The sequence below is a fragment of the Archangium violaceum genome (assembly GCF_016887565.1).
GTDB lineage: Bacteria > Myxococcota > Myxococcia > Myxococcales > Myxococcaceae > Archangium > Archangium violaceum_B.
On sequence record NZ_CP069396.1, the window covers coordinates 1,152,365 to 1,264,920 of the forward strand.

The 112,556-nt window shown below is 68.7% G+C and carries 99 protein-coding genes and 2 pseudogenes (2 of these 101 running past the window's edge); 49 read left to right on the forward strand and 52 right to left on the reverse strand.

Annotated elements, in window-relative coordinates:
- Positions 1-18, forward strand: partial view of a hypothetical protein gene (locus tag JRI60_RS04920; protein WP_204224708.1) — the end only. Its footprint begins 897 nt before the window's first position; 18 of the gene's 915 nt are visible here — the last part of the coding sequence; its start codon lies beyond the left edge, outside the window; it ends in the stop codon at positions 16-18.
- 13 nt (positions 19-31) lie between these two features.
- On the opposite strand, the gene JRI60_RS04925 is transcribed toward JRI60_RS04920, so the two are convergent.
- Together JRI60_RS04925 and JRI60_RS04930 are read right to left on the reverse strand one after the other, a co-directional pair.
- Complete coding sequence (locus JRI60_RS04925) at positions 32-289, reverse strand: peroxidase (RefSeq protein WP_239470353.1); 258 nt, start codon at positions 287-289, stop codon at positions 32-34.
- A gap of 105 nt (positions 290-394) precedes the next feature.
- Entirely contained in the window at positions 395-637 is a 243-nt protein-coding gene (locus JRI60_RS04930; RefSeq protein WP_204224709.1) for a peroxidase, read from the reverse strand.
- 125 nt (positions 638-762) lie between these two features.
- Between JRI60_RS04930 and JRI60_RS04935 the strand changes: the two genes are divergently transcribed.
- The gene (locus JRI60_RS04935; protein ID WP_343213393.1) at positions 763-3,927 is read left to right on the forward strand and encodes a TonB-dependent receptor; all 3,165 of its coding nucleotides are present in this window, start codon (positions 763-765) and stop codon (positions 3,925-3,927) included.
- Positions 3,928-3,948: 21 nt separating this feature from the next.
- Positions 3,949-4,665, forward strand: coding sequence for a hypothetical protein (locus JRI60_RS04940; protein WP_204224710.1), 717 nt, complete (start codon positions 3,949-3,951; stop codon positions 4,663-4,665).
- 215 nt (positions 4,666-4,880) lie between these two features.
- Here JRI60_RS04940 and JRI60_RS53030 read toward each other — a convergent pair.
- Together JRI60_RS53030 and JRI60_RS04945 are read right to left on the reverse strand one after the other, a co-directional pair.
- Positions 4,881-5,159: pseudogene (locus JRI60_RS53030) on the reverse strand (response regulator); the annotation flags it as partial.
- Positions 5,156-6,250: a PAS domain-containing sensor histidine kinase gene (locus JRI60_RS04945; protein WP_204224711.1), complete on the reverse strand. Its 1,095-nt coding sequence runs from the start codon at positions 6,248-6,250 to the stop codon at positions 5,156-5,158. The gene JRI60_RS04945 and the pseudogene JRI60_RS53030, both read right to left, overlap by 4 nt.
- A gap of 243 nt (positions 6,251-6,493) precedes the next feature.
- Here JRI60_RS04945 and JRI60_RS04950 point away from each other — a divergent pair, with 243 nt between their 5' ends.
- Positions 6,494-7,096 carry a hypothetical protein gene (locus JRI60_RS04950; RefSeq protein WP_204224712.1) on the forward strand — a complete coding sequence of 201 codons (603 nt, stop codon included), beginning with the start codon at positions 6,494-6,496 and terminating at the stop codon, positions 7,094-7,096.
- Positions 7,097-7,152: 56 nt separating this feature from the next.
- Complete coding sequence (locus tag JRI60_RS04955) at positions 7,153-8,424, forward strand: hypothetical protein (protein ID WP_204224713.1); 1,272 nt, start codon at positions 7,153-7,155, stop codon at positions 8,422-8,424.
- A 16-nt stretch (positions 8,425-8,440) separates the two neighbouring features.
- Here the strand turns inward: JRI60_RS04955 and JRI60_RS04960 are convergent, their stop codons facing one another.
- On the reverse strand, positions 8,441-9,130 hold the full coding sequence (locus JRI60_RS04960) for a hypothetical protein (RefSeq protein WP_204224714.1): 690 nt from the start codon (positions 9,128-9,130) through the stop codon (positions 8,441-8,443).
- 69 nt (positions 9,131-9,199) lie between these two features.
- Entirely contained in the window at positions 9,200-9,853 is a 654-nt protein-coding gene (locus JRI60_RS04965) for an MBL fold metallo-hydrolase (RefSeq protein WP_204224715.1), read from the reverse strand.
- A gap of 134 nt (positions 9,854-9,987) precedes the next feature.
- Here JRI60_RS04965 and JRI60_RS04970 point away from each other — a divergent pair, with 134 nt between their 5' ends.
- Positions 9,988-11,601 (forward strand): lipase maturation factor family protein, encoded by a 1,614-nt coding sequence (locus JRI60_RS04970; protein WP_204224716.1) that lies wholly within the window; start codon positions 9,988-9,990, stop codon positions 11,599-11,601.
- Positions 11,602-11,605: 4 nt separating this feature from the next.
- Here the strand turns inward: JRI60_RS04970 and JRI60_RS04975 are convergent, their stop codons facing one another.
- Positions 11,606-12,370 (reverse strand): lysophospholipid acyltransferase family protein, encoded by a 765-nt coding sequence (locus JRI60_RS04975; protein ID WP_204224717.1) that lies wholly within the window; start codon positions 12,368-12,370, stop codon positions 11,606-11,608.
- Positions 12,371-12,570: 200 nt separating this feature from the next.
- Here JRI60_RS04975 and JRI60_RS04980 point away from each other — a divergent pair, with 200 nt between their 5' ends.
- Positions 12,571-13,419: an Ig-like domain-containing protein gene (locus JRI60_RS04980; RefSeq protein WP_204224718.1), complete on the forward strand. Its 849-nt coding sequence runs from the start codon at positions 12,571-12,573 to the stop codon at positions 13,417-13,419.
- A gap of 315 nt (positions 13,420-13,734) precedes the next feature.
- Here the strand turns inward: JRI60_RS04980 and JRI60_RS04985 are convergent, their stop codons facing one another.
- The 6 genes from JRI60_RS04985 to JRI60_RS05010 all read right to left on the reverse strand — a co-directional run bounded on the left by JRI60_RS04985 (position 13,735) and on the right by JRI60_RS05010 (position 22,812).
- Positions 13,735-15,441, reverse strand: a complete 1,707-nt coding sequence (locus JRI60_RS04985; RefSeq protein ID WP_204224719.1) for an OmpA family protein — start codon at positions 15,439-15,441, stop codon at positions 13,735-13,737.
- Positions 15,438-17,525 (reverse strand): outer membrane exchange protein TraA, encoded by a 2,088-nt coding sequence (gene traA, locus JRI60_RS04990; protein WP_239470354.1) that lies wholly within the window; start codon positions 17,523-17,525, stop codon positions 15,438-15,440. Before traA ends, JRI60_RS04985 begins: the two co-directional genes overlap by 4 nt.
- A gap of 137 nt (positions 17,526-17,662) precedes the next feature.
- A complete protein-coding gene (locus tag JRI60_RS04995; RefSeq protein WP_204224720.1) occupies positions 17,663-18,025 on the reverse strand; it encodes a helix-turn-helix domain-containing protein in 363 nt (120 codons plus the stop codon).
- A 271-nt stretch (positions 18,026-18,296) separates the two neighbouring features.
- Positions 18,297-20,060 carry a GTPase domain-containing protein gene (locus JRI60_RS05000; protein WP_204224721.1) on the reverse strand — a complete coding sequence of 588 codons (1,764 nt, stop codon included), beginning with the start codon at positions 20,058-20,060 and terminating at the stop codon, positions 18,297-18,299.
- Positions 20,061-20,139: 79 nt separating this feature from the next.
- The gene (locus JRI60_RS54350; protein ID WP_204224722.1) at positions 20,140-21,444 is read right to left on the reverse strand and encodes a serine/threonine-protein kinase; all 1,305 of its coding nucleotides are present in this window, start codon (positions 21,442-21,444) and stop codon (positions 20,140-20,142) included.
- A 3-nt stretch (positions 21,445-21,447) separates the two neighbouring features.
- Positions 21,448-22,812 (reverse strand): sigma-54-dependent transcriptional regulator, encoded by a 1,365-nt coding sequence (locus JRI60_RS05010; RefSeq protein ID WP_204224723.1) that lies wholly within the window; start codon positions 22,810-22,812, stop codon positions 21,448-21,450.
- A gap of 124 nt (positions 22,813-22,936) precedes the next feature.
- On the opposite strand from JRI60_RS05010, the gene JRI60_RS05015 reads away from it, so the two are divergent.
- Positions 22,937-24,289 (forward strand): thioredoxin family protein, encoded by a 1,353-nt coding sequence (locus tag JRI60_RS05015; RefSeq protein WP_204224724.1) that lies wholly within the window; start codon positions 22,937-22,939, stop codon positions 24,287-24,289.
- A 16-nt stretch (positions 24,290-24,305) separates the two neighbouring features.
- Here the strand turns inward: JRI60_RS05015 and JRI60_RS05020 are convergent, their stop codons facing one another.
- The 3 genes from JRI60_RS05020 to JRI60_RS05030 all read right to left on the reverse strand — a co-directional run bounded on the left by JRI60_RS05020 (position 24,306) and on the right by JRI60_RS05030 (position 27,494).
- On the reverse strand, positions 24,306-25,691 hold the full coding sequence (locus tag JRI60_RS05020) for a hypothetical protein (RefSeq protein WP_204224725.1): 1,386 nt from the start codon (positions 25,689-25,691) through the stop codon (positions 24,306-24,308).
- Positions 25,688-26,866, reverse strand: coding sequence for a metallophosphoesterase (locus JRI60_RS05025; protein ID WP_204224726.1), 1,179 nt, complete (start codon positions 26,864-26,866; stop codon positions 25,688-25,690). The genes JRI60_RS05020 and JRI60_RS05025 overlap by 4 nt, the downstream gene beginning before the upstream one ends.
- Before the next feature lie 85 nt (positions 26,867-26,951).
- On the reverse strand, positions 26,952-27,494 hold the full coding sequence (locus JRI60_RS05030) for a hypothetical protein (RefSeq protein ID WP_204224727.1): 543 nt from the start codon (positions 27,492-27,494) through the stop codon (positions 26,952-26,954).
- Positions 27,495-27,698: 204 nt separating this feature from the next.
- Here JRI60_RS05030 and JRI60_RS05035 point away from each other — a divergent pair, with 204 nt between their 5' ends.
- Together JRI60_RS05035 and JRI60_RS54355 are read left to right on the forward strand one after the other, a co-directional pair.
- The gene (locus JRI60_RS05035; protein WP_204224728.1) at positions 27,699-28,118 is read left to right on the forward strand and encodes a carboxypeptidase-like regulatory domain-containing protein; all 420 of its coding nucleotides are present in this window, start codon (positions 27,699-27,701) and stop codon (positions 28,116-28,118) included.
- Positions 28,119-28,175: 57 nt separating this feature from the next.
- Positions 28,176-30,926, forward strand: coding sequence for a putative metal-binding motif-containing protein (locus JRI60_RS54355; protein ID WP_204224729.1), 2,751 nt, complete (start codon positions 28,176-28,178; stop codon positions 30,924-30,926).
- Between the two features lie 60 nt (positions 30,927-30,986).
- Here JRI60_RS54355 and JRI60_RS05045 read toward each other — a convergent pair whose 3' ends face one another.
- On the reverse strand, positions 30,987-31,661 hold the full coding sequence (locus JRI60_RS05045) for a dienelactone hydrolase family protein (protein WP_204224730.1): 675 nt from the start codon (positions 31,659-31,661) through the stop codon (positions 30,987-30,989).
- A 58-nt stretch (positions 31,662-31,719) separates the two neighbouring features.
- Complete coding sequence (locus tag JRI60_RS05050) at positions 31,720-32,058, reverse strand: PilZ domain-containing protein (RefSeq protein ID WP_204224731.1); 339 nt, start codon at positions 32,056-32,058, stop codon at positions 31,720-31,722.
- Positions 32,059-32,149: 91 nt separating this feature from the next.
- Here JRI60_RS05050 and JRI60_RS05055 point away from each other — a divergent pair, with 91 nt between their 5' ends.
- The 5 genes from JRI60_RS05055 (at position 32,150) to JRI60_RS05075 (ending at position 39,468) form a co-directional block, all read left to right on the forward strand.
- Positions 32,150-33,076: an MBL fold metallo-hydrolase gene (locus JRI60_RS05055; protein ID WP_204224732.1), complete on the forward strand. Its 927-nt coding sequence runs from the start codon at positions 32,150-32,152 to the stop codon at positions 33,074-33,076.
- Positions 33,077-33,153: 77 nt separating this feature from the next.
- Positions 33,154-33,579: a hypothetical protein gene (locus JRI60_RS05060; RefSeq protein ID WP_239470357.1), complete on the forward strand. Its 426-nt coding sequence runs from the start codon at positions 33,154-33,156 to the stop codon at positions 33,577-33,579.
- 374 nt (positions 33,580-33,953) lie between these two features.
- Positions 33,954-35,561 (forward strand): right-handed parallel beta-helix repeat-containing protein, encoded by a 1,608-nt coding sequence (locus JRI60_RS05065; RefSeq protein ID WP_204224734.1) that lies wholly within the window; start codon positions 33,954-33,956, stop codon positions 35,559-35,561.
- 27 nt (positions 35,562-35,588) lie between these two features.
- Complete coding sequence (locus JRI60_RS05070) at positions 35,589-37,565, forward strand: PAS domain S-box protein (protein WP_204224735.1); 1,977 nt, start codon at positions 35,589-35,591, stop codon at positions 37,563-37,565.
- Entirely contained in the window at positions 37,555-39,468 is a 1,914-nt protein-coding gene (locus JRI60_RS05075) for a GAF domain-containing sensor histidine kinase (protein WP_204224736.1), read from the forward strand. Before JRI60_RS05070 ends, JRI60_RS05075 begins: the two co-directional genes overlap by 11 nt.
- A 95-nt stretch (positions 39,469-39,563) precedes the next feature.
- Here JRI60_RS05075 and JRI60_RS05080 read toward each other — a convergent pair whose 3' ends face one another.
- A complete protein-coding gene (locus JRI60_RS05080) occupies positions 39,564-40,397 on the reverse strand; it encodes a general secretion pathway protein GspE (RefSeq protein WP_204224737.1) in 834 nt (277 codons plus the stop codon).
- 303 nt (positions 40,398-40,700) lie between these two features.
- Between JRI60_RS05080 and JRI60_RS05085 the strand changes: the two genes are divergently transcribed.
- The 4 genes from JRI60_RS05085 to JRI60_RS05100 all read left to right on the forward strand — a co-directional run bounded on the left by JRI60_RS05085 (position 40,701) and on the right by JRI60_RS05100 (position 43,391).
- On the forward strand, positions 40,701-41,441 hold the full coding sequence (locus JRI60_RS05085) for a MotA/TolQ/ExbB proton channel family protein (protein ID WP_204224738.1): 741 nt from the start codon (positions 40,701-40,703) through the stop codon (positions 41,439-41,441).
- A gap of 105 nt (positions 41,442-41,546) precedes the next feature.
- Positions 41,547-42,032 (forward strand): ExbD/TolR family protein, encoded by a 486-nt coding sequence (locus JRI60_RS05090; protein WP_204224739.1) that lies wholly within the window; start codon positions 41,547-41,549, stop codon positions 42,030-42,032.
- 15 nt (positions 42,033-42,047) lie between these two features.
- Positions 42,048-42,632, forward strand: a complete 585-nt coding sequence (locus JRI60_RS05095) for an ExbD/TolR family protein (protein ID WP_204224740.1) — start codon at positions 42,048-42,050, stop codon at positions 42,630-42,632.
- A gap of 84 nt (positions 42,633-42,716) precedes the next feature.
- A complete protein-coding gene (locus JRI60_RS05100; RefSeq protein WP_204224741.1) occupies positions 42,717-43,391 on the forward strand; it encodes an HAD family hydrolase in 675 nt (224 codons plus the stop codon).
- Here the strand turns inward: JRI60_RS05100 and JRI60_RS05105 are convergent.
- Positions 43,378-43,602 (reverse strand): hypothetical protein, encoded by a 225-nt coding sequence (locus JRI60_RS05105; protein WP_204224742.1) that lies wholly within the window; start codon positions 43,600-43,602, stop codon positions 43,378-43,380. The two genes, JRI60_RS05100 and JRI60_RS05105, sit on opposite strands and share 14 nt — an antisense overlap.
- Before the next feature lie 250 nt (positions 43,603-43,852).
- Here JRI60_RS05105 and JRI60_RS05110 point away from each other — a divergent pair, with 250 nt between their 5' ends.
- Positions 43,853-46,228, forward strand: coding sequence for an MASE1 domain-containing protein (locus JRI60_RS05110; RefSeq protein WP_204224743.1), 2,376 nt, complete (start codon positions 43,853-43,855; stop codon positions 46,226-46,228).
- A gap of 19 nt (positions 46,229-46,247) precedes the next feature.
- Here JRI60_RS05110 and JRI60_RS05115 read toward each other — a convergent pair whose 3' ends face one another.
- The gene (locus JRI60_RS05115; RefSeq protein ID WP_204224744.1) at positions 46,248-46,814 is read right to left on the reverse strand and encodes a YqaA family protein; all 567 of its coding nucleotides are present in this window, start codon (positions 46,812-46,814) and stop codon (positions 46,248-46,250) included.
- A gap of 128 nt (positions 46,815-46,942) precedes the next feature.
- On the opposite strand from JRI60_RS05115, the gene JRI60_RS05120 reads away from it, so the two are divergent.
- From JRI60_RS05120 to JRI60_RS05145, 6 genes are all read left to right on the forward strand, one after another.
- Positions 46,943-47,602, forward strand: coding sequence for an LON peptidase substrate-binding domain-containing protein (locus JRI60_RS05120; RefSeq protein ID WP_204224745.1), 660 nt, complete (start codon positions 46,943-46,945; stop codon positions 47,600-47,602).
- Positions 47,603-47,700: 98 nt separating this feature from the next.
- Positions 47,701-49,590 carry an NAD(+) synthase gene (gene nadE / locus JRI60_RS05125; protein WP_204224746.1) on the forward strand — a complete coding sequence of 630 codons (1,890 nt, stop codon included), beginning with the start codon at positions 47,701-47,703 and terminating at the stop codon, positions 49,588-49,590.
- A 190-nt stretch (positions 49,591-49,780) separates the two neighbouring features.
- Positions 49,781-50,821, forward strand: coding sequence for a hypothetical protein (locus JRI60_RS05130; RefSeq protein ID WP_204224747.1), 1,041 nt, complete (start codon positions 49,781-49,783; stop codon positions 50,819-50,821).
- 138 nt (positions 50,822-50,959) lie between these two features.
- Positions 50,960-51,283 (forward strand): FKBP-type peptidyl-prolyl cis-trans isomerase, encoded by a 324-nt coding sequence (locus tag JRI60_RS05135; RefSeq protein WP_204224748.1) that lies wholly within the window; start codon positions 50,960-50,962, stop codon positions 51,281-51,283.
- Positions 51,284-51,294: 11 nt separating this feature from the next.
- Entirely contained in the window at positions 51,295-51,675 is a 381-nt protein-coding gene (trxA, locus tag JRI60_RS05140; protein WP_204224749.1) for a thioredoxin, read from the forward strand.
- A gap of 1 nt (position 51,676) precedes the next feature.
- Complete coding sequence (locus JRI60_RS05145) at positions 51,677-52,303, forward strand: HAD family hydrolase (RefSeq protein WP_239470358.1); 627 nt, start codon at positions 51,677-51,679, stop codon at positions 52,301-52,303.
- Positions 52,304-52,371: 68 nt separating this feature from the next.
- Here the strand turns inward: JRI60_RS05145 and JRI60_RS05150 are convergent, their stop codons facing one another.
- Positions 52,372-53,322 carry a bestrophin family protein gene (locus JRI60_RS05150; protein ID WP_204224750.1) on the reverse strand — a complete coding sequence of 317 codons (951 nt, stop codon included), beginning with the start codon at positions 53,320-53,322 and terminating at the stop codon, positions 52,372-52,374.
- A 191-nt stretch (positions 53,323-53,513) separates the two neighbouring features.
- Here JRI60_RS05150 and JRI60_RS05155 point away from each other — a divergent pair, with 191 nt between their 5' ends.
- Positions 53,514-55,721, forward strand: a complete 2,208-nt coding sequence (locus tag JRI60_RS05155; RefSeq protein WP_204224751.1) for a patatin-like phospholipase family protein — start codon at positions 53,514-53,516, stop codon at positions 55,719-55,721.
- Between the two features lie 22 nt (positions 55,722-55,743).
- Here JRI60_RS05155 and JRI60_RS05160 read toward each other — a convergent pair whose 3' ends face one another.
- Positions 55,744-57,147, reverse strand: a complete 1,404-nt coding sequence (locus JRI60_RS05160; protein ID WP_204224752.1) for an FHA domain-containing protein — start codon at positions 57,145-57,147, stop codon at positions 55,744-55,746.
- 214 nt (positions 57,148-57,361) lie between these two features.
- On the opposite strand from JRI60_RS05160, the gene JRI60_RS05165 reads away from it, so the two are divergent.
- On the forward strand, positions 57,362-58,999 hold the full coding sequence (locus tag JRI60_RS05165) for a sigma-54-dependent Fis family transcriptional regulator (RefSeq protein WP_239470359.1): 1,638 nt from the start codon (positions 57,362-57,364) through the stop codon (positions 58,997-58,999).
- A gap of 293 nt (positions 59,000-59,292) precedes the next feature.
- Here JRI60_RS05165 and JRI60_RS05170 read toward each other — a convergent pair whose 3' ends face one another.
- The 5 genes from JRI60_RS05170 to JRI60_RS05190 all read right to left on the reverse strand — a co-directional run bounded on the left by JRI60_RS05170 (position 59,293) and on the right by JRI60_RS05190 (position 62,321).
- A complete protein-coding gene (locus JRI60_RS05170) occupies positions 59,293-59,793 on the reverse strand; it encodes a GGDEF domain-containing protein (RefSeq protein WP_204224753.1) in 501 nt (166 codons plus the stop codon).
- Positions 59,794-60,414, reverse strand: coding sequence for an EcsC family protein (locus JRI60_RS05175; protein WP_204224754.1), 621 nt, complete (start codon positions 60,412-60,414; stop codon positions 59,794-59,796).
- Between the two features lie 16 nt (positions 60,415-60,430).
- The gene (locus JRI60_RS05180) at positions 60,431-60,874 is read right to left on the reverse strand and encodes a hypothetical protein (RefSeq protein WP_204224755.1); all 444 of its coding nucleotides are present in this window, start codon (positions 60,872-60,874) and stop codon (positions 60,431-60,433) included.
- A 110-nt stretch (positions 60,875-60,984) separates the two neighbouring features.
- Positions 60,985-61,377: an aspartate 1-decarboxylase gene (gene panD, locus JRI60_RS05185; protein WP_204224756.1), complete on the reverse strand. Its 393-nt coding sequence runs from the start codon at positions 61,375-61,377 to the stop codon at positions 60,985-60,987.
- Between the two features lie 98 nt (positions 61,378-61,475).
- The gene (locus tag JRI60_RS05190) at positions 61,476-62,321 is read right to left on the reverse strand and encodes an LEA type 2 family protein (RefSeq protein ID WP_204224757.1); all 846 of its coding nucleotides are present in this window, start codon (positions 62,319-62,321) and stop codon (positions 61,476-61,478) included.
- Positions 62,322-62,489: 168 nt separating this feature from the next.
- Here JRI60_RS05190 and JRI60_RS05195 point away from each other — a divergent pair, with 168 nt between their 5' ends.
- The 3 genes from JRI60_RS05195 to JRI60_RS05205 are packed head-to-tail and all read left to right on the forward strand — an operon-like array spanning position 62,490 to position 65,896.
- Positions 62,490-63,968, forward strand: coding sequence for an alpha/beta hydrolase (locus tag JRI60_RS05195; RefSeq protein ID WP_430384366.1), 1,479 nt, complete (start codon positions 62,490-62,492; stop codon positions 63,966-63,968).
- 24 nt (positions 63,969-63,992) lie between these two features.
- The gene (locus JRI60_RS05200; RefSeq protein WP_204224758.1) at positions 63,993-64,727 is read left to right on the forward strand and encodes an ATP-binding cassette domain-containing protein; all 735 of its coding nucleotides are present in this window, start codon (positions 63,993-63,995) and stop codon (positions 64,725-64,727) included.
- Positions 64,724-65,896, forward strand: a complete 1,173-nt coding sequence (locus tag JRI60_RS05205; protein ID WP_204224759.1) for an ABC transporter permease — start codon at positions 64,724-64,726, stop codon at positions 65,894-65,896. Before JRI60_RS05200 ends, JRI60_RS05205 begins: the two co-directional genes overlap by 4 nt.
- 107 nt (positions 65,897-66,003) lie before the next feature.
- Here JRI60_RS05205 and JRI60_RS05210 read toward each other — a convergent pair whose 3' ends face one another.
- Entirely contained in the window at positions 66,004-67,371 is a 1,368-nt protein-coding gene (locus JRI60_RS05210) for a hypothetical protein (protein WP_204224760.1), read from the reverse strand.
- An 89-nt stretch (positions 67,372-67,460) separates the two neighbouring features.
- On the reverse strand, positions 67,461-68,762 hold the full coding sequence (locus JRI60_RS05215) for an N-acetylmuramoyl-L-alanine amidase (RefSeq protein ID WP_204224761.1): 1,302 nt from the start codon (positions 68,760-68,762) through the stop codon (positions 67,461-67,463).
- Between the two features lie 153 nt (positions 68,763-68,915).
- On the opposite strand from JRI60_RS05215, the gene JRI60_RS05220 reads away from it, so the two are divergent.
- The 4 genes from JRI60_RS05220 to JRI60_RS05235 all read left to right on the forward strand — a co-directional run bounded on the left by JRI60_RS05220 (position 68,916) and on the right by JRI60_RS05235 (position 76,271).
- The gene (locus tag JRI60_RS05220; RefSeq protein ID WP_204228744.1) at positions 68,916-69,983 is read left to right on the forward strand and encodes a DUF2804 domain-containing protein; all 1,068 of its coding nucleotides are present in this window, start codon (positions 68,916-68,918) and stop codon (positions 69,981-69,983) included.
- A 15-nt stretch (positions 69,984-69,998) separates the two neighbouring features.
- Positions 69,999-71,600 carry a serine/threonine protein kinase gene (locus tag JRI60_RS05225; RefSeq protein ID WP_204224762.1) on the forward strand — a complete coding sequence of 534 codons (1,602 nt, stop codon included), beginning with the start codon at positions 69,999-70,001 and terminating at the stop codon, positions 71,598-71,600.
- Between the two features lie 79 nt (positions 71,601-71,679).
- Positions 71,680-75,072, forward strand: coding sequence for an Ig-like domain-containing protein (locus JRI60_RS05230; RefSeq protein WP_204224763.1), 3,393 nt, complete (start codon positions 71,680-71,682; stop codon positions 75,070-75,072).
- 68 nt (positions 75,073-75,140) lie between these two features.
- Positions 75,141-76,271 carry a zinc ribbon domain-containing protein gene (locus JRI60_RS05235; RefSeq protein WP_204224764.1) on the forward strand — a complete coding sequence of 377 codons (1,131 nt, stop codon included), beginning with the start codon at positions 75,141-75,143 and terminating at the stop codon, positions 76,269-76,271.
- Between the two features lie 146 nt (positions 76,272-76,417).
- Here JRI60_RS05235 and JRI60_RS05240 read toward each other — a convergent pair whose 3' ends face one another.
- Positions 76,418-78,970, reverse strand: coding sequence for a M1 family metallopeptidase (locus JRI60_RS05240; RefSeq protein WP_204224765.1), 2,553 nt, complete (start codon positions 78,968-78,970; stop codon positions 76,418-76,420).
- Positions 78,971-79,304: 334 nt separating this feature from the next.
- Here JRI60_RS05240 and cglB point away from each other — a divergent pair, with 334 nt between their 5' ends.
- From cglB to JRI60_RS05255, 3 genes are all read left to right on the forward strand, one after another.
- Positions 79,305-80,480, forward strand: a complete 1,176-nt coding sequence (gene cglB, locus JRI60_RS05245; protein ID WP_204224766.1) for an adventurous gliding motility lipoprotein CglB — start codon at positions 79,305-79,307, stop codon at positions 80,478-80,480.
- A gap of 187 nt (positions 80,481-80,667) precedes the next feature.
- Complete coding sequence (locus tag JRI60_RS05250) at positions 80,668-81,462, forward strand: hypothetical protein (RefSeq protein ID WP_204224767.1); 795 nt, start codon at positions 80,668-80,670, stop codon at positions 81,460-81,462.
- A 198-nt stretch (positions 81,463-81,660) separates the two neighbouring features.
- Entirely contained in the window at positions 81,661-82,086 is a 426-nt protein-coding gene (locus JRI60_RS05255; RefSeq protein ID WP_343213395.1) for a helix-turn-helix domain-containing protein, read from the forward strand.
- A 217-nt stretch (positions 82,087-82,303) separates the two neighbouring features.
- Here JRI60_RS05255 and JRI60_RS55050 read toward each other — a convergent pair whose 3' ends face one another.
- Both JRI60_RS55050 and JRI60_RS05265 read right to left on the reverse strand, forming a co-directional pair.
- Complete coding sequence (locus tag JRI60_RS55050) at positions 82,304-83,254, reverse strand: DUF7151 family protein (protein WP_204224768.1); 951 nt, start codon at positions 83,252-83,254, stop codon at positions 82,304-82,306.
- Positions 83,255-83,747: 493 nt separating this feature from the next.
- Entirely contained in the window at positions 83,748-83,954 is a 207-nt protein-coding gene (locus JRI60_RS05265) for a hypothetical protein (protein WP_204224769.1), read from the reverse strand.
- On the opposite strand from JRI60_RS05265, the gene JRI60_RS05270 reads away from it, so the two are divergent.
- The 3 genes and pseudogenes from JRI60_RS05270 to JRI60_RS05280 all read left to right on the forward strand — a co-directional run.
- Positions 83,943-84,368, forward strand: coding sequence for a transposase (locus JRI60_RS05270; RefSeq protein WP_239470360.1), 426 nt, complete (start codon positions 83,943-83,945; stop codon positions 84,366-84,368). The two genes, JRI60_RS05265 and JRI60_RS05270, sit on opposite strands and share 12 nt — an antisense overlap.
- An 893-nt stretch (positions 84,369-85,261) precedes the next feature.
- On the forward strand, positions 85,262-86,692 hold the full coding sequence (gene sitA5 / locus JRI60_RS05275; RefSeq protein ID WP_430384367.1) for a SitA5 family polymorphic toxin: 1,431 nt from the start codon (positions 85,262-85,264) through the stop codon (positions 86,690-86,692).
- Positions 86,692-87,036, forward strand: a pseudogene (locus JRI60_RS05280) (DUF2019 domain-containing protein); the annotation flags it as partial. The gene sitA5 and the pseudogene JRI60_RS05280, both read left to right, overlap by 1 nt.
- A gap of 586 nt (positions 87,037-87,622) precedes the next feature.
- Here JRI60_RS05280 and JRI60_RS05285 read toward each other — a convergent pair.
- Positions 87,623-88,261 carry a glutathione binding-like protein gene (locus tag JRI60_RS05285; RefSeq protein ID WP_204224772.1) on the reverse strand — a complete coding sequence of 213 codons (639 nt, stop codon included), beginning with the start codon at positions 88,259-88,261 and terminating at the stop codon, positions 87,623-87,625.
- Between the two features lie 101 nt (positions 88,262-88,362).
- Here JRI60_RS05285 and JRI60_RS05290 point away from each other — a divergent pair, with 101 nt between their 5' ends.
- Positions 88,363-89,292: a LysR family transcriptional regulator gene (locus JRI60_RS05290; RefSeq protein ID WP_204224773.1), complete on the forward strand. Its 930-nt coding sequence runs from the start codon at positions 88,363-88,365 to the stop codon at positions 89,290-89,292.
- Positions 89,293-89,322: 30 nt separating this feature from the next.
- Here the strand turns inward: JRI60_RS05290 and JRI60_RS05295 are convergent, their stop codons facing one another.
- On the reverse strand, positions 89,323-89,715 hold the full coding sequence (locus JRI60_RS05295) for a VOC family protein (RefSeq protein WP_204224774.1): 393 nt from the start codon (positions 89,713-89,715) through the stop codon (positions 89,323-89,325).
- A gap of 750 nt (positions 89,716-90,465) precedes the next feature.
- Between JRI60_RS05295 and JRI60_RS05300 the strand changes: the two genes are divergently transcribed.
- Positions 90,466-92,316 (forward strand): Hint domain-containing protein, encoded by a 1,851-nt coding sequence (locus JRI60_RS05300; RefSeq protein ID WP_204224775.1) that lies wholly within the window; start codon positions 90,466-90,468, stop codon positions 92,314-92,316.
- A gap of 40 nt (positions 92,317-92,356) precedes the next feature.
- Here JRI60_RS05300 and JRI60_RS05305 read toward each other — a convergent pair whose 3' ends face one another.
- Positions 92,357-93,331, reverse strand: a complete 975-nt coding sequence (locus tag JRI60_RS05305; RefSeq protein WP_204224776.1) for a helix-turn-helix transcriptional regulator — start codon at positions 93,329-93,331, stop codon at positions 92,357-92,359.
- A gap of 167 nt (positions 93,332-93,498) precedes the next feature.
- Here JRI60_RS05305 and JRI60_RS05310 point away from each other — a divergent pair, with 167 nt between their 5' ends.
- From JRI60_RS05310 to JRI60_RS05320, 3 genes are all read left to right on the forward strand, one after another.
- Complete coding sequence (locus JRI60_RS05310; RefSeq protein ID WP_204224777.1) at positions 93,499-93,654, forward strand: hypothetical protein; 156 nt, start codon at positions 93,499-93,501, stop codon at positions 93,652-93,654.
- Between the two features lie 395 nt (positions 93,655-94,049).
- Complete coding sequence (locus JRI60_RS05315) at positions 94,050-94,496, forward strand: hypothetical protein (protein WP_204224778.1); 447 nt, start codon at positions 94,050-94,052, stop codon at positions 94,494-94,496.
- Positions 94,497-94,712: 216 nt separating this feature from the next.
- A complete protein-coding gene (locus JRI60_RS05320) occupies positions 94,713-95,267 on the forward strand; it encodes a dihydrofolate reductase family protein (RefSeq protein WP_204224779.1) in 555 nt (184 codons plus the stop codon).
- A gap of 5 nt (positions 95,268-95,272) precedes the next feature.
- On the opposite strand, the gene JRI60_RS05325 is transcribed toward JRI60_RS05320, so the two are convergent.
- Complete coding sequence (locus JRI60_RS05325; RefSeq protein ID WP_204224780.1) at positions 95,273-95,491, reverse strand: hypothetical protein; 219 nt, start codon at positions 95,489-95,491, stop codon at positions 95,273-95,275.
- 500 nt (positions 95,492-95,991) lie between these two features.
- Between JRI60_RS05325 and JRI60_RS05330 the strand changes: the two genes are divergently transcribed.
- Complete coding sequence (locus tag JRI60_RS05330; RefSeq protein ID WP_204224781.1) at positions 95,992-96,936, forward strand: fatty acid desaturase; 945 nt, start codon at positions 95,992-95,994, stop codon at positions 96,934-96,936.
- A gap of 199 nt (positions 96,937-97,135) precedes the next feature.
- Here JRI60_RS05330 and JRI60_RS05335 read toward each other — a convergent pair whose 3' ends face one another.
- The 9 genes from JRI60_RS05335 to JRI60_RS05365 form a co-directional block, all read right to left on the reverse strand.
- Positions 97,136-97,489 carry a hypothetical protein gene (locus tag JRI60_RS05335; protein WP_204224782.1) on the reverse strand — a complete coding sequence of 118 codons (354 nt, stop codon included), beginning with the start codon at positions 97,487-97,489 and terminating at the stop codon, positions 97,136-97,138.
- 67 nt (positions 97,490-97,556) lie between these two features.
- Positions 97,557-97,691 carry a hypothetical protein gene (locus JRI60_RS54360; RefSeq protein ID WP_275439101.1) on the reverse strand — a complete coding sequence of 45 codons (135 nt, stop codon included), beginning with the start codon at positions 97,689-97,691 and terminating at the stop codon, positions 97,557-97,559.
- A gap of 79 nt (positions 97,692-97,770) precedes the next feature.
- Positions 97,771-98,199 carry a DUF2378 family protein gene (locus JRI60_RS05340; RefSeq protein WP_204224783.1) on the reverse strand — a complete coding sequence of 143 codons (429 nt, stop codon included), beginning with the start codon at positions 98,197-98,199 and terminating at the stop codon, positions 97,771-97,773.
- Positions 98,200-98,277: 78 nt separating this feature from the next.
- Positions 98,278-99,006, reverse strand: coding sequence for a DJ-1/PfpI family protein (locus tag JRI60_RS05345; protein ID WP_204224784.1), 729 nt, complete (start codon positions 99,004-99,006; stop codon positions 98,278-98,280).
- A gap of 166 nt (positions 99,007-99,172) precedes the next feature.
- A complete protein-coding gene (locus JRI60_RS05350) occupies positions 99,173-99,601 on the reverse strand; it encodes an EVE domain-containing protein (RefSeq protein WP_204224785.1) in 429 nt (142 codons plus the stop codon).
- Positions 99,598-99,720, reverse strand: coding sequence for a hypothetical protein (locus tag JRI60_RS54365; protein WP_275439102.1), 123 nt, complete (start codon positions 99,718-99,720; stop codon positions 99,598-99,600). The genes JRI60_RS05350 and JRI60_RS54365 overlap by 4 nt, the downstream gene beginning before the upstream one ends.
- Before the next feature lie 78 nt (positions 99,721-99,798).
- Positions 99,799-100,497 carry a helix-turn-helix transcriptional regulator gene (locus JRI60_RS05355; protein ID WP_204224786.1) on the reverse strand — a complete coding sequence of 233 codons (699 nt, stop codon included), beginning with the start codon at positions 100,495-100,497 and terminating at the stop codon, positions 99,799-99,801.
- Positions 100,498-100,600: 103 nt separating this feature from the next.
- Positions 100,601-103,831, reverse strand: coding sequence for an Ig-like domain-containing protein (locus JRI60_RS05360; protein WP_204224787.1), 3,231 nt, complete (start codon positions 103,829-103,831; stop codon positions 100,601-100,603).
- Positions 103,832-104,864: 1,033 nt separating this feature from the next.
- On the reverse strand, positions 104,865-105,809 hold the full coding sequence (locus JRI60_RS05365) for an NAD-dependent epimerase/dehydratase family protein (protein WP_204224788.1): 945 nt from the start codon (positions 105,807-105,809) through the stop codon (positions 104,865-104,867).
- A gap of 105 nt (positions 105,810-105,914) precedes the next feature.
- Here JRI60_RS05365 and JRI60_RS05370 point away from each other — a divergent pair, with 105 nt between their 5' ends.
- Together JRI60_RS05370 and JRI60_RS05375 are read left to right on the forward strand one after the other, a co-directional pair.
- Positions 105,915-106,844, forward strand: coding sequence for an AraC family transcriptional regulator (locus JRI60_RS05370; RefSeq protein WP_204224789.1), 930 nt, complete (start codon positions 105,915-105,917; stop codon positions 106,842-106,844).
- 289 nt (positions 106,845-107,133) lie between these two features.
- The gene (locus JRI60_RS05375; protein WP_204224790.1) at positions 107,134-108,045 is read left to right on the forward strand and encodes a glutaminase; all 912 of its coding nucleotides are present in this window, start codon (positions 107,134-107,136) and stop codon (positions 108,043-108,045) included.
- 547 nt (positions 108,046-108,592) lie between these two features.
- On the opposite strand, the gene tnpC is transcribed toward JRI60_RS05375, so the two are convergent.
- The 6 genes from tnpC to JRI60_RS05405 all read right to left on the reverse strand — a co-directional run.
- A complete protein-coding gene (tnpC, locus tag JRI60_RS05380; protein WP_204218883.1) occupies positions 108,593-110,092 on the reverse strand; it encodes an IS66 family transposase in 1,500 nt (499 codons plus the stop codon).
- Between the two features lie 56 nt (positions 110,093-110,148).
- Entirely contained in the window at positions 110,149-110,547 is a 399-nt protein-coding gene (gene tnpB, locus JRI60_RS05385) for an IS66 family insertion sequence element accessory protein TnpB (RefSeq protein ID WP_204218884.1), read from the reverse strand.
- Positions 110,544-110,954 carry a transposase gene (locus JRI60_RS54370; RefSeq protein WP_204218893.1) on the reverse strand — a complete coding sequence of 137 codons (411 nt, stop codon included), beginning with the start codon at positions 110,952-110,954 and terminating at the stop codon, positions 110,544-110,546. The genes tnpB and JRI60_RS54370 overlap by 4 nt, the downstream gene beginning before the upstream one ends.
- 378 nt (positions 110,955-111,332) lie before the next feature.
- Entirely contained in the window at positions 111,333-111,725 is a 393-nt protein-coding gene (locus JRI60_RS05395) for a DUF1330 domain-containing protein (protein ID WP_204224791.1), read from the reverse strand.
- Positions 111,726-111,751: 26 nt separating this feature from the next.
- A complete protein-coding gene (locus tag JRI60_RS53055; protein ID WP_239470361.1) occupies positions 111,752-112,459 on the reverse strand; it encodes a putative quinol monooxygenase in 708 nt (235 codons plus the stop codon).
- Positions 112,460-112,550: 91 nt separating this feature from the next.
- Positions 112,551-112,556: the 3' portion of an NADP-dependent oxidoreductase gene (locus JRI60_RS05405; protein ID WP_204224792.1), read on the reverse strand. The gene runs 921 nt beyond the window's last position; the window shows 6 of its 927 coding nt (coding positions 922-927); its start codon lies beyond the right edge, outside the window — the gene reads right to left on this strand; its stop codon occupies positions 112,551-112,553.

Consider the following 112,556-nt stretch of genomic DNA (forward strand, 5'->3'; position numbering starts at 1 on the left):
GAGCGCTCGAAGGCCTGAGCCGGGCGCCCACCTACTCCTTCTTGTCGGCCGGCGGGCCCGCGTAGCCCACCTGGGCGAGCCGCTCGGCGCTGCGCTGGTAGACCTCGACCGGGTGCTCGCGCACGCCCATGGCGTCGTTCCACCGGTTGTAGAAGTTGAACAGCGAGCACACGGTGATGGCGTCGTAGACGGCCTCGTCCGTCCAGCCCGCCGCCTTCACCGCCTCCACGTCCTCGCGTTGGATGCGCTCCGACTCGCGATTCACCTTCTCCAGAAAGCGGAACAGCACCCGCTCGGCCTCCGGAATCGGGGCCGTGTCGAGGTCCTCCAGGACGGCTCGGACCTTGTCCTCATCTCCCAGCAGCTTCGCCGCGACCGCGGCGTGGGAGTCCGTTCAATACACACACTGGTTGCGCCGCGAGGTGAAGGCGGCGATCAGCTCGCGCATCCCGGGCGACAGGGGCGAGGGGCCTCGCATCGCCACCTGGGTGAGCTGCGCCAGCGCGTTCGTCATCTCCGGCTTGAAGGCGAACAGGTGCCAGATGCCCGCCAGCGGCATGCCCTGCCCGCGCGCACGGCGGATCAGCTCCGAGTAGGGGCCCGTCCCTTCGTGCTTCTCCACATCCTCGAGGAACATGCGCTGTCTCCGTTGGAGGACCAAGGGGCTCTCACCCTTGTCTTCTCCTGAATTCCCAGTGTAGCACGGAGAACAGTGGCGCCAGCTTGCATGGAGCGGGTGGGCGGCCGACAGAGGGCAAAGCATTGAACCGACGTTCCCAGAGAAACCAGACGCGCGTCTTCGCGGCCGCGTTGTCGCTGGGCGTGTGCCTGTGGATGGCACCCGCCCTGGCGCAACAGGGCACCTCCGTGCTGACCGGCACGGTGGTGGACGCCAGCAGCAAGCAACCCGTTCCGGACGTGGTGGTGACCGCCACCTCTCCCAATCTCCAGGGCGAGCAGGTCGCCGTCACCGACGCCACGGGCCTCTACCGGCTGCCGCAGCTTCCCCCGGGTGTCTACACGCTGCGCTTCGAGAAGGAGAGCTTCCAGCCCTACGCGCGCGGGGACATCACCCTCCTGCTCAACCGCACCATCCGCCTCAACGCGGAGCTCCTCCCCGACTCGCTCGGTGAGGTCATGGTCATCCAGGCCGCTCCGCCCGCCATCGACGTGGGCTCCACTCGCACCGGTGTGAGCGTGGACAGCGAGCTGTCGCGCCACCTGGCCGTGGTGGGCCCCACCTCCAAGGGCTCCGCGTCCCGCTCCTTCGAGAGCCTCGCGGAGCTGGCTCCCGGCGCCAACGCGGATGCCTACGGCATCTCGATGAACGGCACCACCTCGCCGGAGAACGGCTTCCTCGTGGATGGCCTGTCCGCTGGCAACCCCGCGCTCGGCCTGCTCGGCACCCCCCTGTCCATCGAGTTCATCCAGGAGGTGAACGTCATCACCGGTGGCTTCATGCCCGAGTTCGGCCGCGCCACCGGCGGCGTGATGACGGCCGTCACCAAGTCTGGCTCCAACGAATTCCACGGCTCGGTCTTCGGCAACGTCACCCCGGGCGCGCTCGAGAGCGCTCCCACCCGCGTGCCGCGCGAGGGCTCCGTCATCACCACCCGCCAGCGGCTGTGGAACCTGGGGGACTTCGGCGCGACGGTGGGCGGCCCCATCCTGAAGGACAAGCTCTGGTTCTTCGCGGGCGTGGCGCCGTCCTTCACCCGCCGGGCGTTGGATCGCAACGTGAACGCCTATGTGCTCGGCGAGGACGGCAAACCCCTCAAGGACGAGAATGGCTTCTCCCGCACCGAGCTCATCCCCAACACCACCACCCGCTACTTCGCCGACCAGCGCTTCGTGCAGTACCTCGGCAAGCTCACCTGGCAGGTGGCCACGGACCACAGCCTCACCCTGTCGGTGTATGGCACGCCGGGTGGGTCCGGCGGCCAGGGCCGCTTCGGTTACAACCTGGACAGTGGTGCCGTCGAGGTGGACAACCTCAATGGCAGCTACGAGGCGCTCGCCCACCGCTACGACCAGGACGCCCGGGACGTCACCCTCAAGCTGTCCTCGTCCTTCCTGGACAAGCGCGTGCTGCTCGACGCCAACGTAGGCTGGCACCACCAGTACGACTCCACCCTGCCGGTGGATGGCAGTGGCATCGGCAATGCCTCGGGGCTGTCCGGCACGCCCCAGTTCCAGATGCAGCGCACCGGCACCAGTGTCGCGCCGCGCCGCTACTCCATCCGTGACTTCGAGCAGTTGCCAGACGACTCGGGGTGCGAGCCCGCTGGTACGACCAACGCGGTGCGCTGCCCCGCGGGCATCTACCTGATGGGCGGCCCCGGCTTCCTGATGGAGCGCACGACGGACCGCTACCAGGCCAACGTGGTGGGCACCCTGCTGCTCAACGCGCTCGGCCACCACGTCATCAAGGCTGGCCTCGACGCCGAGGTGATGACCAACCGCGACGCGCGCGCCTACTCCGGCGGCGTCCAGTACGTCCAGTCCACCGATGGGGCGACCTTCCAGGACTATCGCTCGTTCGGCTATCTCACCGGCCCGGACCAGGCGGTCCTCCAGTCCGTGGTTCCCACCTCCACCCGTGCTGATGCCCTGGGCGCCTTCGTCCAGGACAGCTGGAGCGTGATGGACCGCGTCACCCTCAACGCGGGCCTGCGCTACGACACCCAGGCCATCTACGGCACCGGGGGCGACCTGGCCTTCGCGCTGCCCAACCAGCTCTCTCCGCGCGTGGGGCTCGTCTACGACTTCACCCAGCAGGGCCGCTCCAAGCTCTTCGCCAGCTACGCGCGCTACTACCAGAACGCCGTGCTGGCCATGGTGAACTCGCAGTTCTCCAACATCACCCGCCTCACCGCCACGCGCAGCAGCACGCCCACCGCTTCGGGCGGGCCGGGGTGTGATCCGCTCAACCAGGCCGCGCCGTACACGGACTGCCGCGACGTGCGCAACATCCCGGTGCCGAGCGGTTCCAGCACCACCCTCAGCCGCCAGTACACCCAGACCTTCGCCATCAACAGCCCGGTGGACCCGGACCTGAAGCCCCAGTCCTCGGATGAGATCGTCCTGGGCGGCGAGTACGAGGTGCTCCCGCGCGCCAGCGTCGGTGCCACCTACACCCGGCGCTACATGAACGAGGTCATCGAGGACATGTCCGTCAACGAGCGGACCAACTTCTTCATCGGCAACCCGGGCCGGGGCATCGCCTCCCAGTTCGACAAGGCCGTGCGCGACTACGACGCCGTCAGCGTCTATTTCAGCAAGGCGTTCTCGGACCAGTGGCTCGCCCAGGCCAGCTACACCTGGTCCTACCTGCGCGGGAACTACTCCGGCCTCTACCGGCCGGATGCCAACCAGCTCGCCCCCAACGTCACCTCGGACTTCGACCTCATCTCCTTCATGGAGAACCGGACGGGCACGCTGCCGCTGGACCGCACCCATGCCATCAAGGTGTACGGCTCCCGCGAGTTCCAGCTCTCGCCCACCACGAGCCTCGACCTGGGGCTCTCGTACCGCAGCAACTCGGGCACGCCCCTCAACGTGCTGGGCACGAACTTCGCCTACGGCACGGGCAACACCTTCGTCCTGCCGCGCGGCAGCGGTGGCCGGCTGCCCTGGGTGCACAACGTGGATGCCCACCTGGGCCTGCACTACAGGTTCGCCCGCGGCCTCATCGCCACGCTGACGATGGACAGCTTCAACCTGTTCAACTTCCAGGCCGTCACCGCGGTGGACCAGAACTACACCTTCGACACCGTGGACGCGATCGTCGGCGGCACGCCGGCGGACCTCGAGAACCTGAAGGTCCGAGGCGGGACGACCGCGGTCGTGGTCAATCCCAACTACCAGAAGCCCCTCTCCTACCAGGCGCCTCGCAGCATCCGCTTCGGCGCGCGTCTCTCGTTCTGAGTCCAGGCGGAGCCATCCATCATGAAGACACGACAAGCGTTTGCATGGTTCCTGCCGCTCGGGTTGGCGGCCGGGTTGAGTGCGTGTGGCGCGGAGCAGCCGCTGCCCCAGTGCACGGTGGGGCGCGGCGAGCATGCCGTGCGCTACACGTTGAAGACGGGCACGGGGGCGTGCGCGCGGAAGAAGGCGGAAGTCCTGGGCGCGCAGGCCTTCCGCGTCCCGGGTTCGCATGTGCCGCCCACGCTGGCGTTCAAGCCCAAGCCCCTGGCGGACCTCGAGGGGAAGGATCCGGACTCCACGCATTCCGCCATCGCCTCGGGAGACTTCACCACCGAGTACCCGAACGCGGAGGGGGAGTGCGTGGTGCCCCAGATGTCCGAGGCACGGCAGGTGGTGAGCGCGGACCCGGGCTCGACGGTGGACCTGCGCTACCAGTGGAGCAACCTCCACATCCAGGGCCGGGCGACGATTCCCGGCACGCAGTGGTGGGCGGAGCTGACCTACTCGGAGGGGGACTGCACGGCCACCTACGAGGCGGTGGGGGTGTTCCCGGCCATCCGGTGCGAGAAGCAGGCGCCGGATCCCAACAACCCCGGGAAGACCATCACCGTGCGTGACCCGGAGGTCTGCAAACAGCCGCGCTCGGGGTCGTCGCTGGACCCGCTCTTCCCCATCACCTGCGAGGAGACCACCAACCTGTGCGTGCTGGACGGCCAGCCGCCCGCGCTGGTGCACTGAGCCAGGCGCGTGACGAAGGGCGGCCCGTGCGTGAGCCGGGCCGCCCGGGTGCTCTGACCGCCTGACGTTGGACCGCGCGGTGGAGACATGCCGCTGCCCGAGCCTCCAGCTCCCGAGGAGCCACCCTCCGGGCCTCCCCGGGCCAGGGCCTCCTCGAGCCGTCGCTCCAACTCCCGGATGTCGAAGGGCTTGCGCAGGGAGGCGAAGGCGCCCAGCGCGCGGTGTTGCGCCTCGTGCGAATCGAGGTCCCGGTGCGCGGAGATGAGGATGACGGGCACCTGGATGTCTCGCTTGCGCAGCTCCTTCAGGAACCGGGTGCCGTCGAGCACGGGCATCATCAGGTCGAGCACCACCACATCGAACGTCTGGGTCTCCACCAGCTCCAGCGCCACGGCGCCGTCCTCCGCGGCGGTGACCACGTAGGTGAGCTCGAGCAGCAGGGTGAGCGAGTCGAGGATGTCCGGGTCGTCGTCGACGAGGAGCACGCGCTTCATGTCGCCACCTCCGCCCGCACCTCGGGGAGGAAGACGGTGACCGTCGTTCCCTGGCCCTGCTCGCTCTGGATGCGGAGCCGGCCGCCGTGCGCGTCCAGGATGTCCTTGACGAGCGGCAGCCCCAGCCCGAGCCCCGGGAAGTTCTCCGCGGAGACGTTGCTCGCGCGGAAGTAGCGCCGCGTCAGCGAGGGGATGTCCGCCTCGGGAATGCCGATGCCTGGGTCGGAGACGGACAGCTCGAAGCCCTCGCCCGCGCGGGCCAGGGTGACGCGGATGGTGCCTCCTTTGGGCGAGTACTTCACCGCGTTGCCCAGCAGGTTGTTGAGCACCTGCTCCAGGCGCTGGCGGTCGGCCAGGACCCGGTACGCACCCGGAGCGATGGAGAGCTCGAAGGCATGGCGCTGGCGGCCCCGGACCCGGAGCGCGCCGGTGTTCCGGTGGTGGTCCACGACGGTCTGGACGAGCCCGGCCAGCTCCAGCTCTTCCTTGTGCGGGAGGAGCGGCATCTGCGCGTCGATGAGCCCGGTGTCCTCCAGGTCCTGCACCAGGGTGGAGACCCGTTCGAGCTGCAGGCCCATCCGCGTGAGCGCGCCGCCCGTCGCGGGCTCCTCCTCCGGGTGCTGCCGGCGCAGCGCTTCCAGGTACATCCGCATGGAGGTGAGCGGCGTGCGCAGCTCGTGAGCGGCGAGGGCGAGGAACGTCCCCTTGGTCCGGTCCGCCTCGCGGCGCTCGTGCACGTCGATGCAGCTGCCGATGAAGCCGCCGAAGCGTCCCCTGTCGTCGGTGAAGGGAACGCCCCGGTCGAAGATGTAGCGGAAGACGCCGTCATACCGCCGCAGCCGGTACTCCATCTCGAAGGGCTGCCGCCGCTCGAAGTTCTCCAGATAGGTGTCCATGCAGCGGCGCAGGTCGTCCGGGTGGACGCCGGAAACCCATCCCTCGCCGACCTCCTCCTCCAGGCGGCGCCCCGTGAAGTGGAGCCAGGTGGCGTTGAAATAGTCGCACCGGCTATCCAATCCCGAGCGCCACACCATCGTCGGGGCGTGCTCGACCAGCAGTCGGTATTGGTCCAGGGGGAGGGCGGTCTCCATGGTGGCCTCTTCGATGAGACGTCGTGATGCGGGCCAGACGGGATGGTGCCGTGAGCTGAAACGACTACCCTGCTTTCAACCCCTCACGGGGGCCGGTTTCCTTCTGACAAATCCTTTCTTGTCCGCTTCCTGACCGAGGGAGGTGGGTGACCGTGTCCGGAGCGTGCTCGGGGCCCGTGCCTATCTTGAGAGGGTAAGGCGAGCCGGGGACCTCCTGGCACGCGTTGGAGGAGGTGACGGAACATGCGACGGCGCTCGTGGGCGGCATTGGCGACCCTGGGCCTGGTATTGGGGGCGGGGTGTCGGGAGCGGGACGAAGGACAGGCGACTGCCCCTCCATCGGAGAGTGAGCGCGCCGAGGCCCGGCAGCGGCTCCAGAAGCAGGCGGACGAGCTGGCGGATGCCGCCTCCCGTACCGCTCGGGCGGCCGGCGAGGTGGCGAGGCAGGAGGCCACCGAGTTGAACGAGCGGGTGAAGGAGGAGGCTCCCCAACTGCACGAGGACCTGAGCCAGACGGCGCGGGACGTCAGTCAGCAGGCGCATGAGGTTGCCCGCGACATCCGTGAAGAGGGTTCCACCGCGGCGGAGCAGGCCGTGGAGGATCCGCTGACGGGCTCGGTGTCCGGTACGGTCGCCAGCGCCAGCGGCGGTGCACTCCACCTCCGCGATGCGGATGGAAAGCAGATCGTCCTCACCACGGACGGCGATACGCGGGTGATGCGGGGCGGGCATTCCACGACGCTCCAGGCGCTCCAGCCCGGCGCCGAGGTGCGGGCCTCCTACGTCATCCAGGGGGAGGACTGGATGGCGCGCCAGGTGGAAGTGGTGTCTCCCGCGAAGCGGTGAGGGGCCAGGTCTGGAGGGTTCAATCGGGGGCGCCAGTTGGTGCAAGCTGCGCCTCCATGAACGCTACCGGAACCGTGCTGCTGCTCTCCCTCCTGGGGGCTCCGCCCGCCCCCTCCTCGGACCCGCTCTGCGCGAAGCGCGAGCCCTGCACCGTCACGGAGACGCTCGACGCGGGCAAGGACGCGCGGGGCAACTCCTTGCAGGTGAAGCACCTGGACCTCGGGTGGGCGGACGTGGAGACGGCGAGCGGGTCCATCGGCCGCAAGTTCGGGCCGGGTGGGCGCAAGGCGAAGGGCTCCCGGGCGCAAGGCCAGTGCGAGGCCGCCGAGTGGTGGCTGGTGCGCTCGGGCCAGCCCGCCCAGCTCCTGCTGTCCGTGTGCAATGACGGCTATGGCGCCGCGGGCGTGGGCCAGGACACGGTGACGGTGACCGACAACCTCTTCTCCCATGAGCAGACGGGTGGCAGCCGCGAGCGGTGGACGCAGTCTCACACGGTGCAACTCTCCCCGCTGCTGCCGATGAGCGAGGCGCGGCGCTCCTCCTCGCCCTCGGAAGGGGAGGCGAAGGAGGATGGAGAGTTCTGGGACTTCGAGGCGCTGCGCGGTGAGGTCGCCCGGGCCGCTCCCACCTGCGAGGCGGGTGAGGCCTCCCCTGGCGATCGGTTCCTGCCGTACCTGCCCCAGGTGCAGGTGGACAAGGCGTACCTCCAGGGCGGGTGGAAGACGGCGGGGCTCGGCGCGTGCGGCTTCGAAGCGGGCCACTTTCTGCTGGGCAACCAGGACGACCCGAAGGACGCGTCCCTGAAGGCGTTGCTGGTGACGCCGGACACGCTGCTCGTCGAGGTGCATGACGACAAGTGGACGGGTCCGAGCGCGAAGTGGCTCACCGACGACCACGTGGAGTTGTGGCTGGCCCCGCAGGCCCCCCAGGAGCTCACCGGCTGCGGCAAGCCGACGGACGCGCAGAAGCCCGTGCAGTGGGGCATCCGCATCGTCGATGGACAGGTGTTCCCCGCCTTCGGCTCGCCCAAGCAGACATTGCAGGTGGAGCGCGCGGAGCTGTCCGGCAAGCAGGGCTACCAGCTGCTGGTGAAGCTGCCCCCCTTCAAGGGCATCGCCGTCGTCTACAGCGACAGCGACAGCGGGAAGAAGCAGGAGCTGATGCTCGCCACCAGTCCGGTGAAGTTCGGCCGGCCGGAGATGCTCAACCCCGTGCGCGTGGTGCCCCCCGAGGAGGCCACGTGCGGGGTGAAGAACGGGGAGCTCGCCGTGGTGCGGGGGCCCGTGAAGAAGACCGAGCCCGACGTGGCCGTCATCCGCGTGGAGTGAGTGGCGCGCGAGCGGTTCAGGGGGCGGGGCTCTCCGCGTCGCGGGCGCCCGTGCCCCGCACCACGCCCAGCCGGCAGGGCACGTTCAACGTGAGGCCCACCTCCTCGAGGGACACGGGCGATTGCTCCACGGGGCCGGGCAGGGAGCAGTCCACCACCTGGAGCGGAGCCTCGGGAGAGCCCGCGGCGGTGGCGAGCTCCCGTGCCCGCGCGACGAAGCGGCGGAGCAGCTCGGCGCGGTGGGCCTCGGGCTGAGCGACGAGGGCTTCCATGGAGCCGAACTGGAAGCGGGGGCGCTTCTTCTCCTCGCGGCTGTCGCGCTCCACCTCGTGGCACACGCGCACCAGGGTGCCCACGCGGGTGCCCCGGGCCCAGAAGTCCAGCTCCGCCGGGAGTGGTACCGACAGGCTCCCGTCCACGGCGATGAAGGCCCGGTTCTCGTCCTCCGGGAGTGAGAGCTTCTTCGGCGCCGAGCGGTTGAAGCGCACGTCCCGGAGCTTCAGCGTCACCTCGGTCCCGAGGGCATCGCGCACGCGCCGCTGGAGCTGCTCGCTCGTGCGTTGCAGCAGGGGCAGTCCCTGCTCGATGCCTCCCACCTCGAGGGAGATGGAGAAGGAGATGCGGAGCACGTCCGGCCGCACGACGAGCTCGGCCCGGACAGGGGGCGTCTCGTGGAGGCCGGAGTAAGTCTCTTTATAGAGGGACATGGCGAACGGGAAGCCTACCCGCACCCGGGCCGTGCGGCACATGTCCCTGGTGCTTCGCGAGGTACCGGCTCAGAGGGGCTCGGAGGGGGCGGGGGCCTCGGTGTCCTCGTCCAGGGCGCGCCGGAGCGCGGCCGCGCCGTCGTGCAGGATGGGGTGGCCGTGCGCGAAGCAGAGCACCTCCAGCGGCAGGTGGTCGAGGATGCGCCGGATGCTCATCCGGGTGCGGCCGGGGTCATCCTGGTACTCGCTCTCCACGAAGCGTGGTGTGCCCTGGTCGAAGTGCGTGAGGAGATCCGAGAGGAAGATGACGCTCCGGGGCCGCTCCAGCCAGAGGGCGTACATGGACAGGGCGGGTCCGGGCGTGTGGTAGGCCACGAGGCCTCCGGGGAGGTTGTCTCCGGGGCCATAGGTGGCGTCCGGTGTGTCCTCCAGGCCGTATGCGTCCTGAGGGGCCCAGACGGGAGCGCCGAACAACTTGCGGAAGTGCCACGCGGCGCGCTGGTGGTTGCCGGCGGTGAGCACGATGGCCTCCACCCGGCCCAGCTTGCGCAGGGCCTTGTCGTCGATGGGAAGTGGATCGATGAGGGTGACGGCTCCGTCCTCGGCCACTACGGCGTAGGCCTCGCTGTCCATGCCGCCGATGCGGTCGTCCTTGACGCTCCAGCGGTGGACGCCGGGAAGCACCTGCACCGTCCGGTGGGCTCGTTCCTTGGGCTCGCTCATGCGGCAAAGCTAGGCACCCCTCTTCACGGAGCGTGGCGGCCCGGCTGCTCGGGCCCTTCCGGGGCGAGGGGGTGGAGCCGGTGGACACCCCCTCCCTGGCACTCCCAGGTTTGAGGCGGTGAGGAGGAGCCTCCATGCGAGCTGCCAGCCCTCAGGGCGCCAAGGCGTTCTTCCAGATGCTCGGCCACTTGCCCAGCGGACGTCCGCGTCGACGCGCGCGGACGCGGGTGGGGAGATGGCTCGGCATGCTGGCCGGGCGCTCGGTGGCGCCGCCGCATCACCGGCTCGTGCGCCAGGTGTTCTTCCAGTCCCTGGGCGGCCTCTACCTCATCGCCTTCACTTCGCTGGGGAGTCAGGTGCGGGGCCTGTACGGCTCGCGTGGCATCGTGCCCATCCAGGAGCTGGTCTCCTCGAAGCGGCTGGCCGCGATGGGTCGCGAGCGCTACCTGCTGGTGCCCTCGCTCTTCTGGCGGGACGCATCCGACAAGACGCTGGAGCGCGGCATCCGCGCCGGACAGGTGCTGTCCGTGGCGGTGATGCTGGGCCTCGCGCCCCAGGCCGCGCTGATGGGGCTCTGGGCCCTCTACCTCTCCTACGTGTCGGCGGGGCGGGAGTTCCTCTCCTTCCAATGGGACGCGCTGCTGTTGGAGATGGGTCTGCTCGGCATCCTCACCGCGCCGGCGGGAGTGAGGCCGGGGCCGGGACGCCATGAGCCCTCCGCGGCGCAGGTGGCGCTGTGGCGGGCGCTCGTGTTCCGCCTCTACCTGGGCTCTGGGGTGTCCAAGCTGAAGTCCGGTGACAAGACGTGGCGCGAGCTCACCGCCTGCAACTACTACTACGAGACGGCGCCGCTCCCCACGCGTGGCGGTTGGTACGCGCACCACCTGCCGCCCAGGTTCCAGAAGCTCTCCACGCTGGCGGTGCTGACGCTGGAGGCGGCGGGCCCGTTCCTCGCCCTCGCCCCGAGGCCCTTGCGGCTCCTCGGCTTCTGGCTCTTCGCCGGGCTGCAGGGAATCATCATCGCCACGGGCAACTACGGCTTCTTCAACGTCCAGGCGCTGGCGCTCGGCCTGTGGCTGTTGGACGACGAGGCCCTGCGGCGCCTCCTGCCGCTCGCGTCCCCGCGGCCCGCCGAGGAGAGGCCCCTCTGGCGCACCGTGGGAGGATGGCTCCTCGCCCTGCCGTTCCTCGCGCTGGGCGCGAACGAAATCCTGGCCCGCTTCAATCGTCCGCGCCGCTCGCCCCGGTGGCTGGACTGGCTGGAGGCGCGGGCCCGCCCGCTGCGCGCGGTGAATCCCTATGGCCTCTTCGCGGTGATGACGGTGCGCCGCCCCGAAATCACCCTCGAGGGCTCGGACGACGGGGAAACGTGGCGCGAGTACACCTTCCGCTACAAGGTGGGTGACCCGAGCCGGGCTCCGAGGCAGGTGGCCCCGCACCAGCCCCGGCTGGACTGGCAGATGTGGTTCGCGGCGCTGGGCTCGCCGCCGACCTGGCTGCTCGCCCTCGTGTTGCGCCTGCTCGAGGGCTCGCCGGAGGTGCTGAAGCTCTTCGCCATCAACCCCTTCCCGGAGCACCCGCCGCGCTATGTGCGCGCCGTCCTCCTCGACTACCGGATGACGGACCTGGAGACGCACCGGCGCACGGGGGCGTGGTGGAAGCGCGAGGAGCTGGGGCTCTACCTGCCGCCGCTGAGTCTCGCCCCGGGTGGGACGACGAGCCGGTTGCAGTGGTACGCGGGGGACTGAGGACTCAGCGGACGGGAGGGGGAGGGACCTCCAGGCCGGGGTACTCCCGGGCCTCGAGGTTCTCGTGGTCGTCGGCGGAGGCGTAGACGCCGCGGTACTCCGGGGGGAGGAGCTCGGCCACCCGCCGCATCATCGCGTCGGCGAGGGCCTGGCGCGGGTCCTCGGCTCTGGCGGCCTCGGCCTCGAGTCCGGCCATGCGGAACGGCTTGCCGAACTGGACGGTGAGGTGGGCCCGGCGCACCCGCTCCCGGCCCATGTCCTTCTCATCGATGGGCATGAACTTTTCCGTCCCGGTGAGCGCGACGGGGACGACGGGGACACCGGCCCGCCGGGCGATGAGGGAGGCGCCCTTCTTGGCTCGGATGAGGGCCCCCGTCCGGCTGCGGCCGCCCTCGGGGAAGATGAGGACCGAGTGGCCCGCCTTGAGCGTCTCCACCGCGCGCTTGATGGGCTCGATGTCGGCCGAGCTGGGGCGGATGAAGATGGTGTTGACGGCCTCGGTACCGAGCCGGGTCATCACGGTGCCCTGGAGCTTGATGCCGGCCAGGAAGAACACGGGCCGGGGCCGCAGGGCGCGGTCGAGCGTGAAGCCGTCCGCGTTGGACAGGTGGTTGCAGATGAAGAGGCAGGGCTCGTCGGGGAGGTTCTCCCGGCCGATGACCTCCGTGGTGGTGCGGAGATCCCAGACGGTGTCCATCAGCTTGCGGACGGCGCTGCGGCGAGGGCCCGCGGGCAGGAGGGACAGGAGCGAGAAGACGTTGTGGATCACGGTCGGAACCCCCGGTTTCCGAGGAGAAACGTACGTCTTCGAGCGAACCCCGGCTTCCGGGAGTGCATTCCACCCGGCAGAGCAGGCAGCCGTCCGGGGGAGGTGCTTGCAAATGATTGCGCGGTGGCCGTATGGGAATACAGTCGAGAGCGCCTTTCGTTGAAGGCACGCTCGTGCGCCCGCCCGCCCTCCCTACCGACGTGAAGACCTTGCCGTCCGCCCGCTCCCTGCTCCTGCTCTCCGTCCTCGTGCTCGGGGCCTGCCGTTCCGCCCCGGACTCCCTCACCCTGGCCATGCCGGAGAACCGGCCGCTGCACGCCTCGGGTGAGTCCATGACCCTCAAAGTCGTCGCGCTCGATTCCAAGGGGCAGCCGGTGGAGAACCCCAAGCTGCGCTGGGTGAGCTCGGCGCCGGAGGTGGCCAGCGTGACGGACGGCGTGGTGGTGGCGCGCCGCTCCGGCAAGGCCACCATCGCCGCGGCGGTGGGCAAGGCGCGGGCCTCGGTGGAGGTGCAGGTGTCCATCCCCAGCGTGGTGGACATTCGGGTGGATGGGGCGGACTTCCTGCTGGCCGGCAACTCCATCTCCATCTCCGCCGTGGTGAAGAACGAGCTGGGCAAGCCGCTGGTGGACGTGCCACCCCAGTGGAGCACCAGCGATGCGACCGTGGCGCGCGTGGAGAACGGGCGGCTGGTGGGTGTGGCGCCCGGTCGGGCCACCATCACCGCCACGGTGCCGCCGCTGAGCCGCACCCTCCAGGTGCAGGTGGTGCGCTCGGACTTCGCCCGGATGGAGGTGGAGCCCACCCACCTCGTCTTCGCGAAGGTGGGGCAGGTGCAGCAGTTGCGCGTCAGGACCTTCAACAACCGGGGCATCGCCCTGAGCGACGTGCCCGTCACGTGGTTCAGCTCGGACTGGTCGGTGGCGACGGTGTCGCCCACCGGGCAGGTGACGGCGGTGGGTCCGGGCCGCACGGTGGTGACGGCCACCGCTGGTCGGCGCAAGGCGGCCGCCGAGGTCGTCTTCGAGGTCAAGACGGCGAACCGGTGAGGCGCGTCGCGCTCCGGTCGCGCCGTCTTTCCCGTACTCCATGAATAGCGTGTGCCGCCGGGGGTCTTTCGACCTCCGGCGTTGCCCGTGCGGGGCCAGGGCCAAATCCGCTTCTCACCGGTGAGAAGTGAAACCGGGTGGGCCAAATCCGCTTCTCACCGGTGAGAAGTGAAACCGGGTGGGCCAAATCCACTTCTCACCGGTGAGAAGTGAAACCGGTCCTCCGTAGCGGTTACGCGGAATTTTCCCGTTACAGGCGACGGCGGCGCGCCTTGAGATGAGCGCTCCCGGGAGGCAGCGCCGCCGTGGGACTCCTCAAGGAAGGGGCGCGGCGGCCTTTTGCTCCGCGGGGAGCCGGCGACCCTTCTTCATCGAGGACGGTTCCTGCTCCGCGGACGGATCCGGCGGGCAGGGCGGCAGCGCACCCTGGGCGGGCGGCTGGATGGTGAACTCGACGCGGCGGTTGAGCGCCATGCCCTCCTCGGTGTTGTTGTCCCCAACGGGGCGGCTGCGGCCGAAGCCCGCCGAGCACAGGCGCTCCACGGCGACGCCGGTATCGAGCAGGTAGTTCATCACGCTGGCGGCGCGGCGGCGCGACAGGTCGAAGTTGTACGTGTCGCTGGCGCGCGCGTCCGTGTGGGCCTCGACGAGCACGCGTTGAATCTCGCGATGGTCGATGAGGATCTGCCCCACCTCCTCGAGGATGGGGAAGGACTCGGGGAGGATGATGTCCTGGCCCGTGGCGAAGTGCACCTGGTCGAGGATGAGGATCTTGTTGCCCTTGATGTGCGCGAGCGGGCAGCCGTCACGGCCGCGCGGGCCCTGGGGAACGTCGGGGCAGCGGTCGAGTCGATCCACCACGGCGTCCTTGTCCGTGTCGGGGTCGGGGCAGCCACCGTTGTCCACGAGGCCCGCTTCGGCCGGGCAGCGGTCGAGTCGATCCACCACGGCATCATTGTCCGCGTCAGAGTCCGGGCAGCCGCCGTTCTCCACGAGGCCGGCGATGCTCGGGCAGCGGTCGCCCTCGCCAATGACGGAGTCTCCGTCCGGGTCCACGGGCGGCTCGGGGGGCTTCTTGAAGCGCTCGAGCGCCTCCCACTCGCGGGTCTTCCCGGGCACCCAGACGATGGAGGTGAAGACACGCAGCGTGGGGACCGTCAGCGAGCAGCCGCAACCTCCGCCACCGCCAACGGTGAAGGTGAGACCGGTGGAGCTGTACCAGCGCAGGCCGAGGAGGAACTCGGCGGGAATCTGCAGCGCGCTGTCGGGCAGCTTGTCGAGGGGCATGCTGCCGGTGAGCGTGCCGAGGGCGGTGATGCCGCTGCTGCGAAGGACGGGCACCTCGGCGCCGAGCCCGAAGGTGGCGGCGTTGCCCCACTGCACGCCCGCGAACTGGCGGTCCGGACGCAGCCAGACGCCGGTGTTGAGCGACAGGAGGATGCCCGACTCGAAGCGGTAGTCCAGCAGCAGGCCGGGCGTATAGGTGAGGTCCCCGTCACTGGTGAAGGCATCCTGGATACCGGTGGGCAGGCCCAGTCCGAAGGTGAGCGAGGCACCCAGTCCCGAGCCCTCGGCGGCGCGGCGCAGGCCAGGCACGGCCACCTTCGCGGTGAGGCGCAGGTCTCCGGGGGCGAAGGACTGGATGAAGCCCTCGGTGCCGATGGCCTCCAGGTTGTCCGAGCCCTGGGCCAGCACCAGGGGCATGTCCAGGCCGAGCTCGATCCAGTCGAAGAGCCCCACGGCGGCCATGACGTCGAGCTGGAGGCGGTTGCCCACCACGCTGACGGCCTTGGAATGGGTGCCCGCGGCGACGAGCACCAGCGGATCCAACGCGAAGTTGAGGAAGGCCCCGCCGGAGATGGAGAGGTGAGAGAGGGGGCGGGACTGGCCGACGACGACCAGGTCCTGGGGCGCGCCGAGCGGGCGGAAGGACTGCACGTCGAAGCGGGCGTCCTGCGCCGAGGCGGACGCGGCGGCGAGTGCCAGGACGAACGCGAGGGCGAAGGAGCCGGAGCGCTTCATGCGGCGCCTCGGTGACGGAGGGCGAGGAAGGCGGCCACGAGGAGCAGCAGGCCGAGGCCGCCGGGCGTGCTGTCGGCGGTGGTGCCGCAGCAGAAGGCGCCACCTTGAGGCTCGGTGCCGGGTTTGCGGCGGCCGCGCTCACACTGCTGGGTGGTGGCGGAGCAGTGCTGGACGCCAAGGCAGTCGTCGCTAGCGTCGCACGAGGTGGAGCAGGTGTTGGTGGCGGTGTCGCAGGTGCCGCCGCAGGGGCAGTGGGCATCGGCGAAGCACTGCACGCAGGAGTCGCCGTGGCACACCTGGCCCTCGGCGCAGCTCACCGAGCAGGTGGAGGTACCGCAGGTGCGGGTGGTGGGGTCGCACGTGCCACCGGGGCCGCAGTCGGAGTCCTGGCGGCAGCCTACGCAGGAACTGCCCTGGGCGGTGCCGTCCGTGAAGCAGAAGGGGGACTCGGTGGGGCAGGCCTCGCAGCGCGAGCCGCAGCGCTTGTCGGTGGTGCACGAGGCGCACTCGCCACTGAGGCAGAACTTGCCGTCACCGCACTCGAGGTCGGAGCGGCACTCGACGCACACCTGGCCGTCGAGGCAGAAGGGCCGGTCGGAGGGGCACTTCACGCACTGCTCGCCGCAGCGCTCGGAGGTGTTGCACTCGGCGACCTTCTCCACGCAGCGGCCGTTGGCGATGTCGCACGTCTTGCCCTCGCCACAGTCGGCATCGGCGGTGCACTCCACGCAGGTGGGGGAGGCGCCGGGGGCGGTCGAGGCGCACTTGAGGGCGCCGGGGCAGCAGTTGCACGAGGTACCCGCGCAGCTGTCCTTGGTGCCGCAGGTCTGGCACGTGTTGTCGGAGCAGACCTGACCGCGAGGACAGTGCTCGTCCGTGACGCACTCCGTGCACGTGTGGTCGGCGGCGCAGTGCTGACCCTTGGGGCAGTTCGCGTCGGTGTTGCACACGACGCACTCGTTCTGGGAGAGGTCGCAGACCTTGCCCTCGGCGCGGCAGTCGCCGTCGTCGTTGCAGCCCTTGCACTGGTTGGTGGCCAGGTCGCAGCGGCCATTGGGGCACTGCGAGTCCTCGGAGCACTGGACGCAGGTGAACTTGCCGTTACGGTTAAGGCACAGCGGCGTGGATGCGCCGCAGGGCGAGCAGGTGTCACCGCAGAAGAGGGACGAATCACAGGGGGCGCACAGCGCCGCCCCGTTGCAGTAATAGGCCGGGCCGCAGCCGTTGTTGCCAGCCCTGTTCGCGTACTCGCGGTTGCACTGCTGGCAGTAGGTCAGGTCTGGGTAGGAGGGGCGTCCACTCTCGGTCTGATAGAAAGATGCGGGCTGCATGAGGGCGAAGCCCGCGCCCCGCAGCTTGACCACCGGAGACTGGTTCGCCGGCCGCTCGAAGTCGCTGAAGGTCCCGACCAGGACCGACATCTCCAGTGCGGCATGCTCGCCGACCTCGGCATAGAGCACTTCGATGGGGTAGAGGCCCGGCTTCGTGAAGGTGACGCTATTGGTCGTGCGCCAGGTCGGGTATCCGAGCTGCGGCGGACGGTTGATGACCCGGTATGCGCGGGAACTGCCGTCGTAGAGGGTGAACGCGACGGCGTCGTCCGAGTAGAGCCCGAAGTGGACGGGCAGGCCCACCATGTCCGAGGTGATGTTCAGGTAGCCGCGCAGGCGCGTGGCGAAGGCGGCGGCGCGGTCCACGCCGAAGAAGTCGCAGCCACCGTCCGGGCATCCCGGGACCACCTTCTCGTAGTCGCCGTAGCTCAGGTAGGTGCCGTTCACCTGGCCCGAGGTGTTGTTGTTCGACAGGTCCAACGCCGTCCGGAGTACTGAGGTGACCCGGACGTTGGCATTGGCAGCGTCGGGAGGGCTCTCCAGGAAGGAATTCACTCCGCCGCTGAATTCGGAGTTCTGCTGCGGGAAGTCCTTCGAGGGGTCCGTCGACGTTCGCGAGGCCGCGCACAGACCCGTTCCCTCCTGGGTCGGCGACTGGGCCACCGGATCCCCGGTGACGACCACGGTGGGCAGCACCTCGGCGTGGACCGCCGGGGCCAGGACCACCATCAACATCGCCGCGAGGGCGGCCATTCTTCGGGAAGGGTGCACGGACAAGGGCCTGCAGAATTCCCCGGCCAACCTCTCTGGTCAAGTTGAAGCCGGGGACACTGTATGGGGTGGGACGAAAGTGTACCCGGCTCCCGGCTCGGCCTCTAGTCTTCGTGCGGTCACTCCTTCTTCAGGGCGACCGCCAGGCGGCCCAGCAGCTTGATCTGCCCGGAGTCCAGCTGCCGCAGCACGCGCAACACCGCGCGGACCTCGGGCTTCTCGCCCTGCTCGTTCGGTGGCTCGGCCAGCTTGAGCGAGCCATCCGGCCCCGCGAGCCCCAGCAACTCGTCCGCGGATATCCTGAGCGCGCGGCACAGCCGCAGCAGCGTCGGAACGCTCGGCACCATGCCGCCGCGCTCGATGCGCCCGTACACCTCGGTCACCAGGTCGACCATCTCGGCCACATCCGCCTGGGTGAGCTGCGCACGCAGACGGGCCGAACGGGCGGCCTCCCCAATCGTCTTCGCCAGTTTCTTGTCCATACCTGAACCCACCCTACAGTGTAGGCAGGGCGGAATACGACGCATCAGGTTGTCGGAACAGGACCGTAAAGGTCATTTCTTTGACCCTATGTTTGAAGTCAACCCGGTCCCTCGGGCCTCCGCGCGCACCGCACCGCACGGCGCGCGCTCCCCTCGACCATCCCCGTCCTTCCCTCTGACAACCCGTGTACGAAGCACTCCCACCCGCCTCTTGTGGTCCTCGAGTCGCGGTTGGACACAGAATGCCTGGGGGGTCTGACACGGTGGGCGCTCAGCAGGAGATCCGCCGGGTCGTGTCGGACAGGGCGGAAGCGGTGCGCGCCCAGGCCGAAACCCGCGTGTCCAACTGGCCCAGGAGGTCCGCGAAGAAGCGCGCTTCCAGGGCGCGGGCGAGGGTGGCGCCATGGGCGTCGGCCCACTTGGAGGTGACGCGCTCGCGGATGTCCGCGCCCAGCAGGTCCACGAAGCGCTCCAACAGGGGCGTGGACAGGAGCGTGCCGGCCCAGATGACGGCGTCATGGCCGAAGCCGCCGGTGGCCACCGTCACCACCGCGGCGGCCCCCGAGGGCACCGAGTAGACGAGCGTGGTGAGGGTCTGCAGCAGCTCCTCGCGCATGCCGCCCTGGAGCTCGGTGGCCACCAGCCCCCGGCAGAAGGCGTAGAGGCTGTCGCGGTCCGCCGCCTGGGCATGGAGCGCCTCGAAGCCCAGGGGCTCGTCCAGGCGCGCCAGGGTGGTGGGCCCGAAGGACTCGGCGAGGAGCGCGTGCGTCCGGGAGTCGCCATGCCACGCAGCCACCTCCGGGGCGAACAGCTCCACCATGCGCCGCACCCCATCGCGCAGGGTGTCCTCGGTGAGCTGCGTCACGGGGGCGGCGATGGGCTCGGGGCCGGTGAAGGAGCGGCGCACCTGGCGCGAGAGGAAGGTGAGGGCGGTGGCCAGTCCCCGGAAGGGCAGGCGCACGTAGCGGTGGAAGGCGCTGCGCGCGTCCAGCTCGTCGCGGAAGGCCTCCACCAGCACGTCCGCGGGGACCGCCTTGAGGGCCGCGTGCCGTCCCACCGTGAGCAGCTCGTGACGCACCCTCTGGCGCAGGCGCTCCGGCTCGTGGGTGGCGGTGGTGGCGGCGCGGGCCAGCTGCTCCATCTCCGCGCGCGCGTCCCGGAGCGAGGCGGCCAGGGCCTGGGCCTTGAGGGCGCGGGCGTGCTCGGCCTCGCCCAGCAGGGCGGCGAGCGGAGGCGAGGCATCCAACGGATTGGTGGCGAGCGGCTTCTCCCCGGCCTCCACCTCCGGCTGGTGCGGGGCGAGGTAGCGCGCCAGGGGCGGGTGGCCCACGTCCGAGGCCAGCTTCTCCAGGTGTCCGCGCGCCACCTCCTCGCGCGTGGCCTCGTTGTAGACGAGGAGGTAGGGGCGTCCGTGGCCCACCGCGGCGCGCAGGAAGTCCACCAGGGCGGCGTTCTGGTACGTCTGCCGGCTGACGACGAAGGCGAGCACGTCCACGGTGACGAGCAGGGCCTCGGCGCGCTCGCGATTGTCGCGGTAGACGCTGTCGAAGTCCGGCGTGTCCATCACCACCAGGCCCCGGGGCACGGCCTCGGCGAGCACGAGGTAGAGGCGCCCGGAGGGCCCGGGCTGGTCCACCGGCGCGGCCTCGCCCGAGGAGACGGGGACGATGTCGTAGCGGCGGGTGAGGAAGTCCTTGAGCGAGCCCGTCCAGGTGTCCGGGTGCGCGGCGGCGAGGCACTGCTTGGTGAGGCCTCCCTCGGGGCGTGCGGGGGACAGGGGCGTGCCCACCAGGGCGTTGAAGAGGGTGGACTTGCCTACGTTGTTGGGCCCGGCGATGGCCACGAGCAGCAGCGGGGCGTCCGCGCCACCGAGGCGGGGCAGCAGGTCCCTGCGGAGCCTCTCCAGCAGGCGGCGGGCGGTGTCCGCGTCGGTGGCCTCCGGGAAGTGCTCGGGGGGAGGGAGGGCGTCGCGGGCGGACTCGAGGGCGGTGCGCAGGTGGGCGAGGTCGTTCATCCGGTCGCCCGAGGACAGCATGGGTGGGGCCGGAAGCCCACGACAGACGTAACAGGTGTGTCGGCCCTGGACGGATGCGCCAGGTCCCGAGGCCCGGGGCTCAGCGGCGCGAGCGCAGCGCGCGGCCCACCTTGCGCGCCAGGTCCGTGGGGTCCACGGGCAGGGGCACGTAGTCGTACACCCCGCTCGCGACGGCGCGCGACATCAGTGAGAAGTCCTCGCCGCTCCCGCACAGCAGCACGGGCGGGGCATGGGGCCGGGCGGCCAGGGTGCTCGCCAGGGTGAGCGCCTCCTCCTGGGCCTGGGCGCTCCGGGGGACGACCACCAGGGCGTGCATGCCCTCCAGGGAGCTGTCCGCGCTGGCGGAGACCACTCGATACCCGGCCACCGCGAGGGCGGTGCCGATGCCGTGGGGATTGTCGGGGCCTCCCGGCTCGATGACGGCCACGGGCCGCGCGAGGACCTCGGGCGAGGGCGCGGCGGGCGTGGTTGTCACAGCCCGGGAGCGCTCCTGCTTCTTGCCCTCCCCGCGCGCGGGAGCCGGGGGTGCCAGTGTCTCCCGGAGCCGGGCGGCCAGCTCGCGGGCGCTCGCGGGGCGCTGGGCCTTCTCCTTGGCGAGGCACGCGAGCACCAGTGTCTCCAGCGCCTCGGGAATCCCGCGCTCCGGCCGCAGTTGGCGCACGGGCGGAGGCGGCCGGTACAGGTGGCCGCTCATCACCTCCACGGCGGGCGAGTCCCCGAAGGGCGCGCGGCCCACGAGCAGCTCGTGCAGCAGGCACCCCACGGAGTACAGGTCGGCGCGAGCGTCGAGCGGCTCGCCCCGACACTGCTCGGGAGACATGTACGCGGGGGTGCCGAGCACCTGGCCGCTCCCGGTCAGCCGGGAGTGCTGCTCCTCGTGCATGAGCGCGGCCAGCCCGAAGTCGAGCACCTTCACGGAGGAGGCGGAGAGCTCGCCCACCCGCATGACGTTGGAGGGCTTGAGGTCGCGGTGCACGATGCCCAGGCCGTGCGCGGCGTCGAGCACCTCCAGCACCTGTGCCACCACCTCCACTGCCGTCTTCACTTCCAGTGGCCCGTGGGACTCCAGCACCTCGTGCAAGGGAGTGCCGAAGACGCGCTCCATGGCGAGGTAGAGGTCCTCCCCGTCGGCGCCGTGGTCGAACACGTGCACCGCGCCGGGGTGCTTGAGCCGGGCCAGGAGTTGGGCCTCGCGCTGGAAGCGGGCAGCGGCGCCGGGCGTCCGCGCGACATGCGGGTGCAGCACCTTGAGGGCCACGTAGCGCTCGAGGCCGAGTTGCTCGGCCTCGTATACCGTCCCCATGCCGCCCTGTCCGAGCGTCCCCGTCACCTGGTAGCGCCCGGCCACCACGCGCCCCAGCCAGGAGTCCGCCGTGCCCGCCATGGACTACTCCCCCGAGCCCTTGATGCGGTCGAGCTTGCGGTAGAGCGTCTTGCGGTCCAGCCCGAGAATCTGTGCGGCGAGCGACTTGTTGCCCTTCACCTCCTCCATGACGCGGAGGATGTAGCGGCGCTCGACCTCTTCCAGGGTGGTGAGCTCGGAGGGGTCTCCACTGGCCACCACCACGTGCGAGGCGCGGTAGGCGCGAATCTTCTCCGGCAGGTCCTCCACCGCGAGGCGCTCGGTGACGGTGACGGCCACGGCGCGCTCGATGCAGTTGCGCAGCTCGCGCACGTTGCCGGGCCAGCTGTAGCTCATCAACCGCTCGGCCACGGTCTCGTTGAGGCCCGTCACCCGCTTGTTGGCGCGGGCGGCGAAGTGCTCGACGAAGTGCTGGGCCAGCAGGAGGATGTCCCCGCCGCGCGCGCGCAGCGGCGGCAGCTCCATCTGCACCACGTTGAGGCGGTAGTAGAGGTCCTCGCGGAAGCGGCCCTCCTCCACCATGCCCTCCAGGTCGCGGTTGGTGGCGGCCACCACGCGCACGTCGAAGGACACCTCGTGGTCTCCGCCCACCGGGCGCACCGAGCGCTCCTGCAGGGCGCGCAGCAGCTTGGGCTGGAGGCCCAGGGGCATCTCGCCCACCTCGTCGAGGAAGAGCGTGCCGCCGTGCGCCTGGACGAAGAGGCCCGAGCGCGCCGTTTTGGCGTCGGTGAAGGCGCCCCGGGCGTGGCCGAATAGCTCGCTCTCCAACAGGGCCTCGGGCATGGCCGCGCAGTTGATGGCGACGAAGGGCCCCGAGGCGCGCCGGCTCTTCTCGTGGAGCGCCCGCGCCACCAGCTCCTTGCCCGTGCCGCTCTCGCCGTTGATGATGACCGAGGCGTCCGAGTCCGCGATGCGGGTGAGCAGGTCGTACACCTTGCGCATCGGCGGGCTGGAGCCGAGCAGGCCGCCCAGGTGCTGGGACTCGGCGACGACCTTGGTCAGCCGCACCACCTCGCCCTTGAGGTGGTAGTTCTGCACGGCCCGGGAGAGGGTGTGCACCAGGTCGTCCACCTCCACGGGCTTGGTGATGAAGTCGTAGGCCCCGGCGCGCAGGGCCGCGACGACCGTCTGCATGTTGCCGAAGGCCGTCATCACCACCACCGGCAGGTCCGGCAGGTTGGCCACCACGCGCTCGCACAGCTCGGTGCCGCTCAACCCGTTCATGTGCAGGTCGGTGAGCACCACGTCGAAGGGCTGCTCCATCAAAAGGGGCAGGGCCGCCTGGGGGTCCGTCAGCGAAGTGACCTTGAAGCCCCGCCGGGTGAGGTGCAGGGACAGCAGCGCCACCATGCTCGGGTCATCGTCGACGAGGAGGACTCGGCCACTCATGGGCTCTCGGGAGGAGGAAGGGGCGGGCGAAGGGAAACCGGTACCATATAGAACCTTGGCATCCCCTGGGGAGCGGATGTCGTACCTTCTCCGCCGCCTGCCTGCGGGGTAGGTTGCCGGGCTGATGAAATCGCACCTCTCCAGCCTGCTCGTCGTGGGCCTGCTGGCCTGCACCACCGCGCGCACCTCGGCCGTCTCCGAGACGCCGGCCGCGCACGCCAAGGCCCCCCTGCCGTTCATCGAGGATGACTACTCGCGCGCCCTGTCGGAGGCGAAGTCGAGGGGGTTGCCTCTGTTCGTCGATACCTGGGCCCCGTGGTGTCACACCTGCCGCTCGATGCGAGCCTATGTCTTCACGGACGAGGCGCTCGCGCGGCACGCGGGACGGTTCGTCTGGCTCGAGCTCAACACGGACCTTCCAGGTAACGCGGGCTTCCTGGAGAAGTACCCGATGGAGAACTGGCCCACCTTCTTCATCATCGATCCGAGGGAGGAGAAGGCGCTCGTGCGCTTCGCGGGCAGCGCCACCGTTGCCCAGCTCGAGAGGCTTTTCGAGGACGGGGAGCGCGCGTACCGCGGGGTGGCGCAGGGGCCGGAGGCGCTGCTGGCCCGGGGCGATGCCCTGTATGGCGAGGGCAAGGCGGCCGAGGCGGCGGACGTGCTCGCCCAGGCGCTGGCCGAGGCTCCGGCGGACTGGTCCCGCCGTGGCCGCGCGCTGGAGTCGCTCCTGATGGCGCAGTACGGGGCGAAGCGCCACGAGGCGTGTGCCCGGACGGCGCTGGCGGAGCTGCCCCGGGTGCCCCCCTCGCCGTCGCGGGCGAACGCGGCGGGGCTCGGGCTCTCCTGCTCGCTGTCGGTGGCGGGCGATGTGCGGGACGTGAAGGAGCTGCGGGCCTCATTGGAGGAGAAGGCGCGCGAGGCCATCGCTCCGGGCATCGCCATGCCGGCGGATGACCGCTCGGGCGTGTTCGAGGTGCTGGTGGGGGCCCGCGAGTCCGCGGGCGACGAGGCCGGTGCGAAGACGGTGGCCGGGCAGTGGCTCACCTTCCTCGAGGGCGAGGCCGCGAAGGCGCCGAACCCGGAGGCGCGCACCGTGTTCGATTCGCATCGCATGTCCGCGGCGCTGGTGCTGGGCGACCTGATGAGGGTGGTGCCGGCCATCGAGCAGAGCGAGAAGGAGCTCCCGAACGACTACAACCCGCCCGCGCGTCTGGCCAACCTCTACCGGAGGCTGGGACGGTTGGACGATGCGCTGGCGGCGAGTGACCGGGCGCTGACGAAGGTGCAGGGAGGCCGGCGGCTGCGCGTCCTCTCGGAGCGGACGGACATCCACGTCGCACGGGGCGAGAAGGACGCGGCGGTGCGCACGCTGGAGGACGCGCTCGCCTACGCGAAGACGCTCTCCGGGGCGCAGGCCTCTCCGCGCCAGGTGGCGGCGCTGGAGAAGAAGCTGGCGGACGTGAAGGCGAAGCCGTGAGGGGACGGGCCCGTGCTCAGGGCCCGTCCTCGTCGAACAGGTCGCCCGGGTCGTTCTGCCACCGGGCGAGCTGCTCCTCGGTGGGGAAGCCCTGGACGCGGTAGCGCTCCGGGTAGAGCCCGTTCACCGGAGCGAGCAGCTTGCCGGCCACCTTCGCCACCTCGTCCCACCGCGCGATGCCCACGGGCGGGGCCTCGTCGCCGAGCGCCGGGTCCATGAAGAAGATGACCTCGGCCTTGGGGAGGAGGGCGTCCACGCCCTTGAGCCAGACGGCGTAGCTGATGCTGCGTCCGCGCTCGTCCTGGTAGGGGGTGAAGGAGGCCACGAAGACGTCCTCGCCCCGCTCCTCGAAGTGCTTCTCCAGTTGCTGCGTCTGCTCGGAGTAGTCGCGCGCCCGGGTGAAGAGCTCCAGCTTGCGGAAGTCGGCCCAGGCGTTGCTGAGCCGCTCGGGCATGAAGGTCACCCAGCCCTCGGGCGACAGGCGCATGGCGCGGCCGTCCAGGGCTCGCGGGGCCATCACGGCCTGGAGGGCGCGGCTGGCCACGCGGCGCAGCCCATCCTCGTCCTCGGAGCCGGTGATGAGGAGCAGGTCGCGATGGGGCGCGAGCACCACGGGGGCGCCTTGCACCTTGCACCCGCGCACCACCTCCTCGAGCAGCAGGCGGGAGGAGGCGTAGTTGTCCTCCCAGGGGGACTCACAGGTGCCCGGGGCCAGTTGCACGAGCTTCTCGGTGCTGCGCTGGCGCAGGTTGCCGAGGGCGGCGTCGAGCGCCTGGTCGAAGGAGACGCCCCAGCGCGCGAGCTCGTCGGGCCCGAGGTACTGCAGGGTGTCCGGCCCGTCGAAGGCCAGGCCCACGCCGAGGAACCCGCTCAGGGGCTTCCAGGGGATGGGGACCGGCGTGCCGGGGCCGCTCTTCACCACCAGCCGGAGCTGCTCGAAGAAGGTGCGCCCGCGCACCACGGGCATCAACTTCGACCGGGCCTCGGCGAACGTCTTCGGCAAGGCCGGCATGGTGCGCACGCGGGTGAGCCGGGCGAAGACCTCGTCGCGCTGCTCCGGCGGGGAGGCGAGGTACTCGTCGAAGAAGTTGGACAGGAACACCGTGTCGCCGGAGTTGCCGTCCTTGGGCCCCAGGCGCAGCAGGAAGCCCGTGGCGTCGTACTGGATGTCCCGTGTCTCGCCGGAGGCGCGCAGGCGTTCGATGGCTCGCCGGGCGAAGGCATCCCGCTCCGACTGCTCGTCTCCAGAGGTGGGTTGTCCGCTTGCGTCCGAGTGCTCCGACAGGCGCTCCTCGGTCTCGTGCGCTTCCCGGAGGGCGGGCGTCGAGTGTCCGGCACACCCGGCCAGGCCCAGGGCCCCCACGACCGTCAGGCCCACGAGTCTCCGCGTCGTCCTCATCATCCCTGTCCTCCCTGGTGTGTTGCCTCGTGCGGCCGTGCGGGTGCGCGGGTGTCGAGGTCGAAGAGCTCGAACAGCTCCAACGGAGACTCGCGCATGCCGCCGTCGGTGAAGACGAGCACCGCCTCGCCGGGGCCGGTCGGAGGCGGCGTACCGGGGCGGTAGTGGAGGGAGGTGCCGTTGGTGACGAGGTGGCGTAGCACGCCGTCGCGCATCTCCTCGAGGGGCAGCGAGAGCAGCTCGCGGCTGCGCTTGTCGCGCGTGTGGCCCACCACCTGGACGAGACCGGGCGGCAGCCGATGCGGATCGAACCGGCGGCGCGGCGTGGCGACGCGGTGGGCGGCGTCCTCGGGTTGCAGGCTGGGGCGCTGATAGAAGATGCCCCGGCCCTCGCCATACGTGGCGCTGCCGGGCTGGTACAGACCGGGAATGGAGAAGGGGCCCTGCTTCCAGGCGGCTACCGCGGTGTCGAGCACCCGGTTGAGCGTGTCGGCCACCGCGGGAGCGCGGGCCTGGAGGGACTCGGGCATTCCAGCGGTGAGGAGGTCCTCCCGCGTGACGCCGGCATGCAGGACGAGCAGGTCGTCCGCCGCGGCGTGGGCCACCCGGAAGCGCCCGGCGCGCAGCAGGTACGCCACCCAGTCGCGCTGCACCTCGCGGAAGGTACCGAAGTCGCGGGCCACCAGCTCCACGTTGGGCACCTCGGGGTAGCGCGAGAGGAAGTCGCGCTCCCGGGCCTCGTCGGTGTGGTCGCCCTGGTAGATGAGATCCGCCTCCACCTGGGCGGCGGCGAAGCGCGCGTCGGTGAAGCCGGACAGCTCGCCCACGCGGCCCAGGTCATGGTTGCCCAGCAGCAGCACCGCCTGGTCCGCCGGGTGCGAGGCCATCCAGGCGACGAGCCTCGAGGCGCTGGTGGCCACGGCGTCGCGCTCGTGGGCCTTGCCCCAGTCGAAGTGGTCTCCCACCGAGACGAGCTGGACCTCGGGGAGGAGCCTTCCATCCGAGCCGAGCAGACCGTGGCGGTCGAGCAGGGCGAAGAAGCGGGTGATGTCCGCCTGCGGGTCGCCGATGGCGAGGTGCCGGGAGCGGGGATGGCCGTCGGGCGGCGCGGAATGGGGACCACGGGCGGCGGCCTCGGTGGCGCGGGCCAGGGCGGCCTCGATGCGGGGGATGCTCACGAGCGCATCCTAGTCCCGAGCGACCCCGGGCGCCGCTTCCGTCCGGGGCCGGGGCCGCGCTTTGCCTGGTTGACTGGCCGGCCCGCTATCCTTCCATGACTCCACGCGAGAGCCCGCGCCGGTCCGCGAGGGGGCGCGAGTACACGCCCGACGCCGCGCCGATGAACATGCCGACGACGTGGAGGGCGGTCCAGCCCCAGAAGCCGAGCCCGTACATGAAGTAGAGGAGGTCGGGCGTGTCGAAACCATAGAGGAAGGCGATGATCGCCGGCACCGCCACCGAGGCGATGGCCGCGGCACCGAACGCGCGGCCCCAGCGTTTGGCGAAGAAGCCGCCGAAGACGCCGCCCAGCAGGGCATTGAGGAATGGGATGTAGAAGGTGATGAAGCTCACGGAGATCATCGTGAGCGCGCCGATGATGAGGCCCCGGCGCTTGAACTCGACGCCCTCGGTGGGCGTCGGGATGACCACGACATCGCGGTAGCCGCTCTCCTCGAAGTCGGGCATGGGCTCGGTGGCGGTGGCGTGGATCTCCGGTCCCCAGACGCCCTTTTCGCAGTAGCCCTTCTCGAGGAGCTCGCGGCGGGTGGTGGGCTTGGGGCTCTTGGGGTCGATGGGCTCGGACATGCGTGCTCTCCCGGTGATGGGGGCGGAAGGCTCCGCCGCGGATCGGATGCCGTTGAAGATGCGACATGCCGGCGTGGGAGACAGGTGGGGAGGCACCATTGGAGGCCGGGCATCCGGGCAGGCGGGGCGGTGCTTGGTGGCTGAAGCCGCCCGCCCGGTATGCTGCGCCTCCCTCGTACCCCTGACTGCCTGGATGGAGTGACCATGCGTCCGATGCGTTCCCTGTTGCGGCTCTCCCTGCTGTCCCTCGGTGTGCTGTCGGCCTGTACGTTGCGCCCGTACTACCGGCAGGTGGTGCCGCCCGACGTGGCCCGGCTGAAACCGCAGCAGGCCCAGGGGATGAAGGACGTGACGATGCGCGTGGTGGATCCATCCACGGGCCAGCCCATCCCGGGAGCGCGGGTGCTGCTCGATTCGAGCCGGGGTCGCGTCATCGCGACGAGTGACGCGAACGGCCTCATCCAACTGCCGGTGGCGCCGCACCTGCTGGCGGACAATCCGCTGGTGGAGGTGTCGTTGCCCAAGGGCGTGCGGAGCTACTCCCTCCAGGTGGTGAATCCGGAGCCCGAGCCCGCGCAACAGCCCGCGACCGAGCCCGAGGCGCCGCGGCCGCCCCAGGGTTGAGGCTCGCGAGTGTCGTAAGCGCGACGTTGGCCTGGAGCTGGGGTAATCTATCGGCCCATGCGTCGCGCATGGGTATTCGTTTGCCTCGTCCTGCTGGCCGCTTGTTCGAACAAGGTGAAGGAGAGTGCGGTCGCGCTCACCATCACGTATCCGAAGCCGGCGGGGTATGTCCCTGCATGTATCCGGGTGACCGCCCTGGATGCCACGGCGGAGAACCTCAAGAGTTCCGAGCTGATCGACTCGGAAACGCTGACCAGGCACGCTGAAGACCGGACACTGGTCCTCGCGGTGTATCGCGAGAGGGGGTGGAGCGAGCAGCTCCAGATCGAGGTGTCCTCCTACTCCACGGAGAAGTGTGAGGGGCAGGCCATCGAGACGCGCCGCCTCGCCGCGGCGGTGGCGCTGCCCGAGAAGGGCGCCGTTCCAGCGGGAATCGTGCTCAAGGCCCAGGACGCGGACCAGGACCGCCATCCCGCCACCTCGCTGGAAGACAAGGCCATCAACGGTACGGACTGCAACGACGGCAAGGCCAACGTGTACCCCGGTGCTCAGGCCGTATGCGATGGGTCGGGAGTCCTCAATGTCGACTTCAACTGTGACGGGAAGTCGGACTGCAACGGTTCGAGCTGTGCGGGCACTGCGGACTGTGGCTCGGGCTTCTGTGTGGCAGGGGTCTGCTGCGAAAGCGCGTGCAACACCCCGCCGCAGTGTCACGGCGCGGCGGTCTGCGGCGGGGGAAAGTGTTCCTATAAAGTCGACAGCACCCTGAGCTGTGATGACGGAAACGCGTGCACCACCAGCGACAGGTGCAGCGCGCAGGGAACGTGTGCGGGCACACAGAAGACGTGCAACGGCCCGACGGACCAGTGCCGCGAGAACACGGGCACCTGCAATCCCGCGTCGGGCGCGTGCGAATACCCTCCCAAGCCCGCGACGGCGACCTGCGACGACGGCAACAAGTGCACCGATTCGGACAAGTGCAACGGCAGCGGGATGTGCGCGGGCACGGCCAAGGTGTGCAACAGCCCGACGGGTCAGTGCTACGAGAGTACGGGCACCTGTAATCCCTCTTCGGGAACGTGCGGCTATGCCCCCAAGCCCACGACGGCGGATTGCAATGACGGGAATGCCTGCACGCTCGTCGACAAGTGCAACGGCAGCGGGTCATGCGTGGGTTCGGCCAACAAGACGTGCAACACGCCGACGGGCCAGTGCTACGAGAACACGGGTACCTGCAACAACACGACAGGCGAGTGTTCCTACCCCGCCAAGCCCACGACGGTGGATTGCAATGACGGGAATGCCTGCACGCTCGTCGACAAGTGCAACGGCAACGGGTCATGCGTGGGTTCGGCCAACAAGACGTGCAACACGCCGACGGGCCAGTGCTACGAGAACACGGGCACCTGCGATCCCTCCTCGGGGACGTGTAACTACCCGCCCAAGCCCACCACGACGACCTGTGATGACGGCCAGCCCTGCTCCAAGGATGACCGGTGCAATGGGGCCGGTGGATGCGCCGGCACTGATTACACCTGCGCGCCGCCCAACGCGTGCCAGATGCCGGGCAATGCCTGCTCGGGCAATGGTGGCTGCCTCTACGTAGCGGACGCCTCGAAGAACGGGGCGGCTTGCACCTGGAACACGACCACGGGTCAGCCGGGCACGTGCGTGCCGAGCACCGAAGGAAAGTGCAGCCTCTTCCCGTATGCACCCAGCAACTTCGACCCGGATGCGCTCACGGCCACGGAGGTGACGGAGCTCAAGGAGGTTCGTGTGTCGTGTAACGTCACACTCAATACCTCGGGCTCGGGCCCCTTCGTCTTCACACCGACGGGGACTTGCGCGACGCCTCCCGTGACTGCGCTGGCCAAGACCCTCACGCCGTCTGGAGGTGGACCAGAGGTTCTGGTCCTCTACATGAAGCGCCTCGATATCGATTATGGCGTGATGGTGACCGTGCAGGGCACCCGGCCCGTCATTTTCGCCATCTACGACCAGGCCTACATCCATGGCTCCATCCTGGCGAATGCCACCAAGACAGACCCAGGTGCGGGAGGGAACGCCGCGACGTGTGGTGCTCGGGTTGGCGGAAATGGTTCGGGCAGCATTGAGGGCCGCGGTGGAGGGGGTGGTGGTGGCTTCGCGACCGCGGGCGCGGGTGGTGGTGCGGGGGATGGCGGTGGAACCGCGGGGGCGGCTGGCTCCTTGCTGACGAGCACGCTGGTGCCGCTGATCGGTGGTTGTCCGGGTGGCGCGGGGGGAGACACCTTGGCGGGAGCGGGTGGAGCGGGAGGTGGCGCCGTGCAGATCTCCGTGGCGAGCCTGCTGAGCGTGGATGGCACCGTGTCCGTCAGTGGAGGGGGCGGCAAGGGAGGCGGTCAGGACAGCAACGGCGGAGGTGGAGGTGGAGGCGGAGGCAGTGGTGGCGGGATTCTGCTGGAGGGTAAGTCGTTGCAGGTTCTCGACCTGGCCCGTCTGACGGCCAACGGAGGAGCCGGTGGCGAGGGCGGGTTCGAGGCCCACAACGCGGGCGTGGATGGTTCGGATGGCTCGACCACCCAGGCGGCCGCGGCCTCGCCGGGCGCGAGTACGTCACCGGCAGGGGGCGACGGTGGCTCGGGTGGAGCGTTGGGGGCTGCTCCTACTTCGGGCTCTTCCGGTGGAAATCAAGGTAACGATAATGGCGGCGGTGGCGGCGGTGGTGGCGCCGCGGGTGTCATCCGGCTGCGCGCTGGATGGACGTCGTCCTGCGCCATCTCCGGGGCTGCCGTCATCAGCCCGGCGGCCACCCGGGTGTGCCCGTAATCCCGTGTGACCCGGGCCGGGCGAGGGCCCCGCTGTCCCCGCCCGGCCAGTTCCCTCGGCTCAGCCGAGCTTCGCGCGGAGGAACTCCACCGTGCGCTTCCACGCGAGCTCGGCGTTCTGGGGCGAGTACACCTCGGGCCGCTTCTCGTTGAAGAAGGCGTGGCCCGCGTCGTAGCGGTGAATCTCCGCCGGCACGCCCGCGCCCTTCAGCTTCTTCTCCAGCGCGTCCACCCGGTCCGGGGAGCACCAGTCATCGATGTTCGCGTAGTGCCCCAGCACCGGGCAGCGGATCTTCGTCACGTCCGCCGCCTCCTCGGGAGGAATCCCGTAGAAGGGCACGGCGGCGGCGACTTGTCCGTCATGGGCCGCGGCCGCCAGCGTGAGCGCTCCGCCCATGCAGAAGCCCAGCACCGCCACCTTCGTGCCCGGCGCGTGCCGCCGCAGCGCCTCCACGGCGCGCGAGATGTCCTGCACGGCCTGCCGGCGGTCCATCGCGCCCATCAGCTTCTCGGCCTCGGCCGCGTCCTTCGTCACCCGGCCCCGGTAGAGGTCTGGTGCGAACACGGTGAAGCCCTCGCGCGCCAAGCGGTCCGCCACGCCGCGTAGCTGCTCCGTGAGGCCCCACCACTCGTGGATGACGACCACCGCTCCGCGATTCGTGCCGCCCTGGGCCCGCGTCAGGTAGCCCGGAAGTTCCGTTCCATCGGCCGAGGTCAGCTTCGCCTGCTCCGTCATGTGCACACCCCTTCGTGGTTCAGGAAAGGGGGCGCAGCCTAGACGGCTCGCGTGCCGGTTACGTGAACCAGCGCACCATCCTGTGGCCCTGTCGACGCCGCCACGTCTGGAAGCGCTGGCGGAAGCCCTCGGCTCCGGAGGTGAAGCGCACGCCGTAACGGCCGCGCACGGTGGGGCCGCCTCCCTCCACCCTGATCCACACGACCTCGCCCTCGAAGGGGAGCTCCTCGCCGTCCAGGGTGAGCGAGCCCCGCACGGTGCTCCCCCGGTGCAGGGGTTGGAGCATGTCCGCCTGGAAGCCGCCGTCGGACACGTCGTGGGTGCGCACGGGCAGCATCCCCCGCAGCCGGACGACGAGCCGATGGGAATGACGCGGGAAGGCACGGAGCTCGGACATGGTCCGGAAGGTGCCATGTCACCTGAGTCCCACAAGTTTTCCGTGACGTGGTTATGGTGGATGCGTCTCGATTCGAACGGAGTTCCCCAACATGAAGAAGGTCTTCCTCTCCGCGCTGCTGCTGCCCGGCCTGGCGCTGGCCCAGCCGCAAGATTTTTCGAAGGTGCAGGTGAAGTCCATCCCGGTGGCGGGCAACGTGCACATGCTCGAGGGCGCGGGGGGCAACATCGGCGTCTCCGTGGGCCCGGATGGAGTGCTCATCGTGGATGACCAGTTCGCGCCGCTGGTGCCGAAGATTCGCGCGGCGTTCAGCAAGCTGGCCAAGAGCCAGGGCAAGGGCGCCAAGGCGTCGCTGGAGTACGTGCTCAACACGCACTGGCATTTCGACCACACGGGCAGCAACGCGGAGTTCGGTCACGAGGGCCGCATCGTGGCGCACTCGCACGTGCGCACGCGGCTGATCAACGGTCTCGAGAGCGCGACGCTCGGGATGAAGATTCCCCCCGCGCCCAAGGAGGCGCTGCCGGTCATCACCTACGACCAGGGGCTCTCCATCTTCTTCAATGGCGAGGAGATCCAGGTGACGCACCTGCCCTCGGGCCACACGGATGGCGACAGCATGGTGTACTTCACCGGCTCCAACGTGCTGCACATGGGGGACCAGTTCACCGTGGACAAGTACCCCTTCATCGACCTGGAGAGCGGAGGCTCGCTGGAGGGCTACCTGCGCAACGTGGAGCGCGTGCTCCAGACGTTGCCCGCGGGGGTGAAGATCATCCCGGGCCACGGTGCGCTCTCGGGGCGTGAGCAGCTCGAGACCTTCGCGGAGATGCTGCGCGAGACGGTGTCGCTGGTGAAGGGGAAGATCGCCGCGGGGAAGACGATCGACCAAGTGAAGGCCGAGGGGATGCCCGAGAAGTACAAGACCTGGGGCGATGCCTTCATCAAGCCGGACATGTGGCTGACGATTGCCTACCGGAGCTTGAGCGGGCAGAAGCCGGAGCCGGCGAAGAAGTAGGCGGCCCTGTCCGAGGGTTGAATGAACCCGGGGGTCCTCCGTCGAAGCAGGCAAGAACGATGACGGAGGACACGACGATGACGCTCCAGAACGGACTCTTCACCCTGGCTCTTTCCGCCCTGCTCCTGGCTCCCGCCGCCGCGCGGGCCGATGATTTCCGCGGTGGTCAGCACGATGCGTCCCCGGTGGGCACCTCCGTCCGGTACGGCCACACGGGCGGCGACTACCGCCCCGCGCCGCCGCCTCCTCCCCAGCCCCCGCGCTCGCGAGGGCCGCGCGACTCGGGCCGCTACGAGCTGCGGACGGTGCAGCAGTGGGTGCCGGGTCACTACGAGAAGGTCTGGGTCGAGGAGACCTGCAAGTACAAGCCGCGCCGTGACCGGGTGAAGTGCGAGGGCGGTTACTACGAGCAGCGCTGGGTGGAGGGCTACAACCAGTCGGTGCAGGAGTGGGTGTGGGTCCCCTCGCATCGTGGTGCCTACGTCGCCAGCAACCGCTGGTAGGCCCCTCCCCTTCGAGAACCCCCGTTTCCTCGGACGCCTCGGCCCTCCCGGCCGGGGCGTTCGTGTTTGCTGCCTCCCGCTCCCGAGCCGTCCGGCGCTTCTCCGGGTGAACCCGAGGCGTCGGCCTCTGTGAGCCTCCGTGCGACGTCCGCCGCACGCGTGAGCGGGTGTCGTCATTCCGAAGCCAACTGACAATCATCAGGTGGGCTTCTGGTTGGGGCCACAAGTTCTCGGAACTCCGTGCCTTGCCTCCTCCGCCCACGAACGGGCGGGCGACCTGGGGGGAGCGCAGGGGGAATGGAAAGCGGATGGGTCGTGTCCGGCGCGCGTCCTCGCGGTTCCCCCAGGGACCGCGGCTCACACAAGGAGTGCGGATGCGCATCAGGTGGTTGCTGCCGGTCGTCCCTCCCGCTGTCCTCATCGGTGCCCTCGCCTGTGGTGAGCGGGGCGGGTCGATTGCTTCCGGCGACGAGCTCCCCGTTTCCGAGGGGTCCGCCACCGCACCGCAACCGACGGCGAAGCCGCCGACGTCGCCTCCATCCCCCACGCCCACTGCTCCCACTCCGGGCCCGTCCCCTCAGTCTCCGCCACCTCCCGCGCCTCCACCGCCGCCCGAGTTCTCCCGCATCCTCTGGGTGGCGCCCAACGGCAACGACACCGCGGCGGGCACGGAGCGCGCGCCCTTCCGCACGGTGAGCAAGGCGCTCTCGCTGCTCCAGCCGGGCGAGGCCGTCTTCCTCAAGACGGGCACGTACACGGAGCGATTGCGGCTGGACTCGAGGGATGGCGCGCCCGGCCGCTATCTCACGGTGAAGGCCGCGCCCGGCGCGAAGCCCGTCATCAAGCCCGCTGGCAGCGGCACGACGCTGTTGGACGTACGCCGCGCGTACTGGCGCGTGGAGGGGCTCACCCTCGACGTGGCGGGAGAGGACTCCTTCGCCGCCTTCTGGCGGGGCGCGGGCGCGCACCACGGCATCCTGCGCGGCTGCACGTTGAAGAACGGCACCAGCGGCGCGGGCGTCAACGTCGCCGAGCGGGCCAGTGACGTCCTCATCGAGGACAACGCCATCTTCAACTTCCAGCGCTCCGGCGACAGCCACGGAGTCGTCGTGCAGACCAACTCGAGGAACGTGGTCGTCCGTGGCAACGACATCCACCACAACTCGGGGGACGGGGTGCAGTGCCTGGGGCCCGAGGGCGGCGCCACCGAGCCCGGCACTCCCTTCGACAACCTGCTCGTCGAGGACAACGACCTGCACGAGAACCGGGAGAACGGCGCGGACATCAAGACGTGCACGCGCGTCACCCTGCGTGGCAACCGCATCTGGGGCCACCGCCGCTCCGCCTCCTCGGCGGGAGAGGGCGTGGTGGTGCACCTGTCCGCGCGCGACATCACGCTCGAGGAGAACGAGGTGCGCGACAATGGTCGGGGCATCAACATCGGCGGAGTGCGTCAGGGCTCGCCGCCCACCCACATCGTCCTGCGGCGCAACCTCGTCCTCGACGGCTACGGCGCGGATGGCAACGAGGGCACCGGCATCCGCATTGACACCGCGGTCAACGTGAAGGTGCACCACAACACCGTGTGGAACATGCCTACCCACTGCCTGGGCCTGGGCAACGGCGACTCCGGCCCCAGCCAGGACGTGGAGGCGCGCAACAACATTTTTGGTGCCTGCGCCATCATGGTCCGGGCCGGCTCGGCCCGGTCCGGGGTCTCCTTCGACGGCAACCTCTACTTCTCCCCCCAGGGGCACGTCTCCTTCCGGGTGGACGGGAAGTACCCCGACCTCGTGGGCTGGCGGAGCGCCACCCGCTGGGACGCACACTCCGTGGAGGAGGAGCCCGGTTTCCAGGACGCGGAGGCTGGGGACTTCCGGCTGGGGAGTGCTTCCGCCGCCCGGAACGAGGGCCTGTCCCTCGGGCAGGCCTACTGCGGTTCGGCACCGGACATGGGGGCGCGGGAGTCTGACTGCCCCTGAGGCGGGACCCGGGGTAGAGTCCGGGGCGTGTCTCACCACGATTCAACCCTGGGTGTTGTCCTGGTGCCCGCGGCTTCGGCCGCGCGCGAGCCGCTCGTCCGCGCGGCGGCCCGGGTAGGATTGTGCGTGGTGGAGGCGCCGGAGCGGGCCACCATCGGCCTGGTGGACCTGACGGTACCGGAGGGGAGGGCGGCCCTGTCGGCGCTGCTCGCCACACCCGTGGGGGAGAAGCTGTCCCTGGTGGCGCTGGTGGCGCCGGGCGAGGCGGCCTTCGCGGTGCTGGAGTCGCTGCGGCCCGCCGAGGTGATGACGGCCGGGGCCGAGCCTTATGAGCTCGCGTACCGGCTGCGGCGCGTCGCCGAGCGCCACCTGGAGCAGCAGGAGCAGCAGCGGCGGCAGGAGGACCTGACGCTCCTGCTCGAGCTCACCGCGGACTACGCCGAGAGCCTGGACGTGGAGGGGCTGCTGCACGACGTCACCCGCAGGCTCGCGGACAGGCTCGGCATCGGCCGCGCCGCGCTGGTGATGTTGGATCATGACGGGGAGGCCGCCCGTGTGGTGGCCGCCAGCGACGCTCCCGGCCAGGCGGACGTGCGCATCGAGCTGGAGCGCTACCCGGAGGTCCGCGAGGCGGCGCGCACGGGCCTGCCCGTCATCGTGGAGGACGCCTCCCACCACCCCCTGCTGGAGGGGGTGCAGAGCGAGGTGGCGGCGCGGGGCATCCACACGCTGGCGGCGCTGCCGCTGCAGATTCGGGGAGAGGTGCGGGGGGTGCTGCTGCTGCGCGCCTCGGGTGGGGACCGGCGCACCTTCGCACCGGACGAGATCGAATTCCTCAAGACGGTGGCACACGCCACGGCGGTGGCGCTGCGCAACGCGTCGCTGTTGCAGTCGGTGCGCGGGCAGACCGAGCGGGAGATGTCGGCGCGCATCGCCGCCGAGGCGAAGGCGGCCTCGCTGGAGACGTACCACCTCTTCTTCGCCAACGTGCGCGAGGGCGTGGCCATCCTCGATGACCGGGCGTGCGTGCTCAGCCTCAACCCGGCGGGAGAGAACGTCCTGGAGACGTCCTCCGAGTCCGCCTATGGGCGCCACCTGGTGGACGTCACCCAGCCGTTGGACGAGTCGGTGCTGATGGAGCTGGTGACGGCGGCCCGGCGAGGCGAGTCCCGCTCGGACGTGGACCTGATGGTGCGCACGCCGAAGGGGCGGCGCCTCACGCTGAGCTTCTCCGCGGCCCCGCTGGAGGATGGGCGGCGGGCCATCATCCTCTCGTTCCGCGACGTGACGCAGGCGCGGCTGCTGGCCGACGAGCTGAGCCACACCAAGGACTTCCTGGAGCGGCTCATCGACTCGTCGGTGGACGCCATCGTCGCCTCGGACATGCAGGGCCGCATCATCCTCTTCAACAAGGGGGCGGAGGCGCTCTGCGGCTACACCGCGCAGCAGGCGCTCAGTGGCATGCACGTGAGCCAGCTGTACCCGGAGGGGGTGTCCCAGCGCATCATGAGCCAACTGCGCAGCCCGGATTACGGTGGGCGCGGACGGCTGTCGGTGTGCAGGCAGGACATCGTCCACCGCACGGGGCAGCTGGTGCCGGTGAACATGACGGCCTCCATCGTGTACGAGGGAGGCCGCGAGGTGGCCAGCGTGGGCATCTTCACGGACCTGCGCGACCGGATGGAGCTGGAGCGCAAGCTGTCGGACGTGGAGACGCGGCTGGAGGAGAGCGAGAAGAACGCCGTCATCGTGGCGCTGGCGGGCACGGCGGCGCACGAGCTCAACCAGCCGCTCACCTCGGTGATGGGGTACGCCGAGCTGCTCAAGCGCAGGCTGAAGGAGGAGGACACCTCCTACAAGCCGGTGGACATCATCTACCGCGAGGCCGAGCGCATGGCGGAGATCGTCCGGAAGATTGGCCGCATCACGCGCTACGAGACGAAGGCGTACATGGGCTCGCAGCAGATCCTGGACCTGGACAAAGCCAGCTCTCATGACGAGTGACTCCCGCGTGCCGGGGGGCCCATCCGCCGAAGCCTTCCGAGCCTTCTTCGAAGCGGTGGAGTTGCCCGCGGCGCTGTGCGACCTGGGACTGAGGCCGAGGGCGCTCAACGCGGCCTTCGCGCGCTTCTGTTTCGAGCACGGGGCGACGGTGGAGCAGATGATGGAGTCGGTGGCGGGGGCGCGGGTGCCCGAGGACGGGGCCTCGTGCGTGGTGGATGTGGCGTTGCCGCCCGGGGGCGTGGTGGTGGTGGAGCTGGTGAGGCGTGGGGAGTGGGTGTCGCTGGTGGGGCGGCGCGAGTCGGAGCTGATGAGGGGTCAGCTGGTGGTGGTGGAGCAGGCGCTGCTGGAGCAGGCGCGCACCGAGGGCGTGTTGTTGGACCTGGGGCGCAGCGTGGCGGAGGCGGGCAGCGAGGAGGAGCTGGTGGCGGCGGTGGCGCGAGGGGTGAAGGAGCTGTTCCCCGGGCGCACCTTCTGCATCCGCATCATCGACGCGAGGACGGGCGGGCTGACGAGCCTGTACGCGGAGGGGAGGCTGAAGGAGGGCTCTCGCGAGCCGCTGGTGCTCAAGCGCAGCGCGGTGGAGAAGATGCACCTGTCACAGGAGTCCATTCCCGCTGGGGGCCGGGTGGTGGTGGGGGCGCGGGTGCCGCTGCTCTTCGAGGGGAGCACGGGCGGGGTGAGCGCGCCGCTGGTGGCCAGCGGGCAGCTCTACGGCGCCATCAACCTGGAGTATCCGGCCACGCTGAAGGAGGAGGGAGACCTGCTGCAGGACGAGCGGGTGCTGGTGCAGCTGGCCAACCAGGTGGCGGTGGCGGTGAAGAACGCGAAGCTCATCGACGAGCTGACGTTCGTGCGCAAGTACCTGGAGGAGCTGCTGGAGAAGGCGAACGCGCTCATCCTGGTGGCGAACCGGGACAAGAAGGTGGTCGTCTTCAACCAGGCGGTCAGCCGGCTGACGGGCTTCAGCAAGGAGGAGGTGCTGGGGAAGGACGTCTTCACGCTGGTGCCGGAGGACGAGCACCTGCGGTTGGCGTCGCTGATGGCGGCGGTGCTGCGAGGCGAGTCGGTGCCCAACTTCGAGCTGCGGCTGCGCACGAAGACGGGGGAGGCGCGGGCCTCGTTCGCCACGTCCTCGACGCTGACGTCACAGGGGGAGGTGGAGGGGGTGATGGCGATCGGGCAGGACGTGACGGTGGTGGCGCAGCTGGAGCAGCGGGTCATCCAGGCGGAGAAGCTGGCGTCGATGGGGCAGTTGGCGGCGAGCGTGGCGCATGAAATCAACAACCCGATGACGGCGGTGGTGGCGTACGCGGAGTCGCTGTTGCAGCGGGCGATGATGATGGGGAGCTCGGGCGCGTCGGACACGGACAAGCTGAAGAAGATCATGGAGAGCGGGCAGCGCATCCTGCGCTTCACGAGGGACCTGACGTCATACGCGAGGCCGGCGAAGGACAAGCCGGAGCGGGTGCAGCTGCACACGGTGTTGGACAGGGCGGTGGGGTACTGCGAGCACGTGGTGACGCAGTCGAAGGTGAAGGTGGAGCGCGACTACGGGGAGTTGCCGCTGCTATCGGCGGTGCCGGCGAACCTGGAACAGGTGTTCGTGAACCTCATCACCAACGCGTGTCACGCGATGCAGCCGGGCGGGAAGGTCTCGCTGCGGACGAGGCAGGAGGGGCGCGAGGCGGTGGTCTGTGTGAAGGACACGGGGAGCGGCATCTCGCCGGAGAACCTGTCGCGAATCTTCGAGCCCTTCTACACGACGAAGACGGAGGGGAAGGGGACGGGGCTGGGACTGTCCATCGTGCAGCGCATCGTGGAGAAGCACGGTGGAAAGCTGAGCGTGGAGAGCGAGCTGGGGCAGGGAACGACCTTCACGGTGCGCCTGCCAATCCCAGACTGAGCCCCAACCCCGCCAACTCCTCCCTCCCTCCCTCTCCCTCTGGGAGAGGGTCGGGGTGAGGGTATGTCATTCCCCGGGTTGCGAACCTGCCCGGATCAGCTCTCGTCATCCAGCTCGCGGGTGAACTCCTCCTTCGTGAGGAGTCCCTTGCGAGCCATGATGCGCATGAGGGCCCAGAACTTGCGCTCCAGCTCCTCCACGGGGTCCAACGGCTCGGGCGCGGCGGGCACGACCTCGCCGAACAGCGAGTCCAGCTCGGCGCTGATGTCCCCGGCCCGCTTCACCGAGGCGGGCCTGGCCTGACCCCGCTTGAGCTTCCGCTGCTGCTCCCGCTCCTGGATGAGCTGCTCGAGCGACACGCGGCGGGTGTTCTCTCCGGGGGGCAGCTCCTCGCCGACGATGATCTCCTCGACGTCGTCCTCGAGCGCCTCGGGAACGGCCTCCGAGGCCGCCGTGGAGGCCGGAGCGGCCGCCGCGGTGCCCTGGGCGGCCCGGTGGTAGTAGCGCTGGATGGCGCCGCGCACGGCGGACAGCGGGGCCACCCGGGGGCTCACCTTCAACCCGGTGGTGAACTCCATCTCCTGAATCGCCGTGGAGTCGAGCGGGTCGGCCATGGCCACCACCAGCAGCCGGCGCCCGCCCACCGTCTCCAGGGCCACGGGGAACAGGTCGTGCTGCTCGCAGAAGCGCGGGCGCAGAAGGTGGATGGCGCTCCAGTCCGGCTGGCGGGCCATCAAATCCATCACTGGCACGCCCAGTGCTTCGCTCAGCGCGTGCGCGAGGGTCTTCTCGGTGATCGCCCCCAGGGACACCAGCGCGACGCCCAGCCGTTGGCGCGAGTGTTGCTGTGCCTGGAGCGCGGCCTCGAGCTGGGCCGGAGTGATCGCCCCCCGCTCCAGGAGCAGCTCGCCGATCCGCTTTCTGGCCATATGGCGGCCGCCATTAGCCCCAGCCCCGGGTGCCGTCAAGCAGGCAGAGAGGCGTGACGCACCGTGTACGTCCGACACCAGACCGGCCTACCTGTCGGTGTCTGATCGCAAAATTCTCATGGGATTTCAGCAACTAAGAGCACTGGGCGTGCCTTGACACTCCAGGAGGTGCGTTCCTAAAGTCCGGCGTCCATTAATGCCATTCCCGAGCCAGGGAACCGTGTGGGTGTCCGCACGGGGAACTGTCTGGGGTGGTACAAGGCCCGCCATGACGGGCCCGCCCCTCTCTGGAGGCCATAAGCGATGAACCTGGGGTTTCTGACGAATCTGACCGTCCTCGCCAACGCCGGCGGTGCCGAGCGCACTTTGTTCGAGGAGATCGCCAAGCGCTGGGAGGCGGGCCAGTGGGGTATGTACCCCATCGCCACCTGCCTCGTGTTCGCGCTGGCCATCATGATCGAGCGCGGCATCATGTTGTTCGGCAAGGCATCCATCAACAAGGACGCGTTCCTGCGCGGCCTCAAGAAGCACATCTACGCCGGTGACCTGGACAAGGCCATCAACTACGTGGCCGGCCAGAAGCAGACGCCGCTCACCCAGGTCATCAAGGCCGGCCTGATGAACGTTCCCAAGGGCGAGGAGGAGGTCCAGGCCGCCCTCGACGAGGCCAGCCTCCGCGAGACTCCGAAGATCGAGGCCCGCACCGGCTACCTCGCCATGCTCGGCAACGCGGCGATGCTCGCGGGTCTGCTCGGGACGGTGTCCGGTCTGATCGCCTGCTTCGAGGCGGTGGCCAACGTGAACCCGGCCGACAAGGCGACCATTCTCGCCAACGGTATTTCCGAAGCCATGAACTGCACCGGCTTCGGTCTGCTCACGGCCATCCCGGCGGTTATCGCCTTCTCCATCCTCTCCGGCCGCGCCACCGCGCTCGTCAACGACATCAACGAGACGAGCGTCGCGGTGCTCAACCTCATCGTCAACAACCGCGACAAGTTCAAGAACGCCACCGTCTCGGCGTCCTCCCGCGAGGTGGAGGAGTAGTTCCTCCTCCTACCTGGGAACCTGAATCCGGGCGCGTTGTCGGAGTGTGTGACGCGCGCCCTTCTTCATTGAACGTCGTACGATCGCGGGCGGAAGGAGAGTTCCATGGCCGGCGGAATGGACCTCGGGGGAGGTAAAGGCAAGAAGTCGCTCGACGTTGCCATCAACCTCACCCCGTTCATCGACCTGATGGCGGTGACCATCAGCTTCCTCATCATGACGGCCGTCTGGACCCAGATTGGCCGTCTCCAGGTGGCACAGGCGGGTGGCCCTGCCACGGACGAGGAACAGAAACAGGAGGAGCAGACCAAGACGGTCCAGCTCACGCTCTTCGTCACGCCCACCGAGTTGCGGTTGGCGGCGGACCAGAGCGAGTTCCCGCCCATCGAGGCCAAGCGCGGTGCCAACGGCAAGTTGGACCTGGCGCCGCTGTTGGCCCGGTTCAAGGAGCTCAAGGCGCAGTTCCCGGATCAGTCAGCCATCACGCTGCAGACCGAGGACAAGGTCCGTTACGAGGACCTGGTGCGCATCATCGACCAGTGCATCGGCGCCGGCCTGCCCCAGGTCTCGGTGTCCGCCATCATGGGCTAGGGAAGGTAGAGACTCATGGCCATCAAGGCTCCCGGTAAGCGCTACGGCAAGCGGCTGCAGCACTCCAAGGTGTTCGGCCACGGCGCGGCCCACGGCAAGCACGGCGGCAACGCGGACGTGCTCATCACCCCGCTGGTCGACATGTTCGTCATCATCGTGCTCTTCCTCATCGCCAACTTCTCGGCGACGGGCGAGGTGCTGATGATGACCAAGGACATCCAGCTCCCCGAGGCGACCAACGTCAAGGAGGTGGAGATGAACCCGGTGGTGATGGTGTCCGGAGAGGAAGTCTCCATCTCCGGCAACGTCGTCGGCCGGGTGCAGGACCTGGTGAAGGAGGAGTACCTCAACATCCCCGCGCTGGAGGAGAAGCTCCGGGACATGAAGAAGCAGTTCGAGGACCTCCACGCCATGGCCGAGGGCAACACCAACGCCTTCAAGGGTGACGTGAACATCCAGGCCCACAAGGACGTGGAGTTCTCCATCATCAAGCGGGTGATGTTCAGCTGCGCCAGCGCCGGCTACAACAACATCAACTTCGCCACCCTGCAGAAGGGTGACGCCTCGGCGGGCGAGCCCACTGCCGCCAAGACGGAGTAGGTCTCCTCACACGGGCGGCCTGCTTCGAGCCCACGCCCCGCGCCTCGGACTTGTCCGGGCCGGGGCGTTGGTGTTTCTAGGGGCATGCCTCCTCGCGCCGCGCTCTTCGACCTGGATGGGACGCTGCTGGACTCGCTGCACGACATCGGCGCGGCGATGAACCACGCGCTCACCACCCAGGGCCTGCCCGTCCACCCGCTCTCCGACTACCGCCACTTCGTGGGCGAGGGCGTCCAGGTGCTGGTGTCCCGGGCCGTTGCCCCGGAGCACGCGCACCTGCGCGAGCCGGTGCTGGCCACCTACCGCGCCTTCTACGCCGAGCACATGATGGACCACACCCGTCCCTTTCCCGGGGTGCGCGAGGTGCTCGATCGGCTGGTGGGCGAGGGGGTGAAGCTGGCGGTGCTGAGCAACAAGCCGGACGCGTCCACCCGCCGGCTGGTGGAGGCCCTGCTGCCGGACGTGCCCTTCGGGGCCATCTACGGCGAGCGGGCCGGCGTGCCGCGCAAGCCGGACCCCACGTCCGCGCTCGGCATTGCCGCAGAGCTGGGCGTGGAGCCCGGGGACTGCGCCTTCGTCGGCGACACGGCGGTGGATATGGACACCGCGCGGGCCGCCGGCATGTACGGCGTGGGCGTCACCTGGGGCTTCCGCGACGTGGAGGAGCTCCAGTCCCACGGGGCCCGGGTGCTCGCCCGGACGGCGGACGAGCTGCTCCAGGCCCTGCTCGGCGCGCATCGCGCCGCTACACGACCCTGACGCGCACTCCCTTCTCCTTGTCCTCGGCGCGGTTGTGTGCCGTGGCCGCGGAGATGAGGTGACACACCCAACCGAGGCATCCGCCGGTGCCCAACCAGAAGCCCGGCGTGATGATGAGCCAGAAGAGACCTCGGAGGATGTCCCCGTTGTAGATCTGACCCAGTCCGGGGATGAAGAACGACAGGACGGCGGCGATACCAGGGCGGGACATTGTGGTCTCGATGACCTCCTTGCTCTTCCCTACGGAGAGCGTGCCGGTCCATTGCAGGCGTAGGACGGAGAGTGAAACCGCGCTCGCTCATGTGTTGGGTGGACGTACAGGCGAGCGGGAGTGACGTTTCCCTCATCCCCCGGTCGGGGTAGCATGCCGCGTCAATCGCCACCTGCTGCACGGCGAGCGTTCGGGGGGAACCGCCATCCAGTCGCCATCACAGCACCTCGACCGCTCGTCCGCATCCGGCATGCGGGTTCTCGCCGAGATGCTCGCGCTGGCGGCCGTGTACTTCGTCGCCGCCCGGCTGGGCCTGTTGGAAGCCACCATCGCTGGCACCGCGAGCCCCATCTGGCCGGCCACCGGGGTGTCGCTGGCGGGCCTGTTCCTGCTGGGTGTGTCGCGCTGGCCGGCCATCTTCGTGGCGGCCTCCCTGGCCAACCTGCTGTTCGCCTCCGGGTCCCCGGCCGTGGCGCTGGTCATCGGGGTCGGCAACACGCTGGAGGCGGTGCTGGGGGTGCTGATGCTCAGGCGGCTCGGCTTCTCCTCCGCGCTGGCTCGTACCCAGGACGTGCTGGTGTTCACCGCCGTGGCGGTCACGTGCACGCTGGCCAGCGTGTCGGCGGGGTCCCTGAGCCTCGTGCTGAGTGGGAGGGCGTCCTGGAGCGAGGTCGGCATCACGGCGTGGGTGTGGTGGCTGGGCAATGTCATGGGGGCGCTGGTGGTGGGGTCGGCGGTGCTGGTGCTCGCCCAGCCTCGCCCGGAGCCTCGCTGGTGGGAGGCCCTGGGGCTGGCGGCCCTCATCGTCGGAGTGGGCCTGTGGTCGTTCCGCGGCGACGCGGTGGCGCCCCTGGCCTATGCGCAGGTGTTCCTCCTCTTCCCGCTGGGGGTCTGGGCGGCCCTGCGCTTCGGGGTGCGGGGCGCGGTGGTCTCCATCCTCCTCACCGCGGGCATCTCCATCTGGGGGACCGTCTCGGGTCACGGGCCGTTCTACTCGAAGGCGGACGGGACGACGGTGGATCTGCTGGAGCTGCAGCTCTTCCTGGCCGTCACCTCCTTCACCGGCTTGCTGCTGGCGGCGGCCCGCGCCGAGCAAGGCAAGGCCCATGCTCAATTGGAGCTGCTGGCCAGGGCCGTGAGCGGCGTGCGCGACGGGGTTCTCATCCACCAGCTGCTCCCGGACGGAGGGCTGCGCGTGGTGTACGCCAACGAGTCTTTTTGCGACATGGTGGGCTTCGGGCTGGAGGAGTTGGTGGGCCGCTCACCTCGGGGGCTGCTCATGGGCGGGGCGGAGACGGAGGAGCACCAGCGCCTGGTGAAGGCGGTGCGCGAGGGCTCCTGTTTCCGCGGCGAGGTGGTGATGGCGCACAAGGATGGCTCTCGCGTGCAGAGCGAGGTGCTGGTGTCGCCGGTGCGCAACGCACGGGGCCAGGTGACGTACTTCGTGGCCACCCACCGCGATGTCACCGCGCAGCGGCAGCTCCAGGCGAAGCTCATCTCCGCCGAGCGCATCGCCGCCGTGGGCACGCTGGCGGCGGGCGTGGGACATGAAATCAACAATCCGCTCGCCTACCTGGTGCTGAACCTGGAGGGCGTGGCGCAGAGTCTGGAGCAGGGTCCCACGGGGCTCGCCGAGGCGCGGGCCCGGTTGGATGCGGCCCGCGAGGGGGCCGAGCGCATCCGCGTCATCGTGCGGGACCTGAAGGTGTTCAGCCGACAGGAAGGGGAGGATCGGGCGATGCTGGACGTCAATGCGGTGGTGGTTCCCGCGCTGCGCATGGCCGCGCACGCGGTGCGCCCGCGGGCGCGCCTGGTGGAGGAGTTCGGTAATCCGCCGAGGGTGATGGGGAGCGAGTCGCGGCTGGGGCAGGTGATGCTCAACCTGCTCGTCAACGCGCTGCAGGCCATCCCCGAGGGCAGCCCGGAGCGTCACGAGGTGCGCGTGCGCACCGGCCGCGACGACTCGGGCCGCGCCCTGGTGGAGGTGTCGGACACGGGCTGTGGCATGTCCCCCTCCGTGCAGGCACGCATCTTCGACCCGTTCTTCACCACCAAGCCGAGCGGGGAGGGCACGGGATTGGGGCTCGCCATCTGCCAGCAGATCGTCCAGTCCCACGGCGGCGAGCTGCGGGTGCGCAGCGAGGAGGGGCAGGGCACCGTCTTCACCGTCCTGCTGCCCGCTGCGCAGGACGCCGGGTTCCAGGAAGCCCCCGAGCCCGAGGCCTCCGCGGCCAGCGTGGCGCCGCCGCGCCGACGCATCCTCATCATCGACGACGAGCCGCGCCTGGCCCAGTCCATGCGCATGCTCATCGAGCCCTCGCACGACGTGGTCGTCACCACGCGCGGCGCCGAGGCCCTGGCGTGGGTGCGCGAGGGCCAGCGCTTCGACCTGGTGCTGTGTGACCTGCAGATGCCGGGGACGACGGGGATGGACGTCTACTCGAACCTGCGCGCGCACGCGCCGGAGCTGGCCGAGCGGCTCGTCTTCATCTCCGGAGGGGCCTACACCCAGGCCACGCGCGACTTCGTGCGCTCGGTGCGCAACCGCATCCTCGAGAAGCCGGTGCGGCCCGAGGAGCTGCTGGCCACCATCGACGAGGCGCTGGCCACCACCCTGCAGGCCTGAGGCGCTCCGGAGGCGGGGCTCAGACGCGCAGCCACTTGCGGGCGGTGGGCCCGAAGAAGCGCATCACGCCCGACACCAGGAAGAAGCGCACCGAGCGTCCCAGCACCGCGGCCAGGAAGAAGCGGTCCAGGGGCACGCCCACCATGCCGCTGCCGATGGCCACCACCTTGAAGGGGGTGGGCAGCACCGAGCACAGCAGCGCCAGCACCCAGAAGTTCTGCCCGAGCAGCTGGCCCAGCGTGGCGTCGATGCCGAAGCGCTGGATGCGCATGTCCAGGTCGATCTGCAGGAAGCTCACCGCGCCCTGGTGCAGCAGCACGCCCAGGTAGTACCCGATGAAGCCGCCGACGAGGCTGGCCGCCGTGCCCATCAGCGCGTACCGCCACCACTTGTGCGGCTGGGCGAGCACCATGGGCACCAGCAGGGCGAAGGGCGGAATGGGGAACACCGAGCCGTCCACCACGGAGACCAGCAGCATGGCGGCCAGGGCGTGCTTCGTGGAGGACAGGGCCTCCACGCGCAGGTAGAGCCGACGGTACCAGGAGAGCTTTGCCGGAGGTGCGGCCACGGGGGCGGAGTCGGACATGGCGGCGCGCACCCTAGCGGAATGTGGGGACTTTACCAGCCTCGCGTCCCCGGGCGGACGCCTGTCTGGCGGCTGGGGGATGCGCCGCCTTCGCCCGGCCGCTATTACCGGGCTACGGTGTTTCCCTCATGACGACGGCCCTCGAACGCATCGAGCGCACCACCCAGGCGCTGAAGGTCTTCCCACTGCCCTCCGCGGTCCTCTTTCCGCATGCGGCGCTTCCCCTCCACATCTTCGAGCCCCGCTACCGGGCCCTCGTCCGTGACGCACTGGCCGGGGACAAGGTGATGGCGCTCGCCCAGCTGGAGCCCGGCTGGGAGAGCCAGTACGGCGAGCGGCCGCCCATGCAGCCGATGATGTGCGCCGGGCTCATCATCTGGCACGAGGAGTTGGAGGACGGGCGCTACAACATCCTCCTGCAGGGGGTGAGCCGTGCCCGCCTCCTCGGGGAGCTGACGTCCGAGGAGCTGTACCGGCAGGTGCGTGTGCAACTGCTGCCCGACCCCGCCTACCAGGGGCCCGAGGAGGAGAGGCTCCGCCAGGCGGTCTTCGAGCTGGCCGGCCGGGTGCCCGCCTCCTTCGCGGAGAACCTGCTGCCGGTGGTGGCCCGGGCCCAGGGAGGCGCGCTGGCGGACGTGGTGGCCGCCGCCGTCGTCCCGGAGCCGGAGCGGCGCCAGCAGTTGCTGTGCGAGCTGGACGTGAGGAAGCGGCTGGAGGCGGTGCTGGACGACGTGGGAGAGCTCATCGCCCGCCTCAGCCCGGTGAAGCCCGTGGGGCCCATGAACTAGGCCTTGCGTGCCGCCCTTCCCGGGCGTCTGCTAGCGCGCCACATCCACCTACCGGCTCCGTGCCGGCCGGCCCCACTCGACGGGGAGGAGAGTTTTTCATGCGGCTCGTGAAGATTGGGCTCGCCAGCGTCAACACCACCGTGGGCGCCTTCGGGCGCAACGTGGACAAGGCGCTCGACCTGGCGCGCCGGATGGCCGCCGATGACGTCACCGTGGGCGTCTTCCAGGAGCAGCTCATCGGGGGCTATCCGCCCGAGGACCTGGTGCAGTGGCAGGGCTTCGTCGAGCGTCAGTGGCCCGAGCTGGAGCGCTTCGCGCGCGAGACGGCCTCGCTGCCCACCGTGTTCCTGGTGGGCGTGGCGGTGACGCACCAGGGGCTGCGCTACAACTGCGCCGCGCTCGTGGCCGGCGGGAAGATTCTCGGCCTGGTGCCCAAGGAGAAGCTGCCCACCTACAACATCTTCTACGAGGGGCGCACCTTCTCCCGCGGCATGCCCGGCATGCGCGAGGAGTACCGGGGCCTCCCCTTCGGGGACTACATCTTCCGCTTCGACTTCGGCCTCATCGCTCCCGAAGTCTGCGAGGACATCTGGAGCCCGGAGGCGCCCCTGCGCCGGCGCACGTACTCGGGCGCGGAGCTGGTGGTGAACCTGTCCGCCTCGCCCTTCCGCGTGGGCCACGGGGACACGCGGCGCGAGCTGCTCGCCACGCGCGCGTCGGACCACCAGTGCACCATCGCCTACTCCAACGCGCTGGGCAGCAACGACGGCATCATTTTCGACGGCGGTGGCTTCATCAACCAGAACGGCAAGCCCGTGGCGGAGGAGCCCCGCTTCCAGGAGGGCTTCGCGGCGGCCGTGGTGGACCTGGACCGCACGCTGCGCCTGCGCGCGGAGAACACCACGTGGCGCAGCGACCGCGAGTCGTGGCTGCGCGAGGGTGGCAAGCTGGTGCCCACCATCGACTGCACGGCGGCCTTCACCAGCCGGCGTGAGAGGCTGCGCTATCCGGTGCCCGCGCACCGCAGCTTCTTCCTCCCCGCTCCCGACAAGCGCCGCACCGCCCGCGAGGCGCTGTGCGAGGACATCCTCGACGCGCTCGCCCTGGGCATCGGCGACTATTTCGAGAAGACGCGCGCCTTCAAGGTCATCGGCATCGCGCTCTCGGGTGGGCGCGACTCGCTGCTCACGCTGCTCATCGCCCACCGCTACGCCAGGCGCGTGCGGCCGGAGAACCCGGGCAGCCTGCTGCGCGCCTTCTACATGCCCAGCCGCTACTCGAGCGATGCCACGCGCGACGCGGCGGAGACCATCGCTCGCGAGCTGGGAGTGCCCTTCCAGGTGGTTCCCATCGAGGAGGCCTTCGAGCGCGAGCTGGGGATTGCTCGCACCATGCTCGCGGGGTCCGAGGTGACGCCCATCACCGAGCAGAACATCCAGGCCCGCCTGCGCGCCCAGCGTATGTGGAACTGGTCCAACTCGAGTGGGGGCCTGTTCCTGCAGACGGGCAACATGAGCGAGCGCGCGGTGGGCTACACCACCACGGGCGGAGACCTCATGGGCGCGCTGGCCGTCATCGCCAACGTGCCCAAGACGGTCGTCATGTACCTGCTGGACTACCTGCTGGAGCAGACGAACTACGAGGGTATCCGCAGGGTGCTGGCCAAGCCGGCGGGGCCGGAGCTGGCGCACAACCAGGTGGGCGAGGAGGAGCTGATGCCCTTCCCCATCCTGGATGCCTGCTTCTATCTCTTCGCGGGGGAGAAGCTGGTGCCCGCGGAGATGCAGGTCGCGCTGGAGGCCATGTTCCCCGAGGTGGAGAGCACGAGGCTGAAGGGCTACGTGGAGAAGTTCACCCGGCTCTTCCTCCAGTCCATCTACAAGTGGGTGCAGGCCCCGCTGTCCCTGCACATCGGCAACCTGGACCTGGATCGCGAGCGCGCGCTGCAACTGCCCGTGGTGACGAGCAGCGATTGGACGAAGGGCTGACGCTGTAGCTTTCCCGCGCGGCCAGTTCCCTCTCCTCATGGGTCAACCCCCCGAGCCGGTGCACCCGCCTCGCTCGCCTGGGTACTCCTCGGCCGGGGTCCCGACTCTGTCTGGGAGTGGACCCGGTCCTTGCCGGATGTGTTCCCGGTAACGAACTTCCCGTCAGCCACCCGACGTATTGGAGGTTCGGATGAAAGTGAAGATTCTGGCGGGACTCGTGACGGCGCTCATCTACGGCAACGCTGCCTGGGCCCAGGATGTAAGCGACGACGCGAAGCAAAACGACACTCAGCAATCCCCCGACAACATCGGCGGCTCCGGTCTGGCGGACCCCAATGCGGGCGATACCCTCATCCTCGAGCAGGAGGACGTCGCTCCTCCCCCCGATAGCAGCATGCAGGACCAGGGCGTGGGTGGTGCCGGTGACGTGGGCTCCGACCTCTCCGGTCAGGACGTCTACGGCGGCTCGGGCCAGGCCGGTCAGAGCCCGCATCAGGCCAAGCCCGGCATGCCCATGCAGGGCCAGGGTGGCATGACCCTCTTCTGCACTCCGGTGCAGCAGCAGGCCACCGGTGGCAGCGGCGTCGGCCTTCAGGGCGACGAGCAGTCCTCGCTCCAGCGTGACTACGACTCGCAGGTCGGCGTGGTGCCTCCCATCTCGGACGACTCGGCCTTCGGCGGCTCCGGCTACGAGGAGAAGAAGGACAAGGGCCAGGAGAAGGGCGACATGCGCGGCCTGACGGTGACCGTCGGCGCCGGCGTCGAGGGCTACACCGGCGGGCTCGCTCCGGAGATCAACCCCGGCGCGTCCGTGGGCGTGGCGGCGTCCCTCAGGCCCAGCAAGGTGCTCGGCCTCGAGGTTGGCTACAGCGGCGCGGTGAACAACCTGGATACCGACGTGGGCGGCTCCGGTCCGGACATCGTGCGCAACGGTGCCCAGGCGGCCGTCACCCTCGGCCTGACCGCGGCTCCCGTGCAGCCCTACGTGCTCGGCGGCTACGGTCTGAACTGGTACAACGTCCGCAACGGCGAGTCGCTCGGCTTCCGCGACGACACCAACTCCCGCATCCCCGTGGGCGTGGGTCTGCGCACCCATATCGGTGACTTCACCGCCGACGCGCGCGTCAACTACAACTTCCTCATCGCCGATGACTTCGCCCCGGGCGTGGACAACGATGACGCCTCCACCGGTAGCTACAACGGCACCATCAACATCGGCGGTACCTTCTGAGCAGCGGATGTGATGGTGGCATGACAATCCGGCGGCGCGGTGTCTTGGCGAACAGGCACCGCGCCGTGCTTTTTTCTCTCCAGAGGCAGCGCACATACACCGGGCGCGTTAATGTGGGGCTTTCAAGGGAGAGAGCTCATGAGCTTGAAGTCGGAAGACCTGAAGGTGGGCACGGGCGCCGAGGCGACCCCGGGCAAGACGGTGACGGTGCACTACGTGGGCACCCTCGCCAACGGCTCGAAGTTCGACAGCAGCCGCGACCGGAACGAGGGTTTCACCTTCCGGCTCGGCGCGGGTCAGGTCATCCAGGGCTGGGACCAGGGCGTGGCGGGCATGAAGGTGGGCGGTCTGCGCAAGCTCACCATTCCCCCGGAGCTGGGCTATGGCGCCCGCGGCTTTCCGCCCGTGATTCCCCCCAACTCCACGCTCGTCTTCGAAGTGGAACTGCTGCAGGTCCGTTAGGGAGGCACGCCATGGCCACGCAGGAAATCAGCAAGGAGAACTTCGAGGCCACGGTGTCCAAGCAGGGCATCGTCATGCTCGACTGGTGGGCGACGTGGTGCGGCCCGTGCCGCGCCTTCGCTCCCGTCTACGAGAAGGCCTCCGAGGCGCACCAGGACATCACCTTCGGGAAGATCGACACGGATGCGCAGCCGGAGCTGTCCGGCATGTTCCAGATCCGCTCCATCCCCACGTTGATGATCTTCCGCGACGGCATCCTGCTCTTCGAGCAGGCCGGGGCGCTGCCCGGACCGGTGCTGGAGGAGCTCATCGGCAAGGTGCGCGCGCTGGACATGGACGAGGTCCGCAAGGAGCTCGAGGCGCGCAAGAAGGCCAAGGAGCCGCAGGCCTGAGATGACACCGAGCGCTGTTCTGTTCGACATGGATGGCGTCCTCGTGCGCAGCGAGGAGGCGTGGCTGCGGGTGTTGGAGGACGCGGGACGGCGTTTCCGGGGCAGTCCGGTGACGCGCGAGGAGTTCGCGCCCACCTTCGGGCAGGGCACGGCCGAGGACGTGCGCGTCTTCGGCCTGCACTGCACCCCCGCCGAGCTGGATGCCTTCTACGTGGAGCACCTGCCCCGCTATGCCGGTGAGGTGTGGGTGAACCCGGACGCTCGCGAGCTGCTGGAGACGCTGGCCGCGCGAGGTCTGCGGCGCGCGGTGGTGACCAACTCCGTCTCCCCGCTGGCCCGGGCGCTCCTGGGCGCCGCGCACCTGCTCGACTTCTTCGAGGTGCTCGCGTGCTCGGACCTGGTGGTGAACGCCAAGCCGGCGCCGGACCTGGTGCTGTATGCGCTCGGCCGGCTGGGGGTCGAGCCAGGGTCGGCTCTCATGGTGGGCGACTCGCGCTTCGATCGGGGCGCGGCCGGTGCGGCGGGCGTGCGCTTCGTGGGGCTCGGGCTGGACGGGGACGCCCGCATCGAGCGTCTGGGCGAGCTCCTGCGCTTCACAGCGGGCCCGGGGTCTCCTGGAGCGCGTTGAGGTAGTCCACGATGGCGTCGACCTCCGCGTCACCGAGCATCTGCTCGGTGAGCGGAAACCCGGCTGACTCAGGCGGGCGGCTCCTCCTCCTTCGTCGTGGGACCCTTCGTGAGCGAGGCTCCCGGATAGCTCAGCGCGGGACTGTCAATGGACTGGTTCATCCAGGGGACCACTTCATCGAGCGTCCGGCCGATGGCCGCGGAGATGTCCTCGAGCGGAAGGTCGTTGTCCTCGGTGCCGAAGGGGTCTTCGATCTCCACGCCGATCTCCTCGATGCCCAGGAACGTGTAGGCGATGATGACCACGACGGCCACCGTCGACCAGCCGAAGGACTCCACGAGGGCGAACGGCAGGCCGAGGATGAAGAGGATGAGCGTCCGTCGCAGGTGGAGCATGTAGGCGAACGGCATCGGAGTCCGGACGATGCGCTCACACCCGCCCTGATAGCCGACGAGCATCTGCACGTTGCGGTCGATCTCCATCTGCACGATGTCGGAGATGAGCCCGCGCTGTTTCGCCTCGGCGAGGACCGCGGACATGCGCAGCGTCACCGCGACTCCGGCGTTGCCCGAGGCCATCACGCGTGCGATCTCCGTGGGAGGGAGCAGGGACGCGGCGGGGCCGAGCTCGCCACTGCCCCGGAGGACTCGCGTCAGCGCGTACGGGTACACCGCCGTCCAGGCCGCCAGCCGGCGCAGCAGCTCGAGCGAGGGGATGTTCATCGCCGCCGCGCGCAGGAGGTTGCGGGTCTCGTTGACGATCCCTCCCCACAGCTTCCTTCCCTCCCAGAACCGGTCGTAGGAGGAGTTGGTGCGGAACACCAGCAGGAGGCTGAGCGCGGTGCCGACCAGGGTGTGACCGGTGGCCGGTACATCGATCTTGTGGACGTTCAGGTGGTACCAGGTCACCCCAGCGGCCCAGAGCGCGAACACTCCGATTCGCCCGACGATCTCCTGGAGCAGACCGCCGCGGACGTTGAGGAGGTGCCGCCACCAGTGATGCGGATCGTACTTGATCATTCCTTCGGACGGAGCACCGCTCCGTCGGCTCTCCTTGTGTACTGCTCGGTCAACCGAGCACGCCGTTATACATGACCTCGACGGTGCGAGGCTCCGAGTTCAGTCCCATCTCTCGCTCGCCTGCACGGGCTGTGAACAGTCGGGAGTCCCCGCCTACCGGAGATGCGCCGTTCTAAGGCAGGCTCCAGGTCATGGCGTGGTTGGAACGGGTCCGGTCCTGGTGGCGAGGCGAGACGGTGCAGCCGCTGCGCCCGTTGCTGGAGTGGCTGGGCCGTGGCCCGGTGCTGCCCGTCCTCCAGGCGCTGCCGGTGTGCATCGTCTGGGGCGCGGGCAGCGAACTGGGGCTGCCGAGCCTCTTCTTGAACGACGTGCCCCGGGTGACGTTCATCGCGGCCTTCATGGCGGCGATGCTGCTCGGGCAGCTGTGCTTCATCGGCTACCTGCTGGACGCGGACGAGCCGTGGGCGCTGGCGCCTCGGAGGGGCAAGCCGGGTGGGGTGCCACCCACCATCCGCTGGTACCTCTTCCGCACGGGCGTCTATCCGGCGTGGCTGGTGGCGCTCTGCATGCCGTGCTTCATCGACCGGCACTTCGCCTTCCTCTTCGGCGTGCTGGCCGCGGTGGGCGTGATGCTGCTGCTCACGCGCGGCGCCGAGCGGTTGCAGCACTGGTACGCGTCGGACCGGCAGCGCCACCGCTGGCTGCGGCGCATCGAGGTGACGTTCTTCCGCCGGCACTCGACCAACATCGTGGTGCTGCACGTGCTGCAGGCCGGGCTGCTGGTGTTCTTCCTCGTGGGCTATCTGCTCGTGGCCGCGCACGTGGCGCTCACGGGTTACCGGGGGTGGGTGTCGCCGGCCGTGGTCATCTGCGTGGCGATCGGCCTGTGTGGTGCCCTCTATGGCGCCGTCCATTTCTTCTTCCCCGTGCGGCACGCGGGAGCGCTCATTCTCGCGGGAGTGCTGGGCGTGTTCGGCATGCGGGGGTGCTCGGACCTCTCGCTCTACGACGAGCTGACCCAGCCCGAGCCGCCGGTGTACGCGGAGACGAGCCTCGCGCTTCCGCGTGACGCGGGGTTGCTGGGCGACGACGAGGCGCTGAACGCCTGGCTGGCGCGAATGCGCGCCGAGCCTCCACCGGGTGTGGCGTGGCCCACGCAGGGGGAGACGCAGCCCGCGTCGGGACAGATGGTGCCGCGCTGTGCACCCGGGCCGAAGCCCCGGCTCGCGCTGGTGGCGACGAGCGGAGGCGGCATCCGCGCGGCGGCGTGGACGGCGCACGTGCTCTCGAAGCTGGGGGGCGAGGAGGGCGTGCCGGGCTTCCACCGCTACGTGCGCCTCGTCACCGGGGCCTCGGGGGGAATGGTGGGGGCGGGCACGTGGGTGGCGGGGCTGGAGCGCGGCGGCCTGCCGGACTGGGTGTCGCTCGTCACGATGATGGAGGAGGACAGCCTCTCGGCGGCGTCCATCGCGCTGATGCTGCCCTTCGGCGAGAACCGCGGGCGGGCGGTGGAACACGCCTGGGGGAAGCACACGAAGGGTCTGCTGGAGCGCTCCTTCGCGTCGCTGCGCGGAGGCGAGTCCGAGGGCTGGCTGCCATCGCTGGTGTACTCGCCGATGCTGGTGGAGGACGGGCGGCGGCTGCTGGTGAGCAACCTGGACCTGTCGGCGCTGACCTCACCGGAGGCGAGCACGCTGGTGGTGGAGCGCAATGGTGACGAGCCGCGCGAGGGCCAGAAGGCGCGGCTGTCGGTGTCGGGGGTGCAGCTCTTCCAGCTCTTCCCCCGGAAGCAGCCGGCGTTCTCGGTGGCGGCGGCGGCGCGGATGAGCGCGTCCTTCCCGTACGTGAGCCCCGCGAGCGCGTTGCCCACCTCGCCCCAGGTGCGCGTGGTGGACGCGGGCTACTACGACAACTACGGGGTGGACCTGTCGGCGATGTGGCTGCACGCCCACCGCGAGTGGCTGCGCGAGTGCACCTCGGGTGTGGTGCTCATCCAGATTCGTGACCACCTGGGCAACGGCCGGCGTACGAAGCTGCAGGCGAAGGCCGGCGGCGACTTCCTGGGCGGGCTGACGTCGCCGCTGGAGGCGGTGCTGCGGGCGCGCGAGTCGAGCATGTCGTTCCGCAACGACGAGCTGCTGGGCCTGGTGCAGGACGAGCTGAACGCGAGCGAGCCGTGCTTCTTCACCACGGCCATCTTCGAGTTCAGCGAGGCGGCGCCGCTGAGCTGGGCGCTGACGGAGCATGACCGGCAGCAGCTTCAGCACGCGGCGGACAGCCAGACGATGCGGACGCGGGTGGCCTCGGTGCGTGAGTGGCTCACCGCCGACCCCGAGGCACGGGAGCGGGCCCGGATGCTCGCCCTGTGCCCCGGCGGGCGGGAGCTGCTGACGCCTTAGCCGGGGGGCACCCCGGCCCCGCTCAGACGCCCGGAATGACGAACCGCAGCGCCGCGGCGAACTCGTCCTCGTCCGGGTGCACCACGTGCCGCACCCACGTCCGAGCCTCCACGCCTCCCCGCAGCAGCTGCGAGGAGGTCCTCGGATCGAACGTCCATTCGGGCACGTCTCCCACCAGGTGCTCCACTCCCCACGGCGAGGCGTGCTTCTCCCAGTCCAACTGGGGCAGATTTCCCCACGGGTAGCGCCGCCCATCCGGCCCACGGGCCGCCATCTCCCACTCGTCCGCGGTGGGCAGACGGATGGACACCCCCTCGATGTGCGAGAGCGCGGCGCACAGCCGCTCCGCCTCCTGGTAGGAACCGAGCCACACCTGCTCGTAGTCCGGCACGACACGGATGGGTAGGGGGTTACCCACCCAGGCCGCCAGAGGGCGATCCATGGGAACCTGGGCGACGAAGAAGCCCTCGGAGCGCACCCGGCGCACGGGATTGGCGCCCACCCAGTGGTCGACGGGCGCCACCCACCGCAAGGGCATTCCCGACTGGCGCAGCACGTAGCGGCCTTCCTGCTCCACCACCCCGACCGGCAGCTGCTCGGGCCCCGTGCCCGGCTCCAGCGGCGTGGTGAGCGAGTGCAGTAACAGGGACGTCACATCCGTCACCTCCAGGGCCCCGGACAGCATGCGCCACAGCGGGTTGAGCGGATCCCTCCCGGGAACGGAGTCCCCTGGGTGACGGCGCTCCTGGAGGTACCGGATGACCCCGTGCCAGAGCTGCTCATAGAAGCGGCGCTCGCGAGGCTCATCCACCTCTTCCAGCAGGGTGGAGACATCCAACGCCTGGAGCTCCGGCAGCACCTCGCGGGCACGCACGCACGCGGCCGCCAGCACCGCCGTCATCCGCAGCTCGGCGTCCGGATCCCTCAGGGCGGCCCGCAGCAGCTCGAGGATCCGGGGGTTGGGGGAGGACACGTCCCGCATGAGCCAGCGCAAGACCTGACGCCGATGCTCCAGGGAGGGCAGCCCCGCGAACACCATGGTGTGCTCCTGGGGGAAAGGGGACCCAGCCGTGTCGGCGGGCACCTGTGGCCGGCTGGTCACGAACTCCAGCGCACCGGCCGTGCCCCGGCCCACGAGTGACTGCACCTTCAGCTTGTAGGGTCCGATGACCAATTCATCCTCGAAACGCATGACCGCGGGTTGGGCGACGGGCCGGCCGTTGAGCCAGGTGCCGTTGCGTGAGCCCTCGTCCAGCACGATGGTGGCCCCCTCGATGGCCACCAACCGGCAATGGGTGCGTGACACGCTCCCACTCTCGAGGACGAGGTCGTTCTTGGGGTCTCTCCCGATGGCGATCTCCCGCGAAGCCAGGGTCCCCGTCGTCGTGGTCCGCTTTCCGATGAGACCGACAGTGATGGTGAACACGCGTGCTCCTGGGTGGAGGAGGGGCCGGTCCATCCGGCTTGCCGGCGCTGCTCTAAAGCACGAGCCGTGCCAGCGGAACGTCTTTTCGCGGACCCCGTGGCTCCGGGCACTTGGACGCCCCTCCCACCCTCGTCCTGACGGCCTCCCCGGCGGCAGACTGTCAAAACTGCTATCAATCGTGACAGCAGCGCCACGGACACACTGAAGGGGCAGGATGGCGAGCCGGAACGACAAGTCGCACGAAGGAGCAGAAAAGGAGCGGCGCTCGCCCCTGGGCCGACCTTCCCGCAGCAGGACCTTTCAGTCGGTCCAGGCCGTGGACGAGGGGCAGCGCCCCCAGACGGTGTCTTCCGAGACGAGGGAGCTGTCGGACACACGCAACGAGCGGTTGGGGCGTGAGTCGCGGACGGGGGTGGGCGACGAGGAGCCGCGGTCGCTCCCGGGGAGCTGGGCCGCGACCTATCTGGAGCCCAAGGCGCTCCTGGTGCAGCGCGAGGGCATCGAGGACCTGATGGTGCCGCTGTATCCGGACCGGTCGTACGTGTTCGGGCGGGCGCCCGAGTCCACGGTCGTCTTTCCCCACGACGCGGTGTCGCGGCAGCACGGGCGCCTGTCGTTCCGCGAGGACCACCGCTGGGTGTACAGGGATCTCAACTCGAGGAACGGGAGCTTCATGGGGCTGCGGGATGGGGGGGAGCCGGGGGACGAGCGCCTGCACTTCCAGCGCATGGGGCCCTCGCACGACTGGGTGCTGGAGGTGGGGGACGTGGTGCTGCTCGGCAACGGAAAGAGCCGCATCACCCTGTTGGCGGAGGTGCCCCAGGGGCTGGTGGCGGGTCCTCGCGCGAAGCAGGCGGCCTCGGCCGTCACGGTCCAGCTCGAGCGCGCCATCGACCGGTGCGCCCACCACCACCTGCCGGTGTTCCTGCGAGGGGACTCGGGCACGGGCAAGACGTTCATCGCGCGGGAGATCCACAGCCGGAGCGGGCTGGACGGCAGCTTCGTCATCCTCAACTGCGGGCGGCTGCCGCAGGACGCGGCGGCGCTGACGAGCGAGCTGCTGGGGCACGTGAAGGGGGCCTTCACCGGAGCGGCCTTCGCGCGGGTGGGCAAGCTCTACAGCGCGAACGGGGGCACGCTCTTCCTGGACGAGGTGGAGTTCCTGCCGGGCATCGCGCAGGACTTCCTCGTGGACGTGCTGGAGGGCACGGGCAGCTTCGCGCCCTTCGGGGCCCCCGCGGACTTCCGCGAGCCGCCGCCGCGCTTCCGGCTCATCTCGGCGTCCAAGGTGCCGCTGCGGCAGACGGGGCTGAGGCCGGACCTGGCGCAGCGGCTGGCGGCGGGGGACTTCATCATCCTCCCCACGCTCGAGGAGCGGCGCGAGGACATCCCCCACCTGGTGGAGTCCTTCCTGCACCGCCTCAAGGTCGAGCAGCAGTACGACGCCGAGCTCACCCGGGATGCCATCGCCTTCCTGCAGAGGGCGGACTGGCCGGGACAGATTCGCGAGCTGGAGTCGACGGTGAAGACGGTGGTGGCCCGGGAGGCGGCGCAGCACGTGCTGGAGGGACTCGAGCGCCAGCGCGTCATCGTCACCCTGGAGGCGGTGACGTCCTATCTGGAGCAGCGGGAGCTGGGGTTTGGCGGTCCGCTCTCCTCCGCCATGCCGAGGACGACCCTGCCCGGCGTGGAGCTGCCTCCGTCCGCGCGTAAGCGCCCCGGTGACCTGACCGAGCGGGACATCCGGGAGGCCCTGGCGAAGCACGAGGGAAACAAGACCCGGGCCGCGGCGGAGCTCGGAGTGGCCCTCAACACCCTCAAGGCCCGGATGAAGACCTTCGGCATCGAGTGAGCGCGGGCGCCTCGCGGCGGGACGGCTAGTGGAGTGTCCACAAAGTCTTTGGACAGAGTCCGAGAGCCCGTGGATGTCCCCTCTCCCTCTGGGAGAGGGCTAGGGTGAGGGTCTTCCCCCTGGAGCGCATGACCCCATGGGAGTCCTCAGAGGACGGCGAGGGGGGCAGTTGCGTGCCGTGATGCAAGCCGGGCGAGGAACACGAGGGTGACGACCCTCACCCCCCGCCCTCTCCCAGAGGGAGAGGGAGCATGCGCAACACGGCCAGGTCCACGAACTTCGTGGACACTCCACTAGCGGACCACCACCCGGTCGCGCCCGGCCTGCTTGGCCTGCACGCACGTGGCCTCCGCCGCCTCGAGCAGGTTGCCGTAGGGCTCCCCGGGACGCAGTCCCGCCACGCCCACGGAGACGGTGAGGTGGAAGTCGCCCGCGCCCGAGTGGAAGGTGCGTGCCGCGAGCCTGCGACGCAGCCCCTGGGCCAGCCGCTCGCCCATGTACGGCGCCACCGCGTAGAGGCTCGCCGCGAAGGCGTCTCCCTCCATGCGGCCGATGGGCCCGCGCCCGTCCAGCTCCGCGGCGAGCTCGTCCACCAGCGCGCTCAGCGCCGCGTCCATCGCCTCGCGGCCGTGCGTGTCATTGCCTTCCTGGGTCTCGTCCGCGTCCACCCAGAGCAACGTCAGGGGCATGCGCGCCGCGTGCGCGTCCGACACCGCCTTGACCAGCAGCGATTCGAAGTAGGGGCGCAGGTACGCCCCCGTCAGCGGACAGATTTGTGGGGCGCGCTCGAACACTCAGCTCGCCTTGCGCGAGGAGGCCTGCTTCGTCTTGGCGTGCGCCTTGTCGAAGCCCTCGTAGGAGCGCACCGCGTGGTCTCCCACCTTCTGGATGTGCTGGTTGTTGAGGTACGCCGTCACCGGCGCGGCCACCAGCGGCATCGCCCGCCCCAGCGTGTGCAGGCCGCCCTTCGTCAGCAGCACCTCGGCCACCTTCCCCAGCACCCGCGGTCCCGAGCGCTGTACCGGACCCACGCCCGTCGCGTAGCCGTACAGGTCCAACAGCTCGTTGCGCGCCCGCTCGCTCTTCAGGTTCACCTTGTAGAGCGTGGCCAGGTCCACGAGCAGCGTGAGCTGCAGCCACGCCATCACGGTCAGGTCCGCCGGCAGGCCCAGCAGTCCGAAGACGCCGCTGACGCCGCCCACCATGCTCGCCACGTGCTTCTTCTCGTCGATGAGCCGCTGGGCGCGCTCCCGCGTGCTCGCCGAGGGGTAGCGCTGCTCCAGCTCCGCCACCCGCTTGCGCGCGCGTGGCACCTCCTGCTGGACCAGGTCCGACAGCTTCGTGTCCGCCAGCTTCTTCAGCTCGGTGGGCGACAGCAGCTTCACCTTTTCGGCAATCGGGTCAAAGAAGGCCATGCGTATCTCCCTCCCCTCAATAACCCCGCTCGGCGAGGTACAGGTCCACCAGTGCTCCCTCTTCGTACCAGGCGTGACGCATCTCCGCGTTGAACCAGCGCGAGTCCGGCGTGGCCGAACGCACCTCGAGCTTCACCTGGTTGGGCGCCGTGTCGATCACCGCCGCCCGGGCGCGGCAGGCCTGCCCCGGCTCGTCGCCGTAGCCGCCATCCAGGCACACCTCGTCGCCCACCGACAGCCGCCGCGTGTACTCGGTGGCCAGGTACTTCGCCTCGTCACAGTGGCTGCGCACCGAGGAGGTACCGTGCTGCGCGCACCGGTCCACGCGCGGGGCCTTCACCACCTGGAGGGAGCCCACCAGCGGATCATCATCGTTGGGGTTGGGCCGGAAGGCCTCCCGAGGGGTGCCACAGCCCGCCAGCACCAGCAGCAGGCCCCCGCATGCCCACGTCCACTTCATCGCGTCCTCGCCTCCGGGGCCTTGGCGCCCCCCTGCTCGACAGGGGGACGAACATGGCAAGCCCGGGCGGGCGCGTAAAGCGGTTGGGGGGCGGGAGCGTCCGCCGCCGTTCAGGCGATGCGACGCGCCGGACCCGGAATCTCCTCCGTCCGGCCCGGCACGATGCGGTTCTTCGCGTCCACGAAGACGACGGTGGGCTTCCACTCCCTGGCCTCGTGCTCCTCCACCTCGGCGAAGGTGGCGAGGATGACGAGGTCGCCCGGCTTGTTGAGGTGCGCGGCCGCGCCGTTGATGCAGATGACGCCGCTGCCCGCATCACCCTCGAGGGCATACGTCTCGAGGCGGGTGCCGCGCGTCACGTTCCACACCGCCACCTTCTCGAAGGGGAGGATGTCGGCGGCGCGCAGCAGATCGCGATCGATCGTGACCGAGCCCTCATAATCCAGATCGGCCTGGGTGACGGTCGCACGGTGGATTTTCGACTTGAAGAGGATTCGGCGCATGGGGAGCCCGGAAGAATGCCGCGCAACCGTAACGGTTGGAGCGCCGGGGAACAACCTTCAAGAGCTTGCCCGCCCGGCGGCTCCCCGGCCGAACACCGTTATCGCCGGAAATTCAGGAGCTGAGAGACGTCCAGGGGGACGTTCTGCCCACCGGACACCAGCTGGCCCTCGAGCTTCACCTGGGCATTGCCGCCCGAGCGAAGCGCGGTGGCGGCGGAGGCGGCGCGCAGGAAGTTGATGTTGAGGGGCAGGGTGAGCTGGCGGGTGCTGCCGGCCTCGAGCAGCCCGAGGTCACCGGTGGACAGGGTGCCCACACTGGCGCCGGCGACCTTGAGGGCGCCGCTGATGCCGCCCACGGGGAGGGGGAAGCTGTTGCGGTTCTTCACCACGAGGGGGAACTCCACGGTGGCGCCCTGGAGGGTGACGTTGGAGACGCGGGGGGATTCGAACTGGACCTGGGGAACCTTGGGGACCTCGAAGACGCCCTCGTGCTCGAGGGGGAAGCGCAGCACGCCGATGGGGGTCTGGATGCCGACGCTGCCCTGGGCCTTGTAGCGGGCGGTGTCCTTGTTGAGGAAGGTCTGCACGACGGGGACGATGTCGGCGAACTTCACGTTGGCGGGGAAGACGAGGTCGGACTTGCCGCGGGCGGCGATGTTGAGGCCCTTGGGAGGGGTGCCGGCCACCACCTGCTTGTCCTCGACGAAGAAGGCGTAGTCGATGGACGCGAGGCTCAACCCGAGGGGGTTGGGGTTCTCCAACTGGTAGGTGAGGTCGACGGTGGCATCGGAGAGCGAGGCCTGGGAGAGGCGCGCCGACTTGAAGGTGAGGCGGGGTTTCTTGAAGGCGTTCTTCGCCATGCGCTGGAGCGAGGCGCAGCCGGCGAGCAGGGCGAGTGCGACGGTGGCGAGGACGAGGAGTGAGCGGGTCTTCTTCATGGGCATGGGCTTAGCAGCGACGGGAGGGTCTGCGGAGAGATTCAAACCGCTCTGGGGGCAGGCTGGCCACCGGGAGGACAGGTGCGTGGGAGTCGTCGGGGGTGGTAAGTCTTGGACACCGTGAAAACGCACGATCCGCGTGAACAACCCCTCTCCCTCTGGGAGAGGGACGGGGTGAGGGTAACCGCATCCCGGCTCCTACCCGCTGTACTGTGTGCCCTGCTGTCCCTCTCCGCCTGTACACGGAGTGCGGAAGCGGGACCGGCGCGGAAGGTGGCCCTCAAACCGTGCCGGCTGGAGGGCGCGAGCCGACAGGCCCTGTGTGGCACCTACGAGGTGTGGGAGGACCGAGCCGCGAAGAAGGGGAGGAAGGTGCCGCTGAAGGTGGTGGTGGCGCCGGCGCTGGCGTCCTCGCCGGAGGCGGACCCGCTGGTGCTGCTGGCGGGAGGCCCGGGGCAGGGGGCGGCGAAGCTGGCGGGGCAGATGATGCCCATCCTGGAGCGAATCCAGCGCAACCGGGACGTGGTCTTCGTGGACCAGCGAGGCACGGGGGACTCGAAGCCGCTCGAGTGCGACCCGGTGCCACCGGACGCGCCGCTGTCGAAGCAGTTCGACGACACGTTCTACGAGGAGGAGTTCCGCAAGTGCCTGGGCGGCTATGACGCGGACGTGCGCCTCTACACGACGCCCATCGCGATGGACGACCTGGACGAGGTGCGGGAGGCGCTCGGCTACGAGAAGCTGAACCTGTATGGCGTCTCGTACGGGACGAGGGCGGCGCTGGTGTACGTGCGCCAGCACCCGGAGCACGTGCGGACCGTCATTCTCGAGGGCGTGGCGCCGATGTCGCTGCTGTTGCCCCTCTACGTGGCGAGGGACAGCCAGCGCGCGCTGGACCTGCTCTTCACGAACTGCGAGGAGGACGCGGCGTGCGCGAAGCGCTACCCGGACCTGCGGGGCCGCTTCGAGTCGCTGCTGACGCAGTTACAGCAGACGCCGGTGCACACGAAGCTGGAGCACCCGCTCACGGGAGTGCCGGAGGAACTCACCATCACGCGCGATGGCCTGGCAGGGGTGCTGCGCGCGCTGCTGTACATGCCCGAGGCGACGTCGCTGGTGCCGCTGCTGCTGGACCGGGCGACGCAGGGCGACTGGAGGCCGCTGGTGGCCATCCACCACAGCATGAGCAGCGTCTTCAACCGGAACATGAGCCACGGCATGTTCCTGTCGGTGGTGTGCGCGGAGGACGCGCCGCTCATCACGGACGAGGCCATCACCCGCGAGACGAAGGGCACCTGGATGGGGGAGGCGGCGCTGCGCAACATGCTCAAGCCGTGCGCCTTCTGGCCGCGCGGCGAGGTGCCGAAGGGCTACCGCGAGCCCGTGAAGTCGGACGTGCCGGTGCTGCTGCTATCGGGTGAGCTGGACCCGGTGACACCTCCGGAGTGGGCCGAGGACGCGAAGCGCACGCTGACGCACAGCCTGCACGTGACGTTGCCGGGAGTGGGGCACGGGACGAGTGCCATCGGCTGCGCGCGCGCGCTGATGGCGGACTTCGTGGCCCGAGGCAGCGTGGAGGGGCTCGAGCCGAAGTGCGGCGAGGGCCTCAAACGTCCGCCCTTCTTCACCTCCTTCGCCGGCCCGGTGCCCTGAGCGCTGGCCTTCTGAGTACACGACATGATCGAAGTGACGAACCTGCACAAGCGCTTCGGCGCGGTGACGGCGGTGGAGGATGTGAGCTTCCGCGCCGAGAATGGCGTGGTGACGGGACTGCTCGGGCCGAATGGCGCGGGCAAGACGACCACGCTGCGGATGCTCTACACGCTCATCCGGCCGGACCGGGGAAGCGCGAAGGTGGACGGAGTGGAGGTGGCCGAGCGCCCGCTGGAGGTGCGCCGGGCCATCGGCGTGCTGCCGGACGCGCGCGGCCTCTACCCGCGCCTCACCGCCCGTGAGCACATCCAGTACGCGGGGACGCTGCACGGCCTGTCGGGCGCCGCGCTGGACAAGCGCATCGACGAGCTGGTGGAGCTGCTGGAGATGAAGGAGATCGCCGACCGGCGCACGGAGGGCTTCAGCCAGGGCGAGCGCATGAAGGTGGCGCTGGCGCGGGCGCTGGTGCACGGGCCGCGCAACGTGCTGTTGGACGAGCCCACCAACGGCCTGGACGTGATGAGCACGCGCGCGGTGCGCACGCTCATCCGCCGGCTGCGCGAGCAGGGGCACTGCGTGGTGTTCTCCAGCCACGTGATGCAGGAGGTGGGGGCGCTGTGCGACCGCATCGTGGTGGTGGCGCGGGGCAGGGTGGTGGCGGAGGGCACCCCGGACGAGCTGCGCTCGCGCACGGGGAAGGACAGCCTGGAGGAGGCTTTCGTGACGGTCATCGGCAGTGACCAGGGGTTGATGCAGTGAAGGCGCTCCTGACGGCGGTGTTTCGCAAGGAGATGAGGGACCACCTGCGCGACCGGCGCTCGGTGACGAGCGTGCTCGCGGGCTCGCTGGTGGGGCCCATCCTCTTCGCGGTGATGTTCACGGTGATCGCCTCGTGGAACCGGCAGGACAAGCCCCTGGAGTTGCCCGTGGTGGGGAGGGCGAACGCGCCGAGCCTGATGGCGTACCTGGAGCGCTCGGGGGCGAAGCTGTCCGAGGCTCCGGCGGACTACGAGTCGCGCATCCAGGCGGGCACGCTGGACGCGGTGCTCATCGTCCCCGAGGACTACGGGAAGGACTTCGCGGCGGGGCGCTCGGCGAAGGTGCAGCTGGTGATGGACAACTCGCGCAACAAGGCGCGCGCCACCATCAAGCGGACACAGGCGTTGCTGAACCAGTATTCGGGGAGCCTGGGGACGCAGCGGCTGCTGGCGCGCGGGGTGGCGCCGGAGCTGGCCATGCCCGTGCGGGTGGAGGAGGTGGACCTGTCCACGCCGGAGCGGCTGGCCGCGAGCATCCTCAACATGATTCCCATCTTCCTGGTGATGGCCTGCTTCATCGGTGGGCTGAACGTGGCCATCGACACCATGGCGGGCGAGCGCGAGCGCGGCTCGCTGGAGTCGCTGCTGCTCAACCCGGTGGAGCGCGGGACGCTGGTGCTGGGCAAGTGGCTGTCCACCACGGTGTTCTCCTGCATCACGGTGGTAGTGGTCTCGGTGGCGTTCACGGTGGTCGCGAAGCGGATACCGCTGCAGGACCTGGGCGTGAAGGTGAGCCTGGAACCCGCGACGGCGCTGGCGATGGTGGGTGCGGTGGTGCCGATGGCGCTGCTGTCGTCGGCGGCGCAGATGCTGGTGTCCACCTTCGCGCGCTCGTACAAGGAGGCGCAGACGTACCTGCAGCTGTTGATGATGCTGCCCACGCTGCCGGGCATGGTGCTGGCGCTCTCTCCCATCCAGAGCAAGATGTGGATGTACGGGGTGCCGGTACTCGGGCAGCAGTTGCTGGTGTCGGAGCTGATGAGGGGAGAGTCCCTGGGGGTGCTGCCCTTCGTGCTGAGCACGGTGGGCTGCCTGGTGCTGACGGCGCTCTGCCTGACGCAAATCGCCCGACTGCTGAGTGACGAGCGAATCGTCTTCGGCCGCTCATGAATTCCCACTCTCTCTACGCCCCCTCCCCGCTCCCCTCCCCTCCCTCTCCCTTTGGGAGAGGGTCGGGGTGAGGGTATCCGCTCCCCGGGCTGTTCCCGTGTGTTGCCTCAGTGCAGCTTGATGGAGTGATACCACCTGACCTGCTCGGGGCACGCCTCGTCACCGCACGTGGAGAGGCGCAGCAGGACGACGCCCCTGGACGGGTCCGGGTACGCCGCGTCGATGAACGTCCTGCTCGCCGCCTTGCACGCCTCGGTTCCCGGGGCGGCGAGGTTCAGCTCACTGGGAGGAGCACTGCCCTCTCCCTGCTTCAGGACGAGGTGCCCCTGGTTGAACGACAGCTCCAGTCCCGGGAGTTGCAGCTTCTGGACAGGGGCCTGCTGGCAGCTCTCCGTCACCATCGGTTGGACGGGCTGTTCCGCCAGTGACACCCAGCGCGTCCCGCCGAGGTACTCATTCACCTGGCGGAGCCTCTCGAGCACCTTCCCATCCAGTTCCTGGCGCAAAGGGATCGACCGCTGAACTGGCGACAACTCCCCGGCCTCGAGCACGGGCAGTCTCCAGAGAATCTCATTGGTATCGGTCCGGCGGACCGTGATGAGGAGGTTGGGGTCCCCACGTCGACCATCCGCGAAGACCTCCGCCAGGGCAATGCGTGTCCCATCCTCCGAGATGACTGGAAATCCGGTCGCATAGAGCGACCCGCTGACATATCCCTCCTTCTCGTACCCGACGAACGGGCCGCTGGGCGGAGCTGCCTCCTGGCCAGGAGAGGCACTCCCCCCGCGTGGCTTGTCCTTGGGGATGCGGAGCACGTGGAAGGCGGTGGGGGGCTCATTGCAAGCATGCGATCCGCAGAAGCTGAGCGTGAGAAGCACCACGCCATGCTCTCTGTTGACGTAGGCGCCTTGCAGCCACGCGGGGCTGGCGTGCTCGCACCCCTGCTGGCGAACCCTCCAGGAGGGATAGCGGCGGTCGAGCACCTTCTTGCCTCGGTTCCAGACCTGAACCCGTGGCTCCTGGTAGGAGATTTTCAAGTCCCCGACGGACAGCGAGCGTTTCGGGCGAACCTGCTTCTCGTAACAGGCTTCCGAGAGAAACTCGGTGTCGTAGTGGGGAAGCTCCTGGTGGAGGATGAGCGGCTTCCATTGGCGCTGTTCCAGATGGGGACGCGCCTCCCAGGCACGCATTCTGGCCAGACGCTCCAGGTCGGGAGCGCTCCGTTGAAAACCCTCCTCCTCCGTGAAAAGCACCTTCTCGAAGACGACGGCATCCGTGTCCACGTCCTTCACGACCAGTGTGCCGGCGTCGCCTTCAACCGATGAGGAGCCGCGGACGAAGAACGCAACGCTCTTGCCATCACTGGAGACCCAGGTCCCGAGTGCGAGCCCTCCCGGGTCGCCATCTCCCGCGATGGCCCATGAGGGCTGAGGACCCAGGGGCGCCGAGTGCACCAGTGGCACTGGCTGGGGCAAGGCCTTCTCTGGGACGGCTGCCGCCACCGGGAGGACCCATCCCAGGGCGCAAGCGATGCAGATGTTCCACGGCCGCATGGGGAATCCTTTCATCGCTGACGATCCAGGAGAACGCGCTTGAGCGCGATGGCCGTGTTTCGATCGAAGATGGGGTTGAGGTGCTCGTTGGTGGGGACGACACCCGGCATGTAGCGCCGACGGAAGCGGTCCACCGCTGCCTGGGTTGCACCATCGTATTCGCTGGTGGAGGTCACTCCATTCGATGCATTGACGGAGTAACCCAGCGATGACAGGTCGGCCTGTACACCGGCAACGACACCGTAGGGCGTCTTGTCCTTGCGGAGGAGCTTCGCATCCGTCGCGAAGAGCGGGAGTCTGGCAGTCGGATTGTCCTTGAAGTATCCGCCATACTCTCCGTCGATCTGGCTCTCCTTGAAGAGTGAGGCATCTGCTTTCGAGCACAGCCCGGCGTCCTCGAGTTGCTTCCAGTCGAAATGGACCCCGGGACATCCTGAGCGTTCCACGAGGGTCAGGTCGATCAGGCCCGTGATGCTCCGCACCCGGACATCCCCATGGGCGAGGATGCCGTGCCGGGTGATGCCAGGGTAGGTGCGTTGGAGCTCCTGGATGGTCCGGATGATGGCGTCGTACTGCTGTTGGGTGAAGGGCCCACTCTTGTTGACGATCTCGATGCCTACCGAAATGGGCCCGAGGCTTTTCTGACCGCACCACCAGCTCGTTCCCGCGTGGCTTGCCACCAGATCTTCATGAACGAGTTTGATCACATGGCCATCGACATCCACCAGGTAATGGCTCGACTTCACCTTGGGGATGAACTCATCGAGTGCGGAGCCTGGATTGGGTCCATCGGTTCGATGCAACAGGATGAATGTCGGGGACGTCTTCGGCGGCCGCGCTGACTGGTACCTGCATGCAACCCAATCGGGCTTCCAATCGACCAGCAGGGTCGCCGGGAGCTGGAAGAAGGCGGCTCCATGGGTCGTCCCATCGCAGGGGCCCACGGGCTGTATCTTCACCGCGCCGTCCTGGACCTTGAGGGACACCTGGATGCGCAGGGGGCGATAGCGGCAGGTGCCTGGCTTGTCCGTCTTGTTCCCATCGCTGGTGTTGAGGGGAGCGCTGGTGCTCCTCAACAGGTTCCCGGCATCGGGAGTCAGTGCGATGACGTAGTCCCCGGATGGGAGCGAGGAGACATCCAGCTGCGCGTCCCCGAAGGTGCCGGTGGTCGCGCTGAGCCCGGTCCCCTCGAGCTCCACCGTGGCCTTCGCCACGGGGTGCGAGCTTGGCGAGCCCCATCTGGCCTGGGCGCTGTTGTTCACGGCGAACAAGGAGCGCAGGGATACGGTCATCTTGATGGGCTTGCCAGCCATGGACTTCCCCCCTCGTTCGTGGTCCGGAGACCCCGAAGGTGTTACGCTTGGCGAGTATAGGACACATGCGGGCAGCGTTCTGTGCGCGAGTGATCCGTCGCACTGGAGGGTTGGGTGGCAGAAGAGAAGGACATGCCCCACCTTGGGAAGGACATGACCCCGGAGCGAGAGTTGAGTCTCCTTCCGGCGCCGGCCTCGGTGGCCACGGCGTCGGGTGAACCCCGATTCGGTACCTACCAGGGCGAGCTGCCCGAGGTGGACCTCTCCCGGCTGAAAGGGAAGTGGGCCCCCGCGGCGGCACCCGCCCGGCTGCTCAAGCGCAAGCGCTGGCACTACACCCTGGCCGCCACGCCGGAGGTCATGGCCCTCTTCGCGGTGGTGGACGTGGGCTACTCGGCCAACGCCTTCGCCGTGGCGCTCGACCTGAAGGAGCAGCGGCCCCTCTGTGACGTGAGCTTCCTGGGCGCCCCCGGTCCGCTGGCCGAGGTGAGTGACCGGCCGGGCGCGGGGCTGACGGCCTCGTTCCGCACCCTGGGCGGAAGGCTCACGGCGCGGCGCGGCGAGGACGACGAGCGCTACCACCTCCAGGTGGACGTGAGCCGGCTGCGCACGGGCAGCCTCCAGTCCTTCCAGTGGAATGGCGACCTCCTGGTGGCCGGAGGCCCTCCGGCGCTGACGGTGATTGCCCCGGTGGAGAAGGACGGCTTCGTCAACGTCACCCAGAAGCGCGGCGGCATGCTGGCCTTCGGCAGTCTCGAGGCCGGCGGCAAGCGCTTCCGGCTGGACGGCGGGGTGGGGGGGACGGACTACACCCAGGGGTACCTGGCGCGACACACCGCGTGGCGGTGGGCCTTCCTGGCCGGCCGGCTGGCGGACGGCACTCCGGTGGGCCTCAACCTCGTCGAGGGCTTCAACGAGAGCACCGGGACCAACGAGAACGCCCTCTGGCTGGGGCAGCGGCTCTACCCGCTGGCCCGGGCGCACTTCGAGTACGACCGCAACGAGCTGATGAACCCCTGGCGCATGCGGACCGAGGACGGGGCGGTGGATCTGCGCTTCCAGCCCCTCTACGTCCACCGGGAGGACCATGACTTCAAGGTGGTGGTGAGCCACTTCGCCCAGCCGCTCGGCCTCTTCGAGGGCACGGTGCGGGTGAACGGCCAGACGCACCGCCTGTCCGGGGTCCCCGGCGTCACGGAGGATCAAGACATGCTGTGGTGATAGGCTCGGGGGGCCTTGTCCTCCATCGAGCCTGGGACCACCGTTGGCCGCTACCGCGTCACCCGCCTCCTCGCCCAGGGCGGCATGGCCGAGGTGTACCGTGCGGAGCAGGCCCTCGCGGGTGGCATCGTCCGCCCCGTCGCGCTGAAGGTCATCCGGCCCGAGTACTCGGAGTCCGAGGACTTCCGCGAGATGTTCCTCGACGAGGCCCGCACCGCCTGCACGCTGAGCCACCCCAACATCGTCCACATCTACGAGGTGGGTGACGGGGACGGGCTCCTCTACATGGCCATGGAGCTGGTGTCCGGCGAGTCGCTCGCGGTGGTGGAGCGCACGCTGCGCGCGCGCGGCGAGCGCTTCTCGGACGAGGCGCTGCTGGCGGTGGGCATCGCCACCTGCGCGGCGCTGGAGGCGGTGCACGCCCGGCCCAACCTGGTGCACCGCGATGTGTCGCCTCAGAACCTGCTGCTGTCCGCCGGGGGCGCGCTGAAGCTCATCGACTTCGGCATCGCCAAGGCGGCCACCAACCGCAACCTCACCCGAGCGGGCACCACCAAGGGCAAGGTGGGCTACTTCTCGCCGGAGCAGGCCCGGGGCAAGCCGCTCGACGGGCGGAGCGATCTCTTCTCGCTGGGCGTCACCCTCTACCAGCTCGCCGCGGGCGTGGGCCCGCTGGACGCGCACACCACCGTGCAGTCCCGCCACACCGCGCTCGTCCGGGGCGAGTGGGAGCCGCTCTCGCGCGTGTGCCCGGACCTGCCGCGCGGTTTCTCCAATGTGGTGGACCGGGCCATGCGGGTGAAGCCCGAGGAGCGCTACCCCGACGCCCGCGCCCTGCGCGAGGCGCTCGAGTCGGTGGCGGTCGAGGCCGGCCTGCCAGTGGGACCCGGCTCGCTCGCGGACTACGTGCGGGACGAGGGCGAGGAGGTCTCCGTCGCCAGCTCGAGCCCGCGCCGGATCCGAGGGGGGGCCACGGGGGCGAGCTCGACCGTGACGGCGGCCTCGCGGACCGCGGTGCGCCGTCTCCCGGGAGGGCCGAAGGTCTGGGCTCCCGTGGCGGGCGTGGTGGTGGGTCTGGCGCTCTCGTTCGCGGGAGTGGCCTTCGTCCTCTCGAGGCAGGAGCCCGCGCCCGTGGCGCCGCCCGCCTCGGTGGCCGAGCGGCCCGTTGACCCGGTGGCCGAGGTTCCCGCGCTGAAACCCGTGCCTCTGGACACCCAGGAGGCGGAGTCCGCTCCCGAGGCCCCTCCGGAGCCGCGGGCCACCGCGGTGTCCGCCGCACCCGAGTCTCCCTCCCGTTCCGAGCGCACGAAGCGCGAGCCCAAGCGTGTCCGGCAGCAGGGCGCCGCGGCGGCGGCTCCGGCTCCCGTCGAGGAGGCGCTGGTGGGCGAGGGCTCGCTCATCATCGGCGCGGTGCCAGGGATGGGAGGAAAGGTGTCGCTCCCCGGGCGCGAGTCCGAGGAGCTGCCGCTCGTGTTGCGACGCTGGAAGGCGGGCCGCTACACGCTCCGGTTCGTCACGTCCGGAGGGCCGGCGAGCTGTGAGGTGAAAGTCCTCCCCGAGCGCCGCACGCGGGTCGTCTTCGATGGCAAGGGCTGCAAGTCGGACCTCCTCGACTGAGATCCAACGGGAGCGGCTTTCCTCAATCATCATCCAGGTCCCGCCCGGAGTGGGCGCGGCCGACTGGAATGTGAGGCGTATGCGACTGGCGATGCATCGATGGATGGGGTTGCTGTGCACCGGGCTGCTGCTCGTGGGGTGTGGCGGGTCCTCGTCCGACGAGCCGCCGAAGCCGAAGCCGTCCACGCCCGTGTGGGCGGAGGACAACCCGCGCGAGTCCAATGACCTCCATCCGCGCCTGCGGGCCCATGCGGAGGCGGGCACCACCCTCCGGGTCTTCAAGGCACTGGGGTGCTACTCGCCGCTCATCGCGGAGCTCGCCGTGGACGAGTCCGGGCTCGTGGAGTTCTCGCCCACGGTGGAGGCGAACAGGACCACCACCTTCTCTCTCATCTCGGTCCGTGACGGGGTCACATCCTCCTGCTCCGAGACCTTCTACTACCACTCGGACACCGTGGCCCCCGAGGTCCCGAAGTGGTCCTCGAGCAACCCGAAGGCGTCCACGAAGAACGAGCTCACCCTGACGGTGACGGTGCGGTACGCCAACCGCGTGGAGCTCTTCGCCAGCGACGACTGCACGGGGACGGCGCTCGGGACGGCCACCGTGGGGACGTCGGAGCAGGTCAGCTTCCCGGTGACGGTGGCTCACGGCAGCACCACGTCCTTCACCACCCGGTCCGTGGACAGCGCCGGCAACTCGAGCGAGTGCTCGGCGGTCCACACCTTCTCCCATGACCTCCTGCCGCCCTCGCCGCCCGTGCTTCGCGGCGCGGTCCCCTCGCCGAACTCGTCGCGGACCTTCACCTTGATCGCCGCCGCGGAGCCGGGGAGCACGGTCTCCGTCTACAAGTCCACCGGCTGTTTCGGCGGTACCCTCGGCAGCAAGGCGGCGGATGACAAGGGAGAGGCGTCGTTCTCCGTCATCGCCGAATCCAACGGCCTGACCACCTTCTCCGCGCGAACGGTCGATATCGCGGGCAACGGCTCGTCCTGCTCGGAGGCCTTCGTCTACACCCATGACGGTATTGCTCCCGAGCCCGTGCGCTTCCTCTTCTCCCCGGAGTCGCCGGCCAACGACAACGCGCCCCTCCTCCAAGGCACCACCGAGCCGGGCGCCCGCGTGCTCGTCTTCACCGGGAGCGCCTGCGCGGGAGATCCGTTCGCCACGCCGCCCGTGAGCACGAGCGGCTCCTTCGAGGTGAAGCTCTCCGTGGCGGATGACACCTCCACCCCCTTCAGCGCCTACGCCATCGACCCGGCCGGCAACATGGGTGCGTGCGCCTCCACGCGCTATGTCGAGGACAGCATTCCGCCCGCGGCTCCGTCGGGCCTCGCGCTCTCACCCGGCTCGCCCAACGAGAGCAACACCGTCACCGTGTCCGGCACCTCGGTGCCGTCCCAGGTGCTCCTCTTCACGAGCGAGGGCTGCACGGGGACGCCCCTCGCGAGCTCCGCGCAGCTGTGGAGCGAGGGCGCCTTCTCCGTGTCCGCGACGGTGCCGGAGAACGCCACCACCTCTCTCTACGTGACCACGCGGGACGAGGCGGGCAACCGCTCGGAGTGCCGGGGGCCCCTGGTGTACATCGAGGACAGCCTGCCGCCGGACACCTCGAGCGCGAGGGTCGCGGACGGTCCCTCGGAGGACTTGCGCTACCAGCTCGTCTCCGACGTCTCCGAGGCCAACTGGACGGGCTTCACCGATGCGAATGGCGTCGTCCTGTACGAGTACCTGCTCGCCACGGTCTCCAGCTGTGATGCGTATTTCTCCAATACCCGGTCCACCACGACGCGGACGTCCGCGCGTCTCACCGGGCTCTCGCTCTCCCCGGCGGGGCGCTACTTCCACTGTGTCCGCGCGAAGGACTCGGCGGGGAACTGGACCCCGTTCGTGGTGTCCGATGGCTTCCAGGTGGACCTCTCCCCGCCCTCCGTGTCGGGCGTGCTCCCCTCGCAGGGCTCGGTGGACGTGGACATCCATGCACCCCTCCGCTTCACCTTCAGCGAGCCGGTGGACGTCTCCGGTGTGACCGCCGGCCTCCTCACGCTGGAGGTGGCGGGCGAGCGCGTGGAGACGACGGTGGCCTGTGAGACCTCGGGGACGAGCTGCACCTTCACCCCCTCCAGCCCGCTGCCCTACCGGGAGACGGTGCGCGCGACGCTGGCGGCGGCGGTGAAGGATCCGGCCGGGCGGGTGATGCAGTCGCCCGTCAGCGTCTCCTTCACCACGCGAGGCCGGGCGTGGCAGCCTCCGCGAGAGGTGCGGCCCACCCGGCCCGGGCTGCAACCGGACGTGGCGCTCGATGGGCAGGGCCAGGCGCTGGCCGTCTGGGTGCAGGGTACCTCCAGCGGGGCCTTCCGGCCCTTCGCCAGCCGCTCCGAGGCGTACGCGGGTTGGGAGCCGGCGCGGGAGCTGGACACCGTCCACCCGGGGGACGCGGAGCACCCGGCGGTGGCGGTGAATGAGTCGGGCTTCGGCGTGGCCGTGTGGGAGTTGCACGACGGTGCCCAGGTGGACCTCTACGCCGCCGAGTACACCCCTGGCACGGGCTGGGGCAGGCCGCACTTGCTGGAGAGCGGCGCCGGGCCCGTGAGCACGCCGAGGGTGGGCGTGGATGCGCAGGGCAACGTGCTCGTGGTGTGGCGGCAGTCGGATGGCACCGCGGAGAGCCTGTGGGCCACTCGCCTGGTGCAGGGCGGTGGCTGGAGCTCGCCGCTGCTGCTGGAGGCGGAGGCGGGGGCCACGTCGGTGCCGGCGCTGGCCGTGGAGAAGTCGGGCCAGGCGCTGGCGGCGTGGCTGCAACCGGACTCGGGGGGCAGCATGCGCGTGCGGGCCAGCCGCTTCGTCCCCGGCTCGGGATGGACGCCGCCGGAGCAGGCCGCGGACTTCGGCGCGGGTGCCTCGGTGGCCGCTGCCCTGAGCGCCAATGGCTCGGCGGTCCTCGTGTTCCGCGGGGCGGACCTGGCCTCGGGTGCTCCCAGCGTCCAGGCCTCCCGCTTCGTACCGGGCGAGGGCTGGAGCGCGGCCACCCTGTTGGGGAGCGCCACTTCGGGAGGGGACGAGCCCGCCGTCGCGATCGACCGGTGGGGCCGTGCGGTCGCCGCCTGGACGGCGCCGGGTGACGTCTCCGCCTCTCGTCTCTCCCTCCAGCGCTTCACGCCGGAGGATGGTTGGCAACCGGTGGAGGTGACGACGGGAAGGGCCAGCCAGCCCTCGGTGGCGGCGGACGGGCAGGGCAACTTCCACATCGTCTGGGTGGCGAACGTGAGCGGGGTGGATCGGGTGTACGCGGCCCGCTACCCCGAGGGCGCCACCGCGCTCGTCTACATCGGAGCACTCGAGCCGGCCCACGGTGGCACGTCCAAGCGGCCGAGGGTCCGAGCCAACGCCGCCGGTGCCGCCGTGACGGCGTGGTACCGGGACAACGGGGGTGGGTTCTCCAGCAATCTCGTCTACGCCGCCTCCTACGAGTAGGGGGGCTGTACCCCCGCGCGCCTCCCCTGGCCTAAGCTGGGGGGGCCCCCTCCTTGGATGCACCCCCCATGCAATGCTCGAACTGCGGCCACTCCGTCTCCGATGAAGCGCACAGCTTCTGCACCGAATGTGGCCAACCCCTGAATGTCCCGGAGGGTGACGCCACCAGCACCGGGGACGAGAGCTACGGCTCCGAGGACAACGCGGGGGACTACGACTACTCCGCCGATGGGCCCTATTCGTGGGAGGAGCCTCCGCCCCCCTCCCTGTTCGCGCGCATGGACGAGGCGCTCTCCAAGGTGCTCGCCCCCGTCAAGGACGTGGCCGGGCAGACCTGGGAGGCCATTCAGGGCGTGATGGACGACCCGCGTCTGCGCTCGCGCCTCCCGGGGGGCTCGCTGTCGCTGCTCGGCCTGGCGTGCGTGGGGCTGGCCCTCCTGCTCTCCGTCATTCCCTTCGTCGCGGGCATCGGGTTCATCGGCTCGGGAGTGATGCTCCTGGGCGGCTTGCTGGTGGCCATCAATGAGTGGCGCATCATCAGCCAGCCGGGGGCCCAGGAGTTCCGCACCTCGGAGGCTCGCACCCTGCCTCCCTCGCTCGAGAACCTCCCCGAGGAGACCCAGCACCCCGCCATCGCCCAGGCCTATGCCGCCCTCACCCTCACGCACGCCCTGCTGATGCTGGGCACCGGGCTCGTCTCCCTGCTGTGGCTGCTCGCCGCCTTCGTGCTCTGCTACGAGCAGGGACGCCGGTTCTTCGCCTCTCCGGAGGATGACTACGATCCGGACGCCGGGAGTCTCCGCCAGCGCTTGAACCGCTGGGTGGTGGTGGGCGCCGTCGTGTGCTCCTTCTCCCTGCTGCTGCCGTGGGCTCGCAGTCATACGCCCATGTTCGGGCTCTCCGGCGGCGAGCAGCCGCTCGCCACGTTCACCCAGCTCACCCTGGTGCTGCTCGCGTCCTTCGCCCTCCGCCACCGCGGGCTCTCGTCGCTGCACCCCATCGTGCTCGTCATCATGGCCGTGTGGCTCACGATGTGGTTCTTCCTGATGATGAGCCCCTATACCGTCGGCCCCTGGTTCTTCCTCCCGGGCCTGCTCACGCTCGACGCCGTCATCGGGCTCCACCTCTTCCAGCTGCGCAGGGGCTCGGGGTCGGAGCAGCAGGCCGAGGTCGCGTCCGACGTGGATTATCAGGGGTGAGGACCCGGTAGACCCTCACCCCGGCCCTCTCCCAGAGGGAGAGGGTGCTCGCAACCCGGGTACTCGCGATACCCTCACCCCGTCCCTCTCCCGGAGGGAGAGGGGTTGTGTTGTCTGGAGTTGTTGTTTGGGGGGCTGGTTGGTTGCTACGGCTGACGCTTCGTCCAGGTGCTCACCTCGGGCATGGCTCGCTCTCTCAGCGCCACGTCCTGGTCCAGCCGCTCCAGCGTCTGCCCGATGGCCTGCTTCGCCTCTTCCACTGGCTGAGACGTCAGCAGCTTCCTCGCCTCCTCGAGCTGCTTCCGCTCACGCAGCCCTCCCATCGACTCCACCACCCTCCTCAGCAGCATGGGCGCCCCTCCCGTCCTCGCCAGCACCTCCTTCCACCTCTTCTGCATCTCCGCCCACCACGCGTCCCGGCCCGTGCGGTTGCCCATCAGCCCCGTCACGAAGCTCGCCACGTCCTGCATCTTCACCTTGTCCGTGAAGAACAGCTTCTGCGCCTCCCCGGCCAGCGCCGGATCCTCGAAGGCCGTCAGCGCCATCAGGTAGCGCCGCTGCGTCGCCGGATCCGGCTCCGCCAGCATCTTCTCCAGCAGCTTCTCGTAGAGCGGCCGGTCTCCCGCCCGCGCCACCATGGCCACCGCCGCGTCCAGCAGGTTCGGCTCCAGCGCCGCCTTGTCCCCGTTCAGCATGCGCGTCACCCGAGGCCGGGCCTCCGCCAGCGCTTCCTTGCCGCGCGCCACCCCACCTACCGCCCGTACCAGCGCCGCGCGCCGCAGCTTCACCCGGTCCGACTCCCCCGGCGCCGAGTCCCACCCCAGCTTCTTCAGCCCCGCCCCCAGCAGCTTCTCCACCCACTGCTGGAAGCGCTTCTGCTCCTCGCCCTCCACCAGCCGGGCCTCCACGTACGCCAGCCGCCCCACCAGCTCGTCCAGCACCGCGTCGTCCTCTTCGTCTCCGAAGCGGCTGGCGAGCTCCAGGAAGGAGTCCACCGTCGCCTGTCCGCTGCGCGCCAGCGCCCACCGGTCCGCCAGCAGGGCGATGCGCTCCGCGGGCTCCAGCGCCTGGAGGTTCGTCGCCAGCCGCTCCAGCGCCTTGTCGTCGTACGCCACCCGGTAGAAGCCCGTGGAGCCCGCGTTGGCGCACAGCCACTTCACCTCGCCCGAGCCCTCCAGCGTCACCTTCGTCTGCGCCTCGCGCAGCAGCACGCGCTGCTCGCGCACCCCGCCGCCGTCCGCGTACCGCAGCACCACCGGCACCGGCCAGCGCTCACCACTGCGCACGCCCGGCTCCGAGTAGTACCGCTGCTGCGCCAGCGTCACCGTCCGCCCCTCCACCGAAGCTGACACCAGCGGGTAGCCGCTCTGGCCGATCCACGCGTTGGCCAGCTCCAGCACCGGCTGCGACGAGGCGTTGGCCAGCGCCCGCCACAGGTCGTCCGCCACCGCGTTGGATCGCGCGTGCTCGCGCATGTACTGGCGCATGCCCTCGCGGAAGGCGTTCTCGCCGAGGAAGCCTTCGATCATCCGCAGCACCGCGCCGCCCTTCTCGTAGGTGATGGCGTCGAAGCTCTCGCCCGCCTCGTTGGCGTTGCGCACCTCGCCGCGGATGGGGTGGGTGGAGCGCAGCGCGTCCAGGTGCAGCGCCGCCGCCTTCCCCGTGTCGAAGTCCAGCCACACCCGCCAGTCCGGCCGCCAGTCGTTGACGATCTTGTACGCCATCCACGTGGCGAAGGCCTCGTTGAGCCACAGGTCGTCCCACCACACCATGGTCACCCAGTTGCCGAACCACTGGTGCGCCAGCTCGTGCGTCACCACCTCGGCCACTCGCTTCTGCATGGACAGCGGCGCGGTGGCCGGGTCGAGCAGCAGGGCGATCTCCCGGTAGGTGATGAGGCCCGCGTTCTCCATGGCGCCGGCCTCGAAGTCCGGGATGCCCACCTGGTCCACCTTGCCGAAGGCATAGGGCAGCCCGAAGTAGTCCTGCAGCCGGGGCAGCGCCGCCAGCGCCGCGTCCTGGCCGAAGCGCGTCAGGTGCGCCTTCTCCGGCAGTGCCCAGGTGCGCACGGGAATGCCCTGCACCTTCTCCTCGGGCGTGCCCACCAGCGGGCCGCACACCAGCGCCACCAGGTACGAGCTGAGCACCTCCGTCTCCTGGAAGGTCAGCTTGCGCAAGGGGCCGTCCTGCTCGTCCTTCACCAGCGGCCCGTTGGCCAGCGTCGTCAGCCCCGGAGGCACCCGCACGGTGAGCGCCCAGCGCGCCTTGAAGGCCGGCTCGTCGAAGCACGGGAAGAGCCGCCGCGCGTCCGCCGCCTCGAACTGCGTCGCCGCCACCTTGCCCGCCGCGTACAGGCCCCGCAGGCCCTCGGTGAAGCGGCCCGTCCACGCCACGTCCAGCGCCGCCGCGCCCGCGGGGAGCTGCTCGCCGAAGCGCAGCACCACCGTCTCGCTCACCTGCACGGGGCGGATTTCGGCGGGCTTCAGGCTCTTGCCGTTGGCCCGGAAGGTCACCTCGCCGAGCTGCAGCGCATTGGCGTGCAGGATGAGCTCATTGGAGGGTTTTTCGAGCTCCAGCTCGACGGTCTGCTGGCCCGAGAAGGTCTTCGCCTCCATGTCGAGCGTCAGCGTCGCCGCGTACCGCCGGGGCCGGATGGAGAGGGGGAGTCGGAAGTTCTTGTCTTCGGTTACGTGCGCCATAGGGGGGCCGACTCTACCGGGAGAGCGGGCCGGCGCTCGGGTTCATGTGCGAGATCCCGGGGGCTGGCGTCCACCGGGTGACGGCCGGGCCACCCCCGGGGCGTTGAGTACCGGGCAGGGGAGTCACTTCGCCCGGGTGCACCGGGAGGCGTTCCGGGGCGGGTCGATGTCAGAGGCTTCCATAGGATCGTCTCATATGAATGGAATGACTGTGCCTCGCTTCGAGGTTGGGCGTGTTTTCCCTTGCGTCTCGCTGTGGTCCCTCTCCGTATGGCTCCTCGGAGGAGTGCTCGCCGCTGGCTGCCAACCGAGCGTTGATGCCTGGGATGGGCAGTTGAATCCGGGTATCGCCGGGCTCGAGACGGGGACCTCTCCATCCGATGGGGGCACCAGCCCGTCCGACGCGGGCACGACGGTGCTGGCGCAGGTGGAGGTTCGCAACCTCAAGCCGGACCTGATGCTCCTGGTGGACACGTCCGGTTCCATGACGGAGCCGGTGGAGCCATCGAGTTCGAGCTGCATCGTCAACGGTCAGACGTGTGGCCCGAACACCTGGCCGTGCGACACGTACCGTTGTCCCACGCGGTGGAGCTCGTTGCAGGCGGCGATGGCCTCCTTCCTCTCCGAGTACGGCGCGATGGCGCGCCTGGGGCTCGGAACCTATCCAGAGAACGCCTCGTGCGGCTCCACGACCCACCTGCGCGTCGGGCTGCCCACCTCGGACGATGAAACGACGCTGAAGAACAAGGCCTTCGATGTGATCGCCGCCATCCAGGGCATTCCCAACTCTGGGAGCAACATGCCCTCGGGCGGCACCCCCACGGGTCAGAGCCTCCGGTTCATGAGCTCCCTGCCGGACCTGCTGACGGCCGAGCGCGCCGACTTCGTGCTGCTGCTGACGGATGGCGTGCCCAACTGCAATGAGGCTTATCCGTATCCCTATCCGAGTCCCCAGTGCCAGTGCACGTTGAATCCCGAGTACGCGTGCACCTACGTGCCGTCGGTGGGCTGCCTGGACCAGGATGGTTCGATCGCCGCCATCCAGGAACTGAGGGACAGGGACATCCGGACCATCGTCGTCGGCTTCGGGGCGGAGACGGGGTCGAGCACGGGGCAGAGTGTGCTCAATGCCATGGCCGAGGCGGGAGGTTTCGCGCGCCAGTGTCAGCAGAGCTCGGATTGCGGCACGGGTGACACGTGCGACACCGCCACGGGATTCTGCGGGCGCCGCTTCTACCAGACCGGCAACCGGGCCGAGCTCGTGGCGGCGCTCCGGGCGGTCAGCGAGAAGTTGTCGAAGGAGTCCTGCCTCGTCCGGTTCGAGGTCTCGGCGGGAACGCCTCCCCAGGAGTCTCTCCAGGTCTCCCTGGATGGGACGGTGGTGGCGCCGGGGCCGGACTCGTGGAGCCTGACGAAGGAGGGTGTGCTCTTCACGGGCTCGGCGTGCCAGCGGATCCAGGCGGCGACGTCGACGGCACCGATGCACATCGAGGTGCGCGCGCTCCTCTAGCTCCGGACCCTCCTCGCGAGGCGTCAGCCTTCCGGGCGCGCTTCGCGCGAACTGGTCCGACTGTCGGACCAGTTGGGCGAGCTCGCGTCCGGAGGCCGCTCCTCGTGTCTCGGTCCGTGTGACTTGATGAATAGCGCACGTCCTCCCACCGCGAGAGGTGGTATACGGAGAGGGGAGGCGCTTGCACATGGCGGACAAGTCACTTTGGAAGGGTGGACGGTTGGGCGCATTCCACCTCGGCCGACGGTACAAGGGCGTCGGGGCGGACCTGGGCCGCCTCTACGAGGCTCACAATGTCCGCACCGGTGTTTCCGCCCTGGTGCTGATGCCTGACCCGCGCGCTGGGTGGGACCCCGCGGAAGCGTGGCGGGTGAGTGCTTCCTCGCAGGTGGAGCCAACGCCTCATCTCGTGCTGGAGGTGGAGCAGGCTCCCGCCTCGGGTCAGTTGCCGGAACTGTCGGCCATGCTCGACCTGCTGACGAGCGCGGTGGAGCAGGTGGAAACGAAGGACGAGGTGCGCACCCATCTGACTCGCGAGCCGATCGGGCTGTGGCGCAGGTGGGCGGGGCGTTCGCGTCGGCTGGTGCGCTCGCGGTGGACACCGGTGGCCGCTGGCCTCGCCACGGTGGCGGTGGGTGTGGCGCTGTGGTTGCGCATTCAGGCCCCCGGGAACCAGGAGCGAGCAGCGTCCGGTTTGGGCAATGAGGATCTGTTCCTGGCCAACGCGCCGCGCAAGATCGCCAGCAGCGACACGGGCACTGCGGGCATCGCCTACCCCCTGCCATCCAAGCCCTTTCGAGATCAGGCCAGGCCTCCGTGCAAGGCTGGCAGGAGCGGTAAGAGCGAGGTGGAGATCAACGGCGGGTGCTGGGTGGAACTCGCGAGGCGCCCTCCCTGCGAGGATGACGACGCGGAGTACCAGGGCAAGTGCTACCTGCCGGTGGGGGAGCGGGCCCCCTTGCCTCGGTCCATCCAGCAGTAGTTCGACCTGCTTGCATGTCCTGGGAAGTTGTGTTGTGGTGGTGACCGCAGAAGTCACCCCACGGAATCCACTGACTGCCAGCAGTGGCCCGTGTCAGCGATTTGCGAAACGACGGCGTCCCGCGTCGTGGCGGGATTCCATCGGCAACGCCCCCGAGATGCCTGGCAGCTCTCGGCGGGCGTTGTTTTTTGGTGGGACGTGACAAGGATTGCCGAGCAGTCCTCCAGGGTCGGGCGGAACCAGGCCGGGAGGGAAGCCGCCGTACGGCGCCGCCTGTCCAAGAAGCTGGGGGAAGTGGCCCGAGCCGCGCGGGTCCAGGCGGGCCTGACCCAGGCGGATGTGGCCGAGCGCATCGGTATGTCCGCGGAGGTCTACGGCCGCTTGGAGCGAGGGTTGATGTTGCCCAGTGTCCCCTCCTTGTGGCGCCTGTGTCTGACGCTCCGGATTCCGGCGGACCACCTGCTCGGGTTCGCTTCGGAGCAACCTCCCCAGTGGGCGCTCGAGCCTTCCTCTGAACGGGATGGCGCTCAGGTGCGGAGGTTGATGCGCTCGGTGCGCAAGCTCAAGGCATCCCAACTCCGGACGCTGAGCCTCATGGTGGCCACGCTCCAGCGGGAGGCGTGAGTCCGGCTGGCCTGTGCATCATCTTCCCGTGGACTCGGTGGCAATCAACAAGTGCGCGGGATTGCCTGCGGAGTATATCGAGCGGCTGCGCCGGGAAGAGTAGGACAACACTTTCCCGATTCTTATATGAAGACTGCCCGCCCCAGAGAACTGGCGCGGGCAGTTGTTGCTCAGGGAAGCTGCTTGGTTCTTGAGCAACGATTCAGTCCGGCTCGGTTCAGTGGGTCCTGCAGCAGATGGCTTCGGCTCGCACAGTCCCGGTTTCGGTTGAGGGGCCGGAAATGATGCACACGTAGGCCTGCCTCCCTCCGCTCGCCGTGATGGTCCCCGAGGTTCCGGCAGTAGCAGCATTGACAATGGTGCATGCTCCGCCAGTGACGATCTCACCGGAATTACAATAAGCCCACGAGCCCGACGTGAAGGATTTGGCGGTCGAATTCGCCCCGAGGCGCTGGGTACACCCGGCGAAGCCTCCTGTGGGTCCCGGAGGGCCCTGGGGGCCTTGGAGTCCCTGAACTCCGTTGCACAGGTACTTCGTCAGAGTCCAGTCAACCTCCGAGATGTCAAGCACGCCATTACGGTTGGAGTCGGCGCCCAGTTCCAGCTTCGTACCGCCCGCGGCGCAGTTCGTTCCCGCGGTCTCGGGGGTGGTCTTTGCCAGGGTCGCCAGCCCCGTAGAACCTTGGGGACCGGTGCTCCCCGCCGGGCCCTGGGGACCGATGCTGCCCGCCAGGCCCTGGGGTCCTTGGGCTCCCTGTGGACCTGCCGGGCCAGTCTCACCCCTGTCTCCCTTCGGACCTTGAGTCCCCAAGGTGATTTCAAAGGCGTCGTTCTGCGTGGAATCCGAACCGGCTGATACCGTCAGGCGGTATGAGCCAGGCTGGAAGGTGGGTGCTTCGGCGACTACAAAGCCGCTCGCGTTCTGCCGGACCAACAATGAAAACCCAGCCAACTGAACGGCGGGCGCGGAAGTGCCGAAGTTTTGCCCATAGATGTAGAGGAAGATCTTTCCTTCCGTCGTCTTGTATTCAATCTCGACATTCTTGACGTCCAATTGTTGTGGACTCGTCTGGGCGTGAGCTACGCCAGATTCGAGAAGGCCAAATAGCAGGCCGCCCAATGCGATGGACTTGGACGCAATCCTCCCCATGTGTGAATGATATTTCATTCTGTGAACTCGCTTGCCTGGTGTTTGTTGGAATTGGGAGTGTGTTTCGTTGGGGTGCAAACTTTGGCCTTGCAAGGGGTGCCGCCCAGACACGCTCCAATCACGTGCGAACAGACTCTACCGTTGGGTTTGAGGGATTGTCTCGGGCAGGCAGGCAGCAAAGCTCAAGGCAGGCATGCTGGCTCCCCGAGGCGGTTCTCAACCAGGGATGCGGTCGCGGTGGAATCAGGGGAGAGGGTGCTTGGGCAACGAGGGAACCATTGATTTCAGCTTCCCAGAGTCGGTGAACGCCCAGCCCGCTGATGCCCTCACCGCTCGCGGGAAGTCGCTGCCTGCGGCTGACATAACCGTCCCTCTTGGCAGGAAGGGGCGGCTCAGTCGTCCCGCTCGATCTGTCGGTCCCCTGTGATGTGTTCCAGCGTGTCCGGCTGCCTGGAGGCCGCGCGGCTCCGGGCCGGAGCACCCTGTCTCCAGCCCAGAGCCACTCAGGACCTCAGAACAGCGTCAGCCCGTTCACCCAGATGTCGTACGGGCCCACGCCCCAGGTGTCCGTGCGGATCTCCGCGTAGTCCACCTTCGAGAAGGTGGGCGAGCCGCTGGCGGTGCGCATCCAGCCGCTGCCCCCGGCGAGCGGAAGCTCCACGTAGACCCACTCGTCCGGCGAGGTGGGCAGCAGAGCGCTGGCACGGTGAGGCTGCACGCCTTCACCTTCGCCTCCAATCACTTCCACCTGTTGGTGTGGGCACGAGGGGCAGCGCTCGCCTCCTTCATGCAATACCTGCGAGCCAACCTGTCCAAGAAGGTGGGGCGGTTGGTGGACTGGAGTGGTGGCTTCTGGGAGAGGCGCTACTCGGCGGAGCCGGTGCGGGATGACGAGGCGCCGGTGGGCCGGCTGCGCTACGTGCTGGCCCATGGAGTGAAGGAGGGGCTGGTGGACAGGAGCTCCGAATGGCCGGGCCTCACGTGCCTGCCACAGCTGCTGGGGCCAGCCAGGCGGCTCTTTCGGTGGTTCAACTGGACGAAGCGCTGGAGCAAGAGGGGGAGCGAGGACATGGGAGGCGCGCAGGGGTGGGCCGAGCCGGTGGAGTTGGAGGTGGCACCGCTGCCGTGCTAGAAGGGACTGGGTGAGCAGGAGCGGCAGCGCGCGGTTGCTACCAGCCGACGGGCCCCGTAGGGCGAACCACCTGACCTCCCACGTAGTCCTCGGGCCCCTTTGCCCGCTGATCACGATGGCCGATCCCGTTGATCACGATGGGCCGACGCGCGCAGACGGAGGCGGGCCGAAGCTACAGCCAGCCCAAAGGCGGAACCCATCCGGGTAGCGTGGCGGTAAGGCTTCAACTGGCAAACCCTGGCGCCGAGTGCGTGCACCGGGCCAAGTCGAGCACCGATTCCGAAGTCAACCGAGCACCGATTCCGGGGCGGTCGAGCACCAGCACGGGGTCAGGTGGGTTCATCGCTCGGTCCCTGTAAGTCCGCTCCACGACTGGCGGGAGCGGCCTTCCAGGAACCTCGGTGGGGCCGAAGGAGCGGGAGGGGAGGGAGCCGCAGCCAGCGGTGCTCGACCCTACTGGAACGAGTGCTCGACTTGGCCGGAATACGCAGCCGAGCCCTGGACAGCGGCGGGGGCTGTGTTGAAGGACTCGGCGGGCGCGGAGGTGGAGCTTTCAGCGTGGCAAGAGTCGGCCATCGCCCCGGTGCCTTGGGCTTTGTCGTGGTGGGTACCGAGAGGGAACCGGGGCAACTCGGCTGCCCCTGCACCCTCAAGCTGTGGGAAGCGCAGGGGCCCCGCACCGTCACCCTCGGGAACGTCACGTTCCCGCCTGTAGAGCAAGACGCAGCGCGCGAGTAGTGCCGCCGCCCCATCCGGCCCGAGGAGAGGCCAACCCACCTGATGGGTTTTCAGCACCTCACCAGACCCGACGGCTTGACCTGGCTGTCAGCCGCTTTCTGTAATCGACGGGTTTGGGCTTCCAGTTCGGGCGGCTCGCCCGGAGAGGTGCGGCAATGTCTAGGCATTCTGTCGATACTCGCCCCGTGGACACACGGCGCCCCTTGCGCGTGGGTGCGCTGGCGCTGGCGGCGCTCATGCTGGTTACAGCCTGCGCCACGGGAGCCCCCATGGGCGCGGCATACCGTTCCCCCCCGAGCGTGCCGCACGACTCGCCCGAACCGTGGGCGCTGGAGTCGGAAGCCGAGAGTGGGGGCCGGGAAGAGGCTATCTTTACCAAGCTGCCAACGGACTTCGCGCCGGTGCAGGTGAGTGACGCCGAGTTTTCGGCGGCCATGGCGAACCTTTGGCTTCACATGCCGCTTCGGGTAGCCGCGTCCCGCCCCCCTCTGTATGTCGGGCGTAGGTTGACGTTGGCTTCCGCGCCCGTGAGCGGCGAAGCGTGGCAATCAGACCTGGCCCGATCCTATGGGCATTTTTGCGAGCGGTGCGGCACTCCAGGTGATTGCCTGACTCTGTTTGAAGACGGGCCCCGCATTCAGGATGACGACAAGCGAAGCCTTGCGCTCGCCCTGGCGGTGGGTCCTGCCCTGGAAGGCGTAAGCGCGGAAGTACGGGCCATGCTCGACCCAACGCGAATGCTCGCGATGATCAGCATTAGCATCACGGTTTATATGGCGCTGCTGTTGGCGCCAGTGCCCGAGCCGATAACGAAGGGCGCGGCCCTGGTGTTTAGTGCCGCCCTGTGGGGTTACCTCGGTTATGAATTCTTTGATTTGCTGCGGGCCTATGCGCGGCTTTACGAAGATGCGCCCCGGGCCTCCACCTTTGCGGAACTGCGCGAGATTGGCGAGCGTTTCGGGCGTGTCATCGGCCCCAACAGTGTGCGAATTCTCGTCATCGTGGGGACGGCAGCCATTGGTGAAACGGTGGCCCTTGCTTCCAAGGCCCCAAAGCTCCCCGGATTCGCGCAAGCGTCGGAGAGAGTCGCGGCTAATACCGGCTTGGGCCTGCTGGAGACGGCAACCGGAGCCGAGCGCCTTATTGCCTCTGTGCCCGAGGGGACGATCCGCGTGGTGTTGGCGCCTCATGCCGTTGCCATGACTGCCCGGGGCGTTGGCGCTGGGAGTCCTGCGCCGAGTCGGGGGAAGTTCCTGCCGAACGGACACAGGGCGTGGGGGTCGTTCAGTGGCTTTAGAGCAGCAATGGGATCAGCAGGCAATGGGAATGAATGGCATCACATCGTCGAGCAAACTCCGGGGAACGTGAAGCGGTTTGGAGGCGAGGCACTTCACAACACCGGGAATGTCATGCGACTAGGCAAGGCCCTGCACATCCGGATAAGCTCCATTTACTCAACGATTCGTGTGGATATTACTGGTTCGACAACGATAACCGTGCGTAAGTGGCTCAGCACTCAATCTTATGAGGCGCAGTTCGCATTCGGATTGCGTGCGTTGGCGAATGTAAAAAGCGGAGTGTGGTGATGGATTTTGAAAATATCGTGCAAGATTTTGCACATCACGTACAGGCTCAAACTGAGGCGACTTGGCGGGGAGACGCGAAGACCGGAAATAAGCATGCAAAAAAAGCGATTGCCGCATTCACGAAGCTGCGTTCCATCGGCGATGCGGGGCGCGATGCGCTCGCGGTGTTGTTCTCACATCCTCGCATGGACGTGCGAGTAATGGCTGCCGTGTTCCTGCTCCGCCATCGGACGGCAGAGGCTAAAGCAGTTTTGGAAGAGGCAGCAAAAGGGCAAGGGTTGGTTCCGTTCGGAGCTTCCGAAGCCTTGAAGCGATGGGAAGAGGGCACTTGGGCCCTGGACCCTGCCGAGGATGATGCAGGGTCCTCAGAAGAACCCCGCCCGGCACCGCCGACTAAGCGCGGCCGACCACGCACGGAGCGCGCCGCGCCTGACAAACGGAGGGGGAGCAAGCGGGACAAACGCGGCGGTTGATCTTGAGAAGAGCGCGCTAGAGCCGGGAAGGCGAAGCTCGGGCCGGTGGAGGCCACCAGGGCACGGCATTAGTAGGCTACGGTATCGGCGCCAGAAGCCAGGACGAGGGGCGAAGGGCTCGCCACTTGTCACCCGGCGAGGGGTCCAAGGGGACCAAAAAAGGACCAAATCGAACGGACGCGCTTGGACTCGCCCGGACAGATGGGAGCCCCATTTTCAGAGGGAAAACGGGGGGTGTGCCTCTGGGCCCGAGTGGGGGCGGATCCGCCGTTAGCGGCTTCGATTCCCGCCACCTCCACATTCAGAATCCTGCGCCTGCCTCCACACCGAGGGCAGGCGAGCGGTTTCGTGTCGTGATGGACCGTGGGAGTAGCCCGCTCTACGACGGGCCTTACGAGGCGCCTTCGTCATCCGGCTCGAGGATGTCGATGCTGACGAGACCCGCGAGATTCTCGGCTCAAGCGGTGGCCTTGTGCCGTGCCTGCTCTTCCGCGTAGAGCGCCCGCTCCTCCGCGAATGCCTTCGCCACGCTCGGCCGGTCCCGCAGGCGCGCGAAGTAGGCGCTGATCGCCGGCCACTTCTTCAGGTCGATTGGCGTCACCACGGACCAGTTCAGGACCGTGAACAGGTACGCGTCCGCGACGCTGAAGCGGTCGAGGAGGAACTCGCGGCCGTTCAGGTGCTTCTCCAGATGGGAGAGGCGGGACGTCCCCTTCTCCAGCGCGTAGGCCTTCGCGCCCTCGGGGGCCTTCGCGTCGAGGAGCGGCCCGAAGAGCGCCTTGTGCAGCTCGGTCCCGATGAAGCACAGCCACTCGTGCAACCGGGCGCGCTCCATGCGGTCCGTCGGCGCGAGCTTCGCCCCGGGGAAGAAGTCGGCCACGTACTGAAGGATCGCCGCGTTCTCCGTGAGGATGTCGCCGTCATCGGTGCGGAGGGTCGGGACGAGGCCGAGCGGATGGATGTCCCGGAAGTCCTTCCCGTCGCGCGTGAGCTTCGTCTTCGGGTCGACCTCGATGAACGTGGCGTCCTCGCCTGCCTCGTGGAACGCGATTCGGGCCGCCATCGAACAGGCCAGGGGCGAATAATAGAGTTGCATGGCATTTCCTCCAGGGGGTCTCGTTCCGTTCGCCGGAACGAGCGTTACTCTGCGCATCCCGGGGTCATGCGTCCAACGCATCCTTGGCATAGACTCGATGCATGAACGACATTGCTCCCCCTCCGAGCCCCCGCCTCGACGTGCGCGACCTTCGCGTCGTGCTCGCCCTGGCCTCCGCCGGCACCACGGCGCAGGCCGCGTCCGTGCTGCACCTCACGCAGCCAGCGGTGAGCCGTGCGCTCCTCGCGGCGGAGGACAAGCTCGGCACGCGCCTCTTCGACCGTACGCCTCGCGGACTCGTCCCCACCGCGGCGGGGCAGCGCCTCGTCACCGGCGCGACGCGCCTTCTGGTGGAGATGGGCGACCTCGAGCATCTCGTGCGCGCGCCGGTGGCTCCGCCCACGCGCCTCCGCCTCGTCTGCGAGTGCTACACCGTCTACCACTGGCTCCCGTCCACGCTCATGAGACTGCGCAAGAGCCTGCCGGAGCTCGAGGTCGCGCTGGCGGTGGAGCACACGTACGCTCCCGTCGCGGCGCTCGAGGCCGGGGAGATAGACGTCGCGCTCGTCACGACGTCGGTGGTCCCTCGCGGCAGGCTCGAGGAGCGTCGGATCTTCTCCGATGAGGTCGTGTTCATCATGTCGGCGTCGCACCCGCTCGCGGCGCGCAAGACGCTCACGCCCGAGGACCTCCGCGAGAACACGCTCCTCATCGGGCAGGGCGCGCCGGCGGAGTCGCACTGGTTCATGGCGAGCGTGTTCGGCCGGTCGAGGCCGAGGCTTCGCCTCGAGCGGCTGCCGCTCACGGAGGCGATCCTCGACGTGACACGTGCGGGCATGGGCGTCGCGGTGCTCTCCGAGTGGATCGCCAGCCCGCACCTCGGCAAGGGGGAGCTCGTCGCGAAGCGTCTCGCGTCGGGGCCTCTTCTGCGACCCTGGCGCCTCGCGTGGCGGCGGGAGAGCGATGGCGCCGCGCTCCGCCTCCTGTCCGCGCTCGAGGCCACGGCGCCCCGAGGGCTTCTGGCTGGCTGAGGAGCGGATGGGCCCTATCGCTCCTCCGGGTCATGGGCTGGAGGCGAGGTACTCGGAGACTTCGACCAGATTGGCATCCGGGTCTCGAAAATACACCGAGAGGATCGGACCGGTCGCACCCGTGCGGCGTAGGGGGCCCTCGATGATCGGAACGCCCACCGCGCCGAGATGTTCCACAACATCCGTCATGGGCGTCCGGGTAATGAGGCAGATATCGATGGCGCCGGGCGTTGGCGACTCGGCCTTGGGCTCGAAGGTCTTGCCCACCTCATGCAAGTTGAACTTCTGATTGCCAAAGGCGAGCGCCTTGCGTCCCTCGCCAAAGGTGACGACTTCCATCCCCAACACCCGCGAATAGAACGCGCAGGTGCGCTCGATGCTGTGGACGGTCAGTACGAGGTGGTCGATCCTGTCGATACGCATGTGATGCTCCCTTTTCCTCGTGTGTCATCTCGACGCGCCATCGAGTCGAGTCGGCAATGCGCTCCGGGAGACATGACGAATGGTTGAGGGGAGAGAGCCGAAGGCGCAATCTCGATTCGACAGTCGACATGATGGGTCTTCTCACGCCCGCTCGAGAAGACGCGCTGACGCGGGTATCCCTCACCGCGGTGGGCTTCACTCCATGGGCGAGGATGTAGCGCGGTCGCCCCACCAACCCGTCTGGTACATGCTGCGCTGGGGCTTGCGCGCTGGTACAGCCAACCAGCCAGGCGGTCTGGTTCCCGCGTCTTCTTGACCGTGACGCATGAGAACACGCACCCCGTTGGGTGCTGTCACGTACTCCAACACCCGGCGCCTGCCTCTACATCCGACACAGGCGAAGAAATACAGTGCGAACGTCTTGCGCAGCAGCCCGGCTCAATCCAGTCGCGGCGTCCGCTCCTCCTTCGGTTCCGCCTTCGCTGCTGCCTCAGGCGGCGGGCTCTCTTCTTGCGGCTTCGGCTCCGCACTCGCTCGAGGGAGCATCTCCTCGCTTCGACATGTCCGCCCACCGGATTGACGTGTCAATCCGCCGGGCCGACATACCCCCGCTCCCGGGATGCAGGACTACCGCCGCTCTGTGGAGCCCTAGGCCACGGGCAGGCACGCGGCTTGCTGACGCACGTGAGCCCTTTTCGAGGGGCATGCCGTCGCACCGACCACCGCAATCGAAGCAAGGAGAACGAATTCATGTCGACCCGTATCAACGTCGCGAAATCACCCGCTCTGCTGCGCAAGATGCTCTGGGGGGGTCTGCTGGTGGGGCTCATGGGGCCGCCCGCCGCGAGCGCGCTGCCGGCTGGCGGGCAGAACAGCCAGATCGATTGGACGCAGTCCGAGTTCTCGGGAGTGGCTCGTCCCGAGGCGCTATCCCTCGCAGAGCTGAAGACATATCACGAGGATCGCAGCTACGTCCGGAGCCTGGTGAAGCCGGACGTCGCCACGAGCCTCGACTACTCGGACCCGCGGATGTTCCGGTTCGTCCTCGCCCGCCTGAAGATGGCCGGGAAGACGCCGCAGACGGCGCCCCGTCTCTTTGCCCTCATCAACCAGCGGCGAGCCGCCGATCAACTGCATCCGCGAAAGACGGAGCGCACACAGACGCTCACGGCCACCCGGACGCCCCAGCACTTCATCAACTCGACCAACTTCCTCACCGAGAGCAGCCCGTACATGGAGGCCAACGCGCTGGTCACCTACCCCGGCGTGGCCAACTACCTCTATGTCGACAGTGCCAGCTGGGACAACAACGACACCGCCCTCGGGGCGATGGCGTACGCCGAGAAGTACAGTGGCTCCATCGTGAGGTCGGTGGCGGTCGGGGACATCACTCTCACCAGCGCGCTGGATTACGTGGTGGACTCGTACTCTCTCATCGACTCGGCCACGGGCCTGCAGGAGACCTACACCCTCCGCGAGAACAACAGGAGGTGCCAGTTCGACCTGTCCACACTGAATATCACCGACCCCGTGAACACGACGGGCGGACAGTGCGTGGACATCTGCCTGAACCGGACCTGGACGGGTGATTGCGACTACGACCTGACCGGAACCCCGTGGGCGTTGAAGATCCCCTTGTCCGGCTCCATCGGCATCTCCTTCAACAACCCCAACTGCGTCTTCGATGCCAACAGGATCGCGCAGTACCAGAACGGAAGCGTGACGCCTCCGGGAAACATCAAGGTCGTGTTGACCAACGTGGGAGGCGGCTGCGACGTGGACAGCAGCAATGCCCTGTCCACCCCGATGCAGAACTTCTGGCAGCACGTCACGCTCTCCCCTGACGGCAAGACGCTGAGCTGGAATCTCACGGGCGCGGACGCGGCGCTCTTCGACCCGAGCTGTCGGCAGGTCCAGGACCAGCTGGATCTCACCATGATTCTGGGCATTCCGATGAAGCAGGGAGCCGTTGAGATTCCGCCCCGTCCCATCGTCATCAGCAACGATCCAGACTCCCAGGCCACGGACTACCAGTTGCCGTGCATGACCATGACGAACAGCTGCCTCGCCGAAGGCACGAAGGTGCAACTGGCCGACGGCCGCAGGGTGCCCATCGAGTCCATCCGGATCGGCGACAAGATCTTCAACCCCTTCCACCCGGGCGCCCAGGAGCTCACCGTGACCGACATCGCCAAGGGCTTCGAGACCGTGCCCATGGTTCGCATCAAGGACAAGGCTGGGAGGGAGCTGCTGATGACGGAGATGCACCCCATCGCCACGGTGGACCGGGGCATGGTGCAGGCCCGGAAGCTGCGCGTGGGAGACAAGGTCCAGACCCAGACCGGCATCAGCCCACTGGTGAGCGTCACCCGCGAGCCGTTCGGCGGAAAGGTGCACAACCTCAAGGTCGGCTCGAACGAGGAAGCCCTGAAGCTGGGCCCGGATCAGACCGTGGTGTACGCGAACGGCTTCCTCGTCGGTGACGGGCAGATCCAGCAGAAGTACGAGTCCGCCGAGCAGAATGCCAACGCGAGGCTCGACATGCGCACGCGTGTGGACAAGCGCTGGCGCCAGGACTACGTGAAGAGCGCCACCCGGTAGGTGCGCGGGCTCCCCTCGACCGGTAGCGCGGCGAGTCCCTTCACCGGCCTCGCCGCGACGTGAGCGCCGACCCGTGGCGGCTCCGTGACGGGGCCTCGCCGTGCCAACGTTGCCACGCGCGCGTGAAGGAGGCCTGTTCGGCGAACCCCACGCGGGCGGCGATCTCCCCGAGCGTCAGCACGCCTTCGTCCAGCAGTTGCTCCGCGCGATCGCGCCGCACCTCGTCCAGCACCTCCACGAACGAGGTGCGGTTCAGCGCGAGCCTGCGTTGCAGCGAGCGCACGCTGAGCCCCAATGCCGGGGCCACCTCGCCGATGGTGGGGAGGGCGGGCAGTCGCTGCACCGCCAGGGCGCGCACGGCCACGAGCAGCGCGTCAACCGTGCGCTGCTCGGCGCCCACCATGGCCTTGAGCGTCGCCAGCAGCCGCGGGTCGGCGCTGCGCAGTGGCGTCGCCCAGTCGCCCGCGGAGAAGTGTATCGCGGTGCGCCGCGTGCCGAACCGCAGGCGGGACGTGCCGAGCAGCTCGACCCATCGCGTGCGCGACTCGGGGTGGGGCTCGGCCAGCTCGAGCGATGGTAGCTCGAGCGGTCGGCTCGCCAGCGTCCGCATCCGCGCCAGCAGGATGCCGAGCACCAGCAAGTCACTCTCGAGCTCCCCGGGGAAGTGCGGCTGGTTGATGATGGCCACGCGGCACACGCCGCTCCGCAGCCGCTCGAGGAGCAACTGGACGCCGGGCGCGACGAGTGGAAACACGCGCTGGGCCACCGTGAGGGCGGCCCCCACCGTCGCCGATGACGCCGCGAGGTAGTCCACCACGGCCATCATGCCCAGGGGCATCTCCAACCCCACCTCGAGCGGGAGCGTCCGCCGGCCGGTGCGCGCAATGGCTCGGGTCCACAGCGTCGCGAGCTCCGGGTCATCATCGATGGGGCCGACCTTCAGCCGCGGAACGTCGACCCCGAAGCGGCCCAGCATCTCGATGATGGCCTGCGCGGTGGCGGGCACGACGGGCATGCCGCGGTTCTAGCGCGTGGCGCACGAAGACAAAAGACTGGCGCGCTCGGACAAACGCCTGAACGCACTGTAGGCGCATGACTGCTGCGCACTTGCTGGCCAGGGCGTTTCACGATGATCCCTTCATCCGCTGGGCGGAGCCCGACCCCGCCCGGAGAGCACGAACGATGAACACGGTGTTCGAGGCGACGCTCGAGCACTCGGGCCGGCACGGCGGGCAGCTGTTCGAGCCCGGGGTCGGCTCGGTGGACTGGAAGCCTCCGGCGCATGCGGGCATGGGCCTCGGGACCATCATCCCAGGAAGGGTGTCAGACGATTTGTAGGAGACGAGGTGTCGAGACGAGGTGCTGTTCACCTCCGGGCTGGGACGCAGCAACAGCTGTCCCTGGAAGCACCTGGACGTGACGAAATAGTAGCCCTCCTCCTCGAACATCCTCAGTGGCCAGCCCATCCCCTCCCCTTGCGTACAGTCGGCACTCAGCACGGCCGGTTGCACTCCACGGGCCAGCCCTCAAGCCCCTGGAAAGACGAGGGGCAGGGAGTTTCACCCGTCCAGGCCATGGACCGTTCGAATCCCTGTCCTGCGCATCGAGTTCTTTGACACCTTCTCGACACCTTCTCGGGGCGTTCTGTGCTCACTTTCTGCGGCTTGGCCCTCTATTTGTTGTGAGTACGCATCGAGTCGGATGCGCCCAACTCCAATTCAAGGGATGTCATCATGAAACGAACGCTGATTGCGGTGGGAGTCATGCTGTCTCTCATTGGTGGGAGCGCCATGGCGGGCACCATCGACTTCTACGAGGGCAACGAGGGGACGCAGAACAAGATCGGAACCATCACGGACGAGCCCGGTCAGAGCATCAATTTGAAGAAGTCCAACATCCCCAACGACGAGATACGCTCACTCGTCCTGCGTCAGGTGCGCCCGGGCACCGTCATCACACTGTACGACGACCCAAGGGGCCGCGCCTCCAAGGACGACTGGGCGAGGATCTACGTTTTTGCGCCGGGGAGTAAGAGCTTTGAAAACTACCTCATCCCAACCTTTGAGAGGAGCGAGACCTTCCTTATCGCGAGTGTCAAATACCACCGCAAGAATGGCCTTGATGGGAAGGTCTCACACATCAAGGTCGAGTGCCTCGACATCTATCCCGGGTTTTGTTGACACCCTTCCCCGAGAGGGTGTCAAAGAACTTGAGTCATGCGGCCCGGCAAGATGCGCGGCGGGAAGGAGAAGAGCGGGAAGCTGGGAAAGGTGTCAGACGATTTGTAGGCGGCGAGGTGTCGGAACGAGTCCTTTGACACCTTCCCCGGACACCTTCCCCGGGCGCCAGCGACCGGAAGTGTCCCGCCGCCTACTCCGCCGTGGTACATCGGCGCCATGGGCCTCTTGACCTTCGGACTCAACGTGACGCTGGACGGGTGCTGCGACCATCGCGAGGGGATCGCGGACGACGAGCTGCACGACTACTTCACGCAGCTGATGGACGCAGCCGGGGCGATGCTGTGGGGGCGCGTCACGTACGAGCTCATGGAGAGCGCTTGGCCGGCGGTGGCGCGCGACGAGAGCGCGCCACGCGCGATGCGGGAGTGGGCGCGCAAGCTGGAGGCCAAGCCGAAGTATGTGGTCTCGGCCTCGCGCCGCGACTTCCCGTGGAACAACACCTTCCGCATCGAGGGGGATTTGCGTGAGGCCGTAACGCAGCTGAAGGAGAAGACCCCGCAAGGCGTGCTAGTGGGCAGTCCCACGCTCTCGGCGGCGCTCGAACGGCTGGGGCTGATCGATGAGTACCGTCTCGTCGTCCACCCCGTCTTCGCCGGCCACGGGCCAACCTTGTTTCAGGGCCTGGAGCCCTCGCGGCGCCTCGAGCTCGTCTCGACGAGCCGCCTGAAGTCCGGCCAGGTCGCGCTGCATTACCGCCGCAAAGAGGGATGACCCGATCAGGCCGGGCAGTCCTCGTCGTCGAAGTCGAAGTACTCGCAGACCTCGTTGAGGACGCCCTGGATGAGCTGGTCGACGATCGCGTTCTCTTCAGGCGTGTCGGTGTGCTTGTGCGCCCGTCGCCAGCCGTACGTGGCGCCTTCCTCCACCGCGCGGCGGAGGACGTCGTAGGCGCGGACCTTCATCCCACCGTGCACGGATCGCTTCGTTCGCTTCATGCTTGGCCTCCTCTCCCGTCGAGCGCGAGCTGCTCGCCCGGCGCCGCGTTCTCCTCGTCGCCGGCCTCGACATCGATGCAGGGACGGTGTCAAAGGATTCGAAGCGAGGGGCTTGAGTGAGAACGAGGCTCGGGCGTGGACGGGTAACCGACCGCTCTTCAAGTCATTCCGATGACTTGGCGTTGGCCCACAGGGTGCATCCGGCCTGGAGACTCGTGCGTATCGGACATGGCCGCCTTGCGGTGGGCGACGGAAGCACACCACGCCTGAGCGCGACGAACGCAACGGGCGCATCGGATCGCGCTCTGCCGCGCTTGGGGCGACAGGGGCGCGTATCTCATGGTCACCGAGGAGGCCCTTCGAGCACCACGCGCTCACGGCCCTCCCGGTCATAGGCCAACACCCGCATGTCAGGCCCCGTGGAGACGAAGAGCTCCGACCCGAGCGCCCAGCGCGGTATGTGTGCCCATCCCCTTTGGTGTTGAGGTACCGTTGGCGCCATGCCCAATGGCTTCATCTGGTCCAGCGTGGACGAACCGCACGCCGCGCGGCGGCGCGAGATGCTTCGCACGCATCCCGAGATCAAGGAACTCTACGGCCCGTGCTCGCGCACGAAGTACGTCTGCACGCTGCTCGTCGGGCTGCAGCTCTCACTCGCCTTCCTGCTGCGTGACGCGCCCTGGTGGCTGATTGTTCTGGTCGCCTATGCGGTGGGAGGAGTGATCAACCAGGCGCTACTCCTGGCCATTCACGAGCTCTCTCACAATCTCGCGTTTCGCAAGCCCTGGCACAATCGCGTGTTCGGCGTCTTCATCAATCTGCCCGTGGGTGTGCCGGTCGCAGAAACGTTTCGCTACTACCACTTGCGTCATCACATCCATCAGGGTGACGAGCGGCTCGACACGGATATACCGACGGAGTTCGAGGCGCGCTTGTTGCGCCATCGCGCAAGCAAACTGCTCTGGCTCTCTTGCCAAGGCTTTGCCTACGCGCTCCGCCCGCTGTTCGTGCATCCAAAGAAGCCGGGGGCTTCCGAGATCACGAACCTACTCGTGCAGGTCGCGTTCAACGTGGCCGTGTTCCATTTTTGGGGCGGCAAAGCGCTTGCCTATCTGCCGATCAGTTCACTGATCGTCATGGGGCTACATCCGATTGCCGGACACTACATCTCGGAGCACTACGTCTTCCGCGAAGGGCAAGAGACCTACTCGTACTACGGGCCGCTCAACGTGCTCGCGTTCAATGTCGGCTACCACAACGAGCACCACGACTTCCCCTACGTTCCTGGCTCGCGCCTGCCGAAGCTACGAGCGATGGCGCCGGAATTTTACGACGGTCTCCTGTCGCACCAATCGTGGACGGCGACGCTTTGGAACTTCGTCATGAGCCCCAGCCTGGGCGGTTACAGCCGCATCAAGCGGCGCGTGGAGCGTCGGCGAGACTAGCGCCCAGACTCCTGCCGCGCACCTGATGGGAGGGCGGCAGGGGTAGGCGTGTACCCCAAAGTGGCTGCGCGGCCTCTCCACCGGCTTGGCACACAGCCCACATGTCCCCCTCTGCGGTCCTCCTCGCCCCTCCTCGGCCCCTCTGCACCAGCCCTCCCCCTCAGCACAGCCCCTATCTGTCTTGGGCTGAGTACGGTCGCTACACGAGCTCGTCGGCGCTTGGGTCGAGCGCCTTTGTCACCGCGGACGTGATCCATGGATGCGCTCGGAACCGGACGAGCACGGGTTCGCACAGTGCTCGAAGTACAGCCGTGTGCGGTTGTCCCGGCGCCCATGCCGTAAAGCTGTGAAGTCCGGTTTTCGCCCTCCGTGCGTCGACGGCCAGCACCAGCCCGTCCGTTCCTGTGAGCGGCTTTTCTGGCAGCGAATAAAGCGCCGCGTTCGCGAGCGCTTCATGAATGGCATCGCAATCGCGGCGGGTGATCGACGTGCGTTCGAGTCGGTGACTCGGGGCAGGCGGGGGCGTTTCTCCTCTGGAAAGCGCGGTCATCACGCGGAGGAGGTCTCCCGAAGCCATGTCGGCGGCACCGAGCGTCCCCCCCCGTGTTACCGCCGCCGTCTCAGAACCAGAGCGTGATGGCGAACGCGAATGCCGGCTTGATGGTCATCACAACGAGCTCGCCCGCTTCGCCGACATCGGTCGCCGACGGGACAGGAACGTCGAGGGCGCGCAGGAGGAGTTCGTCGTTCGCCATCTACCCGACGATAGTGAAGGCAGGGGGGGAGTGCGAGCCCGGGGAAGGTGTCAAAGGACTCGTCCCGATACCTCGTCTCCTACAAATCGTCTGACACCGTTCCTGGAGTCCCATAGGTGGTGACGGCCCGGGTGGAGGCCGTCGACATCTCCACGGACTTCATCATGTCCGCGCCGGTGAGCCGCCGGAAGGCCTGGCCCACCGGCGAGCGGAGATAGCTGTTGCCCAGGTACTCGCCGATCCGCTCCAGCACTTCCGGGTAGGAGCCGAAGCCCCGAGCCTCGGCGGCGCTCACTCCCGCGTCGGTGATGCGCAGCAGCTCCGCGATGGGACAGGTGAAGAGCCCCGGCTCCACGGGGAGGGTCGCGGCGGCCCGCGCCTCCTCGGCGACCTCGGGACCATGGAGCTCGGCGAAGCCCGCCAGGGTGTCCACGAACATCTGCCCATGGGTGCGGTCCTCCGGCAGGGCGAGCGCGATGCGGCTCCGTACTGTCTCTCGCGTTTCCATGGCTCATCAGCCTCCGTCCCGGAGAAGGTGCCAGAAAGGCCGGGGGGACGCCCAGTCCATGGAGATCATCAACTCAATTCACGACGGACTGCCAGCGCCTGTCCGTGCGGCGGCCCTCGCCTGGCGCGAGGGCAGCTCTCGCACCGTCCGGCGGGTCTCCTCGGTGAAGTGAGCGAAGAGTTGGAGCGCCTTCTTCGTCAATTCGGGTCCGGCGAGCTCCGGGCTTCCGGTGCCGAAAGGAGGCTGGGCGGTGTACTCCATGCTCAGCTCGCTGAGCTTCGCGACCTCCTCTCCACGCAGCTTCTCCAGCACCCGCAGGCCACAATCGAATCCGCCCGTGGCCGGCCCCGAGGTGTAGCGGTTCCTGTCGATCACCACGTTCTCCCTCGTGGGAATCGCCCCGAAGTGAGGCAGGAGATCCATGACGTGGAAATTGCTCGTGGCCCGGTATCCCTCGAGCAGGCCCGCGGCACCCAGGACGAGCGAGCCACTGCAGACACCGACGAGGTAGCCCGCGCGGCTGCCCCGATCCTTCAAGAACGCGAGCGTCTCTTCATCGCGCAGGATCTCGTTGGGGCAGGCCCCGACGCACAGGACGTCGAAGTCCTTGGGGCTCTCCCTGAAAGTGGTGGTGGCGTGCACGGGGAAGCGTGGAATGGCCTCGATCAATTCCTTGTCCTTCCACAGCAGGTGCACCTCGGTATCGGGGATGAAGCCAAACACCGAGTGGATTCCAATGGTATCCACGATGGCGAAGCCCGGACACACGAGGATTCCCACCTGAAGCTTCTTCGGCTGTTGAGACATCTGGGGACCATGGCTTTCATCGAACGAGCGGAGCCATCCCGTGCATCGGGAGACCGTGTTCGATGTCTGCCATTATGAAGACCGCGCCCCATCTGGCGAGTGGCCAGAAGGCCATCTTTCGACGACTTCTGGCCACTGCGGGAGGTCCGGCGCGGCACGCGAGTCCTCATCCGGCCGAGACGCCCATCGCCGCCGCGATGGTGCGCAGATCCTCCAGGTTGATTTCGAAGTGCCCGCGGCGGGCCAGCATGCCCCAGTGGGGGTTGCTCCTGATGAAGTCGAGGCTCTGGCCAAGCGTCGCCAGGGGTACCTCGCTCGCGGCGCGCTCGAAGCGCACGTCCCGGCGGTAGGGCACGAAGCCGCCTCCCATGTCGAAGGGCACCGTGCGTGCTCCGTGGACGCGGCCCAGCGCGGTGAACGCCCGGAGCTGCTCGCCTCCGCGCATTTCCGTCCTCGGCGAGTAGTACACGAGCCAGTCCCCCACGCTCATCTTCTCCAGCGGCAGGCGCTTGCCATGGCAGAACTGGGCGAAGCCGCCCTCTACTCCGCGCAGGACGTGCGCCCTCGAGACGACCCCCACCCAGGCGCGCGTCATGAGCGCTGCTCCGCGTGACGCACGAAGGCGCGGGCGCGCTCGGTGGATTCGAGGGTGATGGCGCGGAAGAGGGCCTTGGGGGGCGTGGAGACGGCGGTCTCATGGACGTGGCGGCGCATGGGGCTCCTTCGAGGTCGGCGGCATGCCGACGAAGGACACCGTCTCGCGGGGTGCTGCCAGTTTCTGTCAGGAGCCGCTCACCCGGGCCGTGGCTCGGGAATGGCCTCGCGAGCGCGCCACTCGCGTAGCAGCGTGGCGCGGGGACGGCCGATGCGATCGGTGAGCGGGGTCCACCCGGTGATGCGGTCCGTGCGGAAGTTGCGGAAGTCCTGCCGCGTCTCGCACCACGAGATGACGACGCGGGCGCGCTCGAAGAAGGCGAGGCCCAGGGGCCAGACGGTGCGGGTGCTCTGGATGCCCCGCGGGTCGATGTAGCGGATGCTCGCCTTGCACTGCTCGCGGATGGAGCGGCGCACGAGGGCAAGGTCCACACCGTCCGGTGGACGCTCCCGCGCGGGGCCGGCCAGGAGCGACACGTCGTCCACGAGGGAGTGCAGGTCCTTGGGCAGCACGGCGCGCAGCTTGGCGACCACGTCCACGCAGGCCCGGCCAAGTCCGCCATCCCCGTGCTCGGTGACCAGCCGCAGGCCGAGCACCAGGGCCTCGAGCTCCTCGTCGCTGAACATCAGCGGAGGCAGGAGGAAGCCCGGGCGCAGCAGGTATCCCACACCGGCCTCGCCCTCGATGGAGGCTCCCTGCGAGCGGAGCGTCTGCACGTCGCGGTAGATGGAGCGCACCGACACGCCGAGCTCTTCGGCCAGTGACTCGGCGCTGACGGGTTGGCGGTAGCGGCGCAGCACCTGCATCAGCCGCAGTAGTCGCTCGGAGCGGGACATACCCCCCATGCTGTCAGAAAATGGCGGGAGCCGGATATCCTCCAGGTGACCGCCCGCACGAGGCGGATGCCGATCCAGGCCACTACCGCCCCGGCGAGTCAGCTCACTGCGTCACGTAGAACGCCAGATCGTCGTGGTCGTCGAAGCTCCCGGTCGCACACGGCGAGGGGGAGCCGCCGTAGCGGAAGTGGGCGCGGACAGCCTGCGTGGTGGCGTTCAGCGGCAGGGTATACGTCGCCGTGAGCGTCTGCTGGCCGGCGCCAGAGGGCGTCAACGTGGTCAGGTATTTCCAGCTCGGGTTGGTGGCGCTGCTCGAGTAGTACAGGTCCAGCTGATCCGAGGAGTAGTTCGAGTAGGCCCAGACCTTGACCTCGATGCGCACCGTCCTGCCCATGGTCATGGGCATCCCATCCAAAGAGGAGACGGAGATGGCATCGATCGACTCGTCGGAGTGATAGGTGCCGGAGTTGCTGTCCGCGCAGGAGTTGCCCAGGGTGTTGGGAGCGTTCGCCTCGGGGCCGAGCCCGCCCCGCCCGTTCAGCAGGTTGCCCGAGCTGCAGTTCCTGGACGGGTTGTAGCACCGGGGTGCCTTCAACGTGGAGTCGTAGACGGCGGTCGAGCCGCCCGTGCCCGCGCTGACGTTCACGGTCACGGCCGCGCTGGTCCCCACGTTGCCCACGGCGTCATAGGCCCTGGCCTGCAGGGAGCGGCTCCCGGTGAAGGTGCTGGAGTCCCAGGCCACCGAGTAGGGCGAGGTGGTGTCCGTGCCGATCAACGCCCCGTCCACGTAGAACTCCACCCGTGTCACTCCGAGGTCGTCGCTGGCCGAGGCGAGGATGCTCACCCCGCCGGTGACCGTGGAGCCCGCGGTGGGCGAGGTGATGGAGACCGTGGGCACGGCGAAGTCGTTGCGCAGCGTCACGTTCACCGAGGCGCTGCCCACGTTCCCCCAGGCGTCATGGGCCTTCGCCGTCAGCACGTACGTGCCATTGGCGTAGTTGCGCGTGTTCAGGCTGGAGGACTCATAGGGCGCGGTCGTGTCGGTCGAGAGCGGGGTGCTCCCCAGGAAGAACTCCACCTTGGAGACGCCGCTGCGGTCATCGCTCGCGAGTGCCGCGAGCGTCACCGTGCCGGACAGGATGGCTCCCCCCGTGGGCCAGGAGAAGGAGACGGTGGGCGCGGTGAAATCATTGTTCAGCGTCACGTTCACCGTGGTGCTGCTCATGTTCCCCGCGCTGTCGTAGGCCTTCGCCGTCAGCGAATACGCGCCGTTGGCGTAGCCGCGCGTGTTCAGGTCGTAAGCATAGGGTGCGCTCGTGTCCGTCGTGAGCAGGGTACTGCCCAGGTAGAGCTCCACCTTGGAGATGCCTCGGTCATCGCTCGCGTCGACCGTGAGCGTGGCCCCCCCCAGCAGGGTGGCTCCCTGCGTGGGCGAGGTGAAGGTCACGGTGGGGGCAATGAGATCGTTATCCACCGTGACGTTCACCAGGGCCGACTCCGCGTAATTGAACGCCGCGTCCCGCGCCCGTGCCTTCAGCGCATACGTACCGTTGGCGAGCTGGGTGCTGCTCCAGTTGATGGAGAAGGGGGCCGTGGTGTCGTTGCCGATCCACGTGCTCCCCGCGTAGAAGTCCACCTGGGTGACCCCGCGATCATCGCTCGCGTCGGCCGAGACCGTCACCACCCCGCTCACGGTGGCGCCCTGGGCGGGCGAGGTGAGGGCCACGGCGGGTTTGAGGAGATCGTTGTTCAGGGTGAAGGTCACCCACTCCGAATAGGTCCGGTTGCCCGCCGCATCAGAGGCCTCGGCCCGTACCTGGATGGGACCGTTGGGGTGGAGGCGCGTGGACCAGTTGCAACTGTAGTTGGGGCTGTAGGCGTTGCACGCGATGGTGGTGTCCCCCACGCGGAAGTCCACCTGGGTGACGCCGAGGTTGTCGGTCACCGCGGCGGTGAGCGACACCGTCCCGGTCAGCACGGAACCCGCCGTGGGCGAGGAGACGGCCGCCGTGGGTGGTGGGTCCACGATCACGTTCAACGGCGCCGAGGTGGTCACCTTTCCCGAGGCGTCATGGGCCCGGGCCGTCAGCGTGTGCGGTCCGCCCGAAGCCGTCCGGGTATTCCAGGGCGTTCCGTACTGCGCCTGGGTGGAGGTGCCAATCAGCACGGTGTCATCGAGGTAGAACTCCACCCGGGTGATGCCGATGTCATCACTGGCCTCGGCGATCACACTCACGAAGCCACCCAGGGTGGAGCCCTCCTGGGGCCAGGTGAGGCGCACCACGGGGGCCGCGTAGTCGTTGCGGACGTACATGTTGGTGCCCCAGATCTTGAGGTTTCCCGCCAGGTCCCAGACCCAGAGATCGTAGTCGTGCTCCCCGTTGGCCACGGAGAAGCTGTCCCAGGTGACGCTGTAGGGGGCCCTGTTGTCGCTGCCCACCTGCACGTCGTCGATCCTGAACTCCACCCGGTCGATCCCCCGGTCGTCGGTGACCTCGGCCCCGAGCGTCACCGTACTGGAGACGGTGGCGCTGATACCGGGCAACACGGAGACGACGGTGGGCTGCGTGGTGTCGTTGTCCACGGTGATGACCACCGGCTTCGAGGTGGTCGAATTCCCAGCCGTGTCGTAGGCCCGGGCGGTCAAGGTGTACGAGCCGTTGGGATGGGAATAGCGGGTGTTCAGGAGCATCTCGTAGGGCGGCTGGAAGTCCGACGAGAGCGCGGTGGTCCCCACGTAGAAATCGACCCTGGAGATGCCATCCGCGTCGAAGGTGTCGGCGGAGACGGTGAGCAGCCCCGAGACGGTGGCACCGTCCGCGGGAGCGGTGAGGACCACCCAGGGCGCCGCGGGACCGGAAGAGGCGACCGCGAAGGCGAGGTCGTCATGGTCATGGACGGTGCCAGGGGTGCAGGGTGCCCCGCTGGCCTGGGACGCATCCACGAGCGTGGCGCGCACGGCCTGGAGGCCACCCTCGGGGAGGACGAAAGAAGCGGAGAGGGTCTGCGCCCCGCCCGTGGTGGCCAACGTCTCCAGGTGCACCCACTGTGGAGCCCGGGCGTCCGCGGCCTGGAAGAGCATCAGCGAGCTGCCGCCCTCGGGTGCGCCCCACACGTCCACCGACACCGTCACCGTCTGGCCGGCGGTGAGTGCCGAGCCGCCCTGGGAGGAGACGCGAATGGCATCCACGGACGCGGCGGAGTGGAAGGTGCCGTCATCCCCGTCCGCGCAGCTCGCGCCCAGGGTGTTGGGCGCGTTCGCCTCGGGTCCCACGGCCCCCCGGCCCAACAGGAGCGTGGTGGTGTCGCACGCGGGACTCGGAATGTTGCACACGGGGACATGCAGCGTGGAATCCCACGTCGCGCTCCCCGAGGAGAGGGCACGAGTCGAGGAGGCACTCGGGCCAGCGGGGGTGGACGTGCCGGGCTCGTCCCTCGGTGCGCACGACAGCCCGGCGAGACACACCAGCAGTGTTCGGCGGAGGAGATTCCCCCCGCCATGACGGAAAACCCGAGACCTCATCGTGCGACTCCTTGCGCCGTGCCGGCGCGTCAAGAGGAGCCATGGCTAGCGCGTGAGGTGTGACAGGGGTGTGACGAGGTGGCGATGAATGGCCAGGGACGTGGAGCCCCCAGCCAGGAGGCGTCGACTCCCAGGATGCCGTGCCACGAGAGCGCGGGTTCCAGTCGGTGTCGTTCGCGCCCTGCACCGGATCGTCTGGTCCTGCCCCGAGGACGCTTGCTCCTTCCACCTCCCTCTCCAACAATCCGTACCCATGGCTCTTTTCAATCGACGTGCACCCACCCGGTGGCTCTGGCTCGTGGCGCTCACGCTGACGGCGTGCACCGGCTTGGACTTCGGGGGAGACGACGGAACGGGGGCGCCCACCCAGATGGAATGCACCACGGAACTGCGGCCTTAGCGTATAGGCAGGAGAGAGGCGGTGTTGAGGGGGAGGGCTGGTGCAGAGGGGCGGAGGAGGGCCGCTGACGGGTGCCGGCCGAGCTGAGAGCCGGGCCGGTGGAGAGGCCACGCAGCCTCCTTGGGCATGCCTGCCCAGGCCGCCCTCCCATGAGGGGCGCGGCAGGGGCATCAGGTCTCTTGGCTGTGGCGGCGTAAGCCTCAACACCAGGCGCCCTGGGGTGGCGCTCGCGCCGGGGTCAGGCTCGCACCTGAGCCTGCCCCGATTTTGTGGACACACCCAATAAGTCGGCTACACGGGAGGTAGTGTCCATGGAGCGACACGAACAGCCGCTGCTCTGAGATTCCAGCCCTCATCGAGCAGGCGCAGGATGCGGATGCGACGCCAGCGTAGCTGATGAAGATTGGGTGGATGCGTGCGCGTGGACCGCGCCCGGGCCGTTGCTCAACGCGCGTTGCCCGCGCGCAGCCACGCGATGTAGTCCTCGGCCGCGCGCTGGGTGCCATAGGCGGGCTGGTAGCCGGTGTCTTGCTGAAGGCGGCTGATGTCGAGGTAGTTGTGCGGGGTCGGCTTGCCGGTGGGGAGCTCGAGCTGTGCGTCGGGAACGACGGTCTTGATCGCGGCGACGACCTCGGCATTCGTCGTCGCACGGCCAGACGCGATGTTGTACGTGCGGTAGTTCAGACGGTCTGCGAGCTGAAGGAGCGCGATGGCGCGGCCGGTGTCCTTGACGTAGCAGAGGTCAAGCGCGTTTCCTGCATAGGCGGGGATAACGAGTCGGGACAGATCCGGCTTCGTGCCACGGGCCGCCGCGTGGATGAGCGCGGGCGCGGGGAAGAACGGATCGTCGTGACCGACTGGGCCCCAGGTGCCGGAGATCCGGTAGTTGACGATCTCGATGCCGGTGGCGCCAGACAGGTGTTCGTTGAGCAGTTCGCCGATCTTCTTGAACGTCGGGATCAGGTGTGGAGCCGACATCGGCAGCGGCATGTCTTCACGGAGGGCGCCTTCGCTCGCGACACCGGCGTAGACGCCGATCGTGCTCGCGACGCCCACGCGCTTGACGCCCCAGTTCTGGGCGGCCTGCACGATGTTGAGTAGGCCGCCGAGCGCCTTGCGGGTGGCGTCGACGGGCGGCTCGGACGTCGGAGGCCAGGGCATGGAGCCCGCGAGATGCACGATGCCGGTGATCTTGTGGCGAGTGCCGACGTCGAGCAGCGACGCCAGATCGGTGACGTCCCCCTGTGCCACCGCCACGGGCAGATCGGCGAGGTGAGCCGGGACCTCCCCGGTTCGGCGCTGGAAGAGCATGCACTTCTCGCCCATCTCGTGCAGCGCACGAACGGTGTGTGAACCGATGAAACCTGAACCTCCGGTAACCAAGATCATTTGTAACTCCTTCGTAGATGGTGGTCTTCAGCACCCAGACGATAGGAGGCAGAGGCAGGACGTTCTACAATAGGGAGTCCGTATTTCGTTTGCAGGAGTCCGGCCATGATCGATCCGCTTGCCGAGGTAGTCACGCTGCTCCAGCCGGGCGCTCCGTTCTCGAAGCTCGTCAGCGGTGCAGGTCGGTGGAGCGTTCGCCGCGCGGAAGCCGGGGGGCCCTTCTACTGCGCGATCCTCGATGGTGCGAGCCGCCTTGCGGTCGACGGACACGAGCCGGTGATCCTCGAGACGGGTGACTTCGTTCTGGTCCCCTCGGTGTTCAACTTCACGGCGTCGAGCCTCGAGCCGCCGAGGGGCAAGAGCGACACCGCGTACGTCGTATTGCCCGATGGCGAAGTCAGACACGGCAATCCAGGCGGCCCTCCCGACGTTCGAATGCTGGTGGGCTACTGCGTCTTCGGTTCCCCGGATGCGAGCTTGCTGGTCTCGCTCCTCCCGCGGCTCGTGCATGTTCGAGGGGAGCGACGGCTCTCCACCCTCGTGCAGCTCGTGAGAGAGGAGTCCCGCGAACGGCGGCCCGCCCGTGATGTCATCCTGGCTCGCCTCCTTGAGGTTCTTCTCATCGAAGCCCTCCGCTCCACGGCGGGGACTGCGGCGTCGCCGGGCCTCCTGCGCGGCCTCGCCGACGAGCGCCTCTCCGCCGCGATACGACGAATGCACGAGAGCCCGACCAAGGCGTGGACGGTCGCGCAGTTGGCGAAAGAGGCGGCACTCTCTCGTTCGGCGTTTTTCGAGCGCTTCAGCCGCGCGGTGGGCGTTGCCCCGATGGAGTACCTGCTCGGCTGGCGCATGGCCCTAGCGAAGGACCTACTGCGGCGGAAGAAAATCACTGTCGCCGAGGTCGCGGAGCAAGTCGGCTACAGCTCCGCGAGCACGTTCAGCGTTGCGTTCACCCGCTACGTCGGGTTGCCGCCGACGCAGTACGTGCGGCGATCAGCGCCAGCTTTGGGCTTGCCCCAGTTACGTGGACAGTAGGGTTAAGATGCCGACTTATGAGGTGTGTCCACAAAACCGGGGCAGGTTCATGAAGCAGAAGCCCAGCCGGGTGTACGTTACCCGTGGCTCGGACATCAGCCTGGTATGGGACGCCATGGCACAACCCTCGACCAGCCAGAGCGCTTGACGCATTGACTGGCGGCGCAGAAGACCACCACTGGGCTCTTGTGCCCCTTGCCCGCTTCCGCGGCCAAGCCTCTGGCGCTCACCTCGGACTCCGAGATACTCCACGCCCTCGCGTCCCTCGAATGGCGCCTGGAGAGACTCCTTGGACTATCCCACCCTGCTGGCCGAGCTCGCGGCTGAAGTCCAGCCGCTGCTGGGACGGGGCCGCGTGGCGGACTACATCCCGTTGCTGGCCCAGGCAGACCCCTCGCGCTTCGGCCTGGCCCTGGCCGCCCTGGAAGGCGGGCTGTACGGCACCGGCGACGAGCAGGAGAGCTTCTCCATCCAGAGCATCTCCAAGGTCTTCGCCCTCGCCCTCACCCTGCCCCACCTGGGCGAGGCGCTCTGGCGGCGCGTGGGCAAGGAGCCCTCCGGCAACCCCTTCAACTCCCTGGTCCAGCTCGAGTACGAGCGCGGCCTGCCGCGCAACCCCTTCATCAACGCCGGGGCCCTGGTCGTCACCGACGCCCTGCTGTCGCTCACCGGCGATGCCTGCGGCACGGTGCTCGCCTTCCTGCGGGCCCAGGCCGGCCCCGAGCAGGTGGCCGTCGACGAGGACATCGCCGAGTCGGAGTGGCAGCACCGGGACCGCAACGCCGCCCTGGCCCACTTCATGAAGTCGTTCGGCAACCTCCACAACCCCGTCGACGAGGTGCTGCGGCACTACTTCCGCCAGTGCGCCATCCGCATGAACTGCCGGCAGTTGGCTCGCGCCGGCCTGTTCCTGGCCAACCATGGCCTCTGTCCGGACGGCCGGCGCCTGCTCACCCGCAGTCAGGCCAAGCAGATCAACGCCATCATGCTCACCTGCGGCACCTACGACGCCGCCGGCGAGTTCGCCTACCGCGTGGGCCTGCCCTGCAAGAGCGGCGTGGGCGGCGGCATCCTCGCCATCATCCCCAGCCGCATGGCGCTTGCCACCTGGAGCCCCGGCCTGGACGCCCAGGGAAACTCCCTGGCCGGGCTCGCCGTGCTGGATCACTTCACCACCCGCACAGGGCTCTCCATCTTCTAGCCTCCGGAAAGGTGTCAGAGGGTTCGAGTGGCGCCCACGCCGTGCATTTCAAAATGAAGGCTCTGGCGCGGCTCACTTGTAGACGTCTACAAGCGAGGTGGTGAGCAGTGGTTTTACATGCCACATCACTTGTAGGCGTATAGGCAGGATAGAGGCGGTGTGGAGGGGGAGGGCTGGTGCAGAGGGGCGGAGGAGGGCCGCTGACGGGTGCCGGCCGAGCTGAGAGCCGGGCCGGTGGAGAGGCCACGCAGCCTCCTTGGGCATGCCTGCCCAGGCCGCCCTCCCATGAGGGGCGCGGCAGGGGCATCAGGTCTCTTGGCTGTGGCGGCGTAAGCCTCAACACCAGGCGCCCTGGGGTGGCGCTCGCGCCGGGGTCAGGCTCGCACCTGCCGTGGGCAGTCCCAGGTGCTCCGTAAATGCTCGCCGAGCCCCGTGGTCGAAGAGCTTGACGACGAATGGAGGGCGTGAGGGGGGCGCTCACCGCAGTGCAACAAGCACCGCGGCGCCCGGTCAGCTCGAGACAGGTGGGAATGAGTAGCGTAGCGCGTCAGCCCTCGGCGGGCTGAGCGAGTTGGTTGGGCAGGGGGAGCGCTTCCCCGCGCAGGGCCGCCAGCGCGGCCTCTCGCAGGTAGCGCTTGGGGTCCACCCCGCATAGCTTCGCCGTCTCCATCAGGCTGTAGTAGAGGGCCGCCACCTCGGTGCCGCGCCGGCTCCGGCTGCCGTAGTGGTTCTTGCGGCCCACCGCCAGCCCGCGCATGGCACGCTCGGTGGCTCCATTGTCCAGCGGCACCCGCGGGTCCGTCAGAAACCGTGTCAGCCCCGTCCACCGGTTGCTCATGTATTTGATTGCCTGGCCCAGCGCCGACTGGGGCAGGACGCGCTGCTCGCACGCCCACTGGTGCAGCCGCTCGATAATGGGACGGCTCTTCTGCTGTCGCAGTTCCAGCAGGCGCGCCAGGTTCTCGGGCCCCTGCTTATACTCGCGCTCCACCGCGTACAGCTCGGCAATCATGTCCAGGGCTTCGTTCGCCTGGGGGAAGGCTTCCGCGCACTCGACGAATTTGCGCCGCGCGTGCATCCAGCAGTTCACCAGAGATATGCCCGCGCTCTTGCCCGCCACGCTCTCGTATGTGCTCAGCCCATCCGTCATGAGGACTCCACGGAAGTCCTTGAGCATGTTGCGCGCGGCCTCCACGTCCCGGCCCTCCTGTATCCGGTACACCACGGCGTCAGGAGCGCACAGTGCCCAGGCGTACCAGCGCGTCTGACTCTTGCTGCCCAGCAGCGGCCAGCGCGTCTCGTCTCCCCCCAGAATCTCCCGCGTCAGCAGCGCCTGGTGCAGCGCCTCGTGCGCGGGCGACAGCAGCCGCGCCAGCGCGTCTATCTGGTCCCAAAGCGTCTGGCTGTCCACCGCCAGCCCCTCGCGCTGCATGGTTCTCACCTGCCGCTCCAGCGGCATGTGGTCGAGGTACTTGGCCACGGCCACTTCCACGGCGAAGTCCACCGAGTAGCGCCCGCCGGGCTGAAGCTTGGGCGGGCCCAGGGCCGTCTCCACGCATCCGCCGCACCCGCAGCGGTACTTCTGTCGCTTGTGGCGGCGCAGCACGAAGCGCCGCTCCACCACGTCCACCTCCTCGGCCTCCTCGTAGCAACCCTTCATTTCCGTCAGCGCCCCGCCGCACTCGGGACACTGCTTGTCTGGCTCCTCCAGCGTGTGCACTTCCTCCAGCAGTGGCAGTGTGGGCTGGGTGCGCGGGCCGTGGCCGCGCGCGGGCTCGGCCGGCCCGGCCTGTTTCCCCTCGTCCTGCTCGCCGCGGGGGCGCTTCTCGCTGGAGCGGCCAAACAGCTCGCCGGTGCGCTGCGCGAGCTGCCGCTCCAACTCCTGCAAGCGCAACTGCAATTCCTCGGCGTCCTGGCCCCGCGCGCTCATCAGCTTGCGCGTGAGCTCCACCACGCGCGCCACCAGGCGCTTGTTCTCCGCCTCCAGCAACAGGGCCGCCTGGCGCAGCCTCTCCACGTCCTTCTCCGTCGTAAGCTGGAAGCTCATGCCCCCGGTAGTGACATGGCTTCACCCTCCCGCGCAAGTAGTCCGTGCAGCGTGACTCACGAAGTCACCCCCTGCACTGTCTGGGCTTGGAAGAGAGGCACCAGTTTGTACGGCTCGGGCGACAGCGGCGCTCGCCCCACCATCTCGCTGCCCTCCAGGAACAGGGCCAGCTCCGACACCGTCAGCTCAAGCGGCTGCGCGCCACTCTCGCGCCGCCACAGCGGGGCGAAGCGTCCCTTCTCCAACCGCTTGGCGTACAAGCACAGCCCGGTGCCGTCCCAGAAGAGCGCCTTGGCCCTCTTCCTGTCCCGTCCGACGAAGAGGAAGACGTCTCCCGAGAGGAAGTCGCGCCCCAGCGCCTGCGTCACCAGCCCGCACAGCGCATCGAAGCTCTTGCGCATGTCGCACGGCTGCCCGTAGGCGTACACCGCGAGCCTGCGCGTGGAGCCAATCACTGCAGCCCCCTCAGCAACCGCACCGCGTCTTCCAGCGACAGCCCCTCCACCCGGACTCCCCCCGGCCCGTGCACCACCAGCCCCCTTCCTCGAGCCTGGGCACGCTCGGCCTTTATCTCGACGGGCACCAGCGCCTCCCTCGCGGGCTGCTGCTGGGTGGCTCGGCGCGCCGCGCTGCCCCACCGGCTGAGCGTCCAGCTGCTCATGCCCAACTCCTTCGCCGCTTCCTCCACGCTCGCCCCCTGCTGCTGGCGCGCTCGCACGTACTCCAACGCTTCCTGTCTCTGCTCCTCCGTGTAGCGCGCTCTCGGGCCCACTCCTCCCCGCTCTTGCACCACCTTCCGGAACTTCTCCGCCTGCTCCTTCATGTCCATCTCTTCCGCCTCCTTCTTGGGGACGACGGACATGCTCACGTCTCGGCGCTCACGTCACGACGGGCTCGGGCGAGCATTTACGGTGCTCCAAAATCGCGCGCACCCCTCTGGCTTGCTTCACGTACGCCAGCACCCGCCGCCTGCCTCCACACCTGACGCAGGTGAAGCCCGTCCACCGCGAATGTCCTGCGCAGCAGCCCTGCCCAGTCTACTGGCGGCGTCCTCTCCTTCCTCCGCTCCTGCCTCGCTCCTGCCTCAGGCGCCACGCTCGCCTCCTCTGCTCCTACCTGGGGGCGCGTCACGCTCCTCTCCTCCGCTCCTGCTTGGGGGAGCGCTTCAGGTCGGTCCACCACAGCTCGATGGGGTTGAAGTCCGGGCCAGCCCCCACCGTTCACGTCGACCGCGCCCAGGTTACTTGGCGACGCCTTCCACGATGAAGACCCGCGACTTGGCCGATCTGTGCCGGATTGGCATGATCTCCCGGTACTTGGGAGAGTCATACCAGGCTTGAGCCTGTTCCATGCTCGGAAACGCGATCATGACGATGCGCTTGGTGGGCTCGCCTTCCAGAGAGGTGACCTTGCCGCCTCGCACGACGTAGCGTCCGCCGAACGGCGCGAAGGTCGACTCGACTGCGGCGCTGTAGGGCCTGATGCCTTCCGCGTCGGTCAGTTCGAATTCGGAGATGTAGAAGGCAGGCGGCTTGGCGGCGGAAGCCGCCTGGGCGTACAGGCTCATGGCCGGAAGAGCGCCAATGGAGGTGCCGGCCAGTACAGCGAGCAGAAGGGATCGTTTCGTCTTCATGTTGCTTCCTTGGGGTGAAAGCGGCCTCACCGTGGCTTCGCGCTGAGCGAGAGCGGCTCCGTCTCGAAAAGCCTGCGAGCCGTGATCATGGACTTGGTGACGTCCACGTACTTCTTGAAGTGCGGCGACTCGAGGTGCTGACGGTATGCCTTCTCGTCCGCGTAAATCTCGAAAAACCGCAGATGGGTCGGGTTCTCTTTCAAGGCCACCGAGTAGATGGCCAGCACGCCGGCTTCGATGCGGATCGAGGTTTCGATCTCCTCCGTCACGGCGGCCTTGTAGGCTTCGAGCTGGGCCGGAGCGATTTCCAACTCGGCGATACGCACAAGCGCTTTGGCAGGCAACCGCGGCTTTGCGCCGAGCAGGATAGGCACCGCGTCGTACATTTTGCGGGCCAGCACCATCTTGGCCGTGCCAGAGCGGAACCTCTGGAAATGCGGCGTCCGCAGATGTGCTTGATACGCGCTTTCGTCCGCGTACATCTCGAACACACGGATGCGGGCCGGGTTGCCTTTCTCCGCCGCGGCATGGAGGGCCAGCACGCCCCGCTCCAGCCGAAGCGTCGCCACCGCATGCTCGCGAGCCGCCGCCTTGAAGCCTTCCAGCTGCGCGGGGTCGATTTCCAGGTCCGCCAGTCGCACGAACGGGACCTGCGCTTTCTGGGCCAGGGCGGGTGGGCCAAGGCACAACGCAAGCGCCGACGCGCACACCATCAGGGACTGCCTAAGGTTCATGTGTATTCATTTCCAGAGATGGATGGGGCCAATTTTTGCGCCGCAGCTTACACTACCATCTGCTGAGCAGGCCGCGTGGGTAGTTCCAGCCTCAAAC

Coding starts and splice junctions, on each gene's coding strand:
- JRI60_RS04930 (WP_204224709.1), bottom strand. CDS start 637: ATGTTCCTCGAGGATGTGGAGAAGCACGAAGGGACGGGCCCCTACTCG.
- JRI60_RS04940 (WP_204224710.1), top strand. CDS start 3,949: ATGAAGACACGACAAGCGTTTGCATGGTTCCTGCCGCTCGGGTTGGCG.
- JRI60_RS04945 (WP_204224711.1), bottom strand. CDS start 6,250: ATGGAGACCGCCCTCCCCCTGGACCAATACCGACTGCTGGTCGAGCAC.
- JRI60_RS04950 (WP_204224712.1), top strand. CDS start 6,494: ATGCGACGGCGCTCGTGGGCGGCATTGGCGACCCTGGGCCTGGTATTG.
- JRI60_RS04955 (WP_204224713.1), top strand. CDS start 7,153: ATGAACGCTACCGGAACCGTGCTGCTGCTCTCCCTCCTGGGGGCTCCG.
- JRI60_RS04960 (WP_204224714.1), bottom strand. CDS start 9,130: ATGTCCCTCTATAAAGAGACTTACTCCGGCCTCCACGAGACGCCCCCT.
- JRI60_RS04965 (WP_204224715.1), bottom strand. CDS start 9,853: ATGAGCGAGCCCAAGGAACGAGCCCACCGGACGGTGCAGGTGCTTCCC.
- JRI60_RS04970 (WP_204224716.1), top strand. CDS start 9,988: ATGCGAGCTGCCAGCCCTCAGGGCGCCAAGGCGTTCTTCCAGATGCTC.
- JRI60_RS04985 (WP_204224719.1), bottom strand. CDS start 15,441: ATGAAGCGCTCCGGCTCCTTCGCCCTCGCGTTCGTCCTGGCACTCGCC.
- traA (WP_239470354.1), bottom strand. CDS start 17,525: ATGGCCGCCCTCGCGGCGATGTTGATGGTGGTCCTGGCCCCGGCGGTC.
- JRI60_RS04995 (WP_204224720.1), bottom strand. CDS start 18,025: ATGGACAAGAAACTGGCGAAGACGATTGGGGAGGCCGCCCGTTCGGCC.
- JRI60_RS05000 (WP_204224721.1), bottom strand. CDS start 20,060: ATGCTGTCCTCGGGCGACCGGATGAACGACCTCGCCCACCTGCGCACC.
- JRI60_RS54350 (WP_204224722.1), bottom strand. CDS start 21,444: ATGGCGGGCACGGCGGACTCCTGGCTGGGGCGCGTGGTGGCCGGGCGC.
- JRI60_RS05010 (WP_204224723.1), bottom strand. CDS start 22,812: ATGAGTGGCCGAGTCCTCCTCGTCGACGATGACCCGAGCATGGTGGCG.
- JRI60_RS05015 (WP_204224724.1), top strand. CDS start 22,937: ATGAAATCGCACCTCTCCAGCCTGCTCGTCGTGGGCCTGCTGGCCTGC.
- JRI60_RS05020 (WP_204224725.1), bottom strand. CDS start 25,691: ATGATGAGGACGACGCGGAGACTCGTGGGCCTGACGGTCGTGGGGGCC.
- JRI60_RS05030 (WP_204224727.1), bottom strand. CDS start 27,494: ATGTCCGAGCCCATCGACCCCAAGAGCCCCAAGCCCACCACCCGCCGC.
- JRI60_RS05035 (WP_204224728.1), top strand. CDS start 27,699: ATGCGTCCGATGCGTTCCCTGTTGCGGCTCTCCCTGCTGTCCCTCGGT.
- JRI60_RS54355 (WP_204224729.1), top strand. CDS start 28,176: ATGCGTCGCGCATGGGTATTCGTTTGCCTCGTCCTGCTGGCCGCTTGT.
- JRI60_RS05045 (WP_204224730.1), bottom strand. CDS start 31,661: ATGACGGAGCAGGCGAAGCTGACCTCGGCCGATGGAACGGAACTTCCG.
- JRI60_RS05050 (WP_204224731.1), bottom strand. CDS start 32,058: ATGTCCGAGCTCCGTGCCTTCCCGCGTCATTCCCATCGGCTCGTCGTC.
- JRI60_RS05055 (WP_204224732.1), top strand. CDS start 32,150: ATGAAGAAGGTCTTCCTCTCCGCGCTGCTGCTGCCCGGCCTGGCGCTG.
- JRI60_RS05060 (WP_239470357.1), top strand. CDS start 33,154: ATGACGCTCCAGAACGGACTCTTCACCCTGGCTCTTTCCGCCCTGCTC.
- JRI60_RS05065 (WP_204224734.1), top strand. CDS start 33,954: ATGCGCATCAGGTGGTTGCTGCCGGTCGTCCCTCCCGCTGTCCTCATC.
- JRI60_RS05075 (WP_204224736.1), top strand. CDS start 37,555: ATGACGAGTGACTCCCGCGTGCCGGGGGGCCCATCCGCCGAAGCCTTC.
- JRI60_RS05080 (WP_204224737.1), bottom strand. CDS start 40,397: ATGGCCAGAAAGCGGATCGGCGAGCTGCTCCTGGAGCGGGGGGCGATC.
- JRI60_RS05085 (WP_204224738.1), top strand. CDS start 40,701: ATGAACCTGGGGTTTCTGACGAATCTGACCGTCCTCGCCAACGCCGGC.
- JRI60_RS05090 (WP_204224739.1), top strand. CDS start 41,547: ATGGCCGGCGGAATGGACCTCGGGGGAGGTAAAGGCAAGAAGTCGCTC.
- JRI60_RS05095 (WP_204224740.1), top strand. CDS start 42,048: ATGGCCATCAAGGCTCCCGGTAAGCGCTACGGCAAGCGGCTGCAGCAC.
- JRI60_RS05100 (WP_204224741.1), top strand. CDS start 42,717: ATGCCTCCTCGCGCCGCGCTCTTCGACCTGGATGGGACGCTGCTGGAC.
- JRI60_RS05105 (WP_204224742.1), bottom strand. CDS start 43,602: ATGTCCCGCCCTGGTATCGCCGCCGTCCTGTCGTTCTTCATCCCCGGA.
- JRI60_RS05110 (WP_204224743.1), top strand. CDS start 43,853: ATGCGGGTTCTCGCCGAGATGCTCGCGCTGGCGGCCGTGTACTTCGTC.
- JRI60_RS05115 (WP_204224744.1), bottom strand. CDS start 46,814: ATGTCCGACTCCGCCCCCGTGGCCGCACCTCCGGCAAAGCTCTCCTGG.
- JRI60_RS05120 (WP_204224745.1), top strand. CDS start 46,943: ATGACGACGGCCCTCGAACGCATCGAGCGCACCACCCAGGCGCTGAAG.
- nadE (WP_204224746.1), top strand. CDS start 47,701: ATGCGGCTCGTGAAGATTGGGCTCGCCAGCGTCAACACCACCGTGGGC.
- JRI60_RS05130 (WP_204224747.1), top strand. CDS start 49,781: ATGAAAGTGAAGATTCTGGCGGGACTCGTGACGGCGCTCATCTACGGC.
- JRI60_RS05135 (WP_204224748.1), top strand. CDS start 50,960: ATGAGCTTGAAGTCGGAAGACCTGAAGGTGGGCACGGGCGCCGAGGCG.
- trxA (WP_204224749.1), top strand. CDS start 51,295: ATGGCCACGCAGGAAATCAGCAAGGAGAACTTCGAGGCCACGGTGTCC.
- JRI60_RS05145 (WP_239470358.1), top strand. CDS start 51,677: ATGACACCGAGCGCTGTTCTGTTCGACATGGATGGCGTCCTCGTGCGC.
- JRI60_RS05150 (WP_204224750.1), bottom strand. CDS start 53,322: ATGATCAAGTACGATCCGCATCACTGGTGGCGGCACCTCCTCAACGTC.
- JRI60_RS05155 (WP_204224751.1), top strand. CDS start 53,514: ATGGCGTGGTTGGAACGGGTCCGGTCCTGGTGGCGAGGCGAGACGGTG.
- JRI60_RS05165 (WP_239470359.1), top strand. CDS start 57,362: ATGGCGAGCCGGAACGACAAGTCGCACGAAGGAGCAGAAAAGGAGCGG.
- JRI60_RS05175 (WP_204224754.1), bottom strand. CDS start 60,414: ATGGCCTTCTTTGACCCGATTGCCGAAAAGGTGAAGCTGCTGTCGCCC.
- JRI60_RS05180 (WP_204224755.1), bottom strand. CDS start 60,874: ATGAAGTGGACGTGGGCATGCGGGGGCCTGCTGCTGGTGCTGGCGGGC.
- panD (WP_204224756.1), bottom strand. CDS start 61,377: ATGCGCCGAATCCTCTTCAAGTCGAAAATCCACCGTGCGACCGTCACC.
- JRI60_RS05190 (WP_204224757.1), bottom strand. CDS start 62,321: ATGCCCATGAAGAAGACCCGCTCACTCCTCGTCCTCGCCACCGTCGCA.
- JRI60_RS05200 (WP_204224758.1), top strand. CDS start 63,993: ATGATCGAAGTGACGAACCTGCACAAGCGCTTCGGCGCGGTGACGGCG.
- JRI60_RS05215 (WP_204224761.1), bottom strand. CDS start 68,762: ATGGCTGGCAAGCCCATCAAGATGACCGTATCCCTGCGCTCCTTGTTC.
- JRI60_RS05220 (WP_204228744.1), top strand. CDS start 68,916: ATGACCCCGGAGCGAGAGTTGAGTCTCCTTCCGGCGCCGGCCTCGGTG.
- JRI60_RS05230 (WP_204224763.1), top strand. CDS start 71,680: ATGCGACTGGCGATGCATCGATGGATGGGGTTGCTGTGCACCGGGCTG.
- JRI60_RS05235 (WP_204224764.1), top strand. CDS start 75,141: ATGCAATGCTCGAACTGCGGCCACTCCGTCTCCGATGAAGCGCACAGC.
- JRI60_RS05240 (WP_204224765.1), bottom strand. CDS start 78,970: ATGGCGCACGTAACCGAAGACAAGAACTTCCGACTCCCCCTCTCCATC.
- JRI60_RS05250 (WP_204224767.1), top strand. CDS start 80,668: ATGGCGGACAAGTCACTTTGGAAGGGTGGACGGTTGGGCGCATTCCAC.
- JRI60_RS55050 (WP_204224768.1), bottom strand. CDS start 83,254: ATGAAATATCATTCACACATGGGGAGGATTGCGTCCAAGTCCATCGCA.
- sitA5 (WP_430384367.1), top strand. CDS start 85,262: ATGTCTAGGCATTCTGTCGATACTCGCCCCGTGGACACACGGCGCCCC.
- JRI60_RS05285 (WP_204224772.1), bottom strand. CDS start 88,261: ATGCAACTCTATTATTCGCCCCTGGCCTGTTCGATGGCGGCCCGAATC.
- JRI60_RS05290 (WP_204224773.1), top strand. CDS start 88,363: ATGAACGACATTGCTCCCCCTCCGAGCCCCCGCCTCGACGTGCGCGAC.
- JRI60_RS05295 (WP_204224774.1), bottom strand. CDS start 89,715: ATGCGTATCGACAGGATCGACCACCTCGTACTGACCGTCCACAGCATC.
- JRI60_RS05300 (WP_204224775.1), top strand. CDS start 90,466: ATGTCGACCCGTATCAACGTCGCGAAATCACCCGCTCTGCTGCGCAAG.
- JRI60_RS05305 (WP_204224776.1), bottom strand. CDS start 93,331: ATGCCCGTCGTGCCCGCCACCGCGCAGGCCATCATCGAGATGCTGGGC.
- JRI60_RS05310 (WP_204224777.1), top strand. CDS start 93,499: ATGAACACGGTGTTCGAGGCGACGCTCGAGCACTCGGGCCGGCACGGC.
- JRI60_RS05315 (WP_204224778.1), top strand. CDS start 94,050: ATGAAACGAACGCTGATTGCGGTGGGAGTCATGCTGTCTCTCATTGGT.
- JRI60_RS05320 (WP_204224779.1), top strand. CDS start 94,713: ATGGGCCTCTTGACCTTCGGACTCAACGTGACGCTGGACGGGTGCTGC.
- JRI60_RS05325 (WP_204224780.1), bottom strand. CDS start 95,491: ATGAAGCGAACGAAGCGATCCGTGCACGGTGGGATGAAGGTCCGCGCC.
- JRI60_RS05330 (WP_204224781.1), top strand. CDS start 95,992: ATGCCCAATGGCTTCATCTGGTCCAGCGTGGACGAACCGCACGCCGCG.
- JRI60_RS54360 (WP_275439101.1), bottom strand. CDS start 97,691: ATGGCGAACGACGAACTCCTCCTGCGCGCCCTCGACGTTCCTGTCCCG.
- JRI60_RS05340 (WP_204224783.1), bottom strand. CDS start 98,199: ATGGAAACGCGAGAGACAGTACGGAGCCGCATCGCGCTCGCCCTGCCG.
- JRI60_RS05345 (WP_204224784.1), bottom strand. CDS start 99,006: ATGTCTCAACAGCCGAAGAAGCTTCAGGTGGGAATCCTCGTGTGTCCG.
- JRI60_RS05350 (WP_204224785.1), bottom strand. CDS start 99,601: ATGACGCGCGCCTGGGTGGGGGTCGTCTCGAGGGCGCACGTCCTGCGC.
- JRI60_RS54365 (WP_275439102.1), bottom strand. CDS start 99,720: ATGCGCCGCCACGTCCATGAGACCGCCGTCTCCACGCCCCCCAAGGCC.
- JRI60_RS05355 (WP_204224786.1), bottom strand. CDS start 100,497: ATGTCCCGCTCCGAGCGACTACTGCGGCTGATGCAGGTGCTGCGCCGC.
- JRI60_RS05365 (WP_204224788.1), bottom strand. CDS start 105,809: ATGATCTTGGTTACCGGAGGTTCAGGTTTCATCGGTTCACACACCGTT.
- JRI60_RS05370 (WP_204224789.1), top strand. CDS start 105,915: ATGATCGATCCGCTTGCCGAGGTAGTCACGCTGCTCCAGCCGGGCGCT.
- tnpC (WP_204218883.1), bottom strand. CDS start 110,092: ATGAGCTTCCAGCTTACGACGGAGAAGGACGTGGAGAGGCTGCGCCAG.
- JRI60_RS54370 (WP_204218893.1), bottom strand. CDS start 110,954: ATGTCCGTCGTCCCCAAGAAGGAGGCGGAAGAGATGGACATGAAGGAG.
- JRI60_RS05395 (WP_204224791.1), bottom strand. CDS start 111,725: ATGAAGACGAAACGATCCCTTCTGCTCGCTGTACTGGCCGGCACCTCC.
- JRI60_RS53055 (WP_239470361.1), bottom strand. CDS start 112,459: ATGAACCTTAGGCAGTCCCTGATGGTGTGCGCGTCGGCGCTTGCGTTG.